A 115,057-nucleotide genomic window follows, 5' to 3' on the forward strand; every position below is an offset into this window, starting at 1 on the left:
ACCGAGCAGCCAGCGGTCGAGCAGGGAGCGGGGAAACAGCCACTTGCCGGTCGCCTTGGTGGCGGGGATACGCGCCTCGTTGGCGAGCTGGTAGACCTTCTTCTCGTTGAGATCGAGGTATTCTGCCACCTGCTTGACGTTCATAAACTCATTCATGGCTTAGTCCCGCATCCCGCGACCGGCCGAACCGGGCGCCAGCACCGGCGGCTTCTCGTCCAGCACCATATGGTCGTGACCGCTGAATACCTCGAAATGGCGCCCCTTGGCGCGGGCAATCATGGTGATGCCGAGCTGGCGGGCGAGATCCAGCCCCATCTGGGTGACGCCGGAGCGCGACAGCAGCACCGGAATCCCCATCTGCGCCACCTTGATCACCATCTCCGAGGTGAGCCGCCCTGTGGTGTAGAAGATCTTGTCGTGGCCACTCTCGCCGCGCATCCAGAGCTCGCCCGCCAGGGTATCCACCGCATTGTGGCGCCCCACATCCTCGACAAAAGAGAGGATCTCCGCGCCGCGACAGATGGCGCAGCCATGGACGGCACCGGCCATCTTGTAGGTTTCGTTATGGGCCGACAGGGCTTTCAGCAGGGCGTAGAGGGTGCTCTGTTTAAGCTCGGGCGCCGCCAATACCACCCCTTCGAGCTTCTTCATCACGCTGCCATACATGGTGCCCTGACCGCAGCCGGAGGTGACCGTCTTCTTCTCCAGTGACTTGTCGAGATCGTCGGCCTGCTGGCTGCTCACCACGGCGGCGGCCTCGCTCTCCCAGTCGACGATCACCGACTCGATGGCCGAAATATCCTCGATAAAGCCCTGATTTTTCAGATAACCCAGTACCAGTGCCTCGGGGCGCGCCCCCAGTGTCATCAGGGTCACTATCTCCTTCCAGTTGAGGTAGACCGTCAGTGGCCGCTCACAGGCGATTTGGCGGGTGTTCATTGTGCCCTGCTCATCCATCACCTCGACGGCCATGGTGAGTTGGGCGGCAGCATTGCTTTTGATAAAGGTCGGTGTCATGGGCCCCTCGCGACCGGTTGCCGGGATCTAAGGGGAGGGATACAGCAAGTTTTGTTCCAAGTATTATGTTGTTGATATGAAGATGAGAAATCCCATTTTTATAAAAATATATAAAGGGATGATTCCATATTTTAAAATTATATTTATTGAAACTGAAGGAATAATGCCATGGTATAAAACAACATATTATAACCATGGCTTTATGAGGTGAGCTATTATTTTACTGGTGTTTTTTTAGGTTTTATTTTTGCGCCGACTTCGTTATTGTTATTTTTTGACGAAGATAGATTGAAATTGTGTGTAGAAGATGTTGCTAGGTTTATATTGCTAACAATTTTATTGGTTAATAAAGCAGCATCCTCTATAACCTTTTTCTGCTTCTCACTTAGAGTGCCAAGCATAGCTGCAGAGGGAATATTTGCATTAAGGTGTATAGGAATATTCCTGTTCAGAGTTGACAGAAATGCATCATTATCCATCAAAGACGCCATTCTATTTTTCTTTTCAACAGCATGCTCGAGCTCAGAAATTAATGCTGATTTATCTGCGTTGTCATCACTTAAGTCTTTTAATTGACTGAATAAGCTTTTTATTTTATCTTCATTTACACTATTTTCAGCTTTTGTTTCATCATATTCTCTCTGTAGTTTTTCAAGCATTTCTGTCCTATCTTGCAGCTCTTTTGCCAATTGCTTAGCAAAAGACCCCATTTCATCAGCACTACCGGAAAGTCGATTGAAAATTTGAAGAAAATTAGAAACATGCTGATTATTAGAGAAGTTTGGGTATCTAACGACATGATCTATTTCACTCCATCCCTCTTCAAAGATAGTCCTCACCTGCACCTCAGTAAGTAATATTTTATTAAGTGGCTGAGATGTGAATATATAATGAATGGAGCGATATCCAGCTGGGTGTGGCTTTTTATCGAAAATATCTAAAACTGAATCTTGAACATCTCCTTCTCTATGATAATAAATAGGTTTCTCGATGTGGCTCCAGTTATCTCTTAAGTAAGAGTCAATATCCAAATAGTCATCTTTAAATAAATGGAGTGCTCTAACTCCGACTAAATCAGTTACTATTTCATGATAGTTGCATACACTTATTGATGTATATTTTTCATTGTAAACATTAGAATCAGGATTTCTCTTTCTAACTATTTTTTCCATCAAGTGCTGAGGGTCTTTAACTCTCCATCTGACAGAATGAACTTTATTGCAACCTTGAATGACCTTAGCAAAAAACTCTGCTGATTCTTTTCTGGCATCAAACAGACGCTGATGGTCTAATCCTATTGCCATTAAGTCATCCCAACAAATATTTGCTTTTTCGAAGTCACTGCTTGATATTTTATTCCTTTGACAAAAGGAATCTTGAGTTAAGTTATTTATATTTTGTATGTTTTCCATTTTCATCCATTTAAAATTGATTAAGTTGTCATTATTAAGTTTACAGTAATTGATTAATTGGGGTCGAGTGAATATTTCTTTAGAATGTGGACAGTCGCTCGATTTTTAACCTCCCCCTATTGAGTTGCCTTGGCCCCACTCTTGCTATGTCTTATCCCATTGATGGCTGTGGCCGCCCTGAATCTCCTGCCGTGATCCGCCCCGAACTGGGTGGTTCAAGGGGGAGGGCGGCCCGGCAGAGACCTTCTGATGGGAGCCGTGACAGTGCAAGAGACAACCAAACCCCTCTCCCCGCAGCGCTGGCTGCAACTGGAGTTAAAGGCCATCGACAGCCAGGTTGGCCGCTGGCAGAGCCGCCGTTTTGAGATAGCAGCGCTCCACCCCGCTGAACCTGAGGCTGCCGGTGCCTTGCCCCTTACCCTGTTTCGCGATGAGCGGGGGGATTATCGCTTTAATTTGAGCTCCGGCTCGCCCCGCCTGTTTGTCACCGGAAGCCGTGTGGACACTGGCTTTGTGGCCGATGGCCTGACCCTGAGCCAGACCGTGGCCGCCGCCTATATGGATGGCGAGCGGCAAGTGCTCTCCTGCCCGCTACCCGAGGCGCTGCAAGCCTGGGTGGAGGCCTTTATCGGCCGCCACGGCGAGCTGCTGGAGGCCCGTCGCAAGGGCAAAAAGGGCAAGGGTCGGGCGCAGGATCAGCTCGGTGTCGATAGCCAGGATCAAGCCAGCTGTGGCGCCGTCAAAGCCACCAGCCCCGATGGCCGCGAGCGTGGCTGCAATGCCGAAAACATTGCCGGAAACAATGCCCATGAGTGACTTCCTCAAGCGCTGGTCGTCTCGCAAGAGTGAGGCGCGCAAGCATCAGGCATTGCAGCCAAGAGAAGAGGTCATTTCTGAGGCTGTTACCGTGCCAATCGAAGGTAGTGGTGAAGGTGAAATATCAGATACCGCGCTGGATAGCCCCGTAGTCAGCACTGACAAGGGGAGCTGCGAATCCCTTGCCGTTGAGGGGGCAGAGAGTGGCGAGCCGCCGCTAACAACAGCCCAGCCGGGCAAGGCAAAACTCCCCGACAGGGAGGCGCTGCGGGCCATGTTTCGCAGCCACAAGCCGGATGGGCTCGACGACTACACCCAGGATTTCAGTCAGCCCGAATTGCTGCCCGCGGCCCTGACCGCCGGGCTGCGCAACTGGCTGGTGGATCAGGTAATCGCCCCGGAGAGCGAATCGGCCAACCCGGCCAACGGATCCGCTGAACCGCTGGCGCTTGTCAGCGAACCTGCCGCCGAGCAGCCCGAGCGGGCTGATAACCATTCTCAAACCCACACCGACGATCGGGACATTTTGGTTTCCTGTGGTGGACAAAATGTCCCAACCAAAGGTGGGGGAATGGAACCCTCAGGATCCTGACTCCCTGTCAGTCACTTTTTTTCCGGGGGAGTTGGCTCGCCTCTTGCTCTCTCGGCTTACCAACAAGCGCCCATCCCATGAGGTGGCGCGCACAGGAGCGTATGTGAGCACTGAACAAACATTGCCAAATCTGGCCCCAAATCTAGCCTCCAATCTTGCCCATGGGGCGGGGGCGGCCGAGCATAACGCGCGCGCTCGCGCCTATGCCCTGCAGCATACGGTCAAGACCGACAACCTGATCCCGGCCACTGTCTCTTACCAGAGTCAGGGGCGTCTGCTGCTGGTCGGCCCGGAAGATCGCATTCGCCGCGCCGCCAGCCTGCTGCCTGCCGGGGTGAAGCCCACCCTGCTGGTGACCGAAGCGGTCCATGATGCCGAGGCGGCCGATCTCGAAGCCATTTTCGATGCCACCGCATCCCTCGCGGCCCTGACCCTGCGCGAACCGAGCCTGACAGGGTATCTGGGGCAGTTCCAGCTCACCGGCCTCAATGGGCAGGGGGTGCGGGTTAATCTGGCGGCGCTTTGCTTCCCACAACAAGGCTTTCCACACCAAGCGGCTGCTGTTAGTGAACAGCCACGCGCACCGCGCTTCGATCTGGTGGCCGATCTGGGCCGCGTCCCGCTCTTTGCGCTGGAGCGCCCGCCGGTGGGTTATCTGCATCTGACTGATGACGATGGGCTGGCCGAACGGCTTGCCGAGCTCTGTGCGCTGACCGGCATCTTCGACAAGCCGCGCTATTTTCGCCTCGACCCCGAGGCCTGCGCCTTTACCGCCCGCGGTGTACCCGGTTGCAGCCGCTGCCTCGATGTCTGCCCGACCGATGCCCTCAAGCCCATCAATGGTCGCATCCAGATCGATCCCCATCTCTGTCAGGGCTTCGGCAGTTGCGCCTCGGCCTGTCCGACCGGGGCGATTGCCTATCACCAGCCCGATGCCAACACCAGCGGCGACTACCTGCTGCGCTTGCTCAAGCATTATCGGGAGGCCGGGGGCGACGCGCCCCAGTTGCTGATCGCCGGTGAAAACGAGCGCGAATGGGTGGAAGCCGAACTCACCCGCCTGCCCGCCAACTGGCTGCCGGTCTGGGTGGAGGAGAGCGCGAGTTTAGGCATCGAGAGCTGGTTCGCCGCACTTGCCTATGGCGCCAGCGCGGTGCGCATTGCGCTGGGTGACGATGCCCCCGCAAGCGTCCGTGCGTTGGTTGAGCGGGAGCTGGCCAGCGCCGCCGTGCTGCTGGCGGGCGCTGGCCTTGCTGCCGATCGTATCGCCCTGTTTAACCCGGATGCTGAACAAGATAAGCCGATCTCCGGCCAGCCAGCCGTTGCTCTGCTGGAGAAGCCGCTGAAAGGGGACAAACGGGAAAATCTGTTTGCCGCCTTCGATGCACTCTGGCAGGCCAATAATGGCGGCCACGAGCCGCTGGCGGTGCCCCACGGTGCCCCTTACGGCAGCGTGGAACTGAAAGAAGCTGACTGCACCCTCTGCATGGGTTGCGTGGCGGTCTGTCCGAGCCGTGCCCTGCATGCGGTGGGTCATGCCCCCGGCCTCAACTTTATCGAGCAGGACTGCATCCAGTGCGGCATGTGCGAAAAGGCGTGCCCCGAGCAGGCCATCGTGCTCACGCCCCGTCTGCAACCCGTGCCCGAGGCACGCCTCGCCGTACAGAGCCTCAAGGCCGAAGAGGCTGCCTGCTGCATTCGCTGCTCCAAGCCGTTCGCGCCAGCCTCGATGATCCGCCGCATCCAGCAAAAACTGGCCGGTCACTCCCACTTCCAGAACGAGGCCGCCCAGCGGCTGCTGATGTGCGAGGAGTGTCGGGTCAAGGATGTGTTTGCGGCGCTGGCGGCGGATCCCGTCTCCCAGCTCAAGGTGTGAGGGCCAGTGATGAGTGAACAACATAACGAAAAGGCTGGCGAACTGACCATGACCGAACTGGAACAGAGCAGCGCCGATCTCTACGCCCTGCTGGCAAGCCTCTGGCGCGCCGCCCCCCGTGGCGAACAGCTCGCCTGGCTGCAAGGGTTGCAGGCTATGCCGGGCCCCTTTGCCAGAGGGCTCGGGCTGGTACAGCTGGCGGCCAGCAGCCACCACGAAAACGAGCTTGCCGAGGAGTATCAGGATCTCTTTATCGGTCTGGGGCGCGGGGAGATCGTGCCGTTTGCCTCCTGGTATCTCACCGGCTCATTGATGGAGCTGCCGCTGGCGGTGCTGCGCGCAGATCTGCAGTCCCTCGGTTTCGAGCGCCAGAGCGGAGTGTGCGAGCCGGAAGATCATCTGGCCGCCCTCTGTGAGGTGATGGCGGTACTGATTGCCGAGCAGCACCCGGAGCGCAACCGCTTCTATGAACGCCACCTTGCCCCCTGGGTACTCGCTTGCTGCCGCGATCAGCAACAGGCGAAAGGGGGCAGCTTCTACCGGGCGGTCGGCGCCCTTGCCGAAGATTTCTTCAAGCTGGAAAACGAATTGCGCCTGCCGTTTGGCGCCTGCGTGGTGAGGGGCTGAACGCCCTTATCTGTGCATAACAAGTTCTGCGCATAACAAAATGAACAGACGAGATATCCCATTGGACGCGAAGCTGGCGCGCAGGCGCCGGCAAGAACAACAACAGAGGTCACAAGAATGAGCGATGAACAGCTGAAAGACCCGTCCCGCCGCAATTTGATCAAGGGAGTTGGCGTGGTCGCCACCATAGGCGTATTGGCCGGTGCCACCGGTCGGGTGGTGGGCAAAGAGGTGCTGACCCACGACACCGAGCCTGACAAGGGCTATCGGGAGACCCCCCATGTTCACGACTTTTATCGCACCCTGCGCGGCACCGACTGAGCCGGATCAGTGAAGGAGAACTCATGAAACTGACAAAACGTGCCGAGCAGCCCCAAGTGGGCGAGCAGGGCAATGAGGCCATTCGCGGTCAGGGGCTGACCCGTCGCGCCTTTATGGTCAACTCCGGTCTGGTGGCCGGTGGCGCCGTGGCCGCCGGTTGGCTGGCGCCAGCCATGATGCAGCGGGCCGAAGCCAAAACTGTGGCGGCCGGGGTACCGGTCGAGGTGAAGCGTACCATCTGTTCCCACTGCTCGGTGGGTTGCGGCGTCTATGCCGAGGTGCAAAACGGCGTCTGGACTGGTCAGGAGCCGGCCTTTGATCACCCCTTCAACTTGGGCGGTCATTGTGCCAAGGGGGCGGCCCTGCGCGAGCATGGCCACGGTGAGCGTCGCCTCAAGTACCCGATGAAGCTGGTGGGCGGCAAGTGGCAGCGCATCAGCTGGGATCAGGCCATCGAAGAGGTGGGCAACGAAGTGCTGCGCCTGCGCAAGGAGTCCGGCCCCGACAGCGTCTACTGGCTCGGCTCCGCCAAGCATTCCAACGAGCAGGCCTACCTGTTTCGCAAGATGGCGTCCTTGTGGGGCACCAACAACGTGGATCATCAGGCGCGCATCTGCCACTCCACCACGGTCGCTGGCGTAGCCAACACCTGGGGCTACGGCGCCATGACCAACAGCCTGAACGACATGCACAACAGCAAGTCGATCATGTTTATCGGCTCCAACCCGGCGGAGGCCCACCCGGTCGCCATGCAGCACATCCTGCTGGCCAAAGAGCGCAACGGCTGCAAGATTTTGGTGGTCGACCCGCGCCGTACCCGCACCGCCGCCAAGGCGGACATGTACCTCTCATTGCGCCCAGGCACCGACGTCGCCTTTATCTGGGGCATGCTCTGGCACATCTTCAAGAACGGTTGGGAAGATAAAGAGTTCATCCGCACCCGCGTCTACGGCATGGACGAGGTGCAAAAAGAGGTGGCGCGCTGGACCCCGGCCGAAGTGGAGCGGGTGACCGGCCTCAACGAACAGCAGGTCTATGGCGCCGCCAAACTGCTGGCCGACAACCGCCCCGGCTGCGTGGTCTGGTGCATGGGCGGCACCCAGCACACCACCGGCAACAACAACACCCGCGCTTACTGCATCCTCGAACTGGCCCTCGGCAACGTGGGCAAGAGCGGGGCGGGCACCAACATCTTCCGCGGTCACGACAACGTGCAGGGCGCCACCGACTTTGGCGTCACCTCCGACTCCCTGCCCGGCTACTACGGGCTGGAAGAGGGTTCCTGGAAGCACTGGGCCCGGGTGTGGGATGTCGATTACGAGTGGATCAAGGCCCGCTTCGACAACAAGGCCTACAACGGCAAGTTGCCGATGAACAACAACGGCATTCCGGTCTCCCGATGGGTGGACGGGGTGCTGGAGAACGCCGATCTGATCGAGCAGGGCTCCAACATCCGCGCCATGTTCTACTGGGGCCATGCGGTCAACTCCCAGACTCGCGGCCCGGAGATGAAGAAGGCGATGCAAAAGCTCGACATGATGGTGATTGTCGACCCGTATCCCACAGTCGCTGCCGTCATGAACGATCGCACCGACGGCGTCTACCTGCTGCCGGCCACCACCCAGTTCGAGACCTATGGTTCCGTCACCGCCACCAACCGCTCCATGCAGTGGCGCGACAAGGTGATTGAGCCCCTGTTCGAATCCAAGGTCGATCACGAGATCATGTATCTGCTAAGCAAGAAGCTTGGCTTTGCCGACCAGCTGTTCAAGCACATCAAGGTGGAGAACAACCAGCCACTGCTGGAAGACATCACCCGCGAATACAACCGCGGCATGTGGAGTGTGGGCTACACCGGCCAGAGCCCGGAGCGGCTCAAGGCGCACCAGCAGAACTGGCACACCTTCCACAAGACCAACCTCAAGGCCGAGGGCGGCCCGGTCAGTGGCGAAGTGTACGGTCTACCCTGGCCCTGCTGGGGCACCCCGGAGATGAAACATCCCGGCAGCCATATCCTCTACGACACCAGCATTCCGGTCTCGGAAGGGGGCGGCGGTTTCCGCGCCCGTTTCGGCATCGAGTATCAGGGCGTCTCGCTGCTCGCCGAAGACTCCTGGCCGAAAGGGAGCGAGGTGGAGGATGGCTATCCCGAGATCACTGCCGACTTGATGAAACAGCTCGGCTGGTGGGATGAGCTGACCGAGGCCGAGAAGAAAGAGGCCGAGGGCAAGAACTGGAAGACCGATCTCTCCGGCGGTATCCAGCGGGTCGCCATCAAACACGGCTTCGTCCCCTACGGTAACGCCAAGGCGCGCTGCGTTGTGTGGACTTTCCCGGATCAGGTGCCCAAGCACCGCGAGCCGCTCTACACCCCGCGTCGCGACTTGCTGGCTGACTACGCCACCTGGCCTGATTCGAAGAGCCTGTGGCGCCTGCCGACCCAGTACGCCTCGGTGCAGGAGAAGGATGTCAGCAAGGAGTTCCCCATCATCCTCACCTCCGGCCGTCTGGTGGAGTACGAGGGGGGCGGCGACGAGACCCGCTCCAACCCCTGGCTGGCTGAATTGCAGCAGGAGATGTTTGTCGAGATGAACCCGGCGGATGCCAACGACGTCGGCGTGCGCGATGGTCAGGATGTGTGGGTCGAGGGGCCGGAAGGGGGCAGGGTCAAGGTGAAGGCGCTGGTGACCCCGCGGGTCAAACCGGGGCTCGCCTTTATGCCGTTCCACTTCGGCGGCCACTTCGAGGGCAAGGATCTGCGATCCAAGTATCCGGAAGGGTCTGACCCCTATGTGCTGGGGGAGTCGGTCAACATAGTCACCACCTATGGTTATGACCCGGTCACCCAGATGCAGGAGACCAAGGTCACCCTGTGCCGTTTTCGCAAAGTAGGAGCCTGATCCCATGGCCAGAATGAAATTCATGTGTGACACAAAGCGCTGCATCGAATGCAACGGCTGTGTGACGGCGTGCAAGAACGAGAACGACGATGCCCTGGAGTGGGGCATCCAGCGCCGCCGGGTGGTGACCCTCAACGACGGCCTACCGGGGGAGACCTCCATCTCGGTCGCCTGCATGCACTGCACCGATGCCCCCTGCATGGCGGTCTGCCCGGCCGACTGCTTCTATCACACCGACGACGGCATAGTGCTGCACAACAAGGATCTCTGCATCGGTTGCGGCTACTGCCTATTTGCCTGCCCGTTCGGGGCGCCCCAGTTCCCGAAGACCGCCGCCTTTGGCGATCGGGGCAAGATGGACAAGTGCACATTCTGCGCCGGTGGCCCGGAAGAGGATCACAGCGAAGCGGAGCGCCAGAAGTACGGTGCCAACCGCATCGCCGAAGGCAAGCTGCCGATGTGTGCCGAGCTCTGCTCCACCAAGGCGCTGCTGGCGGGGGATGCGCAGGTGATCTCCGACATCTTCCGTGAGCGGGTCGCCTATCGCGGTGCCAAGGATGCGGCTTGGGGTAATGGTGATGAGCTGTTTCACGATGCCAGCAAGCTGAACAAGCAGGGAGGGGCGGCATGAAAACCTGGCTAATGGCCCTGTTTGCCGCCCTGCTGCTGGTGAGTACCGCCAGCTTCGCCGACGCCGAGAAAGAGGCGGTCGGCTTTGCCGGCGCCGATTATTGGCGGGCGGTGAAGGATGGGCAGGAGGGGGTGACCACCTCCCGCTCGCCGGAGCACGGGGTGCTTATCTCGGTGCCGGGCCAGCTCTGGTTCGAGGTGAAGACCAAGTGGGTGTCGCCGCTCGGCGCCATCGCTATTTTCGGGTCGCTCGCCATGTGTGGCCTGATGTACCTGGTGGTGGGGCAGACCAAGCTCTCCAAACCGCGCACCGGGCGCAAGCTCAAGCGCTGGAGCAGGCTGGATCGGGCGCTGCACTGGACCACGGCGGCCATGTTCCTGACCCTGTCCGGGTCGGGGCTGGCCATCATCTACGGCAAGTACTTCATCAAGCCGGTGGTGAGCCTCGGGGTGTGGGAGAACTGGATCTGGTTTGCCAAGGTGTTCCACAACTACGTGGGGCCGCTCTTCTTCCTCTGCCTGATGGGGGTGCTCATCAAGTGGTTCCGCCACAACATCGTCAACATGGTGGATGTGCAGTGGTTCATGAAGTTTGGTGGCATGCTCGGCAAGCACAAGGGAAGTCACCCCTCGGCTGGCTTTTCCAACGGTGGCGAGAAGGCGATCTTCTGGTTGCTGATCTGGTTTGGCGGCATTGTGGTGGCGACCGGACTATTTCTGGACTTCCCCATCTTCGGCCAGCTGCGCCGTCAGATGGAGTGGGCCAGCTTCATCCATATCGTAGGCGCCTTGATCCTTATCTGCGGCTTTATCTTCCATATCTACATGGGTCTGTTCCAGCTGGAAGGGGCGCTGGAGGGGATGGTGACCGGCGAGGTGGACGAGACCTGGGCCAAGGAGCACCACGACCTCTGGTATGAAGAGGTGAAGCACACCCTCGATGAGCCCAAGGCGGGCAAATCAAGCTGATGGTCGACAAAGAGTAAAGAGAAGGGGCGCTGCGGCGCCCCTTTTGATGGCGGGTCGATCGTGATGGCAAATTGATTGAGCGATGCCGCAAACGGCGATGGTTTTTTGGGCCACCTTGAGCAACAGTAACAGGGGTTCCATTCACACAAGGGATGACAAATGATGAGAAAAGCATGGCTGGCAGCGGTATGTGCATCTGCGCTCTTCGGTGGTATTGCGGGCGTGGCGCAGGCGGCTGACGGGATCAAGACCCAGCAGGTGCAGTTCAAGAAGGGGGAGTCAGGGGCGACTATCAACGGCACCATTCAGGGTAGCCAGACCCTCGATTACAAGCTGACGGCCAACAAGGGCCAGAGCATGGTGGTGATCCTGACCGGCAAGCCCTACTTCAATATTCTGCCGCCGGGCAGCAAGGGAGAGGCGATGTTTATCGGTTCTACCGAAGGGAACAACTTTGAGGCAACCCTGCCCGCCAAGGGCACTTATACCATTCGGGTCTACCAGATGGGGGCGGCCGAGAGCAGCAAGGCCAAGACGCCGTTCAAGCTGGAGGTGGGCATCAGCGGCTAATGCCAGCAGTTGACAAGCATCACAGAGGTGGCGGCCACAAAGGGCCGCCACCGTTGTTTTATCCCCTCTGTTTTTGCCTCGCCAAGGTTAATAGCCCCCCCGGGCCAGCCGTTCGAAGTAGCGCTTATAACGTCCGCTGGCGATGGCCTGCTGCAACTGCTGATTGAACTGATCCCGCAGTTTGGCTGAATCCGGCATCTTGCGTGGGAACATCACGAAGCTGTCGTTGCGCAGAAAAGGGGTCTGACTGTGGGTGATGAGTGCCGCGCTGGCGGGGTAGAGCTGGCTCTGCAACTCGGCCAAACCGACTCGCAGCTCTTGCGGATAGAGGTCGATCCGCCCGCGCAGCAGCTTGCCGAAATTCTGCTTCACGTCGGTGACTTTCTGTTGGGTTACCTTGCCATCGGCCACCATCTTGTCCAGCTCGGGCCCGTAGCTATAGGCGATATCGCCCCCCAACCGCATGCCGATGATCTGCTCAAGGCGCTCGGCTTGCAGCTGCCGTGATTTGAGGGAGAAGAAGACAAACTGCTCCTGCAGCACCGCTTCGCTGAACAGAAAATCCTGCTCCCGCTCCGGTTTGTGCATCCAGACTGCGGTGGCGTCGTAGAGCTGGCTGTTGGCCGCCAGCGAATAGACCCGACCCCAGGGTGCGAAGTGGAACTTCACCTGATAGCCCGCCTCCTTGAACAGATCGCTGATGAGGTGGGCCACTGGACCGTGCTGTTTTGATTGCTCGGAGACGAAAGGGGGCCATTCACCCACGATGATGTTGAGCACCCGGCCCGGTGCGGCGAGAGCCGACTGGCAGGCCAGAAACAGCCACAGAGCAAGAAGCGGGATCAGGCGCATGGCAAGAAAAAGGGGGCGCAGGCTGGCAGAGGCGAGGGCATCAGGTCACTCCCGGCTGTGATGCGGTGAAAGGGGCTGGGTTGCCCGCAATGCTAACATGAGTCTCATTCCTTGCCGTGGATATTTGTCTCGCCGGGGTCGCCGGGCGCCTATTTTGGCCGCAGGGTATGCCCAAGCTCACAAAACCGATCGAGTAAACGTCATATGATTGATTTCATTATGAGTCTTGCTCTCCTGCCGAACGGCAATTTCACGTAAATCAAAGAGAATGACTATGGCTACCGGACAATATCTGCTGTGGAAAGATGCACAGGGACAGGATTTTCGCCCCGTTGCACTGACCGGCACTGATCTGCTTAACAATCGATACCTCAACAAGGGCACGGCCTTCACCGAACAGGAGCGGGCCGATTTTGATCTCGATGGTTTGCTGCCGCCTCAGGTGCAAACTTTTGAAGCCCAGCTCGAGCGAGTGTATGAGGGGTTCAAAAGCGCTTGCAGCGATATCGAGAAGTACCAGAACCTGCGTGCCCTGCAGGATCGCAACGAGACTCTCTTCTATGCCCTGTTGTCACGCCATGTAGAGGAGATGACTCCCTACATCTATACCCCGACCGTGGGCAAGGCGTGTCAGGAGTTCAGCCACCGCTTCCAGAAGCCGCGCGGCCTCTACATTACCCCGGACAACGTGGATGACATGGGCAGTCAGGCCCGTCACTTCGATGCCAAATCGATCCGCATCATAGTCGTCACCGACAGCCAGGGTATTCTGGGGATCGGCGACCAGGGTGTTGGCGGCATGGGCATCCCCATCGGCAAGCTGGCGCTCTATACCCTGGGTGCCGGTATTCACCCCGCCTGCTGCATGCCCATCGCGCTGGATGTGGGCACCGACAACCAGAAACTGCTCGATGACCCCATGTATCTGGGCCGCCCCCACAAGCGTATTCGCGGCAAGGAGTATGAAGAGTTCATCGACAAGTTCGTGCAGGGGGTCAAGCGCCACTTCCCCAACGCGGTGCTGCAGTGGGAAGACTTCAGCAAATCCAATGCTTTCAACAATCTGGCCCGCTACCAGCAGTCACTGCCGTCATTCAACGATGATATTCAGGGCACCGGTGCCGTGGTGCTGGCCGGTATCATCGGCGCGGTCAAGGTCAAGGGGGAGACCCTGGGCCAGCAGAACTATCTGGTCTATGGCGCTGGCGCCGGTGGGGTTGGTGTCGCGGACCAGATCTGCGCGGGGATGATCCGCGAGGGGATGGATCCGCAGGCGGCCCGCGATCGCATCTACATTCTGGATACCCAGGGGCTGGTGTGCGACAACCGGGATGGGCTCGACGAGTACAAGCGTCGCTACGCCAAGCCGGGTCTGCTGCTGGCGGGTTGGGATACCGAGGTGCCCGGCAAGGCCAATCTGGCCGATGTGCTGCGTCATGTGCCCATTACCGTGTTGCTGGGTACCAGCGGCTCGGGCGGTGCCTTCCAGGAAGAGCACATCCAGCTGATGCTGCAGCATTGCGAGCGCCCCATGGTATTCCCGCTCTCCAACCCGACCGCCAACTGTGAAGCGCTGCCGGAAGATATCTACCGCTGGAGCAAGGGCAAAGCCATCGTTGCAACCGGTAGTCCGTTCAAGGATGTGAGCTACGAGGGGCAGGAGTTCCGGGTCGGGCAGGGCAATAACGTCTTTATCTTCCCCGGTGTAGGTCTGGCGGCCATCGTCAGCCAGATCCGCGAGATCACACCCGATGTATTCACTACCGCCGCCTTTGCGCTGGCCGAGTGCGTGAGTGAGGTGGATCTGGCGAAAGGGGCCGTTTATCCCCGCATTCGCGAGCTGCGCAGCATCTCGGTGCATGTAGCGACCGCCGTGCTCAAGGATATCGTGCGCCGGGATCCCTCCCACCCGCTAATCGGTCAGGATCTGCAGCAGCATATCCTCAACCACATGTGGGAGCCGGTTTACCTGCCCTATCGTCGGGTATAACCGCATATTCACCGCTCGGATAACGGGTCGGTAAAGATGACAAGGGGGTAGCGCTGCTACCCCCTTTCGTTTACCCCGTGGCATTCACTAAGTTCGCAATGGCCGCCAGCGCCCTTGCTGATTGCGACAGGCGGTATCCTGCCACTGCTGGCTCGCCTTGCCGATATAGAGTTGCTCGCGATAGTCGCGACACCACTCCCCGCTGGTATGGCGGAAGGTGCGTAGCGGGGTGACGCTACCCGAGTGACGATTAGCCGGATTGAACCAGGTGAGGCTCTGCCCTTTGGTGCGGGTTTCCAGCGCCTTGGCGAGGGCCTGATTGGCCAGTTGAACATCTCCCTTATCCATCTGATGGTAAAGCGGCGGGGTGTCGACCGTGGCGCAGCCAGTGAGGCCGAGCAGGAGGAGTGGTAACAGATATCGCATCATGGTTGCCCCTGTTGGCGAAAACCGTTGTTGAGCAGCGCCCGCTCTTGCTCATCGGTAAGCACTTGCTGGCGATCATCGACCGTGCCATCACCTCTTAGTTTGTTGCCGTTGGCATCGACAGCATCCACACCGTTGTCATCGACCGTGCCATCGCCCCTGAGTTTGTTGCCATTGGCATCGACGGCATCCACACCGTTGTCATCGACTGTGCCGTCACCTCTGAGCTTGTTGCCGTTGGCATCGACGGCATCCACGCCGTTGTCATCGACTGTGCCGTCACCTCTGAGCTTGTTGCCGTTGGCATCGACGGCATCCACGCCGTTGTCATCGATGGTGCCATCGCCTCTGAGCTTGTTGCCGTTGGCATCGACGGCATCTACGCCGTTGTCATCGATGGTGCCATCACCTCTGAGCTTGTTGCCATTGGCATCGACCGCATCCACGCCGTTGTCATCAACGCCATTGCCAAACCCGCGGCCACCACCATGGCGTTCTCCCCCTGCATGTTTTTCTCCACCAGCATGCCGTTCACCTCCACCATGCAGCTCTCCGCCGGCATGCTCGCCTTGGCTGCCGCTGTTGCTGCCCCCATCGCTGTCGCTGCCACCGCCGCTGTTGCTGCCCCCATCGCTGTTGCTGCCCCCATCGCTGTCGCTGCCACCGCCGCTGTCGCTGCCACCGCCGCTGTTGCTGCCTCCGCCGCTGTTGCTGCCTCCGCCGCTGTTGCTGCCTCCGCCGCTGTTGCTGCCTCCGCCGCTGTTGCTGCCACCACCGCTGTTGCTGCCACCACCGCTGTTGCTGCCGCCGCCGCTGTTGCTGCCACCGCCGCTGTTGCTGCCACCGCCGCTGTTGCTGCCTCCACCGCTGTCGCCACCACCACTGCTGCCTCCACTGCCACCATCGCCATCTTTGTTGTGAACGATCAGCTCATTGGCGATGTAGCTGTGGCTGCCATCGAGCAGCAGATTGAAGAGTGCGGTAGTGGGAGATGCCTCGATCCAGTAGAGTGACTCAACCAGCAGTAATTCCAGCTGGGGTTGCAGGGCCAGATTGCCCGTCACCATGGCAGGTGCCGGGCGACACATTATCTGCATGCCGGTAAATAGCGGCAGCACCGCCAGTTGCGGGTTTTCGGTTCGGGTCATGGCCGGTGAGATGGCTGCCCAGCCCCGCGTGGTCAGCAGAGGGTGCTCTGCGGTAAAGAACGGGGGCAGATCATTGATCCCGTAGAGTCTGCGCTTGCCCAGTATGACCCGTTCGATCGCCAGGATCCGGTTACTGCCGCCGTGCTGATCCAGCACCTGTTCACCGACCCGGAGCGTTTCTATCGGGCGGGTGGAACCATCGGCCATCGTGATGCGAGTGCCGGCGATAAAGCAGGACTTGGCATAGGCCTGATTCATTTGCCACTCATTTTGGGCGAAATCATAACTGAACGGGTTCGCAAACAGGGCGAGTGCGATGGCCGAGCCAATAAGCAATCTGCGCTGGCTGGCCTTGAATGGGGGCTGTGACATGGGGACTCCTTGTCCATCTTGATTCACAGGATCCATTATAGAGCGCGCCCCTGGCGGCGGCATTTTTGACCATGAACACAATAAACATGATGGAAAAACGATTGGCGTTCGTCACAATAATACGTAAAATCGCATACTCGATGCTTGTAGCAACGAATCCCGCCTAAAAAGCCAGTTTCATGCCCTTCCCAAGCAGTAAAAGGCAACAAGTGACGTATTTGTGTTCATTTTGTGCCTTGGAAAAGTCTTGTGATAACTGAAAAGTGATAAATATCCCCATCAGTTATCAAAAAATTAAGGACATCCATGTTTTCCTTAGTCAAGCAAAGTGTCGCCGGGCTGCAAATCCTGTTTGTCGCCTTCGGCGCCATGGTTCTGGTGCCCCTGCTCACCGGATTGAACCCCTCCATGGCCCTGCTTGGCGCCGGTGTGGGCACCCTGTTGTTCCAGCTCTGCACCCGCCGCCAGGTCCCGATTTTCCTCGGTTCCAGCTTTGCCTTCATCGCTCCCATCATCTACGCCACCCAGACCTGGGGATTGCCATCCACCATGTTTGGCCTGTTTGCCGCCGGTTTCATGTATTTCATTCTGGCTGCGCTGATCCGGGCAAAAGGGATGGGCTTTGTGCACAAATTGCTGCCGCCCGTTGTGATTGGCCCGGTGATCATGGTGATCGGTCTTTCTGTGGCGCAGGTTGCCTGCAACATGGCGATGGGCCGCGCCGGTAGTGAGCAGGTGGTACCTGCGGGGACTGCGCTGACGCTGGCCGGTATCTCGCTGGCGGTCACCCTGATTGCAGCTGTGTTCTGCAAGGGGTGGATCAAGCTGATCCCCATCCTGTGCGGCGTGATTGCCGGTTATGTCTCGGCGGTATTCATGGGCCAGGTGAGTTTCGATGGTATGGTGAACGCTCCCTGGCTGGCGCTGCCCCACTTCGAAACCCCGGAGATCAACTGGGCTGCTGCGTTGTTCATGTTGCCGGTAGCCATCGCCCCCTGTATCGAGCATATCGGTGGCGTGTTGGCGATTGGTGGCGTGACTGGCAAGGATTACACCAAGGATCCGGGTTTGCATCGTACGCTGGCCGGTGACGGTATCGGCGTCTGCTTCGCCGGTTTCATCGGTGGCCCACCCGTGACCACCTACGCCGAAGTGACAGGTGCCGTGATGATCACTCGCAACTTCAATCCGGTCACCATGACCTGGGCTGCGGTGTTTGCCATCATTCTGGCCTTCTTTGGCAAGTTCAATGCGCTGCTCACCTCCATCCCGATGCCGGTGATGGGCGGTATCATGCTGCTGCTGTTCGGATCCATCGCCGCCATCGGTCTCAAGACGCTGGTGGAATCCAAGGTGGATCTGGGGCTGTCACGCAATATCGCCATTGTCGCCGTGACTCTGACCGTCGGTGTCGGTGCACTTGAGATGAAGATTGGCGACTTCGCGCTAGCCGGTGTTGGCCTGGCCTCTGTTGCCGCCATCCTGCTCAACCTGATCCTGCCTGCACACTCCGAAGAAGGTGTGATGGACGCGGCCAAGGACTGAGTTCCACCAGACGTTCATTGTTGATTTGGAGAAGGCCACCTCGCGATGGCCTTCTCATTTTCGGGTATCTAGCGCCACTTTTTGGCTCGACGGAGCTCATCTGGAATCTAATTTGGAAGCAGATGAGGGGGTTAGCATTCTCATTTGACGTATCTCTTTTCGTGACCTTAGCTAAAGGACAGGTTTGGCTCTGAGGTCTCCTCGAGCAGTATGGGAAAATGGATGTTGGCGTTTTCTATCATTTCTCTCCCAGACCCCTGTCATAAAACGATGCGCTTTTTCTTTGCCACGGCGCTGTTGTATGGCAGAGGCTTATCCGCCCCACTCCGCACTCCCCTTATGCTGCCCTGGCATGTTTCCACCTCGATTTGTTGTGAGCCTGCCTCGCCGGTTGCGTTTCGTTGCGCACAGGCAAAATCCGGATCTGTTTGCTGCTGCACATGGGTGGGCGGCGAGCCGTGAAAGCCGGCATGACCCCAGCGGGTCAGACGTGCACCGCCATCGGTAACGGCGGATGCTCAGGGATGAATGGCAAGCAAAGCGAGGTTGCAATGAACTATCAACTGCTGTGGAAAAGTGCAATTTTTTCAGTCTCTTCCATGATGGCAATAAGCGCTGTTCAGGCTGCGCCACTGAATGTGATGACCGAGGATTACCCGCCATTCAACATGCAGGGAGAGGGGGGCAAGATTGTCGGGCTGTCGACCGAGGTGGTCGAAGAGCTTTTCAAGCGTGCCGGGGTCGAATACAAGCTGACCCTGATGCCCTGGAAGCGGGCGTACGAAGATACCCTCGGTACTCCCAATACCGCCCTCTACTCCACGACCCGCACTCCGGAGCGGGAAGCGCTGTTCAAGTGGGTAGGGCCGCTGGTCAATAACAACTGGGTGTTTTTCTCCAGCTCGACCGCCAATATCACGGTCAAGTCGCTGGAAGATGCCAAGCAGTATTCGGTGGGTGGCTATAACGGCGATGCGGCCGCCGAATATCTCAAGGCCCAGGGATTTGCCAAGTTGCAGCTGGCGGCCAACGACACCGCCAACGTGAAGAAACTGGAGGCCGGCCGCATCGATCTTTGGGCAACTGGCCAGTATCTGGCCCCCTATCTGGCCAGCAAGGAGAAGGTGGCCTCACCCAAGCCGGTCTTCGTGTTCAAGGAAACCCAGATGAGCTTGGCGTTTAACAAGGATACGCCCGATGAGCTCATCACAAAGCTCAACGAGATCCTCGCTGCCATGAAGGCGGATGGCACCATCGACAAGATCAATGCCAAGTACCAGTAACAGTACCAATAGCAAGTGCCGCTCAATGGCACTGCGCCGGCTGCCGTAAAACCGGGAGGAAACCATGGATTGGAAAAGTCTGACGTTCAGGATTGCCGTGTTGACCTCCCTGTCGGTGAGTCTGCTACTGGTGTTGTTTGGCGCTTACAACTACCACGCCGTCAGGGCGGAGAGCCACAGCAAACAGAGTGCGCTGGTCGAACAGGCCATTGGCCGGCTGCAGCTCTCCCTGCCCGGCCCGCTGTGGAATTATGAATCGGCCTTTATCGAGGCATCACTCAAGTCCGAGCTGGCGGCCGATATCCTGAGTGCTTTGCTGGTGGTCAACAAGGACAAGCTGGTGGCCGGGTTTGCCCGTGACACGGCGGGGAGCATTGCCCCCGTGACAGCCATGCCTGCCGATACCGCTGCCTATGGGGGATATGATCTGGTCTATGACGACAGCGGCCAGAAAAACACCGTGGCCCGATTACTGGTGCAAACCAGTGATGCCGCCATTCAGGCCCAATTGCGCCAGCAGTTGATCACCACCGTCTGGCAGATCCTGGTGCTCGATCTCTGCATCATCGCCCTGTTGATGGTGCTGATTCATCGCAATGTGCTCAGGCCGCTTCACCAGATGAATCAGGCGGTGTTCGATCTGGCCAAAGGAGAGGGGGATCTGACCCGGCGTCTGAAGATCAGCCGTCAGGATGAGATGGGCGCGCTGGCCACCAACATCAACCACTTTATTGCCAAGTTGCAGGAGATGGTGGCGGAGATCAACGAGCTCTCTGCCGGTGTGTTGCAAACCGCTGAACTCTGTGACTCCCTCTCGGCAGATACCCGGGTAGGCAGTGACGCCCAGCAATCCGAGCTGGATCAAGTCGCCACCGCCATTACCGAAATGAGTCAGGCTGTGCAGGAAGTGGCTGGCAATGCGGTGAAAACCTCTGGCGCCACCGATGAGGCCAACCTCTATGTGGAGCAGGGTTACAATCTGGCGGGCCATGCCAATGAGGCCATCCATCAACTGGTGGGGGAGGTGGAGCGGGTCGCCACCCTGATGCGCACCCTTTCGACCGAAAGCAGCAGCATTGGCACCATCATCGAGGTGATCAACGGCATTGCCGAGCAGACCAATTTGCTTGCCCTCAACGCGGCCATCGAGGCGGCGCGGGCGGGTGATCAGGGGCGCGGTTTTGCGGTGGTGGCGGATGAGGTGCGCACCTTGTCGGGCCGTACTCGCCAGTCGACGGAGGAGATCAGCGCCAGTATCAAGCGGTTGCAGCAAGCGACCCAGAATGTCGGTGCCGGCATGCAACAGAGTCAGGAGAAGGCATCCCGCGCCGGCATCGAGGCGGCAGATGTGCAGACATCGGTGGAGAAGATTAAAAATCAGGTCAGCCTGATCCGCGAGATGAACATGTATATCGCCCAGGCATCGGAAGAACAACACTCGGTGGCGGAAGCGGTCAGCCACAGCGTCAACCGGATTGCGACGCTCAACAGCGAGAGTGCGGCCAGAGTTGCACAGGTTGCCGAGGCCAGCAGCGATCTGCGGCAGCTGTCGGCCCAACTCGACACCCTGCTCAAGCAGTTTCGGGTCTAGTCAGTTCACCTCGCCCCGTTGGATCATCCTGCGGGGCAGGTAAGGTTCCCTTTATTGTGAGCGCTGCGAGATGTTGTGAGGGGCAAGGGGCCTTGTCCTGCAGCGTTTTTCGTCATGCCCATGTCACTGTTCAGCTGAGATTGGCGTGACCGCGATACGCGAAACTCGCAGCATCATGCTCTGCCCGATACGCAGTCCGACAGCGCTGGACGCATATTTTCATTTTCCCCGCTCATGCCTGCCGGCATCTATTGTGCCGCTGATCTCGACCCTTTAGAATTTCGTTTAATTACAGCGAGTCCTGAGCCGCCATCTGGCTTTATCAGGTGTGGAATCCCATCTTCTTCATGATGAATGCAAATAACAGGTGGTTGGTATGACGGGGGTTGCGCCAGGCAATAACATATCAGCCTATCACTTCGGTGATTATGTCTTTGATGTCAAAAGGCGAGAGCTGATCTTCTGTGCCGACAAGGACAACTTGCAAAGCGCCCGGGTGGTGCGCTTGTCATCGGCAGAGAGCCTCATTTTCAGCTATCTGCTCGATCACCATGACGAGGTGTGCGACAAGGATCTGTTGCTCGATATCGGCTGGTTGGGTCGCCCCATCAGCCCCAACTCCCTGAACGTGGCTATCGCCAATATTCGCCGCCACTTCGCCTCATCCCCCCAGACGCTGGATATCAGAAGTACCCCGAAAAAAGGGTACTCCCTGCATCTGAACTGCAAGATGAAGAGTTATTACGGTAAGGCACTGCCAACAGAGAGTGAGCCCTTGCCCGAGCCGCTGAGCGAGACCACGCCTGCAGCGGCTGCGCAGCCACCGTCGACATCACCAAGCTCCGACCACGAGGTCATCACAGAGCCTGCTGCTCCCCGTTCTTTTGGTGAGCGTGCCAAACTTGCCTTTCTCAGCGGTATCGGGCGGCCAATGCTGGCAAGGGGCCTGATATACGTCAATCTGCTACTGGTTGTGCTGGTGGTGTTTGTCGCCAGCTATCTCCATTTCGAGTGGCTCCATGTGCACTGCACCGACTCGCCGACCGGCGTTGTTTGCCAGATGGAGGCACGGAGCGATGTGCCACCAGTCAAACCGGCATCGCTGGTGCTGGTCTCCGGCCACCAGGTTCGCGTGCTCTCCTATAAAGAGCTCGAAAAAACGCTGTAAGGGATCTCTGATGAAACGAACGCTGAAAAATACCTTGCTGCTGTTGCCACTGCTTGTCGTGCTGCTGTTTGTGGTCGGGATGTTTATCAACAGTCTGGGCTGCCATTACGATCTGAAAATGTCGGCCAATGGAGTCAACTATCACGGGGTGTGCCGCTGGGGCAAAATCACCGTGATCGAAGAGGAGGAGGCGACCAGGGAGAAGTGGCGAGTGACCGGTTTTCAACTTACCTTCTTCAACCAGCTTGTTTACCTCATCGACAGTCGTACCCAACTGCACGAATCGGGTAACGATGACTCCTATCTAAATGAGTACAACCTGATCCAGTCGCAATATGCGCTGGTCAACTATGCCTGGGTGCCACTGACTGAAAACAAGGTGGCGATCTTCCAGCGCGATCCGGTGCATGAGGTCGTGATTGCCCAGCGAGATGGCTGGTTCGATCTCTACCGCTGGTTCTTCCCCCCGGCACCGTTGGTGCCTGCTCAGTCGAAAAGCGCAGGTGCCGGGCGTCCCGCTAGCTTCTAAGCAACTTGCACCAGGGGCCGGTGACCTCGCAGTGGCCTGTCTCATCACTGTTTTGCCAGCCCAGTCTATGGTAGAAGGCTAATGCCGCCGTGTTGCGGGTCGCAACTTTCAGCGAGCCGTGCGGCGAATCAGCGAGGCCTCGCTCCAGCAGGGCGCGCCCTATCCCCTGACCGTGCCAGTCGCTTGACACATAGAGGTGATGGACGAAGTGATCGGGCTGCCAGATGGCTATAAAGCCGCAGATATTGCCCCCCTGCTCGGCGACCCACACCTGTTCACCTTTGGTCTGTTCCTCGAAATCCTCGAGTTGGAAACGGGCGGGATCAACCCAGTGAAAGGTGTGGCGGCGGCTCTTTAAAAACAGCCGGGCCAGTTGTGGAATGTCGTGTTCTTCCATGAGCCGGATCATGATGTCCTCCCGGATCAAGCCAATGTTCATTGAGGCAGCTGCACAGCGGCAGGTTAATCGATGCAAATGACAAGGGTGTGATTAAGCACTGTCCATTGTATTTGCCATGGGGCTATACTGCCGGAGTCCCTTGTATGGATGGCTTGAGGATCGCTGATTTATGGACAATAAACTGATTGAAGGCAACATTTTTGTGCCGGCGCACATAGACGATGTCTGGCACGCCTGGACTACCGAAAGCGGTCTGCGCAGTTTTCTGGCTCCCGAATGTTTGATGGTGGCCGAACCGAATGGTCCTTTCGAGATCTACTTCAGGCCTGATGCCCCGCTGGGTGAACGTGGCAGCGAAGGGTGCCGGGTCATGGCCGTCATGCCCTATGACCTGCTCAGTTTCAGCTGGAATTTCCCGCCCAGCCTACCCCATATCCGCCAGCAAAAGACCCAGGTTTGCCTGCGATTTGTGCCGGAAGGGCAGGGCACTCGCCTCTACTTCCTCCAGAGCGGTTGGGCCAATGATCCGGATTGGGATCAGGGTTATGCCTATTTTCGGGAAGAGTGGCTGGAGACCAGCCTGCCACGGTTGCAGTACCGTTTTACCCACGGTCCCATCGACTGGAACAATCCGCCAGACAAGGCGCAGTTGAAGGCGCTGGCCCAGTAATCCCGGATATCAGACGTAAAAAAAACCGGCCAAAAGGCCGGTTGAAACAGTTCAGGCTTGTCAGGTGACAAACGTATCCAGCGGATGAGCGTCGCTTTCCACTCCTTGTGAAGCACAACACTCTTGGTTACGTGCGGCTACTTTATGCCATTCACACTGAATCGAGGCTGAACCATGGATGATCCCGCCTCGCCACCCTCTTCAAATCAGATAGTGATCCCCATCGACTGGCGCAAGTAAGCGCCCGCACCGAGCAGCCCCGGCCCTTCATGGGTGATCAGAAACACCGGGATCTCCTTGAGGTAGGACTTGAAGCGCCCCTTGTCTTCAAAGGCGACCCGGAAACCGGAACCGGTAAAGAACTCCTGGAAGCGCGGCACTATGCCACCTGCGATATAGACGCCGCCAAAGGTACCCATATTGAGGGCCAGATTGCCGGCAAAGCGGCCCATCAGCACGCAGAACAGGCTCAGGGTGCGACGGCAATCGAGGCACTCCCCGGCCAGTGCGCGCTCGGTAATGTCTTTGGGGGCAAACGGCTCGGGCTCACGGCCATCGGATTTCACCAGCCCGCGATAGAGATTGACCAGACCCGGACCGGAGAGGAAACGCTCTGCCGAGACATGGCCCAATTCGCCTCGCATTACTTGCAGCACCGCATCTTCCTCTTCGGTGTTGGCAGCAAAATCCACATGACCACCTTCACCCGGCAGACTCAGCCACTGCTCACCCGCCTTGACCAGATGGGCGACCCCAAGGCCGGTGCCCGCACCATAGATGGCGATGGGCTTGTCCGCTACCGGCGCGGCGCCGCCCAGCTGGATGCGATCCGATTCAGCCAATACCGGCACCGCCATCGAGACCGCAGTAAAGTCGTTGATCACTTGCAGGCGTGCCAGCCCGAGATTGCTCTGCATCTCGCTGATGGAGAACTCCCAGCTGTGGTTGGTCATGGCAACCCAGTCACCGTTGATGGGGCAGGCGATGGCGATGCAGGCTTCAGCCACCTGGACCTTGTGTTCCTCCAGATAGAGGCGTACCACGGCTTCAAGGCTGGGATGGGCCAGACCTGAGTAGGTCTTTGCCTGAGAGATAGTACCGGTGGCCAGCTCACACAGGGCTAGACGCGCATTGGTGCCGCCGACATCGCCGACCAGCGCATGGGTATGCTGCATAACAACTCCTTCGTTACAGGATGGGGACGACTCTGGTGTCCCGAGATTATTGTTGGATTATGACGGCCCATTCTATCCGAGCTCAGGCTTGCTCACCCGCCGGATCGATACAAACGTGCGCCTGCTCACAGTGTTGTTGCTTTGCAACATTTGTAAGCGCTTTCATGGCAAGGTGACGTTTTGTAACGAAAAGTACGAAATAATTAGAGATGAGTCATACTTTGTATGGCAGGCGTTAGTTGCCATAACCGCTTGTCTTGTATAGTCCTTAGCTTGAATGGAAACTTGCTTAGCCGTAGATTGAGTGCAAAGACACTGAAGCTAAATTACAAAAACGCCTGGTGGTGATGATGAATACCCTTGATAAAATTACGAACAACTTGGAAAGTTTCAGTAAATCAGAACGCAAGGTTGCCGAGGTGATCTTGGCGTCTCCCCAGACCGCCATCCACTCCAGCATCGCCGCTCTGGCCAAGATGGCCGATGTCAGTGAACCGACCGTCAACCGCTTTTGCCGCCGTCTCGATACCAAGGGCTTTCCTGATTTCAAACTCCATCTGGCCCAGAGCCTGGCCAATGGCACCCCTTACGTCAATCGTCATGTGGAAGCGGAAGATGGGCCGGATACCTATACCGCCAAGATCTTCGAATCCACCATGGCCTGTCTGGATGCCGCCAAAAACAGCCTGGATATCTCTGCCATCAACCGCTGCGTCGATATCCTGACCCAGTCCAAGAAGATCAGCTTCTTCGGCCTTGGCGCCTCCTCCGCCGTTGCCCGCGATGCCCAGAACAAATTCTTTCGCTTCAACATTCCGGTAGTGAGCTTTGACGATATCGTCATGATGCGCATGAGCTGCATCAACAGCAGCGAAGGGGATGTGGTGGTGCTGATCTCCCACACCGGCCGCACCAAGGCGCTGGTCGAAATCGCCGCGCTGGCTCGCGAGAACGACGCTACCGTGATCGGTATGACCGCCAAGGATTCCCCGCTGGCCCGCGAGTGCAATCTGGTGCTCTCCATGGATGTGCCGGAAGATACCGATGTCTATATGCCGATGGCATCCCGCATCGCCCAGCTGGCGCTGGTGGATGTGCTGGCGACCGGTTTTACCCTGCGCCGGGGGATGAAATTTCGCGAAAATCTGAAGAAAGTAAAAGAGGGATTGCGCGAATCCCGCTTCGAAACCCCGCACTCTTCCTGAACCGTCGGGGGCTCCGGCCCCCGACTGTCTATGCCACCCGCCTTGGTGTAGTATTGTAATTTAATAACAAAAACCACCCAGATGGTTTGTAAACGGGTGCATCGAGCCATGGGCTTGATGGGGCAGAATCTCAAGTCATATCAACTTCATATTGGAGTCTTTCATGCCTAGACGTACAAAGATTGTAACCACACTCGGTCCGGCTACCGACCGCGAAGGGATCCTCGAAGGGATCATCCGCGCCGGGGCCGACATGGTGCGGATGAACTTCTCTCACGGCACTGCTGAAGACCATATCCTGCGCGCCAATCAGGTGCGTGACATTGCTGCCAAGCTCGGTCGTCACGTCGCCATCATGGGTGATCTGCAAGGCCCGAAAATCCGTGTTTCCACTTTCAAGGATGGCAAAATCTATCTGGCCATCGGTGACAAGTTCATTCTCGACGCGGCACTCGGCAAGGGTGAAGGGTGCCAGGAGCAGGTCGGTATCGACTACAAGAGCCTGCCAGACGATGTGGTACAGGGCGACATCCTGCTGCTGGACGATGGCCGTGTACAGCTGAAGGTCGAGCAGGTTGAAGGCACCCGCATTCACACCACGGTGACCGTGGCCGGGCCGCTCTCCAACAACAAGGGCATCAACAAGAAAGGGGGCGGTCTCTCCGCTCCGGCCCTGACCGAGAAAGACAAGGAAGACATCAAGACCGCTGCCCGCATGAATGTGGACTATCTGGCTGTCTCCTTCCCGCGCTGTGGCGATGACCTGCGTTACGCCCGCGAGCTGGCCCGCGAAGCCGGTTCCAATGCCAAGATCGTGGCTAAAGTTGAGCGTGCCGAAACCGTCGCCACCGATGAGGCGATGGAAGACATCATCCTCGGTTCCGATGCTGTGATGGTTGCCCGTGGCGATCTGGGTGTCGAGATCGGTGACCCCGAGCTGGTTGGCGTACAGAAGAAGCTGATCCGCCACTCCCGTCGTCTCAACCGTGTGGTGATCACCGCGACCCAGATGATGGAGTCGATGATCAATGCGCCGCTGCCGACTCGTGCAGAAGTTATGGACGTGGCCAACGCCGTGCTGGATGGTACCGATGCGGTGATGCTCTCTGCCGAGACTGCTGCCGGTCAGTTCCCCATCGAGACCGTTACCTCCATGGCGAGCGTCTGTGTCGGAGCCGAGAAGCACCCGAGCCTGAACGTCTCCAACCACCGCATGAGCTACACCTTCACTTCCGTTGAAGAAGCTGTAGCCATGTCTACCATGTATGCGGCCAACCACCTGGAAGGGGTCAAGGCGATCGTGGCACTGACCGAGTCCGGCACCACGCCGCTGCTGATGTCCCGTATCAGCTCCGGTCTGCCGATCTTTGCTATGTCCCCCCACAACAAGACCCTGGCCTGGACCAATCTCTATCGTGGCGTCACTCCGGTGATGTTTGACGGTGACGAGACCAAACCGGTCTACGAAGTGTGCCGCGACGCGCTGGCCGTGCTCAAGGAGAAGGGGCTGCTGCAGAGCGGTGACATGGTGCTGCTGACTCACGGTGACAAGATGGAAACCGTGGGTAGTACCAACACCTGCAAGGTGATGATGGTCGAATAAGCCCGTCCGGTTTTACTGTGCTTAACAAGGCTGCTCCTCTTTGATGAGCAGCCTTTTTGTTAACCGCAGTCGGGCTGTGGCGGGATAAACAGGACTCAATGGTTGCTTAACCGGATTCCCCTTCCGATAATGCGGGAGTGATTTTCAGCGGGTAGCCTGTTGTAGGTGATCGCCCCAGGTAACCCAGACACTCGACAATACGGGAGTGAAAAAATGAACAAGCGTAACTGGTTGCTGGCCCTGTCACTGAGTCTGGCCTTCTCACCCTGTTATGCCGACTGGGCCAAGCTCAAGGCCGCAGCGTCCGATCTGGGAGCGGCAGTGAGCGAGACCAGCAAGGAGGTGTGGCAGGATGTCAGCGATTTTTCCAAAAAGAGCTGGGCTTCCATCTCTGCATGGGGAGAGGATGCCTTCAATACCGCCGGGGTCTGGACCGACAAGAGCATCGCGGCCGGCAAGGAGTGGTTGAAGGCGGCCGACAAGGAGCTCAACGAGATGCTCAACCCCAAGACGGCGAAAGAGGCGAGGATCGCGCTCAATACCATGGCCGACACTGCGCTGATCCGGTTGTTCAACGAGCAGCCATCAGCCAAGTTGTTGTTTGACAAGGCTTATGGCTATGCGGTGTTCGATTCGCGCAAGTTCTCCCTGATGCTGCATACCAATCAGGGGGCCGGGGTGGCGGTCAATCGCAAAACCGGCAAGCACACCTATATGAAGATGTTTGGAGCGGGTTTGGCGGCCGGGATTGGCGGCAAGTTCTATCAGCAGGTGATCCTGTTTGAAGACAAGGCCAGATTCGATGCTTTCGTGACCCAGGGGTGGGAGGCTACCTCCGAAGTGGGCGTGGTGGCCGGCAAGGAGAGCGCCGAGCTGACCGCCAAATACAATGGCGGCATGGCCATCTACCAGATTGGCGAGAAGGGCTTGCTGCTCGATGCCAATATCTCCGGCTCCAAGTACTGGATTGACAAGGAGCTGACTGAAACGAGCCGCTAATCCTGTCGTTATCTGTTGCTCACTGCACGCCATACGCTTGTCGTGATCTCGCAAACAGGCCCGCAGTGCGGGCCTGTTTGTTCTCTCTGTGTCAGTGGGCTGAATAGACCTGCCTGCCCTTGAACATGGTCCAGAGCACCTTGGTCTCCTTGATCTCTTCGCTTGCTACCTGTTCCAGATTGCGATCCAGCAAGATCAGGTCAGCACTCTTGCCCGCGCTGATGGAGCCAATCTCTTTCTCCCGTCCAATTACCTTGGCAGCGTTGAGGGTATAGGCCTGCAAGATGGCCTGTCGGCTGATCTGCTCGCTGGCGGGGGGCAGCAAGCCAAGCTCCCCTTGACGAGTGATCGCGGTATACATGGCGAGGAAAGGGTTGGGGCTGGAGACCGGCCAGTCACTGGCACCGGCGATAATGGCGCCGCTTTGCAGCAAGCTGCCTGCCGGATAGAGGCGGGCTAGCAGTGCCGGGGGCACTTTTCCATCAAGCAGCAGGGTGGTCGCCACGTTTTTCCCGGCCCACAACAGTTGCATCGATGCGGCCACATTGAGCGGTTTGAAGCGGGCAATACTGGCCGGGCTCACCACCTCCAGATGGGTGATGCTGTGCAGCAGGCGGTGATCCTGATTGTGGGCCCGGGCATAGGCGATGGCATCGAGGGATTCACGGACGGCCCGATCGCCGATGGCATGAAAGTGAGCGATAAGTTGATGGGCATCCGCGGTGCGGATCAGCTCGTTGAAACGCTGCTTGTCCAGATCGTCCTTGCCGCTGTAACCGGGACGGTTGAGGTAGGGCTCGCTCAACTTGGCGGTCTGGGATGGATACTCGATGACACCATCTTGCAGGATCTTGATCCCCACCAGTTTAACGTCCGGGGCATCTTGAAACTGCTGTTGCAGCGCCAATACGTCATCAATGATGGCGGGTGAGGCATGTATCCCCACCAGTGCCAGTGCGGACACATGTCCGGTCAGCTTGCCTTCCCGGGAGAGCATGCGGTACGCCGGCAGCAGGCCGGTATCGCGGCGATCCGGCTCGGCGTTGAAGATGGGGGCGAGGGGGCGAATGTTGCTGATAGGGTCCATCCAGGCGGTAATGCCCACCTGATTGAGTTGTTTGGCGGCAGTCATGATGGCACTGGCAATCGTCTCGTCGCTGACGGGGGGCAGCGCCTTGAGGATGGCATCCCAGCCGCCTTCCGAGGCAAAGCCATTGAGCTTGCCGGATGGGGTGAGGCCAAAATTGCCTTTCAGCGGAGCATAACGACCGTCAAGGGTGTCGGTATCAATGCCAGCCTTGCGCAGCATGGCCTGATTGGCCCAACCGGTGTGGGCATCCGAACCGGCAAGCACTACCGGGATCTGCCGGTATTGCGGGCCATTGAACACCTGATCGAGCAGGGGAAGCTGATGCCAGTAGTCGAGGGAGACTTTGCTGTATAGCTCTACATCGCCCAGTGTCAGGCGGGGATCATCCTTGCTGCGGGTCAGAAATTGCTGCACCTGCTCAACCTCACTCATGGCGTCAGGAAAGTTAACCGTCATCCCCTGAAAACCGGCAAATGCCGCATGAACATGGCTGTCGATGAGCCCCGGCATCAGGTACTTTCCTTTCAGATCAAGATGCTTGGCATGGCTGCCTAGGCGGGCGCTGACCTCCTGATAGCTGCCGACTGCCACGATCTTTTTACCTTCAATGCCGACCGCTTCCGGGTGAGGGTTCGCCGGATCACCACTGTAGATGGTGCCGCCAAAGATCAGTGTCTGGCTCTGTGACTGGGCATTGGCGGCAGCGGGAAGCGTTACCAGCAGGCTGGCGAGAAACAGCGTTTTGATATTCATGGGCATGACTCCGTCGCTTCGGTGCCCGAAGGCACCGAAGTGGGTAAATGGAAATGAGGTATCGGCTTATCGGTTGATCAGCGGGATACAGATATCAAACACGTAATGCTCCCGGTCGGGGTCCGTGCCTGCGTGGTATTGCTCGTAACACGGACGATCGTCGCAGTTCAGCCCTTGACCCACTACCCAGCGAAACGCCGTCTCCCAGCAGGCAACCAGTTGATCGCCGCGAGCGATAAACTGACAAACCGCATAGGGGCCCGCTGCGATGGTCTGGGTGGTTAACTGGCGCCCAGCGGGGATCTCTGGCCCCAGCTCGATGCAGACGTCAGTACGACAACGGGTCTCATCGGTGATATCGGGGATATACGGTGGAAGTGGAAGGTGGAGATGGCCGCCGCCGCTGCGACCTCATCCAGGCCCGGATTGTCATCCAGATGGTGGCTGATGTAGTCCATCGCCTTGAACACGGGTTTGCGATAATCCAGAGCGGACTCCTTGCCAGCCAGCAAAAGTGGACGTCAGAATCGGATTTAATCAGAGCCACCTGCCGTTGTCGAACCCGTCCGGCCTGGTCTGGCCACTCATCCTCGTCGCGTTTTTAACGCATTGGCACTCTAATTGCTTGTTGCATGCCAGCGTCAATGATTTGTCTGGGGATGGAAAATGGAAATTAGTGCAAGCAGCCTGATGCAAGAGATGCAGGCGCTCAAGATCGAAGCAGGCGCAACGCCGCTGGCACAACCCGGTCGTCAGGTAACCTCCGACTTTGGTCAGCTGCTGCAACAGGCGCTTGGCAACGTCAACGAGCTGCAAGGGGCCGCCAATGACCTGCGTACCCGTTTCGATATGGGTGACAAGTCGGTGGATCTGGCCGAGGTGATGATCGCGGGCCAAAAATCGTCCATCGCCTTTGAAGCCACGGTACAGGTGCGCAACAAGATGGTCGATGCCTACAAGACCATCATGAATATGCCGGTATAAGCGACGCCAATAAACCATGACGACTGAACATCATGAACATGTCAGCAATAAGGACATAAATCGTGGCTACTGACCAAAACGGCGATCTGCTGATAAACGATGAGGGCACCGCCGCCCTCGATGAAAATGAGCAGAAGAGTTCGGCGCTGGGCTTCCTGTCCAATACCGATGTGCTGCGGCAAATCACCCTGATCCTGGGGCTTGCCATCTGTCTGGCCATTGCGGTGTTTATCCTGCTGTGGGGCAAGGAGCCGGACATGCGTCCCCTCGGCACCTACACCACCCAGGAGCTGGTGAAGACTCTCGATTTCCTCGATCAGCAGAAGATCCCCTACGAGGTGGATGGCAAGAGCGTGCTGGTCAACGCCGAAAGTTACCCCACTATTCAGCTGGCCCTGACCCGTGCCGGCCTTGCCAATGCCACCGATAGCAGCATCGGTGGTGAAGATATCCTGCTCAAAGATTCCAGTTTCGGCGTCAGCCAGCGGATGGAGAGCGAACGTCTGAAGCTGAGCCGCGAGCGCCAGCTGGCGAGCGCCATCGAACAGTTCCAGAATGTGGCCAAGGCCCAGGTGCTGCTGGCTATCCCGAAAGACAACGTGTTTGCCCGCAACGAACGCAAACCCAGTGCCACCGTGGTGCTCAACCTGAAAGGGGCGGCGCTGGGGCAGGGGGAGGTGGACTCCATCGTCGATATGGTGGCCTCCGCCGTACATGGCCTTGAGCCGACCCGCGTCACCGTCACCGACCAGAATGGCCGCCTGCTCAACTCCGGCTCGCAAGACCCGATCTCGGCCCAGACTCGCAAAGAGTTTGCCATGCAGCAGAAGCAGGAGCTGGAGTACAAACAAAAAATTGACGCCATCCTGATCCCGGTGCTGGGGGCCGACAACTATACGGCGGAAGTGGATCTCTCTCTCGACTTCTCCCAGCAGGAGCAGACCCGCAAGACTTACAACCCTGACCTGCCTGCAGTGCGCTCCGAAATGACCATGGAAGAGAACAGCGCCAGCGGCAGCAACGGTGGTGTGCCTGGTGCACTCTCCAACCAGCCCCCTGCCGCCTCCAATATTCCCGAGGAGGCGACCGGTGGTGATGGTGCCAGCGCTGCCGCTTCGGGCCGTTCCCGCAAAGAGGCAACTCGCAACTTCGAACTGGATACCACCGTCAGCCATACCCGTCGCCAGATGGGAGGCATTCGCCGCATGACCGTCTCGGTTGCCGTGGATTACAAAGCGGTACCCGGTGCCGACGGGGCTGTGACCCGTGAGGCGCGCACCCAGGCAGAACTCGATACATTGCGTCGTTTGCTGAGCGGTGGCCTTGGCTTTGATGTGACCCGTGGTGATACCCTTGAGGTGGTCGCGATTCCGTTCAATCGCCCAGAGCTGGATACCGTGGCCGAAGTGCCGCTCTACGATCAGCCCTGGTTCTGGCGTGCGGTGCGGATTGCCGCCTCGGTACTGGTGATCATCGTCTTGATCGTCACCGTGGTTCGCCCCATGCTCAAGCGACTGCTCTATCCGGATGCCAAACCGGAAGGGGAAGTGGATTTCGACAACCACACCGTACTGGGTGGCGACGACGAGTTGAGTCTGCTGTCAGCACAAGTCGAGAACGATCAGGTATTTGGTGTACGCGATGGCCAGCTGAAACTGCCGGATCTGCACCGTGATGAAGACTTGCTCAAGGCGGTACGTGCGCTGGTGGCGAACGAGCCGGATCTGGCCGCTCAGGTCATTAAAGAATGGGTAACGAACAAAGATGCCTGAAGAAAAGAAGAGTCAAGTCACCGGCAATGACATCACCGACAGTCAGCGCCAGATCCTCGACCAGATGTCGGGGATGGAGATGGCCGCGGTGCTGATGCTGAGCCTCAATGAAGAGGATGCCGCCCAGATCTTCCGTCATCTCGAGCCCAAGCAGGTGCAGCGGCTCGGTATGTCGATGGCCTCCATGTCCGACTTCAGTCACGATCGGGTGGCGGCGGTGCACCGTCAATTCATCGACGATATCCAGAAGTACACCAACATCGGTATCGGCAGCGAAGACTTCGTGCGCAAGGCGTTGGTGGCGGCCCTTGGCGAGGACAAGGCGAGCAATCTGGTGGACCAGATCATTCTCGGTTCCGGCGCCCGCGGTCTCGACTCGCTCAAGTGGATGGATGCCCGTCAGGTGGCCAGTATCATCCAGAACGAACACCCGCAGATCCAGACTATCGTGCTCTCCTATCTGGAGCCGGAGCAGTCCGCCGAGATCCTGAGCCAGTTCCCGGAGCAGGTGCGCCTCGATCTGGTGATGCGTATCGCCAACCTCGAAGAGGTACAACCGGCGGCACTGCAAGAGTTGAACGACATCATGGAGAAACAGTTCGCCGGTGCCGCTGGTGCCCAGGCAGCCAAGATGGGCGGCCTGAAGGCTGCCGCCAACATCATGAACTATCTGGATACCAATATCGAAGGCCAGTTGATGGACTCCATCCGCGAGTCGGACGAAGAGATGAGCCAGCAGATCCAGGATTTGATGTTCGTGTTCGAAAACCTGATCGATGTGGACGATCGCGGTATCCAGACCATGCTGCGGGAAGTGCCGGGGGATCTGCTGCAACGCGCCCTCAAGGGCTCCGACGATCAGATGCGCGAGAAGATCTTCAAGAACATGTCCAAACGGGCGGCCGAAATGCTGGCGGACGATCTGGAGGCCATGGGGCCGATCCGGGTCTCCGAAGTGGAAGCGGCCCAGAAAGAGATCCTCTCCATCGCCCGTCGTCTGGCGGATGCTGGCGAGATCATGCTGGGCGCCGGTGGCGGCGAGGAGTTCCTCTAAGCCATGGCCCATAAACAGAACCGCGATGCCAAGCCCGCATCAGGCAGTGGTGAGGAGCCGCGCAAAGCATGAACAACAAACTGCGTGGTTATGTACGCCCCGAGGGTGATGATGCCCGGGTTGAGACCTGGGGTTGGCCCGAGATGGAGGTCGAGGTAGAGGCGGGAGCGCCTACCAATGCTCTTGGCCTGGCCCCTGACTGGTATCAGCAGGAAGAGGAGGTGGTGGAGCCGGAGCCCGAACAGGAGCCGACCCCCAGCATCACCGCCGAAGAGCTTGAAGCTATCCGTCAGGCCGCCTGGGAAGAGGGGATGGCAGAGGGGCGCGAGTCCGGTTATGCCAAGGGAATGGAAGAGGGCAAGCTGGAAGGATTGCAACAGGGCCACTCTGCCGGTCTCGAACAGGGGCGCGAGGAGGGACTGGCCATGGGCCGCGAGCTGGTGGAGCAGGAGATCGCCCACTGGCAGGGGCTCGCCGCCCGCCTTGCCAATCCGCTTAACGAGCTGGATCAGGCGGTGGAGCAGCAGCTGGTCTCGCTGGTGATGCAACTGGCCCGCGCGCTCATTCGTCACGAAGCGGAGACCTCCCCCCGCATTTTGCTGGAGGCGCTTAAAGAGGGGCTGGCCTTGCTGCCTGCCGCCGAACAGGGGGTGACTCTGATGTTGCATCCCGACGATATAGCGCGAATCGAACAGGCATTTGGCGCCGAAGAGTGCGCCAAGCGCCACTGGCGATTGCAGAGCGATCCCACCCTCTCCCCCGGCGATCTGCAACTGGCGACCGAGCTCTCCAGCATCGATCTGACCCTCTCCGGGCGCATCGATCAGCTGCTGCGCAACTTCTTGCGGGACAATGCGTCCCAGAAACCGGCTTCGCCGGACTCACGCCCATAACCGATGCCGGACGTTGCTGTCCGGCTGCACTTTTTAGCTCTCAGGAGGCCAGATGAGCGGCTCGCTACTGAACCGGTTGCAAGGGTACAAGGTACGCGACAGCGCCCCCAAACCGCCGGTCGCCGGCAAATTGACCCGGGTGGTGGGGCTGACCCTCGAAGCCATCGGCTGCCGTGCCGCCATCGGTGCCCTCTGCCGCATCGATACCCTTGATGGGACGCTGGAGGCTGAAGTGGTCGGTTTTTCTGGCGATCGCCTCTATCTGATGCCGAGCGAGCAGCTCAAGGGGGTGATCCCCGGTGCCCGGGTGGTGCCCATCACCGAAGAGCACGGCATTCCGGTTGGGATGAACCTGCTTGGTCGGGTCATCGACGGCATCGGCCAGCCACTCGATGGGCTCGGCCCCATTCTCTCCTCCCAGACCGTGCAGTTTGCCCAGCACCGCATCAACCCGCTCTCTCGCCGCCCGATCCATCAGCCGATGGACGTGGGGGTGCGCGCCATCAACGCCGTGCTGACGGTCGGTCAGGGCCAGCGGATGGGGCTGTTTGCCGGTTCCGGTGTCGGTAAATCGGTGCTGCTGGGCATGATGACCCGCGGCTCGGTGGCGGATGTGGTGGTGGTCGGCCTCATCGGTGAACGGGGCCGGGAAGTGAAAGAGTTTATCGAAGACATTCTGGGAGAGGAGGGGCGTGCCCGCTCCGTGGTGGTAGCGGCTCCCGCCGATGCCTCGCCGCTGATGCGGCTCAAGGGGTGTGAAACGGCGCTGGCCATTGCAGAATATTTCCGCGATCAGGGGCTTAATGTGCTGCTCTTGATGGACTCCCTCACCCGTTATGCCCAGGCCCAGCGTGAGATCGCGCTGGCGGTGGGCGAGCCGCCAGCGACCAAGGGTTATCCACCGTCGGTATTTGCCAAATTACCGGCGCTGGTGGAGCGGGCGGGCAACGGCAGTGACGGCCAGGGCTCCATCACCGCCTTCTTCACCGTACTGACCGAGGGGGATGACCTGCAAGATCCCATTGCCGATGCGGCGCGGGCGATCCTCGATGGCCACATAGTGCTGTCGCGTGAGCTGGCCGATGCGGGCCACTATCCGGCTATCGACATCGAGAAGTCCATCAGCCGGGTCATGCCCATGGTCACTTCGCCGGAACATATGGATCTGGCGCGCACCCTCAAGCAGTTCTACTCCCTCTATCAGCAGAACCGGGATCTCATCACCATCGGCGCCTACAGTCAGGGGGCCGATCCGCGTATTGACCGCGCCATCATTCAAAAACCCTATCTGGATCAGTTCTTGCAGCAGGGGATGCGCGAGGTTATTCACTACGATGATGGCCTGCAAGCCTTGCAAATGGTGGCGATGCCATTGATGCGCTGATGATGGTCGGTAACAGAGAGGTCGACGATGAGTAAAGGGTTGGTATTGTTGGCCGATCGGCTGGTAGAGGCGGAGCAGCAGTGTGCGTTGGCGCTGGTGAAGGCGCAGCAGGATCTCAAGCTGTTCATGGATCAGCAAAATGCTCTCAACCAGTACCGCCAGATCTATCACCAGCAGTGGACCGATCGCGGCCTGCAGGGGATTTCGCCCCAGCAAAATACCCAGTATCACGCCTTTATCAACAAGCTTGAACAGGCAGCGACCCAGCAGTACGAAGGGGTGTTGCAGGTGCGTCAGGCGCTGGAACAGCGCCGTGAAGAGTGGCTGGCGGCCCGGCAGCGGCGCAAGGCGGTTGAGCTGTTGCTGGAGAAGCAGGCGAGCCGCGAGCAGCAGAAAGCCCAGCGTCAGGAGCAGAAGATGCTGGATGAGTACGCCATGTTGCGACGCTTTCATCAATCTGGCCTGTAACTTGCTTTGATATGGACATTGTCGGCGGCCATCTCTTTGGGGGCCACCAGAATTCAGGGATCCCATCATGATGCAGACACTGTTGACACAAACGCCTTCGGCTGCGGCCAACGGGTTGGACAAAGCGCCTCTGAGCGGTTCCGTCGAGAGCAAAAGTATCGATGGGGGAACCGGCAGCGACAGCAAGGGAGATTTCGCCACCCTGATTGCCAAGGCCCGGAACAGCGAGCAGGGCACCGCCGAGGCCACTCAGGGCGGTAACCATGTTCGATCAGCCAAATCTTTGGCGACCGAGAGCGCCTCTCCCAAAGAGGAGACCGGCAAGGAGCAGGATCCTGACGCCGACAACAAGGTGGAGGAGGTCCCTGCCACCGACTTTCTGCTGCGCCTGCAAGACTCCCTCAAGCTCGACACCTCGCTAGTGACCCCCCAGCTGGCGGTGGCGGCCCAACAGAACGCCACTGCGGTAGACGGCAATCCGTTGCCGCAAGAGGGTGAGCTGGAGGGGATTGCGCTTGATGAAAGCGAGCAGACCCCAGCCGCAGCCAGGATTGCCCAACAGCTTGCTGGTCAGACCGGGGCGCAGTCGCCGCTGGCGACGACCGCCAACTCGACTCTTGATACCACCGTATCGTCCTCAGCGGCGCGAGTGGTGGCGCAGGGCGATGCCTCTGCTGCCGTTCTCTCCTCTGAAGGTGAAGATGCCGCCACTACTGGGGATGGGCAGGCCCGGGAGAAAGCCTCTGCCAAGGGCGAAACCCTCGGGGCTGATGGCAAGCACACCAAGCCCCTCACAGGGGCAGAGCGAATGGCCCAGCTGGCCAAGATGTTGCCGGTCGATGAGTCGGCAAGCACCGCCAAATCCGCGGAGTCGCTCGCTGCAAAAGAGGTTGGCGACAGCAAATCCGATCTCGCCGCCAGCAATGCTTTGACTAACAAGGGGCAGGCGACGCAAGCCGCGATTCAGGGGGCCGCGCTCAAGGCCTTCAATGAGGGGCTCAAGCAGCCTGAGGCTGGCACAGCTACAGCCACGGCTGAGGGCAGTGGTGCAACTGGCAAGGGGGCAGAAAAGGGTGCCGCCGAGGGTAGCCAGCAGCCAGCCACCGCCGCTAATCAAGGTTCGGCGCCCGTGACGACGGCGCAGAGTGCCGCAGAAAGTGCCGCAGCCCAGAGCAGCGTAACGACAAATGCGACGGCTCAGAGCGATAGCGCTGCCGCCCCCGTGATGGTGGCGCCGCAGCAGGTGTTGGCACAGGCTGAATCTCAGGGGCCGCAAGCACCGCTGTCGACCATTTCAGCCGGCATCAAGCAGATGGAAGTGACCGGCACCGACGAGGTACGCAAAGCGGTTTCGCTTGAGGTAAAACCGAAGGCCGGTGAGGCGGAGAAGAGCCTGGTTGCGACGACATCTAGCAGTGAGAGCAGCCCGAGCCAGACCGTTCAGCATGGCCAGAACAGCCAGACTCAGCCACAGGTAGCCGATAGCCGGGCGCCCGCCGCTGAGACGACGCTGCGCCGTGAGCCGCAGAATTTACCCCATTTGAAACTGGCCAGTCAGGAAGCACCTGCCGAATTGCACCAGAAGGTCAATGTGATGCTGGCCGAAAAACTGCAACAGGCGGAAATTCAGCTCGACCCCCTCGGCCTTGGCAAGATGAAGATCCAGATCCAGATGGGGGCCGACAGCCAGGCCAACGTCCATTTTGTGGTACAACATGGCCAGACCCGCGAGATGCTGGAGCAGGCGATGCCCCGGCTGCGTGACATGCTGGCAGGGCAGGGGATCCAGCTTGGCCAGACGCAGGTGCAGCAGCAGTCGCAGCAACAGCAGCAACAGGGCCAGCCCACCTTTAACGGGCAGGGTCAGCAGGGTCAGAGTAGTGGTCAGCCGCGGTCCGGTAACGGGCTGGTTGAAGGGGAACTCACCACTTCCAACCCCAGTTTGCTGGTGGAATCGACAAACGGTTCCGGAATTGATTTCTATGCTTGATGCAATCCCGAGTAAGTTTATGATATCGAACAAGTTTGAGACTAGGGTGGACAAGGGATGGCTGACGATAACGAGTTGACGCTAAAAGACCCGGCTGCGGGCAAGAAAAAGAAGCTGATCATTATCATTGCCCTGGCGGTTATTTTGCTGGGCGGTGGTGGTGTTGGCGCCTTCCTGATGCTCTCCGGCTCCGATAAACCGCCCGCTGAAGCGGCGGAAGGTGCCGAGGCCGCCCCCAAAGAGGAAGCGCCTAAACCTTCCCTCTATGTCGGTATGCCGCGCCCCTTTGTCTTCAACGTCGCAGGTGCCCAACGAGATCGACTGGTGCAGATCAAGATCCAGCTGATGGTGCGCGGTACCGCCGACGAGACGCTGGCCAAACAGAATATCCCCCTGATTGAAGGCACCTTGCTGCGGGTATTCAGCGCAGCCAGTGCCGAACAGCTGATGACCTTTGAAGGCAAGGAGAAGCTGCGCAAGGATTCACTGGAAGAGTGCCGTCGGGTGCTCAAGGACCTGGTCTCTTCCCCCGTTATCGAACAAGTGCTGTTTACCGGCTTTGTAATGCAGTAGGTGAAGCGTGAGCGATCTGTTAAGTCAGGACGAAATTGATGCCCTCTTGCACGGTGTCGATGATGTCGAAGAGGAAGAGATAGGCGGCGCTGGAGACCCCGGCGTAGCCCAATTTGACTTCTCCTCTCAGGACCGCATCGTCCGTGGTCGCATGCCGACGCTGGAGCTGGTGAATGAACGTTTCGCCCGCCATATGCGGATCAGCCTGTTCAACATGATGCGTCGTACCGCCGAGGTCTCCATCAACGGGGTGCAGATGCTCAAGTTTGGCGAGTATGTTCATACCCTGTTTGTGCCGACCAGTCTCAACATGGTGCGGTTCCGCCCGCTCAAGGGGACGGCACTCATCACCATGGAGGCCCGACTGGTCTTCATCCTGGTGGAGAACTTCTTCGGTGGCGATGGCCGTTATCACGCCAAGATTGAAGGGCGCGAATTTACCCCGACCGAACGGCGCATTATCCAGATGCTGCTCAAACTGGTGTTTGAGGATTACAAGGATGCCTGGGCGCCGGTGATGGATGTGGGGTTCGAGTATCTCGACTCCGAAGTGAACCCGGCAATGGCCAACATCGTCAGCCCGACCGAGGTGATCGTGGTCAGCTCGTTCCACATCGAGCTCGATGGTGGCGGCGGCGACTTCCACGTGGCGATGCCTTATTCCATGCTGGAACCGATCCGCGAGCTGCTGGATGCCGGTGTGCAGAGTGACAAGGGGGATACCGACGTACGTTGGAGCAAGGCGCTGCGTGACGAGATCATGGACGTCAAGGTGGAGCTGCGGGCCAAGCTGCTGGAGACCGAACTCACCCTGCGTGAACTGATGGAGCTGCGACCCGGCGATATCATTCCGGTCGATATGCCGGAAAATCTGCTGGTTTTTGTGGAGGACTTGCCCACTTTCCACGCCAAGATGGGCCGCACCAAGGATAATGTGGCGCTCAAGATCACCGACAAGCTCAAACGTCCGGAAGGGGTCAAGACGGAGATGCATCTGGTGACCCGGGGCGGGGTACGAATTGATGGCGAGGCCGAGCTGGAAGAGCTCGAGCGCAGTATCGAAGATCAACAGCGATAATTGACGGTTTATTACGGTAAACGGTCACGAAGTAGCATAAGGAAACAAGATGAGCGGAACTGAGGAAGAGGATCTGATGGCTGATGCCTGGGCTGCGGCTCTGGAGGAGCAGGTGACGGCGGAAGCCAAGCCAGCCCCGCTGGAAGAGTTGAAAGATGATGCCCCCATCAGTGCCGAGGAGCGTCGCAAGCTCGACACTATTCTCGATATTCCGGTCACTATCGCCATGGAGGTGGGCCGTAGCCAGATCAGCATCCGCAACCTGTTGCAGCTGAACCAGGGCTCGGTGGTGGAGCTGGATCGGGTTGCAGGCGAGCCGCTGGATGTATTGGTCAACGGTACCCTGATCGCTCACGGCGAGGTGGTGGTGGTGAACGACAAGTTCGGTATCCGCCTGACTGACGTCATCAGCCAGATTGAACGGATCAAGAAGCTCAAATGATGCGCCTCCTGTTGTTATTGCTGCCTGTTCCGGCCTTTGCCGAGACAGCGACATCTGCCAACGTGCCTAGTCTAAGCTCCTGGTTGCTCTCCAGTCTGATGGTGATTGGTCTCATTCTGGTGCTGGGCTTTCTGCTCAAGAAGAGCAAGCTGGCGACCGCCATGGGGGGCGGCCAGATGCGGGTCATCGCCTCGTTGCCGGTGGGTTACAAAGAGAAGCTGCTGGTGGTCAAGGTGGGCGAACAGCAACTGCTGGTCGGCGTAACACCGCAGCAGGTCAACTTTCTCTACCGGCTGGAGGAGCCGCTGGACGAAAACCAGCCTCAGGCGTTTTCCCAGCAGCTTGGCAAATTGATGGGCAAGCATGAAAAAAGCTAACGGCTTGTGGCTGAAAACGGGGCTGCTGGTCAGCCTGCTGATACCACTGTTTTGCTCCTGGCCTGCGTTGGCACAGGATGCCATGTCGGCGGTGACCGTCAAGACCATGGGGGATGGCTCTCAGGAGTACAGCCTGACCCTGCAAGTACTGGCGCTGATGACCGCGCTCTCCTTCTTGCCGGCCATGGTGATCATGATGACCTCGTTTACCCGCATCATTGTGGTGTTGGGTATCTTGCGCCAGGCGATAGGTCTGCAACAGAGTCCTTCCAACCAGGTGTTGATCGGCATCGCCCTGTTCATGTCGTTCTTCATCATGTCGCCGGTGCTGGATCGCATCAATGATGAGGCGTTGCAGCCCTATCTGGCCGAGACCATTCAGGCAAAGGATGCGCTGGAGCGGGCCGAGTTGCCCATCCATCAGTTCATGCTGGCCCAGACCCGCATCAAGGATCTCAACACCTTTATGGAGATCGCCAACGTGCAGGTGGAGAAACCTGCCGATGTGCCGCTACGAGTGCTGATCCCGGCGTTTGTCACCAGCGAGCTGAAAACCGCCTTCCAGATTGGTTTTATGCTGTTCTTACCGTTCCTGGTCATCGATCTGGTGGTGGCCAGTATTCTGATGGCGATGGGGATGATGATGCTCTCGCCGATGATCGTCTCGCTGCCCTTCAAGTTGATGCTGTTCGTGATGGTGGATGGCTGGAATCTCATTCTGGGGTCGCTGGCCAACAGTTTCGGACTGGGTGCCGGTTAGCCGGTCGAGCGCAAGGAGCCCGAACATGAGTCCTGAAACCTTTGTCGACGTCTTTCGCGAGGCGCTCTGGCTGGTCAATATCATGGTCAGCGCCGTGATCCTGCCCAGCCTCGCTATCGGGCTGGTGGTAGCCATTTTTCAGGCGGCCACCTCCATCAACGAACAGACCCTGAGCTTTCTGCCCCGTCTCATCGTGACACTGTTTGCGCTGGGTGCTGGTGCTCACTGGGGAATGCAGAGTCTGATGGACTTCTTTGTACTGATGGTCAATCAAATCCCCGAGGTGGTGGGATGACCTACACAACCGCTCTGATCATGGAGTGGTTGTCTTCCATCCTCTGGCCGCTGGCGCGGGTGAGCAGCCTGCTGATGGTGATGGCGGTGTTCGGCAGCCGCCTTGCTCCTGCGCGGGTACGGATGGGGCTGGCTTTGGCCATCACCTTTCTGATTGCCCCGCTGCTTCCGAAAATGCCCCCCATTGAACTCTTCTCGGTCGGCAGCTTTCTGGTATTGGGCCAGCAGCTGCTCATCGGTATTGCCCTCGGCCTGATGACCCAGTTTCTGATGGAGAGCTTCGTGATGGCCGGTCAGGTCATCGCCATGCAAACCAGCCTCGGCTTTGCCACCCTGGTGGATCCGATGAATGGCCAGTCGGCCCCCGTGGTGGGTCAGTTTTATCTGATGCTGGCGACCCTTGTGTTTCTGGCGCTGGATGGTCATCTGGTGATGCTGCGGCTGGTCATTCTTAGTTTCGAGACACTGCCTGTCTCCGAGCACGGTCTCTCGGTTTCATCCATGAAAACCCTGAGTGCGTTTCTGGGTGTGATGTATCAGGCTGCTTTGGTGATGTCGCTCTCAGCCATCGTCGCCTTGCTCCTAATCAACTTCGCCTTTGGTGTCATGACCCGGGCGGCGCCGCAACTCAACATTTTCAGTATCGGTTTTGCGGTCAGCATGATGTCGGGTCTGCTCATCCTCTGGCTCACTATCGGCGGGTTCCTCGGCCACTTCGACATCATGTGGGAGCGGGTGCAGGAGGTCAGTTGCGAGCTGATCAACACCCAGTGCTTCGGGGGCGCTCATGGCTGATACCGACCAGGAACGTACCGAACAACCCACGGGCAAACGACTGCAACAGGCCCGTGAAAAAGGGCAGATTGCACGTTCAAAAGAGTTGGGGACCGCCAGCGTTCTGCTCTCGGCGGTCTTTGGCCTGCTGATGCTCAAAGCCTCGCTGGCGACGGCCATGATCAAGGTTGTCACCATGGGCTTTACTCTGGACAGGGAGCAGGCGTTCGATCCCAATGCCATGATCGCCATGGTGCCGGCGCTGCTGGGGGAACTGGTTCTTCCGCTGGGACTCTTGTTTGCACTGGTGGCGATTGCCGCTTTTATCGGCAACACCCTGATGGGGGGGATGAACTTCTCCACCGAAGCCATGATGCCCAAGATGAGCAAGTTGAGTCCGCTCAGCGGCATAAAGCGAATGTTCGGGGTGCAGTCGCTGATTGAGCTGGTCAAATCCATCGCCAAGGTGGTGTTCATCACCCTGTTTGCCTGGTGGATGCTATCCAGCCAGTTCAATCACCTGCTCAACCTCTCCATGGAGGGATTTCCCGGCGGTATTATCGATGCGTTGGAGCTGTTTCTCTGGATGTTGATCATCCTCTGCTGCGCCCTGCTTCCCATCGTTGCCATCGACGTGCCGTTCCAGAAGTGGAACCATATGCGTCAGCTCAAGATGACCAAACAGGAGGTCAAGGACGAGTTCAAGGACAGCGAAGGCAAGCCCGAGGTAAAGGGCAAGATCCGTCAGTTGCAGATGCAGATGGCGATGCGCCGGATGATGGGGGATGTACCCAAAGCCGATGTGGTGATCACCAACCCGACCCATTACTCGGTAGCGCTCAAGTATGATGCGGGCAAACCCGGTGCCGCGCCCAAGGTCGTGGCCAAGGGCACTGATGAAATTGCAATGAAGATCAGGGAGATCGCCAGAGAGTACGAGATCCCCATCATGCCGTCACCGGCTTTGACCCGAGCCATTTACCACTCAACCGAGCTGGGCCACGAGATCCCGGAAGGACTGTTTGCGGCGGTTGCCCAGGTGCTCGCCTATGTCTTCCAGCTCAAGAAATTCCGCCGTGGTCAGGGGCGCCGTCCCCAGCCGCTGGCTAAAGATCTACCCATTCCGACCGAATATCGAAAATGACAAAGTTCTGACGTAGTCAAAATAAATCCATTGCATTTCAATGTCTTGTATTGTTGGCTTGATGTTTGCTTTAATCTGGCACCAGCAGGTTGAAATTGAGAAGCGCGATGGAATTCAAGGCAGTATTGGGCCAGTTCAAAGAGTACCGGGGAGTTTTGGGCAAAGGCCTTGGTACCCCTCTGCTGGTATTGGCCGCGCTCGGCATGGTGGTGTTGCCCATCCCGCCGTTGATGCTGGATGTGCTCTTCTCCTTCAACATTGCCCTCTCCATCGTGGTGCTGCTGGTATCCGTCTATACCCGCCGCCCCCTCGAATTTGCAGCCTTCCCGACCGTACTGCTGCTCGCTACCCTGCTGCGGTTGGCGTTGAACGTCGCCTCGACCCGGGTGGTGTTGCTGGAAGGTCACAATGGTAGTGCGGCGGCCGGCCATGTGATCGAGGCGTTCGGTAACGTGGTGATCGGCGGCAACTATGCGGTCGGCATCATCGTTTTCACCATCCTGATGATCATCAACTTTGTGGTCATTACCAAGGGGGCCGGACGGATCGCGGAAGTGAGTGCCCGTTTTACCCTTGATGCGATGCCGGGCAAACAGATGGCCATCGATGCCGATTTGAACGCCGGTCTCATCAATCAGGAAGAGGCGAAGAAGCGTCGTCAGGATGTAACCCAGGAAGCTGACTTCTACGGCTCCATGGATGGTGCCTCCAAGTTTGTCAAAGGGGATGCCATTGCGGGCATCATGATCCTCTTTATCAACATCATCGGCGGCTTCATCATCGGGATGATGCAGCACCAGCTGACCTTCAGCGAATCTGCCGAGATCTATACCCTGTTGGCCATCGGTGACGGTCTGGTGGCGCAGATCCCCTCCCTGCTGCTCTCCATCGCCGCCGCCATCATAGTGACCCGTCAGAATACCGATCAGGACATGGGAACTGCGGTGCTGGGTCAGCTGTTTGACAATCCCAAAGCTCTGATCATCTCTGCCGGTATTCTGCTGATGATGGGACTGGTGCCGGGGATGCCGCATTTCGCCTTCCTGAGTCTGGGGGCTCTCGCCGCTGCCGGCGCCTGGTGGTTGCTGCGCCGCGAGAAGCTGGCAGCCGCCAAAGCGGCCAAGGGCGAGCTGCTGCCTGCCACAGCCGAACAACCTCATGAGCAGAAAGAGCTGAGCTGGGACGATGTGATGCCGGTGGACATCATCGGGCTGGAAGTTGGTTATCAGCTGATCCCGCTGGTGGATCGCAATCAGGGTGGCGAACTGCTCAACCGGATCAAAGGGGTGCGCAAGAAACTCTCGCAAGAGCTGGGCTTTCTGGTCCCTGCCGTCCACATTCGCGACAACCTGGATCTGGCGCCAAACCAATACCGCATCACCTTGATGGGGGTCAGTACCGGCGAGGCCAATGTCTACCATGATAAGGAGATGGCCATCAATCCGGGGCAGGTGTTCGGCCAGATCCAGGGGATAGCCACCCGGGATCCCGCCTTCGGACTGGAAGCGGTCTGGGTTGCCAAGGAGATGGTCTCTCAGGCACAGACGCTGGGGTATACGGTGGTGGATACCGCGACCGTGGTGGCTACCCATCTGAGCCAGATCCTGACCAACCATGCGGCTCTGCTGCTGGGCCATGACGAAGTACAACAACTGCTCGACATGATTGGCAAACATCAGAGCAAGCTGGTCGAAGGTCTGGTGCCGGAAGTGATCAGCATGGGTAACCTTGTGAAGGTATTGCAGAATTTGCTCAATGAAGGCGTGCCAATCCGCGATATGCGCACTATCCTGCAGACCCTGGTTGAATACGCGCCGCGCAGTCCTGATCCGGAAGTGCTCACGGCCGCTTGCCGGATTGCCCTGCGTCGCCTGATTGTGCAGGAGATTGCAGGCCCCGATCCCGAGCTGCCGGTGATTACCTTGGCGCCGGAATTGGAACGTATATTGCATCAATCCCTGCAGGCTGGTGGCGGTGATGGTGCCGGTATTGAACCGGGTCTGGCAGAGCGGATGCAGCGCTCGCTGGTGGAAGCCACTCAACGACAAGAATTGGAAGGCCAACCGGCCGTGCTTCTGACATCGGGGATCTTGCGCAATACCCTGGCGAAATTTGTCAAGAATGCCATTCCTGGATTGCGCGTTCTGTCTTATCAGGAAGTGCCCGACGACAAGCAGATCCGCATCGTCAGTGCGGTAGGGCAGAACTAGTTAGCGGAGACGACGGGTGAAGATTAAGCGGTTTTTTGCCAAGGATATGCGAACGGCTCTGGCCGAGGTCAAGGAGACTCTCGGGCCTGACGCCGTCATCATGTCCAACAAGAAGGTCACCGGAGGGGTAGAGATAGTCGCCGCAGTCGATTATCAATCCCAGGTCCCGGGGCCCAAAGATGCGCCGGTTCGCCGTCAGCTGAACGATGAGAGCGTCAATATTTCGTCTGCTGCTCGGCAGATGATCCGCCCCGAGCCGACGCCGGCGAAGGAGCAGAACGAACATTATGCCGATACCCTGGCCGCCTTGCTGGCGCGCCAGCAGAAGCTCAAGCCGGGCAATGGGGCGCCAATGGGCAATACCCAATCGGCCGGGCTGGCCGCTGCCAATGCAGCGCCCAGAACATTGGCCGAGCAGGGGCAGTGGGGCGCCGCTCCGGAACCTGCCAAACCCAAGGCCCGGGTTGCGTCTGGCCAGCGCCCCCCTCAACCTGCCCAGCGGGATCAGGAGATGGAGGGGATGCGCAAGGAGATGGCCAGCATCCGCAAATTGCTGGAGCACCAGATCTCCGGGCTGATGTGGCAAGAGGTGGAACGCCGCGAACCGATGCGGGCCCTGCTGATCAAGGAGCTCAAAAAGCTCGGCTTTGATGATGCGTTTGCCGATCAACTGGCGGGACTGATCCCCGAAGATATGTCCATCCATCAGGCTATGGCCCAGTTGGCCGAGGTGCTTACGGCCCAGCTCAAGATCAGTGAGGACGAGATCATGCGTCAGGGCGGCGCGGTGGCGCTGCTTGGTCCGACCGGGGTGGGCAAAACCACTACCATCGCCAAGCTGGCTGCCCGTTTCGCCATGAAGTATGGCGCCGAGCAGGTGGCGCTGATCACCACCGACAACTACCGGATTGGTGCCCATGAACAGCTGCAGACCTATGGCCGCATCATGGGTTGCCCGGTACGGCAGGTGCGTGATGCCGAAGAGCTGGCCAATGCCCTTTATCAGTTCCGCCACCGTCGGCTGGTACTTATCGATACGGCCGGGGTGGGTCAGCGGGACATCCGGTTGACCGAGCAGCTCGATACCCTGGTCAAGAATGCCAAGGTACGGATCCGAAGTTATCTGGTGATGTCGGCAACTTCCCAGCGTCGGGTGATGCAGGAGGCGGTTGACCATTTCCGGCGTATTCCATTAAGCGGCTGCATACTTACCAAATTGGATGAAAGTCTGAATCTGGGCGAAGTGATTAACGTGTGTATCCAGAATTCATTGCCCATCAGCTATATCACTGACGGACAAAGGGTTCCGGAAGATATTCAGGTTGCCAATGCGGCGCAGCTCGTAGGAGCTGCCATGGGCTCGCTGGAGCGAGAAACAGAGGAGCCCTATTTCTGGGGCGCAGGCTTTGGCGAGGCCGAAGATTCGGAGTTTTATGAGTAACATGTATATGGATCAGGCGAGTGGTCTGCGCAAAATGCGTCAAAACAATCGAGTAAAAGTAATCGCCGTTTCCGGTGGTAAAGGTGGCGTGGGCAAGACCAACGTGACCCTGAACGTGGCCGGAGCTATGGCCGCCCAAGGCAAGCGGGTGATGGTGCTGGATGCCGACCTGGGTCTGGCCAACGTCGACGTCATGCTTGGGCTGCGGGTTCATCGCAACCTCTCTCATGTCCTGGCGGGTGAATGCACCATCGACGATATCATCGTCGAAGGTCCCTACGGCATGATGATCGTGCCTGCGACCTCGGGCACCCAGTCCATGGTCGAGCTTTCTCCGGTGCAGCATGCCGAGCTTATCCGTGCCTTCAGCGAGATGAAGACCCAGGTCGACATCCTGTTGGTGGATACGGCTGCGGGGATCTCCGACATGGTGCTGAGCTTCACCCGTGCCGCTCAGGACATCATGGTGGTGGTCTGTGATGAGCCGACCTCCATCACCGATGCCTACGCCCTCATCAAGATCCTCTCCAAAGATCACGGTGTGTTCCGCTTCAAGGTAGTGGCCAATATGGTGCGCAGTCTGCGCGAAGGGCAGGAGCTCTTTGCCAAACTGACCCGGGTCACGGATCGTTTCCTCGACACCTCGCTGGAACTGGTCGCCTGTGTACCCTATGACACCAATCTGCGTGCCGCCGTGCGCAAGCAGAAGCTGATTGTCGAGGCGTTTCCCAAGTCGCCGGCCGCACTGGCGTTCCGGGCCCTTGCCAACAAGGCGGCGAGCTGGCCGGTGCCCAACCAGCCGGGCGGCCATCTGGAGTTTTTCCTGGAAAATTTGTTGCAGAAACCGGCCACAACACAGGAAGGTTCCCGTGAATAAAGCCCAAGCGTACTTGCGTCATCAGGATTCCTACGTGCTGGTGGAGCGTCATGCTCCCCTGGTCAAGCGAATTGCCCAGCATTTGTTGGCTCGCCTGCCCAGCAGTGTCTTGCTGGATGACCTGATCCAGGCAGGTATGATTGGGCTGCTTGAAGCCTCCCGCAACTTTGACGGTAGCAAGGGGGCCAGCTTCGAGACGTATGCCGGGATCCGCATCCGCGGCGCCATGCTGGATGAGATCCGGCGTGGTGACTGGGTGCCCCGTTCAGTGCATCGCAACAGTCGGGCTATTGCAGAAGCGATCGAGAATGTCGAGCAGACTCACGGGCGTGACGCGCGAGATACCGAGGTTGCTGCCGAGATGGGGGTATCCATCGCTGATTACCATGCGATGCTGCAAGATGTCTCCTGCGGAAAAATTATCGGCATCGAAGATTTGGGGGTCAGCGAGGATGTGATCGGCAACCCCGATGACGCCCCTTCAGGCTCTGGATTCGATGAATTGGCTGCCGAGCGATTTCAGATTCAATTATCCGAGCAAATTGGTCGTCTACCAGAGAGAGAAGCTTTGGTTCTCTCTCTTTACTACGATGAAGAGCTGAATTTGCGTGAAATTGGCGAGGTTTTGAATGTCAGCGAGTCGCGTGTGAGCCAGATCCACAGTCAGGCAATGCACAGATTGCGTGCTCGTTTGAGAGATTGGCATCTATAAGTGTTTGTACTGGCTACACTGAGATGAAACTCTAAGGCATAATCCGCACGACACAACCCGTTTTTAGCATCATGTAAGTGAGCCACTCTGGTGGCTATTTAGGAGGGAATTTTGGACAAGAACATGAAAATCCTCATTGTTGACGATTTTTCAACGATGCGCCGGATTATCAAGAACTTGCTGCGCGACTTGGGATTCAACAATACCCATGAGGCGGATGACGGCAATACAGCGCTGCCGATGCTGAAAAATGGTGATTTTCAGTTTGTAGTTACCGACTGGAACATGCCTGGCATGCAAGGTATTGACCTGCTTAAAGCCATCCGTGTTGATGAGAAGCTCAAGCATCTGCCGGTACTGATGGTAACCGCTGAAGCCAAACGTGAGCAGATCATTGAAGCCGCCCAAGCTGGCGTCAACGGTTACATCGTCAAGCCCTTCACCGCAGCAACGCTCAAAGAAAAACTCGACAAAATTTTCGAACGAATTGGCTAAGGAGCTGCAGGGATGATGGCCAAAACGAGAGCAATGATTTCGCTCGACCAGGCAAGGATGCTTGTTGCTCATCTGGAGCAAGGCGAATTTGAGCTGGCCGATGAACTGCTTGCCGAAGTATGTGCCCCCAACGCAGCCGATCTGTTTGAAAAAGTAGGTCAGCTGACCCGACAACTGCATGATTCACTTCAAGAATTTCGCCTCGACCCCCGTATTCCCGATTTGGCTACCCATGACATTCCCGATGCTCGGGAGCGTTTGAGCTACGTTATCGATATGACCGACAAAGCGGCCAATCGCACAATGGATGCGGTGGAAGCCAGTTTGCCGATAGCGGATCGCCTGAATGACAATATCCAGCTGGTGATGCCGAACTGGAATGCCCTGATGTCTCGTGACATGAGCGTGGGGCAGTTCAAATCCTTATGTCACCAACTTGATGATTTTATTAAGGCTTCAGAGTCTGATGCCGATAAATTACGGCAACTGCTGACAGAAATCCTGATGGCGCAAGATTTTCAGGATTTGACAGGTCAGATGATCCGCAAGGTCATCAAGCTTGTTCAGGAAGTTGAAACAAAATTAATAGAAATGCTGACCATGTTTGGTGAGGCTTCTGCTGAGCATTCAACTCGTAGTATTCCTGTCAACGGGATTGAAGCAGAGGGCCCTATCATGAACCCCGAGGCTCGTGCCGATGTGGTCAATGGTCAGGATGATGTGGACGATCTGCTGTCTAGCTTGGGATTCTAATGGAGTGACGCATGGCCTTCGAAGTTGATGAAGACATACTGCAAGACTTTCTGGTCGAAGCATCCGAAATATTGGAACAGTTGTCTGAACAACTGGTCGACTTGGAAAAGCGGCCCGATGACAAGAACCTGTTGAATGCCATCTTTCGCGGTTTCCATACCGTGAAAGGGGGGGCAGGTTTCCTGTCGCTCGGTGAACTGGTTGATGTATGCCACGGTGCGGAAAACGTGTTCGATATCTTGCGTAATGGCAAGCGAACCGTTACTGCGGAGCTGATGGATGTGATCCTGCAAGCGCTGGATGCCATCAATGTCATGTTTGCCCAGGTTCAAAATCGCGAAGCACCCAGCCCTGCGTCAGATGACTTGCTTCATGACCTCCACGAGTTGTGCAAGCCGGAAGGGGAAGAGCAACTGCGCACTGCTACCAGTGCGGCTGCGGCTGTAGAATCTGAACCGGCAGCACCGGTAGTTGTTGAAGAAGTTGTTCCAGACGTTGTTGAACCCGCAGCCACCAGCAGCGAGCCTGCTCCTGTCAATGGCGGCGGCTCGATAGATGAAATTTCTGCAGACGAATTTGAACGCCTGCTGGACGAGCTCCACGGCGTGGGTGGGGCACCGACCAAGACGGTTGCAGCAGCGCCTATCGCTGGTGGCTCTGGCGATATCACCGATGATGAGTTTGAGGCCTTGCTGGATCAACTCCATGGTCAGGGACAGCACATGGGGGCGCCAGAGGTGAATCCTCTGAAATCGGTGCAAAAAGAGGTGGACGAGCTTATCGATGATGATGAGTTTGAACGCCTGCTTGATGAATTGCATGGTCGTGGTCAAGGGCCTCAGAGTACTATGGCACCTGCCGCACCTGCCGCACCTGCCGCACCTGCCGCACCTGCCGCACCTGCCGCACCTGCCGCACCTGCCGCACCTGCTGCGGTGACTCCGCCCAAACCGGCCACTCCTGTTGCCAAACCAGCACCGGCAGCCCCCGCAAAACCCGCTGAAGCAGCCAAGGCACCAGCGCCTGCCGCCAAGGCTGCGCCTGCGCCAGCAGAAAACAGTGCCGTGCAAAGCGATACGACGGTGCGGGTGGATACCAAGACCCTCGATGTCATCATGAACATGGTAGGTGAGTTGGTACTGGTTCGTAACCGGCTGGTGAGCCTGGGTATTGCCAGCAATGATGAAGAGATGTCAAAGGCGGTTGCCAATCTGGATGTGGTAACGGCTGACCTGCAAGGTGCGGTGATGAAAACCCGCATGCAGCCAATCAAGAAGGTATTTGGTCGTTTCCCGCGCGTGGTGCGTGACCTGGCCAGAACCCTCAAGAAAGAGATTGAGCTGGTGATGGTGGGGGAAGAGACCGATCTTGATAAAAACCTGGTAGAGGCGCTCGCCGATCCTCTGGTTCACCTTGTTCGCAACTCATGCGATCACGGGGTCGAAATGCCGGATGTGCGAGAGAAAGCGGGCAAGCCGCGGCAAGGGACAATTACCCTTAGCGCCTCCCAGCAAGGTGACCATATTCTGCTTTGCATCGAGGATGATGGGGCAGGGATGGATCCTGAGAAACTCAAGTCCATCGCAATCAGTCGCGGTGTTCTGGATGCAGATACTGCCGCTCGCATGAGCGACAACGATGCCTATAACCTGATCTTTGCTCCGGGCTTTTCAACCAAGGCCGAGATCTCTGATATCTCTGGCCGTGGTGTCGGAATGGATGTGGTTAAAACCAGCATTGTCAGCCTCAATGGATCGGTGCACATCGATTCCACCTGGGGGAAAGGTACCCGTCTCGAAATCAAGGTTCCGTTGACGCTGGCCATTCTGCCAACTCTGATGGTGGAAGTGGGTGAGCAGACCTTCGCACTTCCCCTTGGTTGTGTGAACGAGATTTTCCATCTGGATCTGAAAAAGGCCAACATGGTTGATGGCCAGCTCACCATCATTGTGCGCGAGAAGGCGATACCGCTCTTCTATCTGCACAAGTGGTTGATTCGTGGCGCCAACAAGCGTTCACGTCAGGATACCGGACATGTGGTGATCGTGCAGATTGGCACTCAGCAAATCGGGTTTGTGGTAGACAGCTTGATTGGTCAGGAAGAGGTGGTGATCAAGCCACTTGATAACCTGCTGCAAGGCACCCCTGGCATGGCCGGTGCGACGATTACCAGTGATGGCGGAATCGCTCTTATTTTGGATGTGCCGAGTCTGCTCAAAGCATATGCGCGTAGACATTAATAGCTCAGGCCCAAGGAGTTAGAAAAACAACAATGGCAGTCAAGGTATTAGTTGTCGACGATTCGAGCTTCTTTCGCCGTCGGGTGAGCGAGATCATCAATCAGGATCCCATGCTGACGGTGATTGATACGGCCCAGAATGGACGTGAGGCGGTGGACAAGGCGCTGTCACTGCGCCCTGATGTGATCACCATGGACATCGAGATGCCCGTGATGGATGGCATCAGTGCGGTGCGGGAGATCATGGCCAAGTGCCCAACCCCCATTCTGATGTTCTCCTCCCTGACCCATGAAGGGGCCAAGGCTACGCTTGATGCGCTGGACGCCGGTGCACTCGACTTCTTGCCCAAGAAGTTTGAGGACATTGCCAGAGACAAAGATGAAGCGGTCAGACTGTTGCAACAACGGGTGAAGGAGATCTCCCGCAAGCGCTTCCTGATGACATCCGCTGCTCGTCCCAAAGCACCTGAACCGGTTGCTCGTGCTCCTCTGGGCAGCATAGCGCCCAGAACTCCTGATCGTCAGCCTGACCTGCAACGCACTGTGCCAAGTGCTTCATTCAAGCGCAGTGGCAAGAGTTATCAGTTGGTGGCGATCGGGACTTCTACCGGCGGACCTGTTGCTTTGCAAAATGTGCTGACCAAGTTGCCGGGGGATTTTCCCCATCCCATCCTGCTTATCCAGCATATGCCAGCCACTTTTACTGCCGCGTTTGCTGCCCGTCTCAACGGGTTATGCCAGATTGGCGTCAAGGAAGCGGAAGATGGCGATGTGCTTAAACCAGGGCATGCCTACCTTGCTCCCGGTGGCAAACAGATGCTGTTGGAAGGTCGTGGTGCAGGGGCTCGCATTCGCATCGTGGATGGCAACGACAAGGTAAATTACAAGCCTTGTGTGGACATCACCTTTGCCTCTGCGGCCAAGACCTATGCCGATAAGGTACTGGCGATTGTGCTGACCGGTATGGGCGCAGATGGTCGTGATGGCGCCAGACTGCTGAAAGAGCAGGGATCAACCGTCTGGGCTCAGGATGAGGCTTCCTGCGTGGTATATGGTATGCCGCAAGCGGTAGCCAAAGCGGGGATTGCCAGCGAATCACTCCCTCTGGACAAGGTGGCCCAGCGTATTCTGGTTGAGTTGGGACGCTAATCATGGGCTTGCTCGGTCTGCTCCTGGCATTGGGGGCTATTGCCATTGCCCAACTGTGGCATGGCGGCTCCCTGTTGACGCTGGTGGACGGCCCTGCTTTTTTGATCGTGCTGGGTGGTACCGTCGGTGCCGTCACGTTGCAGACTCCAGCCAAGTACATCTTGCTGGCGTTGCGCCAGCTGTTATGGATTTTTACCCCTCCCCGCCAGGATCTCGCGACGCAGGCCGAACGGTTGCAGTCATGGGCCGTCTTTGCGCGCCAGCAAGGGCTGCTGGCCCTTGAAAATCAGGCTGAGCAGGAGGAAGACAACTTTACCCGCCAAGGGCTTGGCATGATTGTCGATGGGGTATCCACGGAGGATATTCGCATGTTGCTCGAAGCCGATATCGATATCGAGCAGGAGCGCAATGAACATGCCGCCAGGGTATTTGAAGCCATGGGGGGGTACAGTCCGACCATCGGAATCATCGGTGCCGTGCTGGGCCTGATCCAGGCCATGTTTCATCTCGAAGACCCGTCAGCGCTGGGGGCGGGTATCGCAGTGGCATTTGTGGCAACCATCTATGGAGTGGGGTTTGCCAACCTCATCTACCTGCCTATCGCCAACAGGCTACGCGCATTTCACTATCACTATGCACTCTTTCAGGAGATGACCCTGGAAGGGCTGCTGGCTATCGCCCATGGTGAAAACGGCTTGCAGGTTGAACGCCGGCTCAGGGCCTATTTGAAAGGAGAGTAGCCATGCGCAAGCGCTATCGGTTGCACTTGCAGGGTCGCGAGCATCTTGACCGCTGGCTGGTCTCCTATGCCGATTATATGACGCTGATCTTTGCTTTGTTCGTGGTGCTTTACTCTGTTGCGCTGGTGAACAAGGACAAGTATCGCGCGGTGATTGATGGTATGAGCCAGGCGTTCAGTGTCATGCAGTCTGGCGGCAATGGCTTGCTTGAAGGGCAGGGTAATTCCCTGCTGGATAACGCGGTATCTGCCTCTCCATCGTTGTTGGAAAGCCCAGCATCCCCCTCTCCTTCACTTGCTCCTATTTCTGGTGTGCCAGTGCTGCAAGATGGCGCGACACTTGCAAAACTCGATATGCAGTTGCAACAGAGCATGGGCTCGCTGGTGGATGCCGGTATCGTCAAACTGACGCAAGATGAGAACTGGCTGACGGTTGAACTCAGTTCCGGCTTGTTGTTTGGCAGCGGCAGTGCCTTTTTGGGACCAAACGCTGCACCGGTCATTAATACTCTTTCAAGTATTCTCAAACCGGTCGATAACTATGTAAGGGTTCGGGGTTATACCGATAACCAACAGATAAATAATGAAATTTATCGTTCTAACTGGGCGCTTTCTGCTGCTCGGGCCGAAGCGGTACTCAATGGTTTGATTGCAGATGGGATCGCCCCCCAGCGTCTGGCGTTCGAGGCATATGGCGAGTTTTCCCCCTTTGCTGACAACGGCAGCGAGCAGGGCAGACTGCAGAATCGCAAGGTTGTGGTCGCTATCTCCAAATTTGCCTGGGTGCCGCCGGCACCTGTGGTTGCAACACCGACGGTAGTTGCTGAACCGGTTCCTGCTGTACAGCAGGCGGTGGATGCAGGAGAGATAAAGGTGATCACCTTGCCCGGTGGTGGCATACGCATAACAACAAGGCAGGATTGATACAGTGATTGTTTGGACGGTTGCCAACCAGAAAGGTGGTGTGGGTAAAACCACCACAGTGGTCTCGCTTGCGGGGATCCTGGCCCAGCGTGGCCAGCGGGTGCTGTTGATTGATACCGACCCCCATGCTTCGCTGACTGCATATCTTGATTTTGATTCAGATCGCCTGGATGGAACCCTCTATGAGTTGTTTCAAGCTGTCAAACCGACAGCCGAGCTTGTCAATAAACTGACGCTCAAGACCAAGTTCGAAAATATCAACTTACTGCCAGCATCTATTACTTTGGCGACCCTTGATCGGGTGATGGGCAATCGTGAGGGGATGGGACTGGTACTGAAGCGGGCACTGCTGCGCATTCAGGATCAATATGATTACGTGCTGATCGATTGCCCGCCAGTGCTGGGGGTGATGATGGTCAACGCGCTGGCTGCCTGCGATCGCATTCTGGTGCCTGTCCAGACCGAGTTTCTGGCCCTCAAGGGGTTGGAGCGGATGATGAAAACATTCGAGATCATGCAGCGTTCCAAGCGTGACAAGTTCCGTTATACAGTGATCCCGACCATGTTCGACAAGCGCACCCGTGCCTCTCTGATGACCTTGAAGTCGATCAAGGATCAATATGGAGATTCAGTGTGGAATGCGGTGATCCCTATTGATACCAAGTTTCGGGATGCCAGCTTGCTGCATATCCCCCCGTCTATCTATTCTCCCGGGAGTCGTGGAACCTATGCATATGAAACGCTGCTCAACCATCTTGATGCCCTTGAGCGGCAACGGGTTCATGAGGTGACGGCATGAGAGATACCATTCAAGTTCGGGCGATGGATGACTATTTCCATTCCCTGCTGCTCGATGAGCCACTGGTGCTGGATGAGGTGGAAGATGCTCAATCCGCCCCTGTTTTACAGTTGCAACGTCAGCCCCAAAGCGTCCCTGAGGTAGTCGCCGCACCTTACCTCGAAAGCGATCCACGGCTTGCCCAACTTGGTGAGCTATTGGCTCAGGTGGGACAAGTCCAGTTCGAAAATGATGCCTTCACCCAGGAGATAACACTCACCACTCCGCTGGAGATTGTGGCAGAGGAATCACTGCTGCCGGTGGAGCCTGAATGGCCTGAGGAGGTTCTGCTTCCCGAGGTTGCAGAGCCCCATACTACAATCCTGACCGAAACGGTGCTGGAGGTTGCTCCGGTAGAGGCCAGTGAACCTGTTACCTGGGAAAATATCGATACTGGTAAAGAGTTTCAGGCCCTTTTCTTTGAAGTCGCAGGCGTGACGTTTGCGGTGCCGTTGACCGAGCTGGGTGGTATTCATCAGCTGGGCGAGATCACCTCCCTGTTTGGCCAACCGGGTTGGTACAAGGGGATCATGACCTCCCGCGAGCAGAAGATGAATGTGGTCGATACTGCCCAGTGGGTCATGCCGGGTCAGCATCTCGAGATGGATGATTACAAGTATCTGATTATGCTTGGTGAATCGCCGTGGGGATTAGCCTGCCACCATCTCAAAGGGACTGAATTGTTACACCGTGACCAGGTGAAATGGCGCCATCAGGAGGGCAAGCGCCCCTGGTTGGCTGGCATGGTCAAAGAAAAAATGTGTGCCCTGTTACACGTCCGCGAACTGCTCCTGTTGCTGGAGCGTGGGGTTAACATAGAAGGTCGCTGATAACTTCTGCAATCGAGCTGTTTTATTGCTAGTTTTAGCAGTAGACGTTTTCATAAAAGGAATAAAAACATGACAGAAAAGCGCAATATTGCACAGAATCTGGCCGAAGATGAAGTGCTGCAATGGGTAACCTTCCAACTGGAAAACGAAACCTACGGCATCAATGTGATGCAGGTTCAGGAGGTGTTGCGCTACACCGAAATTGCACCGGTGCCGGGTGCGCCTGAGTACGTACTGGGGATCATCAACCTGCGTGGCAATGTGGTGACTGTCATCGATACCCGTTCCCGTTTCGGTCTGCCTTCCGGTGATGTGAGTGAAAACTCCAGGATCGTGATCATCGAGGCCGAGAAGCAGGTGATCGGCATCATGGTCGACAGTGTGGCGGAAGTGGTTTATCTGCGCTCTTCCGAAATCGATGCGGCACCTGCGGTCGGTACTGAAGAGAGCGCCAAGTTTATTCAGGGGGTGAGCAACCGCGATGGGCAACTGCTGATCCTGGTTGACTTGAACAAGCTGCTCTCCGATGAAGAGTGGGAAGATATCGGTTCCCTCTGATAAGTAAGGTGATGTTTTGATAATCGAGATGGTTGCCTTGGGGTTGTCCCTGATTGCCTTGGCGTTTGCCTCTTATATCTGGTTCAAGAGCAAGCGCAGCAAGCAGGAGTCCGAGGCCAGTGTGGCAACCCTGCAAGGTCAGTTGGAAAGCTTGCGCAAGCAGATGATGGAACTCCATACCGGCGCCATTGGCATGGGGCAGCGTCTGCAGTCGGTGGAAGGGGCTATGCAGCAGGTCAACGAGCGCCAGCAAGAGCTGACCATGCAGGATCCCGAACGCAGGCTCTACAGCCGAGCGGCAAAGATGGTCGAACTGGGCGCCGATCTTGATGAAGTCATGAGTGAGTGCGAGTTGCCAAAGGCAGAGGCTGAGCTCTTGATATCGTTGCGAAAAGGTCGCTCTTGATGATTCAGGAAGGCAATTGCCTTCCTGAATTTTATGGCGTGCAGCCGCTTGTCCCCCAGCTGCGTTGAGCAGGCGGTTTCTACCGTATTTTCTTTGTGATCCCGGTCGCCAGTCAGTTCAATTGTTGCATCTTTGAAAAGACGTATTCCAATACTGTGTTAAGATGCAGACCGCTTCATTTTCTCTGAAAAAATCCCCATGCTGCTTCAAGTTAACAATCTGAGCTGCGTGCGCGAAGATCGCACTCTGTTTGAACACCTCTCTTTCTCTGTTGCGCCCGGCGATCTGGTGCAAATTGAAGGACCCAACGGGGTCGGAAAGACCAGTTTGTTGCGGCTGTTGACCGGGCTGTCGCAGCCGTTTGCCGGTGAGGTGTGCTGGAATGGGGAGAATATTCGTCACTGTCGCGATGAGTATCATGCCAATCTGCTCTATCTCGGTCATCAGCCGGGCGTCAAAGCGGCGCTGACCCCTTTTGAAAACCTGAAGTTCTACCAGCAGTTGCATCACCCGCGGCAAACAGAGACTGACTTGTGGCAGATATTGGCCCGGGTAGGGCTTGCCGGGTTTGAAGAGAACCCGACCGGGCAACTCTCTGCCGGCCAGCAACGCCGGGTGGCTCTGGCCAGACTCTGGCTGTCACAGAAACCGGCACTCTGGATCCTCGATGAGCCCTTTACCGCCATCGACAAGCAAGGGGTCAAGGTGCTCGAACAGCTCTTTCTGGCCCACGCCGAGCGGGGCGGCATGGTGATCCTAACCACTCATCAGGATCTTACCCTGATGCAGGGACGGCTGAAAACTATCTCGTTGACCCCCTTCGCATCGACATTGCAGGAGTAACGCCATGTTGCGCGCTGTTATGCACCTTATTCACCGTGAACTGCTGATGGCTCTGCGCCAGCGTTCCGATATTCTCAACCCGCTCTGGTTTTTCCTCATCGTCATCACCCTGTTTCCGTTAGGGATTGGCCCGGAGCCCAAACTGCTGGCCCGTATTGCCCCGGGGATTATCTGGGTGGCGGCGCTATTGGCGGCCATGCTGTCGCTGGAGCGACTGTTTCGCGACGACTTTGCCGATGGCGCGCTGGAGCAGATGATGCTGATGCCGCACCCGCTGGGCTTGCTGGCGCTGGCGAAAGTGGTCGCTCACTGGCTGCTGACCGGATTGCCGCTGCTGCTGATCTCTCCCTTGCTGGCGATTTTGCTGTCGCTGGATATGAACACCTATCTGGCTGTCGTCGCGACGCTGGCACTTGGCACTCCTGTATTGAGTCTGCTCGGCGCGGTCGGGGTCGCGTTGACGGTGGGATTGCGCAAAGGGGGGGTATTGCTCAGTCTGCTGATCCTGCCGCTCTATATCCCGGTACTGATTTTTGCCACCTCAGCCATCGATGCCGCGGGGATGAGCTTGCCCTATGGCGGGCAGCTTGCCATTCTGGCCGCCATGCTGGTGGGAGCTTTGACACTGACGCCGCTGGCTGTGTCGGCGGCGTTGCGGGTCAGCCTCAACTGATGGCCGTGAGCTGAACCGGATTTGGCTCCGAACGGAGTCTTTTTGCAAAAAATAATGTTGCGATGGATCAAGGAGAGTGCCGCTTATTGCTTTCGGGGTATTTGATGCTGCCCTGCGGTCGGTATGGTAGGCCTCGCCAAACGATTAATAACAAAAAGGTTTTGTGAGCTATGTGGAAATGGTTGCACCCTTATGCCAAACCGGAGCGTGCCTATCAGCTGGCAGGCACACTGTTGCCCTGGTTTGCGGTGATTAGTCTGCTCTCGTTTGTGATCGGCACTGTCTGGGGCCTCGCGTTTGCGCCAGCGGATTACCAGCAGGGAGATTCGTTCCGGATCATCTATATCCACGTGCCTTCCGCCATTCTCTCCATGGGGGCCTACTCCACCATGGCGGTGGCCGCCTTTATCGGCCTGGTGTGGCAACTGCGGATGGCGGACATGACGGTTGCAGCCATTGCGCCGGTCGGCGCCGTATTTACCTTTATTGCCCTCTTTACTGGTGCCGCCTGGGGCAAGCCGATGTGGGGAACCTGGTGGGTGTGGGATGCGCGGCTCACCTCTGAGCTGATCCTGCTGTTTCTCTACCTCGGCGTGATAGCCCTCTACAACGCCTTCAGCGACAAGGTGGTCGCTGGCCGTGCGGCCGGCATTCTGGCACTGGTTGGGGTGATCAACCTGCCGATCATCCACTACTCGGTGGAGTGGTGGAACACCCTGCATCAGGGGGCCACCATCACCAAATTTGACAAACCCTCCATTTCACCCGAGATGCTCTGGCCGCTGCTGATCATGATCCTGGCATTTGCCGCGTTTCTCGGTGCCCTGACCCTGATGCGTTTTCGCAATGAACTCCTGATGCGGGAGTGGCATCGACCCTGGGTCAAAGAGATTGCAGAGCAGGAGAAGTAAGCATGCACTTTGCCTCTTTCAGTGATTTTTTGGCGATGGGCGGTTACGCCTTCTATGTCTGGCTCTCATTTGGCCTGACGCTGGTGTGTCTGGTCGGCATCATCATTTCTACCCGCATGAAAACCCGCAGCCTGCTCGCCGAGTTACGCAGCAAACAGGCGCGTGAGGCCCGTCGCAAGGCGGCCCAGCAGATGGAGAACACCCTATGAACCCGAGACGTAAAAAACGCCTCACCATCATTCTTGCCATTACCCTGGGTCTGGCGACCGTCAGCGGGCTGGTGCTCTACGCACTCAGTCAGAATATCGACCTCTTCTACACCCCGAGCGAGCTGGTGGAGGGGAAGGGGCCGGACAAGATCAAGCCGGAAGAGGGGCAGCGCCTGCGCATCGGTGGATTGGTCGTGCCGGGATCGGTACAGCGGGATCCCCAGAGCCTCAAGGTTGCCTTCAAGCTGGTGGATAACGGCGGTCATCTGGTGAAGGTCGAGTTTGACGGCATCCTGCCGGACTTGTTCCGTGAAGGGCAGGGGATTGTTGCCCAGGGCACCCTCAAGGATGCCACGACCGTAGAGGCGTTCGAGGTGCTGGCCAAGCACGATGAGAACTACATGCCGCCGGAAGTGGCCGATGCCACCAACGGTATGCACTTCAAGCCGGAGTATACCGAGGCGCAGTTGAAGGGAGCCAAGCAGTGATCCCTCTGGTGTTTGCCTTTTCCGCTTTGCCTGCCGTGCGTGGTGCGGCTGTTGTCACCGTTCAATTGAAAGGAATGCCTTCATGATCCCGGAATTAGGTCAGTTTGCGCTGATCCTGGCCTTTGCCACCGCCCTGCTGCTGGGGAGCTACCCACTACTGGGCGCCAGTTGGGGGCGTCTTGGCATGATGTCGGCGGCCCGTCCGCTCGCCTATGCCCAGTTCTTGCTGCTGCTGCTGTCGTTTCTCTGCCTGACCTGGGCTTTTATCGATAACGACTTCACCGTGCAGTATGTGGCCACTAACTCCAACAGCCTGCTGCCGCTCGCCTATCGCATTTCCGCCGTATGGGGCGCCCACGAAGGCTCCCTGCTGCTGTGGGTACTGACCCTGGGTGGCTGGACCGCGGCGGTAGCCATGTTCAGCCGCCGTCTGCCGCTCGATGCTGTCGCGCGGGTACTCGGTGTGCTGGGGCTGATCTCGGTCGGCTTCACTGCCTTCGTGTTGTTCACCTCCGATCCCTTCACCCGCACCTTGCCCTATTTCCCGGTAGATGGTCGTGACCTCAATCCGCTGCTGCAGGATCCGGGTCTTATCTTCCATCCGCCGATGCTCTACATGGGTTATGTGGGCTTCTCGGTGGCGTTTGCCTTTGCCATTGCTTCGCTGATGACCGGCCGTCTCGATGCGACCTGGGCCCGCTGGTCGCGCCCCTGGACCATGGCAGCCTGGGTATTCCTGACCCTGGGCATTGTGCTCGGCTCCTGGTGGGCCTACTACGAGCTCGGTTGGGGCGGTTGGTGGTTCTGGGATCCGGTAGAAAACGCCTCGTTTATGCCTTGGCTCGCGGGTACTGCTCTGCTTCACTCGCTGGCGGTGAGCGAGAAGCGCGCCACCTTCAAGGCGTGGACCGTGCTGCTGGCCCTATCTGCCTTCTCGCTGAGTCTGCTGGGTACCTTCCTGGTGCGCTCCGGCGTGCTGGTGTCGGTCCATGCGTTTGCCTCCGACCCGACCCGCGGTCTGTTTATTCTCGGCTTCCTGCTGGCGGTGATCGGCTCATCCTTGCTGCTGTTTGCCTTCAAAGGCTCGCAGGTGAAGAGCCACGGCAAACACGAGCTGTGGAGCCGCGAGACCCTGCTGCTTTGCAACAACATCATGCTGGTGGCGGGTCTGCTGACCGTTCTGCTCGGTACCTTGCTGCCGCTGGTGCACAAGGAGCTGGGGCTGGGGAGCATTTCCATCGGTACTCCCTTCTTCAACCACATCTACAGCTGGCTGATCATCCCGTTTGCCCTGCTGCTGGGGGTTGGCCCGCTGTTTCGCTGGCGTCGTCAGGAGCTGGGGGAACTCAAAAACAAGGTGGTTGTGGCACTGGTGCTGAGTCTGGCCGCAGCCTTGCTGTTGCCGCTGCTCTTTGCCGAAACCTTCAAGCCGTGGGCGGCGGTAGGGATTGGTCTGGGCGCCTGGATCATCGTCACCAGCGTGCAGGAGACCTGGGCGCGAGCGACCCACAAGCACAGCTTTGCAGTCGGTGTGCGCAAGCTTGGCAACAGCCACTGGGCCATGATCCTCGGCCATGTGGGGCTGGCAGTCAGCATCATAGGTATCGCCTGCACCCAGAATTACAGCATCGAGAAGGATCTGCGAATGCAGGCGGGTGATCGGGTGCACTTTGCCGATTACGAGTTCGTCTTTGCCGGGATCAAGGAGAAGAACGGTCCCAACTACGATGGCTTCAAGGGCGTTCTGGAAGTGCACCGCAATGGCAAGCAGGTCGCCCTGCTCAAGCCCGAGAAGCGGATGTACAAGGTGAGCCGGATGCCGATGACCGAAGCGGCCATTGATGCCGGTATCACCCGCGATCTCTATGCGGCGCTGGGGGAACAGCTCGACAACGGTGCCTGGGCGGTGCGGATCTACTACAAGCCGTTCGTGCGCTGGATCTGGTTCGGTGGCGTCTTTATGGCCATTGGTGGCGTGCTGGCGATGCTCGACAAGCGTTACCGCTTCGGCCGTCGTGAGGAGGAGGTCAAGGCATGAACAAAAAGACCTGGTTGTTTTTAATCCCCTTTATCGTCTTTTTGCTGGGGGCTGTGTTCCTGTTCAAGGGACTCTACTCCGATCCGACCAAACTCGAATCGGTGATGGTGGGCAAAGAGGTGCCGGTGTTCACCCTGCAGGACATTTACGATCTGAACAAGCAGCACGATCGCAGTATCCTGACCGGTCGCCCCATGCTGCTCAACGTCTGGGCCACCTGGTGCCCGACCTGCTATGGCGAGCACACCTACCTCAAACAGCTGGCGGGGCAGGGTATTCCCATCATCGGCATGAACTACAAGGATGAGCGCGACAAGGCGATCAAATGGCTGGCGGAGCTAGGCAACCCCTATCAGGTCAACCTCTATGATCCGGACGGCATGCTGGGGCTGGATCTCGGGGTATATGGCGCGCCGGAGACCTTCTTTATCGACAGCAAGGGGATCATCCGGTATCGCCACGTGGGGGATATCAACCCCGAGAACTGGGCGTCGACCCTCAAACCCATCTTTGATGCCATGAAGTGAGGGGAGTACTGATGAGAGTATTTATTGCTTCCCTGCTGCTGCTGTTGCTGGGATGGGTGGTGCAAGCACCCGCCATGGCCGCTATCGATGTCTACACCTTCGACAACGACAATCAGGAGCAGGTCTTTCGCGAACTGACCAAGGAGCTGCGTTGCCCCAAGTGTCAGAACCAGGATATCGCCGACTCCAATGCGGGGCTGGCCAAGGACTTGCGCGACAAGACCTACCAGATGGTGCGCGAGGGCAAGGATAAAGAGGAGATAGTGGATTACATGGTGGCCCGCTACGGCAACTTTATCCTCTATAACCCGCCCTTGATGGCCTCCACCCTGATCCTCTGGCTCGGCCCGCTGCTGGTGATCCTGATCGGTGGCGCCGTGGTCGTGATGCGCAGCCGCCGGCCCCCTGCGGTGAAAAAACAACTGGATAACGCCTTGAGCGAGGAGGAGCAGCGCCGACTGGCCGAGCTGCTCAAAGAGGAAGAGAAACAATGACCGCTTTTTGGATAGTGATTGCGGGCTTGCTGGTGCTGGTGAGTCTGGCGCTCGTCGTGCCGCTGTGGCGTGGTGAAGGCAAACAGAGCATCAGTCGCTCGGCGCTCAACAAACAGCTCTATCGCCAGCGGCTGCTGGAGATTGGCGAAGAGCGCGAGCAGGGTGTCCTGGCTGAGGAGTCCGACTCGCTGGTCGAGCTGCAACGAAGCCTCTTGGATGATATTCCCGATGTGGAGCAGACTGCCCGCAGTGGCAAGAGTCTGATCTGGATCCCGGGTGTGCTGGTGCTGTTGGTGGTGAGTCTGGGGCTCTACTACAAGTTGGGCTCCTGGCAAGAGGTGAGTCGCTGGCAAGATGCCAGCAGCCGTCTTGGCGAGCTGAGCAACCGCATTCTGGTGGAACGCGATGCCCAGGTGACCGAGCAGGATCTGCTGGATTTCACGCTGGCACTGCGTACCCGCCTCAAGGATGAACCGAACGACTACCGCGGCTGGCTGCTGCTGGGACGTTTGGCGCTGGATGGCAATGATCCTGAAATGGCCAGCGAGGCGCTGGAGCGGGCCTACACGCTTGCCCCCCAGAAATCGCTGGTGGCGGTGCCCTATGCGCAGGCGCTGATGATGACGGGGGATGAGGCGCAAGCGGATGCCCTGTTGCAGGCTGCTATCGCGCAGGATCCGGACAATATCGAGGCGCGTTCCGTCTATGCCTTTATGGCGCTGCAAAAAGAGGACTTCCAGACCGCGCTGGCTCGCTGGCAGGCGATGTTGCCACTGATGGAGAAAGGTACCCCCCGTTACGTGATGGTCGAGCGCTCCATGGAGTATGCCCGCGCGCAGCTCAAGCAGCGCGGCATCGAGGTGACGAATTCAGGCGCAGCCAAAGCGGGCGCAGTTGAGGGACAACCGCTGGCGGTGAAGGAGGGGGAATTCCCCATCCACGTCACGTTGGCGGCGGGCATTCAGATGCCGGAAGATGCCCATCTCTTCGTCTTTGCCGTGGTGCCCAATGGGCCGCCCATGCCCATCGCCGTGAAGCGTATCGCAGGGCCAACCCTGCCAGTTACCCTGTCACTCGGGGATGGCGATGCCATGATGGAAGGTAGCAAACTGGCGGCCTATCCGGAGCTGCAGTTCAAGGCACGTCTCTCGCGCGGTGGCAATGTGATGAACAAGGAAGGAGCCTTCGAAGGGGTATCCGTGCCGGTCAAGACGGCCGAGATCCCTGCTGCTCCGATTGACATCCGCATCGATCACGCCCTCTAATATGCCTTTGGATAACCCGGCTCCTGGATAGGAGCCGGGTTATCTATACTTCTGATAAATCAAAATAAAACGTCAGGACAATCATATGTATCTTCGTTCAGGGGCCATACTGGCAGCCCTCTTGCTGGCTGGCTGTGCCGGTGGCCCACCCAAGCCTGGCCCAGAGAGTCTGGATCTCAATCCCGGCATGAATAATCCGGGCGCAACCAGTACGGCGGCCGATCCGCGCGATCCCTTCCAGGGGGCCAACCGGGCCATGTGGGCGGTCAACTATGATGTGCTGGAACCCTATGTGGCTCGTCCTGTGGTACATGCCTATGCCCGCTACATTCCGGTCGGGGTGAAGGATGGCATTGCCAACTTTGTTGCCAACTTTGATGAGCCAAGCAGCATGGTGAACCATCTGATCACCGGCGATTTGAAGGGGGCGGGCACCAACCTGGGGCGCTTTACCCTCAACACCACGGTCGGTCTGCTGGGCATCTTCGATGTGGCCAAACATGCAGGCCTCGAGCGTAACAAGCTGGAGATGGACACAGTGCTGGGCAGGGCCGATATCGGTAATGGTGCCTATATCATGGTGCCTGTCTACGGCCCGACTACCACCCGGGAGCTGGTTGGTGATGCGATTGACAGCTTCTACTTCCCCTATGCCCTGTTGACCTTCCCGATGAAGGTCGCACACTGGGCGCTGGATGGCTTGGGCACACGCGCCAAGCTGATCGATCAGGAGCGGATCATCGACAACTCCCTCGATCCTTATGCGCTGACCAAGGACTTCTACCTGCAATATAACCAGGGCAAGGTGACGGGCAAGCAGACCGAGCTGAAAGCGTCTCAGCAAGAGCAGGCTGACGACGCAAATCTGGATGAATACATGGACGAGCTGGACCAGTAAGCGGGTCATCTCGATATGTAAAAGGCGCCTGCGGGCGCCTTATTCATTTTCGCAGCCATATCGAGATAAAAAAACGCCCCGCAGTGCGGGGCGTTTTGGCAAGCGAGGCTGATTAGGCAGCCAGATTCTTGGCCACGAATTCCCAGTTAACCAGAGCCCAGAAGGTTTCCATGTACTTCGGACGCAGGTTGCGGAAGTCGATGTAGTAGGCGTGCTCCCACAGGTCAACGGTCAGCAGCGGGGTGGTACCGTCTTCAGTCAGCGGGCAGCCAGCGTTGGAGGTGTTGACGATAGCCAGAGAGCCGTCAGCTTTCTTCACCAGCCAAGTCCAGCTGGAACCGAAGTTGCCGATGGCAGATTTGGTAAAGGCATCTTTGAACTCGGCGAAGGAGCCGAATGCCTTGTTGATGGCCTCAGCCAGGGCGCCAGTCGGCTCGCCACCGCCATTCGGGGAGAGGCAGTGCCAGTAGAAGGTGTGGTTCCAGATCTGGGCGGCGTTGTTAAAGATGCCGCCGTTGGAGGTCTTGATGATCTCTTCCAGAGACTTGCCTTCAAACTCGGTACCCGGCACCAGATTGTTCAGGTTGACCACGTAGGTGTTGTGGTGCTTGCCGTGGTGATATTCCAGAGTTTCCTGGGAGATGTGCGGTTCCAGAGCGTTGATTGCATAGGGCAGAGCGGGAAGTTCGAATGCCATTTTCTACTCTCCATTGGCTGGACCGTGCGAAGGCGACGGTTGCAAGACATTGCGTACTCTTTTCTATATGTGAAAAGAGTTGTTTTTAAAATGATGGGGCTGGGTAGCCCAAAGCCAAGGGATTGTAGCAGTATCAAAGATGGCCTAACAACTCTTGATTGGCGCCATGATCGCGATCAATCCTGTGTGGGTTCTTTGCACAATTCGAGCCGGGTCACCCCTTTGTCAGTTTGTGCTCGGGCAAGATTGCAGTAGAATGGCCGCCGAAATCGCTCTAGTGAGGCACCTATGGAAACTATTGAAAAGATTAAGCAGCAGCTGGCTGACAACCCCATCATCATCTACATGAAGGGCTCCCCCAAGCTACCCAGCTGTGGCTTCTCTGCCCAGGCCTCCCAGGCTCTGATGTCCTGCGGCGAGCCGTTTGCATACGTTGATATCCTGCAAAATCCGGATATCCGCGCCGAATTGCCAAAATTCGCCAACTGGCCGACCTTCCCCCAACTGTGGGTTGAAGGTGAGCTGATCGGTGGCTGTGACATCATGATCGAGATGTTCCAGGCTGGCGAGTTGCAGGCTCTGATCAAAGAGACTGCTGCCAAGTACAAGCAGGATGACGCTGCTGCTGAATAAGCGGGTGTTCACATCGCTGAAAAGGGAGCCATTATGGCTCCCTTTTTTATTTGCTGGCGATGCAAGCAGTAGACACTGTCACCCCCATCGGGAGTGTGTCAGCAAGCCAAAGCAAAGCGGCTGCCAATGGCAGCCGCTTTTTCTATCTGGTCATCGGGCAGATCAGGCGATCCGTTCGATACGAGCCATGTAGAAGCCGTCGAAGCCGGTCTCGGACGGGCTCACGGTGTGATCGTCACGCAGACGGAAGTTTTCGTTGGCGGCGAGGAACTTGTCCACCTGCTGGCGGTTCTCCTCGGGCAGGATGGAGCAGGTTGCATAGACCAGCAGGCCGCCGACTTTCACCATCTGGCTGTAACGCTGCAGGATCTCTTCTTGCAGCGCGACCAGCACCGGCAGACGCTCGGCGGTATCACGCCACTTGGCATCCGGATTACGCTTGAGTACGCCCAGACCGGAGCAGGGCACGTCCAGCAGTACACGGTCGGCGCTCTCTTTGAGGCGCTTGACGGTCTTGCTGCTGGTGATGACCCGGGTCTCCACGTTGTGGGCACCGGCGCGACGAGCGCGTTGCTTGAGGTTCTCCAGCTTCCACTCTTCCACATCCATTGCCAGCAGACGGCCTTTGCCCTGCATCATGGCGGCGATATGCAGGGTCTTGCCACCGGCACCGGCGCAGGCGTCGATAACGCGCATGCCTGGGGCAACTTCCAGCGCAGCAGCAACCAGCTGGGAGCCTGCGTCCTGCTGTTCGAAGCAACCATCGGCAAAGGCCTTGGTGCGGAACAGGGCAGCGTCGGAGGTGACCTGCAGGGCAGTCTCCACACCTTCAACCGGAATGGTGGTGACCTGCTCTTTGGCCAGCATGGCTTGCAGTTCATCACGGGTGCACTTGAGGGTGTTGACCCGCAGGTAGCGCTTGGGCATCCAGGCCAGGGCGGCACGCTCGGCAGGCCAGACTTCACCCAGCTGCTCGCTACCCAGTTTCTCCAGCCAGCTCGGGCAACCATCCATCAATACCGGGTTCTTCTTCGCCTCGGTCAGACGGCGGCGGAATGCTTCTTCATTGAAGCGATCCAGGGTCGGGTGGTTGGGCTGGGCAATTTTGTGGAATGCGTGCCAGCTGTGCAGCAGTGGCCAGACATTCTTTTCGGCCTGACGCACCTGAATACCGGTGAGGAAACAATAGAGGCTGAGACGGCGCAGCAGGTCGCCGGTGACCAGGGCAATCCTTGCCTGTTCTTGCGGTTTGAGTTCGATGCCGGAGAAGTGACGGGCATAGGCGCGGTCGAGGGTAAGACCCTGACCGAGCACATCGTCAACAATGGCAACGACCAGATCCCCGAAACGGGGCAACAGTGGGGATTTGAGCATGAGATTAACCTTGGCCAGATAAAGATGAACCGCACCTTTGTGAAGAGGAGCAGTTCTAAAATTGACAAATCCGCGCAATGATAGGGGTTAGACGGGGTTGGCGCAACACTCCCCATGGGTGAGTGGCTGAAACAGTGGCGCCGGGCTTTTTGATTCGGCGGGATAATGATGCCGGTAATGGTTCAAAAAAGTGCATGACTACAAGGATGACAAAGATGCATGTGACCAGTAAGTGTTCGTTGGCCTTGTTGGTGGCCAGTTTGTTGGGGTCAACCAGCCTGATGGCCAGCGAGTGGAGTACGGTAGCCGCCAGAGCGACTGCGGAGCAAGGTTATGAGGTGCGGGCCAATCAGTTTCGGGTGGCCAAGGTGCCGCTCGACTATTTTGCCGGGCTGCAAGCCGGGGCGAGTGAGCTGACCCTGCCGCTGCCCGATGGGGGGGAGGTCACCTTTGCTCTGGAAGCCTACGACTTGCTGCCTGCAGATCTTGCCGCCAAGTATCCGCAGATCCGCACCTTCAAGGGTCACAACCCGGCGCATCCGATAGAGACAGGGCGCTTCGATCTGGGGCCGCAAGGTTTCCACGCCATGTTCAGCCATCAGGGCAGGATGGTGTTTGTCGATCCGCTCAGCAATGCCGAAGGCTACGCCGTCTATTACCAACAGGATGCCCATAGTCGATTGGAAGAGGCGGCAGATGAAGTGATAGGGCCCAAGCTCAGCAAACTGGTGCGCAAGGTGCAAGTGGATGGCAATGTTCGCAAGCGCTACGTCATTGCCATTTCGGCGACAGGAGAATTTACCCAATACCACGGTGGTTCCAGAGCGCTTACCATGGCGGCGATTGCGACCTTGCTCAACCGCGTCAATCAGGTCTATCAACGGGATGTGGGCGCCGAATTCGTGCTGGCCAGTGGCAATGACAACCTGATCTTTACCGATCCGGCCAGCGACTTGTTTGCCAATGATAATTCGGATGCGCAGACCAATATCGGGGTACAGGCTTATTACTTTACCAATATGCAGCTCGGTAATTTTGATATCGGCCATGTCCTGAATACCAATGGCGGCGGTCTGGCCGGATTGGCAGTGCTCTGCACCAATCAGAAGTCTGGTGGGATGTCGGGTTCACCCACACCGGTGGGAGATGCCTTCTTCGTTGACTATGTGGCTCATGAAATTGGCCACCAGTTTGGTGCAGATCATACCTTCAACGGTACTACCGGGAGTTGCGGTGCTGGTACCCGGGTTGCGAGTCAAGCCTATGAGCCTGGTAGTGGCAGCTCCATCATGGCCTATGCCGGTATTTGTGGTGATGAGAATATCCAGACTCACAGCGACCCCTATTTTCATAGCAAGTCCATCGAGCAGATGCGTGCGCACATGGCGACCGTATCGACTTGTGGAACCACACTCGCGTTGAGCAATAATGCCCCGCAGGCAGCTGCAGGGGGGGACTATGTGATCCCTGCCAATACGGCCTTTATGTTAAAAGGGGCTGGTGGAGATCTGGATAATGATTCTCTGCTCTACAACTGGGAGCAGATCGATCTGGGTACTGAATCGAGCAGTGCCGCCACCATGATTGACGATGGCTCCCGGCCGCTGTTTCGTTTTGTCTCTCCCACGGCATCGCCGGAGCGGATCCTGCCGAGTTTGCCATCCCTGCTCTCCGGCACGCTTGCCAAAGGAGAGGCCTGGCCGACTACCAATCGGGATCTCAATTTCAGACTGACGGTGCGTGATGGTCAGGGTGGCGTTGCCAGTGATGACATGAAAGTGCAAGTGATCAATACCGGTGCGGCATTTCGCATCACCAACCCGTTTTACGGGGTGACTCTCACTCCGGGGGCCAGTCAGGCCGTAGCATGGGATGTGGCGGGCACAACTGTGGCGCCGATCAGTTGCAGCAAGGTGGACATCTCGGTGACCCAGGATGAGGGCGTAAGCTGGACAATGCTCACCGCCGGACAACCCAATAACGGCGCAGCAACGGTAACGTTGCCTGCCGATCTCACCAGCAGCGTCAGGCTGAAAGTGGCATGCAGCGACAATATCTTCTTTGCCATCAGTCCCCTCAAATTGCCTCTGGTGCAAGGTGGCTCGACTTCAGGTGGCGGCGGTGGTGGTGGGGCGATCGGATTGTGGGGGCTGGCTCTGGCGCTGCTCGGCTGGCAACGGAGGCGCACATGAAGGGAGTCCCTCTGTTGCTGCTTGTCATGCTCGGCGGTTGTCAGGCCGATGCCAGCACGCTGGAACAGGAGCTGAGTGCAAACCTCGCCAGACAGGATTACCGCCTGATAGTGATAGCTGGGCGGGGAGAGTTCGCCCCCGGTATTGCAGCCGAGCAGCAGGCAGAGGCCAAGGCGCGCTGTGGCAAGCGTTATCTGGATGGATTGGGCGATGTGGTAAGGCCCGGTCAGCAAGAGATATATGCCAAGTTGAGCGCTTACGCCAGCGAGTATAACCAGCGTATGGTGATTCATTGCCCAATAGCATCGGGCGCTGGCAAGCAGTAATACACCAACGAACCAATCCAAATGGAGGGGATATTCATCCCCCTATCTATCCGTGAAGGCGCCAATGGCGCCTTTACTTTTTTCCGTTGTTGAATGGGGCCAGTCTGTATTGCCTGAGATGGGGAGCGCGGGTGTAGCACGATTTTTCAGCGTGACAGAAGTTTTGTGCGAATTTTCTTTTCTGTCTGTCACGCAGATCGTCAATTGACGCTGCACCATACTTGTTGTCACCAAGGTAGGGCAAGGAGGCTCTATGAAGCATGGCATTGCGGTGATTATCACCAGTTTGTCTGTTCAGGTTGCAGCAGAACCACAGTGGACCTTCATGGATGAAAACTTGGAAAGGGGAGGGGTCTATGATGTGCGAGCTGAAAAGGTCAGAGTGGTGGTTCCTGACAAGCCTTTTGAACCCGGGCATCTTGCCAGTGTATTGACCTTGCCATTGCCGGATGGCACTACGGTGCAGTTTGATGTTCATCCCAATGCCTTGCTCCCGGAGCCTTTGGCCCAGCGCTACCCTTCTATCAATACTTACAGTGGGAAGGCTATCGATCGGGCGGCGGATACAGGCCGATTTGATGTCACCATACATGGTTTTCACGGTATGTTTACCCATCAGGGGCGTACCTTTTATGTCGATCCGCTTCAGGACGGTTTCTCTTATGCCGTTTATGAACAGCAAGATGCTTGGCGGCGACAGGATGTGGATCAGGTGATTGATCCCCATGGTATCGAGCGTGAGCGTGCTGTGCTGGTCGATGGCAATTTGCGCAAGCGCTACACCATCGCCATCTCGGCAACCGGGGAATATACCCAGTATCACGGTGGTACCAAGGTTGCAGCACTCTCGGCCATTGCAACACTGCTTAATCGGGTCAATGAAGTCTATCGCCGTGATGTGGGGGCCGAGTTTCAGCTTGCAGCTGATACGGATAATGTGATTTTCACCGATCCTGCGACGGATCCTTTCACCAACTCGACCCAGGATATCGCCATCAACCAGACCCAACAGGGGGTGTTGCTCAATCCTTCTTTTGATCTGGGCCATCTGCTGGCGACATCAGGCGGCGGAGTGGCGACCCTGAGATCTTTATGCAACCCTTTCAGCCGTTCACGGGGCATGACCGGAGGCTCACAGCCTATCGGTGATGCATTCTTTATTGATTATGTGGCTCACGAATTGGGGCACCAGCTGGGGGCAGAGCACTCCTTCAATGGCATGGCCGACAGTTGTGCCACGGGTCGCAAGGCTAGCTCAGCCTGGGAACCGGGCAGTGGCTCGACCATCATGGCCTATGCCGGGATCTGTGGTGAGGAGAATCTGCAGGTTAACAGCACACCTTTCTTTCACAGCAAGTCGATCGAGCAGATGCGGGCTCTGATGGCCTCTCTGCCCTCCTGCGGCACCGACCTGGCGCTTGCCAATAACGCGCCGGTTGTGGATGCGGGGGGCGACAGGGTGATCCCCGCCAATACGCCTTTCACTCTTGTCGGTAGTGCGCTGGATCTGGATGGTCATCCCCTCAGTTACACCTGGGAGCAGGTTGATCTTGGCAATGCATCCTACAGCGTGGCAACCATGGTGGATGATGGAACCCGCCCGCTTTTTCGCTTTGTTTCACCAACATCGGATCCCCGTAGAACATTGCCCGCCATGAGCTCTCTGATATCGGGTGTCTTGGCCAAAGGAGAGGCGTGGCCTGCGACCAATCGCAATCTCCAGTTTCGCCTTACCGTACGTGATGGTCAGGGGGCGGTGAGCAGTGATGAAATGGTGGTTCAGGTGATCAATACCGGCGCGGCATTTGCCATCACAGCTCCGCAGATCGGCGCCATGGTGGCGGGTAGCACTCAGCTAGTGACATGGAATGTTGCCGGGACCGATCAGCCTCCTATCAATTGTCCCAGCGTGGATTTGGCACTGACACAGAATGGCGGCTCTACCTGGACTACGCTGGCAAGCGGGCTTGCCAATAACGGTTCGGCCAGTGTGGTGTTGCCTGCACCGTTGACCAGCACGGCCAGGATGAAGCTGGCATGCAGCAATAATATTTTTTTCTCTATTAATGGGATAAGAGGTAATGCGTCTGCCACTACGGAAAGTGCAACTGTCATTACCGACAACAATGCGGGTGGTGGTGGTGGTGCAGTGAATCTTATCGTGATCCTCCTGATGGGAGGGGCAGCCGGATGGCGCAGGTATTACGGTTAGCCGCCAGTTTGCTGTTTCTATATATCTGCGCTGCGCCTGTTGTGGCCGCATCGCTGACCGAGGCAATAGATGAAAGTCTTGCTGCTCAGGATTATCGGCTCATCGTGCGTGGCGGGCGCAGCGGTATGGCTCCGGGGGTTGTGGAGTCATTGCAAGCAGAAGCTAGAACCCGGTGCGGAGTCCGTTATCTGAAAGGGTTCGGTGATGTGATTGAGATGGGTAAGGAGTCGGAGTTTGAGCAGCGGATTGAGTATGCCACCCGATATAACCGACAGATGCTGGAAAGGTGCATGCCGGAGGCGATTTCAAGGCCGTAGTGGCTGTTCAACAACGGCGTGTAAATCGGCATGATTGGAGTTTTAACTCTATTAAAAAGAACTGCTGAAAATGCTAACAAAATGAGCTGTTTATAAACTATAACTCACTAACTTTATGATTTTAAATGAAATAAAATTCATTTAATTTTTATTGAAAAAGTTGAATTGTGATTTGCGTCACGTTATTCTCGCCGGCTGTTCAGTCAGGTGATTAATAATGATGAAGTTCACAATAAATGCAATCTCAGTTGTCATCGCAATGTCAGCCAATATCGCGCTGGCATCCCCATGGCATATGGTCGAAGCACACAATAGGCAGGCGGCTGATACAGTCACAACTAGTGCCTATACCAGCTTTGAGGTCGATGAAGAGTTTATTCAAAATCTGCGTGCTGGCGATACGCTGATTACCTTGCCATTACCCAATGGTGGAATGGTGCAATTTGAAGTGCAGCCCTCGTCGGTATTGCCACCTGCATTGGCCGCCAAGTATCCTGATATCATGACCTTTAAAGGCCATGAGGTAGGTAATGAAAATAACACTGGTAGTTTTGATATTTCCCCACGTGGTTTTAATGGCATGTTTATGCACCAAGGGGAGCAGGTGTTTATTGATGTTCAACGTAGTGGTCTTTATTCTGTTTATTACAAGAAAAACGTAAAACCGCGAAAAAATGGGCATCATGAAGAGCTGATGCAGAATAATACAAGTGAGCATGAAAGTGAAAAAAAGCGCTCATTGTTAGATAGTGCAACTAAGCAAGCAGCACAAAATTATAACTTTCCTGGAATAAAAATATATCGGATTGCGATATCTACCACTGGAGAGTATACCTCCTCATTTCATGGTAAAGTAGGCGCTTTGTCATCTATTGTAACATTGCTGGCTCGAGTCAATGAGATATATGAGCGTGATCTCGGTATAAAATTTATCTTGGCTGATGGCAATGACAATGTCATTTTTGAAGATGCATCTACAGACCTGTTTTTTAATGGGGACAATGCAGATGCAACTCTCACCACGCCAATCATGGATAGAAACGATGCTTATCGAAATGAGCTCGTCCAGCTGATGGCTCACAGAGAGACAGATCTCACTAAAAAACTAGGCGATTTTGATATTGGTCACGTGCTTACGACTACCAATTATTCTGGTCTGGCAATGGGAACGCTATGCGCAGCTCCAAATCGGGGTTATAGCGGGGAAAACTCCCCTGGTCGAAATTTGCGTTCTAATGCAATGAGTGGAGCCGGTAATGGCAGCTCGGGGGCGGGAATCGCAGAGATTGATGCGGTGTTTGTCGATACCTTTGCGCATGAAGTGGGTCATCAGCTCGGTGCAGAGCATATCTTTAATGTCGACATCCTCGGACGTGTAGCTAATTCCGCTTGGGAGGTTGGTAGCGGTGCGACCATCATGGGTTATCCGGGCAGAGTTGGCATGGGGTCACAAAATCTGCAATCTAAAACGACTGGTTATTTTCATAGTAAGTCCATTGAGCAGATGCTTGCTATGCTAGCCAGTCGTCCAGATAATTGTGGTGCTGTTGAGCCTATGACCAAGCAAGATATTGATGTGAACATCTCACCAGCATCGCAATCAAAAGTTATTCCTGTTAGAACTGCATTTTCACTCACAGGGATTGGTTCTGGTGAAGATGGAATGACCTTTACCTGGGAACAGGTTGATCTTGGTCGAGCGACAGAGAGTGCATCTGATATATACTATGGGAAATTGAACGATGGCCCCTTATATCGTTTTGTGGCGCCTACAACGTCTCCTGAACGTCACTTTCCTTCTTTAGCGACTCAGCTAAGGGGATATGAACGATTTATGTTGCAACAGCCTGAGCTAATAAAAGATGAAGAGAAGGGCGAACCATGGGTCAATGTACCGCGCACCCTTAACTTCCGTCTGGTCGCCCGTGATGGCAAAGGTGGTGGTGCCTATGATGAGACCTCGGTCGAGGTGGTCGATACAGGTTCACAAACCTTCAAGATATTGCCAGCCTCTGACCAGCGTATTCTGGTTGGCAGCCCGACCACAGTGAACTGGCAAGTAGCTGGAACTGACGGTGGCCGCATCAACTGTCAGCGGGTCGATATCCGTTATAGCAACGATGAAGGCAAGAGCTGGCAGCCGCTGGTCAATGGCGTGAACAACAATGGCGCCCATGAGGTGACCATTCCGGCCAATGCTGGCAGCGCTGTTCGCCTCAAGCTGGCCTGTAGCGACAATATCTTCTATGCCATTACGCCAAAACTGGCGACCAAGAGCAGTGATACACCGGCTCCCCAGCCTGAAAGCAATGGCGGCGGTGGTGGCGGCGGTTCGACCGGTCTGTTCGCGCTGTTGGGCCTTGGTATCGCTGCGCTGCTGCGTCGTCGTGAGATCATGAGCTACTAAACCAGATAACCCAAGGGTGAGATTACCCATCTTTGGTAAATTGATAAACCAAGCGAAGAGGCGTTAGCCTCTTCGCTTTTTTTGTATGGTTTACAAGGTCGCTTTATCGAGCGCACAATGCCTGCGTCACTCTCTTGATGGTCGTGGAACCATTATTTATTTGAAGGAAAATCAAGATGATGGATGTTGCTGATCTGCGCCGTGAATACTCCCGTGGCGGGCTGCACCGGGCCGATCTGCCAGCCGAGCCGCTGGCGCTGTTCGAGAAGTGGCTGGCGCAGGCTTGTGAGGCCAAACTGACCGATCCCACCGCCATGGTGGTAGCGACGGTGGATGCCGATGGTCAGCCCTGGCAGCGCACTGTGCTGCTCAAGCACTACGATGCCCAGGGTATGGTCTTTTACACCAACATGGGCAGCCGCAAGGCGCAGCAGCTGGAAGGCAATCCCCGTATCAGCCTGCTCTTCCCCTGGCACACGCTGGACAGGCAGGTTCACGTGACCGGCCGGGTGGAGAAGATGAGCACCTTCGAGGTGATGAAGTATTTCCACAGCCGTCCCAAGGATAGCCAGATCGCTGCCTGGGTCTCCAAACAGTCGACCCGCATCTCGGCCCGCGGCGTGCTGGAGGCCAAGTTCCTCGAGCTCAAGCAGAAGTTTGCCAATGGCGAAGTGCCGCTGCCGAGCTTCTGGGGCGGATTCCGGGTGGTGATCGAGACGGTGGAGTTCTGGCAGGGGGGCGAGCACCGGCTGCACGACCGCTTCTACTACACCCGCGACGGGGATGGCTGGCATATCGAGCGTCTGGCACCCTGAGCGCGCTGTTCAATTCTGTTTTCACAAGGAGTGTGTATGCGTCTGTATGGTGATCTGCGTTCCGGCAACTGTTACAAGGTGTGGCTGCTGGCTCGCTGGCTGGAGCTGCCCCTTGAGTGGGTAGAGGTCGATATTCAGGCGGGGGATACCCGTACTCCCGCATTTTTGGCCATGAACCCCAACGGCAAGATCCCGGTGCTGGAGATTGGCCAGGGCGATACACTGGCGGAATCCAACGCCATCCTCTTCTATCTGGCGCACGGCAGCGCCTTGTGGCCAACCGATCCGCGCCAGCAGGCCGAGGTGCTCAAATGGATGTTCTTTGAGCAATACAGCCATGAGCCCTATATCGCGGTGGCCCGCTTTATTGTTCACTATCTCGGCCGCCCCGAGTCCCAGGAGGCGCGTCTCGACGGGCTGAAAGCCGGCGGCGAGAAGGCGCTGGCGGTAATGGAGCAGCAGCTGAAACAGAGCCCCTATCTCTGTGGTGATGCGCCGACCATCGCCGATATCGCCCTCTATGCCTACACCCATGTAGCAGAGGAGGGGATCTTCTCCCTGCAGGGGTGGCCCGCTATCCGTCGCTGGATCGCCCGTATCGCAGCCCATCCCCGTCACCTGACGCTGCCAGCGGCCTGTCAGGCCAGCTGATGGAACTGCTGATCGAGGCCAGTCTGTGGCAACCGCAGTGGGCTGCGCTGTTGCCGCACTGGCAGCAGCAGGGTCATCGCTGGCAGCTGCTACTGGGCAAAGAGGCGGCCGCCGTCCTCGATCAAACCGATGCTCCCTGGGCGAGCAGTCCTCCTGACGGGGTGCTCTGCCCGGGGGCCCTGCTGGCTGCTTGGCTCGATGGGGATCTGCTGGCGGATTTTCATGTTGATCCCAGCCGCCAGATCCTGATCAGTGCCTCCACCTCGCTACTGACCCTCGCCAGAGAGCAGGGGCTGCTTACCCTTGGCCCTGTGGGGGCCGATCTGCCGCTTACCCCCGAGGCCGATTTGGGCGCCGTGCTCAATCGCCTGCTGGCGCGCCGCGTGACGGTGCCGACCCTGGCTGAGGGGCATTCGCTATCAGGTGTTGTGTTGCGACCACTGCAGGCCACCGATGAGCACGAGATAGTGCGCTATTGCAGCGATGAGGCGCTGGCCCGCTACACCCTCAATATTCCTCACCCCTATCCGCCGGAGGGGGCCCGCGACTGGCTGGTGCTCAGCTGGCGCAAAGCGGCGCTTGGCCTTGGCTGGAGCTGGGCCATCACCTTACCAGAGGCGCAAGGTGCGGCGTTGCTTGGGGTGATCTCCCTGCACTGGAATGGCGAGCTCGCTTGGTGGGTTGGCGTACCCTGGCAGAATCGCGGTCTGGCGACCCGGGCAGCAAGCTTGGTCAAAGCGTTCGCCCTTGACCAACTGCAACTGCCAGCGCTGACGGCTCGCCATATGCCAGACAATCTTGCCTCCGGCCGGGTGATGGCAAAAGTGGGCATGCACTATCGCGGGCGGCGCCATATCAGTGGTCGCCAGCCGTGCGAGGTGAGCTACTGGCGGCTGGATCGCGCTCCCTCCTTACCCAATCCCTTGCCCGAGGAAATTTCCCATTGGCTTGCTGATGAGCGGATCGCCGTGGTGATCCTGTGGGATCCTGTAACGTTGGATCGGCAGAGTGCCAACGGCAAGCTGGCCATCTTGCTCTTTGTGGATGAGAGGGGCGCGGGGGAGGAGTCCTGCTCTATTCGCTGCCCGCCGCATCTTGAGAGGTCTCTGGAGCTGCACTGTTACCCCGTCGAACTGCTGGAGCAGGCCGAACCGGAGCAGTTGTCCCATCTTGGCGGCGTCTTGCTGAAAGACAGGGATGAACAGGGGCTGGCGTGGTTGCTGCAACTGGCCGCGCTGCAGCGTCAAGGGCCCGAGCTGCTTAGCCGCGAGGAGCGCGCATCACGGCTCCACTGGTTCAACCAATTGATGGCGCAGGCGCTGGGTGGCAACGGTGACTCGTCGCAGATACGCTATCAGCAGTTACGGCTGCTGGTGGAGCTGCCGGAGCTGGTCGATGAGCTGGATGGTTGTTGGCATCAAACGCCCGAACTGACTTTTGAGCGGTTGGCGCGGGAGGCTCCCACCCTCTGGCTGGCCTACCGCGAGGCGATGAACAGGGCCACCCCGGCTACGCTAACCGCCTTGCAGCAGCAGTTTGCCGCTCGTTTTCCTGAGTGCACCCTCCCATTTTTGGACAAAGGTACTCAGAATGACCAGCCGTTGTGTGGAATAATGCCTGCTCTGCTGTACGAGGAGTAATACCAGATGTTGAGAACCGAGCGCCCCGGTGACATGCTGCCGGTTTATGAGCTGCTGAGTGCCGCCTTCGGTCGTTCCGATGAGGCCGAACTGGTCAACCGCCTGCGCGAATGTGGTGCTGCCGTGGTGACCATGGTCGAAGAGGAAGAGTACGAGTTCATGGGGCACCTGATGCTAAGCCCGATCACCATTAACGGCATGGAAGGTCCCTGGCTTGGTCTGGCGCCGGTCGCGGTTCATCCCGACTGGCAAGGTCAGGGGATTGGCTCGGATCTTATCCGTGAAGGGCTTGATACGGCGCTCGAAATGGACTGGAAAGGGGTGGTTGTACTTGGGGATCCGGCCTATTACAGCCGTTTCGGTTTCCGCCCAGCCAGCGAGTTTGGCCTCCACTGCATCTATGAGGTGCCTGCCGACTGCTTTATGGCTATGGAGCTACAGGAGCGCGGTTTTGCGGGTGTGCAGGGTGAGGTGCTCTATCACCCCCTGTTTGATGAACTCCCCGACGAGCTGCCGGACGCGCAGGCAGAAGTGTCCCATTTATAGCGAGACGTCGCAGCGACAAGCCATAACGAAAAAGCCCTCATCGAGGGCTTTTTCATCTTGTATTGGTCCCTGCCGGGCTTATTCGAGCAAATTGGCTCAGGCAATGATATCGAGCTGGGTACCCTTGCGATTATCTTCACCCACCATGTCCCCCATCTGCTGGGCGAGCGGGCTCTGCTGGAATTGCATGTAGTCGCTGAGATTCTGCTGGCGCTGGTAGCGATTGGTCGCCTGATAGAGTTCAGCCGTGCTCGGGCCCGATTTGCTGTCGCTCTCCTGACCGCTGGCCTCCAGGTAGCGCTCCACCACGGCTTTATCTTGCTGGTTAGCCGTATAAGAGACCGCCAGGGTTCTGCGAGCCGTTGCTTTCTCTTCGCTCTGTGCCTGCAATTCATCCTTCTTGGTCAGTGCTTCGTTACGGGCCTGACTGACCTGCTCGGGTGTGACAGCCGGAGAGGAGGGGTATTTGCCGTAATCGGGCAGCGGCATGGGCCTGGAGGTGATTTGCATGGTGGCGCTTCTCTTGTGAACAGGGACGGACGCATGATACCCATCCATGTTAGCTCAATAAATCACCACCTGTCGGTTCATCAAGAGTGGGTTCAGCTTCACGCATCGATTGTTAATTGAACCGCATCTGAGTGACAAAAAAGGCGCCATAAGGCGCCTTTTTATCCTTCGCTAACTGCTGGATCAGTTGAAGAACCAGTAACCGCGGTTGACCAGACGGGTCAGCAGTTGCAGGAAGCCAGCCTGATCGGCCAACTCCACCATGTCGGCCTGAGTGATGATGTCCTTGTCACACAACAGCGAAATGGCTGCCGCGTCTTCGCTCTGCAGCGTCCAGGCTTCGCCGTCGATGAAGCATTGCTGGCTCTCGCCGCTGAACCAGACGGTGCGCAGACCCGGCACCTTGATGGCGGGCTCGCCCTGGGTCAGCAGGTCGGCTACCTCCTCGGCGCTGTAGTCCGGCTCGACCGGATTGACGTCCAGATCGTGCTTGGCCTCGGAGATCATGGTGCCGAACCACTCCTTGAACAGGGTCTCGTCATCGAGGGCCTGCTGCATCAGCTCGCGCAGACGGTGCAGCTCGTGGGGCTGGATCTCGCCGTGACGGGCGCGGGGCTTGAGATCGGCATCGCCGTAACGCTCGGTACGCACCTCGTTGTCGATCAGATGATCGGCAAAGGAGGAGATAAGCGCCTTGGCATCCGGTGCGCGGAAACCCACCGAGAAGTTCATGGAGGGCTCGATGGCGTAGCCTTCGTGGGGGAATCCGGGCGGAATGTAGAGGATGTCGCCCGGCTCCATGATGACGTCGATGATCGCCTCGAATGGCTCGCAGTGCAGCAGGGCGGCGTGGGCAGCGAACTCGTTGAGCGGCTTGGCATCGCCAACCCGCCAGTGACGCTTGCCCAGACCCTGGGTGATGAAGACGTCGTAGTTGTCGATGTGGGGGCCGACACCCGCATGGGGGGTGGAGAAGCTCACCATCACATCGTCAAAGCGCCAGCCCGGAATGAACTGGAACGGCACCGCCAGCTCGTTCACCTCTGGGGCCCAGTGGTTGCAAGCCTGTACCAGAATGGTCCAGTTCTCTTCGCCCAGATGGTCATAGGATTCGAAGGGGCCGTGGGCCGCATCCCACTTGCCGTCGAAACGGGTGACGAGGCGCGACTCTACCACCTCTTCCATGGCCAGACCCGCCAGCTCATCCGGGCTGATGGGATCCTGAAAGTCCTTGAAGCCACCCTTGATAAGGAGCGGGCGCTTCTGCCAGTAGTGCTCGAGGAAGTGAGCGATATCCAGATTGAGTTCGTACATGCTGTTTCTCGTGTCTCGCAAAGAGGTTTTGCCCAAGGCAGGCTTGGGAAAAGCCACTCGGGATCCTGCCGTGGCAGGGAAAATAACAGGGGCCCTGTGGCATATCGTGCACAGGGCCCCTTCGTCACTGCCGGTTGGCTTACTTCAGCAGATCGACCAGACGCTGGGCGTCGCCGATGTAGTTGGCCGGGGTCAGCTTCTTCAGCTCAACCTTGACAGCTTCCGGCAGCTCCAGAGTGTCGATAAAGGTACGCATCCCTTCGGCATCGACGCGGCGACCACGGGTCAGCTCCTTGAGCTTCTCGTAGGGTTTCTCGATACCGTAGCGGCGCATCACGGTCTGGATCGGCTCGGCCAGCACTTCCCAGTTGGCATCCAGATCGGCAGCCATGGCTGCGTCGTTGGCTTCCAGCTTGGAGATGCCCTTCAGGGTCGCCTGATAGGCAATCAGGGAGTAACCCACTGCCACACCCAGGTTGCGCAGCACGGTAGAGTCGGTCAGATCACGCTGCCAGCGGGAGATAGGCAGCTTGCTCGCCAGATGCTGGAACACGGCGTTGGCCAGACCCAGATTGCCTTCGGAGTTCTCGAAGTCGATGGGGTTGACCTTGTGCGGCATGGTGGAGGAGCCGATTTCCCCCGCGATGGTGCGCTGCTTGAAGTGACCCAGGGAGATGTAACCCCACACATCGCGGTCGAAGTCGATCAGGATGGTGTTGAAGCGGGCCATGGCATCGAACAGCTCGGCGATGTAGTCATGCGGCTCGATCTGGGTGGTGTAGGGGTTCCAGGTCAGACCGAGAGAAGTCACAAACTCCTCGGAGAACTGGTGCCAGTCCACATCCGGGTAGGCGCTGAGGTGGGCGTTGTAGTTGCCGACCGCACCGTTGATCTTGCCGAGGATCTCCACCGCCATGATCTGCTTGAACTGGCGCTCCAGACGGTAGGCGACGTTGGCCATCTCCTTGCCCATGGTGCTCGGGGTCGCCGGCTGGCCGTGGGTACGGGAGAGCAGCGGCATGTCACGATACTCGTGAGCCAGACGCTTGAGCTCGCTGATCAGTTTCTCGCAATAAGGCTTGATGACCTCTTCGCGAGCGGTTTTCAGCATCAGACCGTGGGAGTTGTTGTTGATGTCTTCCGAGGTGCAGGCGAAGTGGATGAACTCGCTGACAGCCGCCAGCTCCGGGTTCACTTCGACTTTCTCTTTGAGGAAGTACTCCACCGCTTTCACATCATGGTTGGTGGTGCGCTCGATCTGTTTGATACGGGCGGCGTCACTCTCGTTGAAGTTGCTGACGATGCCGTCGAGCAGGGCGTTGGCGGCCGCGCTCAGGGCAGGGACTTCCGGGATCCCGGCGTGGCTGGCCAGTTTCTGCAACCAGCGAACCTCGACTTCAACGCGAAAACGCAGCAGGCCGAATTCGGAGAAGATAGGGCGCAGGGCATCGGCCTTGTCGCCATAACGACCGTCAATCGGGGAAACAGCAGTCAGCGCGGACAGCTCCATGGGGTGAACTCCTGATGATTTGTGTGGGGGATCCGTATCCACTCGCGCGTGGGGCTGAGTCGTCGTCAGGGCGGATGTGCGGCTGTTCACCCTGATGTTGACCTCGCTTGCCCGCGCGCGAGCCGATGATTAGTAACGTTTGGCCAGCTCCACCATCTTCTTGCGAGCGAAGATGATCTGGGTGCGGCTGCCACCGAGCTGACGCCACAGCACGCAGGCACGAATGCCTGCCAGCAGCAGGGCGCGCACCTTGTGCTGCACCAGCGGCTGCTGCAGGAACAGCGGGGTACCCGCCACCTGGATGCGCGGCCCGATGGGGCTGATTAGATCGCTGTAGATGCTCGCCATGTTGGCCAAAATCTGCTCGTCGAGCAGATCGAAGTGCTGTTGCTGGCGGCCAATCTGGCTGATCCGCTCACCCAGCATGTTGAGAATGTCCTTGCGCTTGGCCAGCTTGCGCTCCAGCGCAATCAGGCTCACCACGTAACGGGTCAGCTCGGCATTCTTCTGGCTGCCGTCGGCACCCAGCTGTTCGACCAGCGCACGATAGCCGTCGCGAATGGCCAGATGGGTGTTGTTGAACACCTCGAGCGGCTGGCTCGGGTTGGTCACCAGAATGCTGGAGAGGCTCTCTCGCAGGGCGGCCTCGTCACAGCTGCCGTCGCGGGCCACCTTTTGCACCAGATACGCGGCCTGGCAGATGCCGGCAAAGGCCATGGTTCTGTCTTGGAATTTATCGCTCACGTCTGCTGCCTTCTGTTAAGGATTCAAACCGGATGGCTGAAACGTTGTTCGATGATGCCACCGCCCAGACACACTTCCCCGTCGTAGAAGACGGCGGACTGGCCCGGGGTGACCGCTGCCTGTTTCTCGTCGAAGATGACCCGGATGGTCTCGTCGTCGATGGGCTGGATCAGGCAGGGGATATCCTGCTGACGGTAGCGGGTCTTGACGGTGCAGCGACGCGGCTCGCGAATGGGAGTGCGATCCACCCAGTGCAATTGGCTGGCAATCAGGCCATCGGAGTAGAGGCGAGGATGCTCGCCCTGCGCCACCACCAGCACGTTGCGCTCGACCTCTTTGTCGACCACATACCAGGCCTCTTCGGTGGCATCTTTGCGACCACCGATACCGAGCCCCTTGCGCTGACCCAGTGTGTGATACATCAGACCCTGATGCTCGCCGATCACCTTGCCATCCACGGTCTCGATTTTACCGGGCTGGGCGGGCAGGAACTTGGCCAGGAAGTCCTTGAACTTGCGCTCGCCGATAAAGCAGATACCGGTGGAGTCTTTCTTCTTGGCGGTGATGAGATCCAGCTGCTCGGCGATGCGGCGCACCTCCGGCTTCTCCAGATCGCCAACCGGGAACAGGCTCTGACCCACTTGCTTCTCGCTCAGGGTATAGAGGAAGTAGCTCTGATCCTTGTTGGTATCGAGACCGCGCAGCAGGCGCGGGCGGCCTGTGCTGTCGTCACGGCGCACATAGTGGCCGGTGGCGATGTAGGTGGCACCCAGCTCTTCGGCGGCAAATTCGAGGAACGCCTTGAACTTGATCTCCTTGTTGCAAAGGATATCGGGGTTTGGCGTGCGGCCAGCCTTGTACTCTTCGAGGAAGTGCTCGAACACGTTGTCCCAGTACTCAGCCGCGAAGTTGATAGTGTGGAGTTTCATCCCCAGCTTGTCGCAGACGGCCTTGGCATCAGCCAAATCCTGGGCGGCAGAGCAGTACTCGTCCGTGTCGTCTTCTTCCCAGTTCTTCATGAACAAGCCTTCGACCTGATAGCCCTGCTGCTGGAGCAGGTAGGCCGAGACGGAAGAATCCACGCCGCCGGACATGCCGACGATCACCTTGATTTGGCTGTTGTCTGTCATTAGTCGAAGTTACCAGTTCGTTTAAACGGGGCGTATTCTACCAGAGTTTTGCGCCCCCGGTCACATATCCATGCCGCAGTTCCCATCAGGAGCCTGATAGCAGGAAATCGTTTTTCTGCTGTTGGCCTTTGTCACCGAAAAAGAGTGTCAAATGGCCTCATATAAAGGCCTTGAGGGCCGACAGTGGCAGCCGTGTCCCCGCCAGATAATCCTGAATGCACTGCCACACCAGCGGGCTGCGCAGAGCCGGTTTGCATTCCGCTATTTCTTCCAGCGTAAGCCAGTGGCAAGCCAGCACATCGCCGTCAGGATCCTCTGGATGGTGCTGACCCGGCGCTTTTTCAAGGTCGAAGATGATGGCGGTGCGCACATAGGTGGCATCGCTGTCGGCCGGTTTGAACAGATAGGTACCAAGCCAGGCGGTCGGCGTGGCGGTCAGACCCGTCTCCTCTTTGAGCTCGCGGCAAGCCGCTTCAAGCAGGTTTTCCCCCGGCTCCACATGGCCGGCGGGTTGGTTGAAACGGCGCTGGCCCTTGATCTCCTCTTCCACTACCAGAAAGCGCCCCTGCCACTGCACCAGGGCGGCGACTGTCAGGCGCGCCTCCATGCGGGCGTGACTGGTGGTCGATTGCTCTGCCTGATTGCTCATCATGACTCCTTGTCGTTGCTATTGGGATTGCCCGCTCGGGCGGGTCTGCGTGCCGTTCCTCGCCCGCTGCTGCGGGGTTTGCCGCCGGTCGGGTTCGTGGCTGCGCGCTCGTCCCGTCTCGGCTGGCTGGCCCGCCGTGGCGCATCCCTTGCCGGTTTGGCCGGTTTGGCGGTATGAGCGCCTGAACGGGATGAGGAGGGACGCGGGCGGCGGGTGGAGAGCGGTGCCAACTCGGGAACGGGCAGGCTGCGGCTCTCACCGGGGGCCAGACCATCTAACGTCCAGTCACCGATGGCGTAGCGAATAAGGCGCAAGGTGGGGTGGCCGATATGGGCGGTCATCCGCCGCACCTGGCGGTTGCGCCCCTCGATGATCTTGATCTCCAGCCAGCTGGTGGGGATCTCCTTGCGCTCGCGAATGGGCGGATTGCGCGGCCACACCGCAGGTTCATCCATGATGCGCACCCCGGCGGGCAGGGTCATGCCGTCATTGAGCTCCACACCGGCGCGCAGGGCAGCCAGTTTCTCCTCGCTCGGGATCCCTTCCACCTGCACCCAGTAGGTCTTGGGGGTCTTCTCCCCCGGCTGGGTGAGGCGTGCCTGCAGCTTGCCATCGTTGGTGAGCAGCAGCAGCCCCTCGCTGTCGCGATCGAGCCGCCCTGCGGCATAGATGCCGGGCTCTTTGATGTAATCCTTGAGAGTCTCGCGGCCCGCCTCGTCGGTGAACTGGCAGAGCACCATGTAGGGCTTGTTCAGCAGGAGCAATTTGCGATCCGCCGGGGCCAGCTCCGGTTTGCGGGGGGATGCATGGCGGGGTGCGGCTGGTTTGGCTGCCGTGCGCGAGGCGTTATCGCGCGGCGCGCGGTTGACAGAGAGACGGGAGCGGGGAGATTTCATCGGATACACACTTCAGACAGACGATGGCAGCGAGTGTACCACAGGGTGCTGAGGGCTGGATGAATGGCTGGCGTTTCAACAAGCAGTGCCCGGAGCCAATTCGCCTAGCTCAGCAGGCTCTCGATGACGATAGCCTGACGGGCGGGGGGCGAGCCCGCCAACAGCAGGGCGTGGCTGACCACATCGTCGATCATTGCCTGCGCCAGTCGGGTGAGGGGGCGTAGGGTCTCCCGTCCGCTACCGACCGGCACCGCCAGCAGAATAATGGTCTGCACCGGCCCGATTTGAGAGCCCCACTCGATGGGCTTCTTGCAATTGAGCAGGGTCAGCGCTGGCTGGCTGATCCCTTCGCTCAATACATGGGGCATGGCAAGGCCGGGGCGGATGATGGTGGCCGAGACCTGCTCGCGCCGCTCTACCGCAGCGGTCAGTGTGGCGCGGTTGGTGATCAGCTCGGTGGGCAGCAGATCGATCAGATGCTCGAGGGCTTCGGCCTTGGTCAGCGGTTCGGTGCTGTGGGCCAGCTGGCGCAGGGCAAAATGGTAGTCGGGCAGAGTGTTGGCCAGTCGCAACTCCGCCAGCGCGGCGGTATGCGGGCGCACCAGCGGCTGACCCAGCTCGCCACACCAGCAGGTGAAGGCCATGTGGGCCAGCTCGGCATCGCACCCTTCAATTTGCAACTGGCAGAGATCGCCGGGCTGGGTGGCGAGGGTCAACAGGGAGAGCTGGTTGCTGGCGGCAACGGTCTGGCGCCGGGTGAGGTTGGCGCAGCGGATGGTGGATTTGAACATCCCCGCCAGCCGGTTCAACTGCTTGGCCTGGGTGATGCTCAACCCCTGCTGGCAGTAGAAGGTAATTTCGCGGGTCAGCATCAGGCCGGGATCGGCAGGGCCTTGAGTACGGCGTTGGCATCCAGCAGCACGGTTTCCAGTCTCACCTGATGGATGGTGCAGCCGAGGAAGCGCTCTTTCTGCTCAATCTCGATATCGGAGGCAATCAGCACCAGGTCGGCGCTGGCAATATCGCGGGCGGTCAGCATGTTTTCCATGCCCATGGCGCCCTGTGTCTCGACCTTGATCTTGAGTCCCAGCCCAGTGGCGGCTTTTTGCAGGGCATCGGCAGCCATATAGGTATGGGCGATACCGGTCGGGCACGCGGTGACGGCAACGATCTTCATCTGCTCTCTGTGATGCTGACAAGGGGGAGCAACAAGATAGCGCCAGTGGGGGGCTTTTACCAAAAGTCCATATGAAAAGTGGGATCTTGATGGGGATATGCCCGTCCCTTGAACGGCAATGCAGGCTGATATGGGTTAGTCGGGAGTGGGGCTTCCTCAAACAACAAGGGCCACCCCTGTGGGTGGCCCTGAACAATCTGCGTCTGTTGTTATGACTATCAGGCGGTCTGGGCGGCCAGTTCGGCGGCTTTCAGTTCGCGCTTGATGCGGCGGATCTTGCGCTCTTCGGCGACCGCGACACAACCCATCAGCACCAGACAGGCGGCGGCTGCGATATCCAGCGCCGCGAAGGTGCCGGTCCAGCCGGTCAGACCGAAGATGGGGGTGCCATCGGCAATCATGCCCAGACCCAGTTTGGCGAAGCTGTCACCAATCAAGTAAGCGAAGGTGCCCTTGACGCCATCGGCCACGCTGATGCCCTGCTTGGGGACGAAGCCCACGGCGGCGACGCCGATCAGCAGTTGCGGACCAAACACCAGGAAGCCCAGGGTGAACAGGGAGCCCAGGAACATAAACTGGGTAGTCGCATGCTGGTAGAGACCCAGGGTCGCGATGATGAGCGCCAGTGCCACACAGGCAACCAGACCACGACGGCCATTGGCCAGATCGGAGAGGTAACCCCACATCAGGGTGCCGACCAGAGCGCCCACTTCGAAGAAGGTAAAGCCCTGAATGGCCACGTCTTTGGAGAAGCCCAGCTCCTGGTGGGCATAGACAGTGGACCACTGGTCGATACCGATACGCACCACGTAGAGGAAGATGTTGGCAAAGCAGAGCAGCCAGATCACCTTGTTGAGCAACACGTACTTCACGAAGATCTGCCACTTGGTCAGCTTCTGCTCTTCGGTAGCGATATCTTCTTCGCTCGCCACTTCGTCAAACAGCTCTTCCACCTTGCCAAGACCATAGGCTTCCGGTGAATCGCTACCAAAGCGCAGGCCGATAAAGCCGACGATCAGCGCGATGATGGAGGGGAAGATAAACATGCCGAGCACGTTGCCATCAAACAAGTAGTTGGCACCGAACAGCGCCACACCGGCCGCACCGGCACCGCCCACGTTGTGAGAGAGGTTCCACATACCCAGATAGGTGCCGCGCTTGTTGCGGGGAGTCCACTTGGTGATGGTGGAGTAGCTGCAGGAGCCACCACAGCTCTGGAAGAAACCGCTCAGGGCATAGAAGAAGATCATGAAGTAGAGGCTGAAACCGGTGCCGCCCATGCTGGCACTGAAGCCCAGCATGCAGAGCGCGGAGAGGATCAGCATCAGCGGCAGGAACTGCTTGGTGTTCTTGCCGTCGGCATAGTAGGAGACGATGGTCTTGCCCACCCCGTAGGTGATGGAGAAGCCAAGACCGATCATGCCGAGCTCGGTCATGGAGAGACCGTACTCCTGGATCATGTCATTTTGCGCAATGTTGAAGTTCTTGCGGATCAGATACATGGTCAAATAGCCAATAAATACAACCAGATAAGATTGCATAAACGGCTTGAACCAGAGCTTGCGCCGGGCTTCGACCGGCAGGTCGAGGGTGGGGACCCGGACCTGTTGGAGCAATTTCAACATCTTCGTTCATCCTCTGCGAGATAGACGGTATTTCCGCCGCGCCCCTCATTTGTAGATAGGTTGTTCGAGGTCACGCCACGGAAGGGAGAACGGAACGTCGGGGCTGTCAGCCGTTGCTGCGCTCGACGCTCCATCCATATAAACCCGGGCCCGGCACGGGATGACGGGGCACATTGCCCATCGCGGTGCGGGTCACGACATCAGGTGAGGTGACTCTAATAAGAGGGGCAAAAAATGGCTTGAGAGCCATCCCTAGTGGGGCTAAGAAATTTTCCTAGTTTTTGCGCTTTCGCGGACAAAGCGTGAGAAACATCACACCGCTGACGCCAGATTGCTGCCATTTCAGCCAGTTTGGCGCTCTGTGCGAGTGCTGGTCTGGGCTGGGCTAGGCTGGGGAGATGGGATGGATTGGCCAGAAGGGAGCCAGGGAAAGGTAAGGGGAGAAGTTAAGGGAAAAGTGAAGGGAGAGGGCTGATTGACCACCAATTCTCAGGTGGCGATATTGGTGAAAGGCTTGCCAGCCATCCCCAAAAACAAGAGGCCACCCCGTGGGGTGGCCTCTTTTATGGTTTAGGAGCCTTGATGGTGAGGGGGGACTCAGGCCGCCTTGGCCAGGGTTACCTCGTCACTCTTTTTTACCCGCAGCTTTTTCAGGGCAACCGCGACCACGCCGGTGACGATGGCACCGCAGATCATGCAGAGCAGGGCCAGCAGCGGCTTGTTGACGGCACCCAGCAGAGCCACGATGGGGCCACCGTGGGCAACGCTGTTGGTGATGCCGAACAGGAAGGCCATCACTGCGGCGGTCATGCTGCCCAGCACGTTGGCAGGAATGACGGCCAGCGGGTCACGGGCGGCGAACGGAATCGCACCTTCGGAGATACCCACCAGACCCATGGCACCGGCGGCTTTACCCGCTTCGATCTCGGACTCGTCAAAGATGCCGAGCTTGCGACCGAGCACAGTAGCCAGCGACATGCCAAGGGGCGCAGCCGGGATGGCGCAGGCCATGGCACCCATGAACTGGGTCTGACCGGAGGCGATCATGCCGACGGAGAAGAGGAAGGCCACTTTGTTGACCGGGCCACCCATATCAAAGCCGGCCATACCACCCAGCACGATACCCAGCAGCACCAGACTGCCACCACTCATGGAGAGCAGCATGGCGTTGAGGCCAGTCATCATGTCGGCAATCGGGGCGCCGATGATGAAGATGAATACCGCAGCGATAAACAGCGAACCGACGATGGGGGCGATCAGGATCGGTACCAGCGGTTGCACCATCTTGTGGTACTGACGGGTGGCAATCCAGCGCACCAGATAGCCGACCAACAGGCCTGCAATGATGGCACCGATAAAGCCGGTACCGGCATCAGCGCCGTAGAAGCTGCCGTTGTTGGCGATCCAGCCGCCGATAAAGCCTGGGGCCAGAGCCGGACGATCACCGATGGCGTAGGCGATATAGCCCGCCAGAATGGGGATCATCAGGGTGAAGGCGGCCACGCCGACGTTGAGGATCTGGTTCCACATGCTCCCTTCGGGGATCTGCATGCCGCTCGGGGTCGGGTTGCCGCCGATGGCCAGTGACAGGGCGATAAGCAGACCACCGGTCACTACAAACGGGATCATGTGCGATACGCCGTTCATCAGGTAGCGGTAGAGATCCGAGCTGCCGCCGCTGGCGCGCTTCTCGTCACCCTTCTTCTCATCTTTGTCTGCCACATAGGCGGGGGCTTTCAGCGCCTGCTCAATCAGACCCTTGCCATCCTTGATGGGGGCCTTTACGCCGGTCTTGATGAGGGGTTTGCCAGCGAAGCGGGCCATGTCCACCTGCTTGTCGCAGGCCACCACGATGGCGGCGGCGCGGGCGATCTCGTCTGCGGTCGGGCTGTTCTTGACGCCGATGGAGCCGTTGGTCTCCACCTTCACCTCATAACCCAGCTCCTTGGCGGCGCGCTCCAGCGACTCGGCCGCCAGATAGGTGTGGGCGATACCGGCCGGGCAGCCGGTGACACCGATGATCAGCCCCTTGTTGGCCGCAGGTGCGGCAGCCGCTTCCTCTTTCTTGGCCAGCAGCAGTGCCAGCGCATCGGCCGGGGTTTTGGCTGCCAGCAGGGCATCGATAAAGCCCTCTTCAATCAGCTTGGCGGAGAGCTCGGCCAGCACCTCGATATGGTGGTTGGCACCACCGGCCGGGGAGGCAATCATGAAGAACAGTTTGGACGGCTTGCCATCTTCGGCGCCGTAGTCGATGCCGTTGCGGCTGATGCCGATGGCGACGGCCGGGGTGCTGACCGCCGCACTCTTGGCGTGGGGCAGGGCAACACCCTCTTCAAAGCCGGTGTTGTCCAGCTCTTCACGGGCCCACAGATCCTTGACGAACTGCTGCTCGTCGCTGACCTTGCCTTGCGCGACCAGCAGGCGGGCCATCTCGGTGAAGACCTCTTCCTTGCGTGTCGCTTTCAAATCGAGATTGATCAGATGTTCATTGATCAAGGTGGTTATCATGGCGCTCTCCCCGCTCCGTTGCCGGAGCCTGTTGGCATGCCGCCCTTGCAGGCCGGCATGCAGACAAAATTGACCCGACTATTATCGCGCCGGGGCAGAGGTCACCCTATCGGACAAATGTGCGAATAACTGGATTTTTGTGCGCCATCACTTTGAGTGTGACCCTGATCGCAAAGCTGAGCAGCTGCTGAAACGGGGGCGGATTGAATCGCTCATATTTTTATTGATGATAAAAATCAAATGGTTGTGTTTATGTGTTGTTCAGCGCCTTGGCCGTGAGGTGAGTTTTTACTCAGCGGATGGGAGCACTCTTTCTATAAATTTGTGAGGTGAAAAACGGCGGCGGGATGTGAGCCAACGCACAGAAATGACCCCGCCGGCGGGAAGCGAGGGGCGGGCGCAGGGGAGGCGCGAGCAGAACAAGCTGGAGAAATGGGTTGCGCCATCGATGCCGGACAGCCCACCACAACGGGCAAGAAAAACCACAGTCATAGACGTACCGTAGGGTGCAATGAACAGAGTGAATTGCACCGCCTGTTTGGGCAGGCTGGGTGGTGGCAAGAGCAGGGATGGCTGAAAAGATAGAGGTGATAACGCGAACGTCCGAATACGCTCCGCTATTCGAACCTACGGGCTAGGCTGATTTTCAGATTTGAATTTTTTCTTTCTCAGATGGTAGATAGATTCAATAAAAAACAGAATTAATGATGTGCCAATTCCGATGGCACAAGACTCAATTAGGGTTGTTGTGTCTACCGAATAATGAAGCAGTAGCATAGTCGTGATGAAAAGGGATAGTGATACAAGGAGGCTAATTATCTTTATGAGCCATTCTTGATGGTAACACCTAGAGTCTAGTTGCTTATATGAGTCGTTAAACCGTGACGCAACGGAGTGATATTTTCCTGCTAGTTGTAACCATTGTTGATCAATTTCTTGTTTGACTGCTTGCAAGGTATTTCTTTGATTTCTAATCAACATCGTCATAAATATAGACATAACCACAACGCCGAGCCATATAGATGTATTTTTAGTGCTCCAAGAATTTTCGTTGACCATTTGACCACCGGCAAGAATTAATGCTGCAGGAATCGCTAAAAGTTGATTTTGAATGTCAGAGAAAACTTTGTTCAGTTTCATCATCGCATCTAATTTTTCTTTTTCAATTTGTTCCTTCACTTTTTCAAATGAAAATTCAGCAACATATAATTGATAACTTGTGTGAACTCTCTCAAGAAAGTTATCAAACTGATGTAGCAACTCTAACATTTGCACGTTTTCTTGGCCAGAAAACAACTCAAACAGCACAGTTTTAATAATTGTTTTTTTCTGTTCTTTATGGATCTGAGAGTCAATGTATGTAGCGGTGAAGTTAGAAAGTTTAATATCAAATAATAGATCTGGCTCGCCATATTCAATAGATATTTCTAATTTTTCTTTACCAAGAAAAATAATGGTTTTTTCACTTCCTATTCCACCATGATAATCTGCAATCGAAAGAAGAGCGTTTGCCAGTTGAGTTGCAATCAGATAATTTTCGATTTTATTGTCAGATTTATTGTTGCTCCCATCTTGGTAGTAATAATCATTTTCCAAGATGTAGAATTTATCTGGCGGAGACAATCTCCTGCTCGGGGAAATTAATATCTCGCCCAAGTTTATAAAGAAATTTGCAGGAAGTTGATATTCAATGCTTTGTCTCTTGGTGCTTTCATCAACTAATAAGCCACTAGATGAAAGTGCCGCAGATATATCATTAAAATCCAATCCTGAGATAGGAAAAATCAGCTTAACTTGACGGTCGTGTATGTTCTCTGGCTGCGCGAATTTTTGCAGCAGAATGGCAAGTTCCAGTTGATCTGTTGGTAATGGCATGATTTCAAATATTATTCTGTTTGTGCTGACGAATCTCTGCTGCCAGTGTAGCAGGAACATTACGAATAATCAGGTTGTTTGAATCATCAAGGTCAATGTTTCCTGATTGGATATCTATAACATCAAAACTGATGTTTGTATTCCCGACTCTTCCTTTGATTCTTTTAAGACGAGTGTATATTGTTTTATTCGGCTCAAAGGTTTCCCCAACTTCATAATCACCATTACGTACAAAATTAGCAAATTCATCAGGTTGTTGGTCATTTATTCTTGAGGAAAGTGAAGATAAATTAACAGGCTCTCCTGCATTGAACTTTTCTTCACAATATTCATATGTCCGGCGCCTTGCTTCATTTTTTTGCTCCGGACTTAAGCTACTATTTTCACAGTAATCAGTTAATGCTTCAAGGACAGTTATGGTATTAGCTTTCGAATCGGTGTAGTCAGTACAACCGAGAGCATCGAGGAAGTAATGAGAGACATCTTGATTGCTGGCCCTTTTTTTAACAAAAGAGAGATAGGGTTGTTCATCTTGTCTCCATTTATTTATGTTAATTCTAACCGCTTCATGTAAATGGCTAATATCAAAACTTAATGTGTCACTTAAATCAAGAGTATTTTGATTTATCCCTGTGCCAGCCTTTAATTTCAGCATGGCAATTAATACCCAATCTTGACCTTGATTTGTAAAGCGAAGGAATAATGGATATCCTCCGGTAGCTAAAGGAAGTCGTGCCATTTTTGATCTAATCAGTCGAGTGACATCTTGTGTGAATTGGATAAAGTCTTCACTTTGAGATGTATAGCCATTAAGCAAACTTGGAAATATATGTACTGCTCGATCAGGGTTGAACGTACCATAGCCGCTTACTGTTCGCCCATAAATTTGTATAATATCCTTAACTATCGTTGTTAACCGCTCATCTATCGGGAGTCGCGTATTCCGGGTGGCCGCGGGTAAAGCAATTTCATTTCTTTTTTTTGTCAATATGGTGAATGATAGCTTCAAGTATTTGCATAAACGCTTCCCATTTATATAAATAAATTCTTAATATATAGTCAGGCTAAGAGGAGAGGGGTATTATTTCTGGTATTCATTGAATTTGTCAGTTTTTATATTTTTACTTAATGCTTGAATATTTATGAAAATAGAAGGGATAACGACTAAAAAGTTTAATGAATAATCTGTTGATATATGTCTATTTCTGCGACTTATCATACGAGGATATTAGGTTGTGTAGTCTCGTAAAAAGGAGGATAAACACCACGCTACCGCCCGTGGATTACAGCCTCCAGCCTGCTGCGGTTTTCCGGCGATGTGGTGAATGGCGAAACGGCTGCACAGGGTTATCTCTGCAAGAGTGGTTGCCAAGTGAGGCATATTAATCGAGAGAGGGGCAGGGTAAAACCGCAGTCGGGCAAAAAACTGCCAGAGATCAATAAATTACTTATTAAGTGGCTGCTATCTGTCCGCTTGGTACGGCGACCGCAAGCTGAGCTTTGCCTCTTGTCAGGGGCAGCAGCCACTCAATACTCCAGAAACTTCTCCCCGCAGCGTTCGCAGATCAGATGTTTTACATGGGTGGCCTGATAGGCGAGGGTCTGGCCGAATACCGCATTGGTCAGGCTGCTGGAGCGAAAGGCTTGCCAGAAGGCTTTGCGCGGATCCTTGGGCATGATGTCCTGGCTGTGATCGCGGGCGACCAGCACCACGAGATGGCGGGTACGCTCGCCGCATTTGTCACAGCGGTGGATTTCAGTAGGCGGATTCTGGTCGTGCGGGTTGCTCATAAAGGGGCTCGTGAAGAGAGTGGACGCCCATCATATTCCTCTTCACTTGGCTCTCAATCTCTCCTTACTAGCGCAGTGAGCAGGCTCACATTTTGCGCCCCCTCTTTGTTATTTGCCCGCGCGCCGCAGCCGTGTGCCTCTGGTCGATGCCCGCTTCTGCGGTTTGCTGGTGAGCGGTGATGATATGGCGGCAGCAGGCTTGCCCAGCCAGCTCAGGCCGACTCCCGCTTTTGCAGATTGGGGGTGATGATATGGCGGTTAGGGGCGAGCTCGGGTTGCTGCATCCGGGTCAGCAGTCGTCTCGCCGCCTGTCGGCCGATTTCGCGGGCCGGTGAGCTGACAAAGGTGAGGGCGGGGGAGGTGAGTTCGGCCTCCGCCACGTCATCAAAGCCGAGCAGGGCCACCTGCTGGCCGATGTAGTTGTCCTTGCCCACGGTGCGGCCGCTCGCCTCGACGCCATAGATGGCGCCGAGCGCCACCTCGGGGTAGTGGCAGAGCACGGCGGTCACCTTGGGGTGCTGGTGCAGCAGCTGGGCGATGGTGTCGGCGGCGCTGCGCTGGGTGCGCTCGCACTCCAGTACCCACTCCGGTTTGAAGGGCAGGCCATATTGCAGCAGGCTGGCGCAGTAGCCGCCGATCCGCTCGGCGCGGGTGAGGGAGTCGGCCCGCCCGCCGACGTAGGCGATATGGCGGTGGCCCTGCTCGATAAGATAGGTGGTGGCCTGCTTGGCGGCGTGGGTGTTGTCGGGACCGATAAAGTCCACGTCATCGCGATAGTAGGAGCGGGCGGCGCACACCACCGGCAGCTCGGAATCGAGCAGGGTCTCCAGGGTTTTGGCCGCCGCGCCGCGCACCGGATTGAAGATGATGCCCGCCACCCCCTGCCGTGACAGGGAGTGGATGCTCTGCTGCAGCCGTTCCGGGCTGTGGCCGCACTGGGTCAGAAACAGCAGATAGCCCTGCTGCTCAAGCACCTCGCTCACCCCGGCGGTCACCTCGGTATAGAAGGGGTCGGTGATGTCGCGCAGGATCAGCCCCACCAGATTGGACTGCTGGCTGCGCAGGTTGGCGGCGGCACTGTTGGGCACATAGTCGAGCTCTTTTATCGCCTGCTGCACCCGCTCGGCGGTGGCCGGCGAGATGCGCCCCTTGCCGTTGAGCACCATGGAGACGGTGGTGACCGACACTCCCGCCCGCTGGGCGACATCGGTGATCTTGGTGGCTTTGGCAGAGAGGGATTTGGGCGACATAGGGCGAACGGATGACGGACAGTTGAGAGCGAGGCTCAAGCATACCTGCTCATATGCCCAAGTGAAACGTTACATCACCATCTGGCCGATCCGGCTCACAAATTTGGATCCTGCTGCCAGCCAGCCCCCTTATTCTGTGATCCTGTCGGCACTTGTAAATTGATAAAACGTTTTATCATCCAGCAAAACCTGATGCTGACCCGCGCCTCTGCGTCGAAATTGCTACGAGCAGCCACGGGGAAAGCCGCAGATATTGCTGTCTATTCACAAGGAGCCGTTTCATGGCCAAGCCTCAAGCCAAATCCACCATATGGGAGTTCCTGCAGAGCCTCGGCAAGACCTTTATGTTGCCGGTCGCCCTGCTGGCCTTCTCGGGCATCCTGCTCGGTGTCGGCAGCTCGCTCACCAGCGATGCGGTCAAGCAGAGCATGCCCTTCCTCGACAATACCGTGCTGCAACTGCTGTTCCTCTGGATGACCAAGGTGGGGCTGGTGGCCTTTATCTACCTGCCGGTGATGTTTGCGGTGGCCATTCCGCTCGGGCTGGCGCGAGAAGAGAAGGGGGTCGCGGCCTTTGCCGGTTTCGTCGGCTATGCGGCGCTCAACCTCTCCATCAACTTCTACCTCACCGTGGCCAACGTCATCGGTGACGGGGCGGCGGAGAAGGCCTACGGGGTGAAATCCATCCTCGGTATCAGCTCCATCGACACCGGGATTCTGGGGGCCATCATTGTCGGGGTGATCGTCGCGAAGCTCCACGCCCGTTTCTACACCTACAAGATGCCCGATGCGCTCGCCTTCTTCGGCGGTGCCCGCTTCGTGCCCATCATCACCGCGCTGGTGCTGGGTGTGGTCGGCTTGGTCGTGCCGTTCGTCTGGCCCTGGTTTGCTGCCGGCATCAATGGCATCGGGGCGCTCATCTCCCACGCCGGTCCCTTCGGCCCCTTCCTGTTCGGTACCGGTGAGCGTCTGCTGCTGCCGCTCGGCCTGCACCACATTCTGGTGGCGCTTATTCGCTTTACCGAAGCGGGCGGCACCCAGCTGGTATGTGGTCACGAGGTGAGCGGCGCCCTCAATATCTTCTACGCCGAGCTCTCTTGCGCCGACACTTCCGGCTTCTCGGTCTCTGCCACCTCCTTCCTCTCTCAGGGCAAGATGCCTGCCTTCCTCGGCGGCCTGCCGGGTGCGGCGCTCGCTATGTATCACTGCGCTCGCCCGGAAAATCGCGGCAAGATCAAGGCGCTGCTTGTTTCCGGCGTGGTGGCCTGCGTCATCGGTGGCATCACAGAGCCGCTGGAGTTCCTGTTCCTGTTTGTGGCACCGGTGCTCTACGTCATTCACGCCATCCTGACGGGTCTGGGCTTTATGACCATGGGGCTGCTTGGCGTCACCATCGGCAACACCGACGGCAACCTCATCGATTTTCTGGTGTTCGGCGTGCTGCAAGGCACCGCCACCAAGTGGTATCTGGTGCCGGTCGCGGCGGCCATCTGGTTTGCCATCTACTACAGCGTGTTCCGCTTCGCCATCGTGCGCTTTAACCTGAAAACCCCCGGTCGTGAAATCGAGACCAGCGAGACTGCCCAGCCCGCGAGCAAGAAGGCCGGCAACAGCGGTTACAACGGTGAAATCATCCTCAACGCCCTGGGCGGCGCTGATAACATCCTCGCGCTCGATAACTGCATCACCCGCCTGCGGATGTCGGTGCAGGACATGAGCCGGGTCGATGACAAGGTATTGAAAGCAAACGGCGCCATCGGGGTGATCAAGCTCGACGAGCACAACCTGCAGGTGGTGATCGGCCCGCAGGTGCATCTGGTGAAAAACCAGCTGCAAAGCCTGATGGGGGCCTGAACCGGCCAATAAGATCCGAACGGGGGGCGCAAGCCCCCCTTGTTTGCCTCTCCCAATATGTCTCCTGTTTATGGAGGGAGAAACTTCATGCACGATATTTATGACTTCGACCTCGTGGTCGACCGCCACGGCACCTACTGCACCCAGTGGGACTATGTAGCCGACCGTTTTGGCCATGCCGATCTGCTCCCCTTTACCATCTCCGACATGGATTTCGAGACCGCCCCCTGCATTCGCCAGACGTTGGCAACCCGCCTTGAGCACGGGGTATTTGGCTACAGCCGCTGGAATCACGACGACTTCAAGGGGGCGGTGAGCAACTGGTTTGCTCACCGCTACGGGGCGAGACTCGACCCCGAGACGCTGGTCTACGGCCCCTCGGTCATCTATGTGATTGCCCAGCTGGTGAGCCTCTGGTCGGCGCCGGGGGAGGGGGTGCTGGTGCATACCCCCGCTTACGACGCCTTCGGCAATATGCTGGCCGCCAACGACAGGGTGCTGCTGCCTTGCCCGCTCAAAAAAGCAGAGGGGAGCTACCAGATCGACTGGCAATGTTTCGAGCAACAGGCAGCCCGCCCCGATTGCCGGATTTTGCTGCTGTGCAGCCCCCACAACCCCACCGGCCGGGTCTGGACGCGGGATGAGCTCGGCCGGATGGCCGACATTTGCCAGCGTCACGGGGTCAAGGTCATCTCGGACGACATCCATATGGATGTGAGCTTTGCCCGCTATCTGCCGTGGAGCGAGGTGGCACCGGACGAGAGCTGGGCACTGGTGAGCTCGGGCTCCAAATCCTTCAATATTCCGGCCCTTGGCGGCGCCTACGCTTTTATTGCCAACGCAGCGGCGCGGACCGCCTATCTGCAGCGGCTCAAGGCGGCCCATGGCCTCTCATCGCCCCCCATTTTCGGGGTGCTGGCCCATATCAGCGCCTATCGGGACGGGGCTGCCTGGTTCGATGCCCTGAAAGCCTACCTGCACGGCAACCTCACCCATGTGGCGGCGCGGCTCAACGCCGCCTTCCCCGCTATCGACTATCGGGTGCCCGAGGGAACCTATCTCGCCTGGATTGACTTGAACGGCCTTGGCATCGACACGACCGAGCGGATGGATGCGCTACAAGCCTTGCTGGTGGAGAAATATCGGGTCGCCATCATGCGCGGCGACACCTACGGCCCGGAAGGCACAGGCTATATCCGCCTCAACGTCGGCTGCCCGCGCTCCAAGGTCGATCAAGGACTCGACGCCCTGATCGGCGCACTGGGGGAGCTGGTGTAAGGGTTGGGATATCTGGCTGAATGAGCTGTTGATTCATCCAGCCGGTGACCTTGATGGAGGCGTTCTGCTCGGTTACCGCTGGCTCAGAAGGTGGCGATCAAGGAGCCATTGCAAGCGATCTGAGCCTGAATGTCTTGGCACAACATCTGAATGTGGGGCTCATCGTTCTTCTCGCGAGGGATATAAATACCGATAGTCCCCTTGTTGTACTCTTCGCCCATATTCAGCTGGCTAATACCGAATCGGGAAAAATAACCGGCCATACTCACCGGATAAGGCATGACAGCATTGCTGTTATTGACAATGTCAATACTGGTGAGCAGGGAGTTGCTGCTATAAATGATTTTGTCATTCAATTTCATGGCGGCGCGTTCCTGCTTTTTTCTCGCCAAATCATCGACCAGATGCAGATATTTATCCTCATCCGGGGTCACCAGCAGGCTCGGATAATCGACCAGATCCTGCTTGCTGCATATTTTCCCTGTGAGGGGATGGCCCGCTCTGACAAATACCCCATCGTGAGAAATAAATAGCGGGATAAATATCAGGCTGTAATTTTTGGCCAGCCCGTGAATTTCATGTCCGAGAAACAGATCGATATGATTGCCCAACAGCAGATCGAGCAGACGCAGATGGTTGCCGACTTCAATATTGATGGCGCAGGATGGGTTGGCCTGTTGATAGCGGGCGGTGACAGGCTGTAATACCGGTTGCCACCACGCATGTCCGGTGCCCACGTTTAGCGGTCGTGCGGCTCGCTCGCGCAGGGTAGCAAGCTGCCTGAGTGTATCATCGTAGATCCGCTGCATTACGCGAGCCTGCTCCAGCAGCAGCTCTCCGGCAGCGGTAAGCGTCACGCCGCCCGCGTGCCTGACCAGCAAGGTCGTCGCCAGACTCTCCTCAAGTTTTCTCATGTTGTGTGTCAGCGTCGGTTGGCTGAGCCCCATTTGCCTGGCTGCCAGACTGACATTTTTGTGGGTGGCCACTTCAATAAATTGTCTTAGATGCTTGTCCACGAACATGGCGTCCGATTATGGGCGGGTGGTGCGCCAAGCTAGTGTAATCACCCGGGGCTGTCAATTATTCCCCTTTACTGACTGACTATTTTTATGTGGCTCCCTTCACGTTGTATTCAAATCGTTTTTACAGCTTGATAGCCGGTTTGGTGCGGTGGATCACGTAATTTCATCTGGTTATAGATGTTATCTATGCCTATTGGGTTGCAGTCTATTTTTCTGGTGAATGTTGACCACGTAAACTGGCAAAAACAGTTTTACTCAATGCTGTTTCAATAACAAAACAAAAAAGTAACGAAGGGAATATATGAAAATTTGTCCATTGGCATTATCCGTGGCGTTATGCTGCGGCGGGGTTCTTTTGTCCGGTTGTAACGACAGCTCATCCAGCGGCAACGATAACGGGGCCAAACCCGAGGTGAAGGCGCCCTGGAATTTTGATCTCTATATGGTCGGTGAGTTTAGCGGCTGGGGTCGTGAGGAGAAGTTCAAACTGACCTTCAAGGATGGTGTCTATCGTCTGGACAACCTGAAAATGAACTCGGGTATGTCCCCGTTCAAAGTGGCCGGGCCCGAGTGGACCAAATATCCCGATTTCTCTGCGGATTCCCGCAAGGAGACCAGCATCTTCCCCGGTCAGGTCTATCCCATGTACTACCAGAACAACGGGCAGAACAACCGTCTGGTGGTGACGGAAAAGGGGCTGCTCGACATTCAGGTCAAGGTGACCAATGCCGATCTGGCTGCACCGGCCATCGAGTTTTCCATGGTGCGTGATGACCCCAATTACAGCGAGAGTCTTTATCTGAAAGGGATTGATGGCAATCTGGAGCCCGTCCTGCAGATGGTCTATCAGGGGGACAAGCAGTATGTGATGGTGGCCAAGCTGGTGGCGGGTGAGCACAAGATAAAGATTGCTTCCGCGCAGGAGGGGATCGGCTTTGGGCTCAATGGCGTCATTGCATTGAACAACCCGGTCAAGATGCAGCGCTGCGATGCTCAGTGCCAGCTGGCAACCGTGCGGGTAGAGCAGGAGGGGTATTACAAGTTCCTGCTGGATGCCAGCCAGGATGAGAATGCCCCTCTGTTGCAGGTCAGCGTTGCAGGGGATAGTGATTTGAGCATGATCAATCCCCATGAAGGGCATGAGCTGATCGAGAAGCGTGAGTATGAGACCTATAAGCCAGGAGTGACGGAAACGGCCACCTTCTCGGTCAAGCGGGCCAGTGACGAGTATCGTAGCTATGCGCAGTCGACCACTCAGGAGTTGCGTGATCCGGGTGATAGCTTTACTGCCTATCAGGAGCAAGCGGATCTGCCCCGCCTGCGCTCCGGCAGCATGGTCTTTGATGCCCTGTTTGCGCTGGCTACCCACGAGATGCGCCAGAACAGCGTGGCTCAGGTCAAGGATGGCAGTTACAACGGGGGTCAGGCGATCCCGTGCGACTGTTTTGAAACCGGCGCCAAGTGGCATTACGTCTGGACGCGGGATCTCTCCTACGCTACCGATCTGGGGCTGGGGGCGCTTGATCCCATGCGTGCGCGCAACTCCCTGCGCTTCAAGCTCTCTGATTTCAGAGCCGAGCTGACAAGCGATCTGGACAGCTTGATCCCGCAAGGACGCCAGATCATTCAGGATACCGGTACCGGGGGCAGCTGGCCCATCAGTACCGATCGCATGAGCTGGGCCCTGGGGGCCGAGCGGGTGCTGGCTGCCCTGTCGGATGCCGAGCGCAGCGCGTTCTTGCCCGAGGTCTTTGAAGGGCTGAGCAACACTATAGAGAGTGATCGTCTGGCCGCCTTCGATAGCGCAGATGGTCTCTATGTCGGCGAGCAATCCTTCCTCGATTGGCGCGACCAGACCTATGCCAAGTGGATCACCGCCGATATCGCCCACATCGGCATGAGCAAATCCCTCTCCACCAACGTGACCCACTATCAGGGGTTGCTGCTGGCCGCGCGGGTGGCGGGCGAACTGGGTCACGATGAGCTGGCGAGCCGCTATAACCAGTGGGCGGGCGAGCTGAAACTGGCTATCAATCGCGCTTTCTGGCTGGCTGACGAGAAGATGTATGCCAGCCTGATCAACACCAGTACCGATCAGAGCCCGGCCTACAAGTTCGATCTATTGGGGGAATCCCTCGCCATTCTGGCCGGTGTCGCCGATGAGGCGCAGGCCAAAGAGATCATCAGTCGCTATCCCATGGGCCCTTATGGCGCGCCGGTCTACTTCCCGCAGCAACCCGATATGCCGGTGTACCATAACCGCGCCATCTGGCCCTTCGTCTCCGCCTACGGGTTGAAGGCGGCGGCCATGGTGCAGAACGTTGCCGTGGTCGATCACCATATCGACTCCCTGATGCGCGGTGCCGCGCTGAACCTCTCCAACATGGAGAACCTCGAGTGGCTCTCCGGTCAGCCCTCCCTGATGGATCTGACCCATCCCGATTTGACCGGGCCGGTGATCAACTCCCAGCGCCAGCTCTGGTCTGTCGGGGGCTACCTTGGCATGGTGACCGACACCACCTTCGGCTACAAGGTGGAAGAGGGAGGGATCCGGATCAAGCCGTTTGTCACCGCTCATTTGCACAAGCTGATGGGGGCCAAGCCCGAGGCAGCACTCAAGGGATTGAACTATCGTGGCAAGCAGATTGACATAGTGCTGCACCTGCCGGAGCTGGGCGGGGAGCGCAGTTACTATCCGGTGCAGAGCGTGACGCTCAATGGAGTTCCGGTGGGTGAGCAGATAAGTGAAAATATGCTGGCCCCTAGCAACCGGATTGAGGTGACGCTCGGTGCCGCCGTGGCTGATGATCAGGGGATCCGCCTGATCAAGGATGTGGCGCCGCTGGATGTCGAGAACCGGCAGGTGTTTGCACCGACCGAGCCGACCCTGCTCGGGGTTAGCGAGCAGAGTGGCAAGCTGGTTGTTGCCCTGCAGGATAGTGTCAACAAGGGGGCGCTCAGCTACAACATTTATCGGGATGGCAAGCAGGTGGCCTCCGGGCTGGATCGTGCGACCAATTGGGTCGACGACATGGTGTTACAGCCGGGCCAGGCCTATTGCTACAGTGCCGAGGCGGTCTATCCGGAGTCCGGCAACCGCTCCCATCATGCCAAGCCGGTCTGCTATCAGCCTGCGCTGCAACATATCGCCATCGATGGGGCCAACGTCTCCCATACTGGCAGTGTGAGCGCCGCCGATGGGGCCATTCCCGTCCCTTACCTCAAGGATTGGGGCCGTCCCGATGACAACCTGCTGGTGCAGGGGGTCAAGCTGGATGGCAAGCGCACCGTTCGCCTGCAATACAGCAATGCCCAGCATGCCATCAATCTGGGGGTGACCAACGGGGTGAAACGGATCTCGGTGCTTAGTGGTGGCAAGGTGGTTGCCAGCGGTATGGTGCAGATGCCCCATGTGATGAAAGAGGGCGACCTCAAACCGTTGCGTGACTCGACGCCGTTCGTGGTGGATCTGCCCGCCGGAGAGTATGACATTCGGGTGAGCGATTTTTACAACATGAGTTACCTGAAGGCGAACGACACCTACAACGATGCAGGCGGTCAAAAGGGGGCGGTCAATCTGATCGATCTCGCCAGCATCACCGTCTCGGCTCGCTAGGTAGCCAAACAAAACGGCCAAGCAAAACCGCCCCGGAGATCCGGGGCGGTTTTTTTATTTAGCGATACTGAGATGAGTCGTGGACGACACAAGGGCTCAGCGATAGCGGCCACGTACCGAGCTGCTGGCACGGCCGGCCATCTTGATCAGGCTCTGGCGGGTGTGCAGGTGGCAGAGCGCGACGCCAAGGGCATCTGCTGCATCCGCCTGCGGGGTGGCGGAGAGTTTCAGCAGATGGGTCACCATATGCTGCACCTGCTCCTTGGCGGCGCCGCCAGTGCCCACCACTGCCTGCTTGATCTGGGTGGCAGAGTATTCGCTCACCGGCAGATAGGCGTTGACCGCGGCGACGATGGCGCTGCCCCGGGCCTGCCCCAGTTTCAGGGCCGAGTCGGCGTTGCGGGCCATAAAGACCCGCTCGATGGCAAACTCGGTGGGTTTGAACTGGGTGATGATCTCGCATACCCCGTCATAGACCTGCTTGAGGCGCTCCGGCAGCTCGCCGCAATCGGTGCGGATGCAGCCAGAGCCAAGGTATTCGGCCTTGCCGCCCACGACCCGGATAACCCCGTATCCGGTGATCCGCGAACCCGGATCGATGCCCAAAATAATGCTCATGGGTGTTGATTGCTCTAAACGCGAGTGATGGCCGCCAAGATAGCAAACTGTGGCCCATTTGGCTGTATGTCCCGGGTCAAGCGGGCAAAGATTGGCCAGCCTGCGTCGGGCGTGGTTACCCCTTGAACAGCGCTATGGTGTCGCCATCCTGCAGGCTGCCCGCGCCCCGCACCACCACCCGATCCCCCTGCTTGAGGGCGCCGCTCACCGCCACCTGCTGGCTGTCGCCAAACAGCACGGTGACCGGCACCCGATTCACCTTGAGCGCCTTGCCGCTTCGCGCCACCTGATAGACCACGCTGCCATCGGTGCCGAGCACCAGAGCGTCCCGGGGCAGCAGCATGCTCTGCTGATCCCCCAGTGGCAGGGCAACCCGTACCGGCGAGCCGATGATGAAGTTGCCCGCTTCCGGTTTGAGGCGCAGCTCGATGAGGCGTGACTTGGGATCGGCGCTGGCGGCTCGCTGGTAATAGACGCCGTGACCGCTCAGCTGCTCCCCCTCCACCCGCAGCCGGGTTTGCGGCGCCAGCTGCTGGGCCCAGAGAATGGGGGCCTGCAGGCGGATATCCGGCTGATCCGGGTTGACCAGCTCCAGCGCCTGCTCGCCCGCGTCCACATGCTCGCCGGGCTGGATGAAGTGGTTGTTCACCACCCCGTCGAACGGGGCATAGATGTGGCTGCGGCGCAGCTGCTCCTCAATCTGGTTCACCTGTATGGCGGCCAGTCGCTCAGCCAGTGCGGCCTGCTCCACATCGTAGCTGGCCTTGTCGTACTGGCTCTGGGAGGCGCTCTTTTGCTGGTGCAGCCGGGTGATCCGCTGGGATTCGGCGCGAGCGAAGCGCAGGTTGCTCTGCCATTTCGCCTGCTCGGCGCGAGCCTGCTCCAGCGAGAGGCGCAGCGCCGCACTGTCGAGGCGCAGCAGCTCGTCCCCTTTTTTGACCCGGCTGCCAAATTCGGCGATCCACTCCACCCGGCCGCTCACTTCGGCGCTGAGCGCCGCCTGCTGGCGACTCGCCACCGTGCCGCTGACCCAGATATTGGCGGCCGCATCCCCTTGGGTCACATCCGCCAGGGTCACCATCTTGCCCTGATCGGCCAATACCGGTAGCGCACTGCCTGCAATCAGCGCAGCGCCAGCCAACATTCGGGTAATCATATGTGTCATCGATGAGCTCCTTGCTCAGGCCCGCTGGCGCAGGGGTTGTGGGATCGCCACCTGCTCCCCGAGACGCAGGAAGGCAGGCAACAGGATCAGGGTAAACAGGGTGCTGCAGCTCATGCCGCCGACAATGACGGTGGCGAGCCCGCGGTAAATTTCGCTCCCCTCGCTCGGGCTCAGCATCAGCGGCAGCATGCCGAAGATGCTGGTGAGGCTGGTCATGGCGATGGGACGCATCCGGCTTTGCAGGGCATCGGCCACCGCCAGCTGACGGCTCATACCGTCCCGCTCGGCGGTGCGGGTCTGATGCACCAGCAGGATGGCGTTGTTGACCACCAGTCCCAGCAGGATGACAAAGCCGATGATGGTGAGCAGATCCATCGGCAGCGGCACCAGCAGCCCGCTCAGTTGCAGTGCCAGCACGCCGCCAACCGAGGCAAGGGGCAGGGTGAGCAGCACCAGCAGGGCATCCTTGAGGGAGGCAAACACTCCCCACAGCAGCACCAGCAGGATCACCACGGCAAACAGGAAGATGGTCCCCAGATTGTCGAGCGCCTGTTGCAGGCTGTCGGCATTGCCGGCAATGCGCAGCTCGCCACCGGCGGGCAGCAGGGGACGGATGGCGGCAAAACTGCGGTTTTTCAGGGTGTCGATCACCTGCTCCATGGTCATACCCGCCGGGGGCGCTATCTGCAGGCTGATGCTGCGCCGCCCATCGGCCCGGAAGATGCTGGCCGGGCCCATGTCATGCTCCACCCGCAGCAGCTCGCCAAGGGGAACGATGCGCCCGGAGGGGGTGGCCAGCGGCACTGCCTTCAGTTCGTCCGGATTGGCGGAGCTCTGCCCCATCAGCATGATGTCGAGCCGATCCTCGCCATCGAAATACTCGCCGACCCGCAAGCCGTCGCCAAAGGTCTGGATGATGGTGGGCAGGGGTGTGCGATCCCAACCCACTTCGGCGAGACGTCGATCTTGCGGCACCAGTTTGAGCTCGGGAGCGGTGAAGTCGAGACTCGGTTCGGGCCGGACCTGTGCTCCCGGCAGGTCCTTGCTGAGGATCCCCATGCTGGCACGGGCCGCCTGATAGAGCTCGGGCAGGTTGCCCCCCTGCAGCAGCAGGGAGACGCCGTTCTCGCTGTCAAAGCCGCCAAACAGCGACCCCTGACCGCCGAACACCCGGGTGTCGGGAATGCCTACCAGCAGCTGTTTCATCAACAGGCTCTCCAGCTCCTTGATGCGGGTCTCGTCCTTGGGGCGCACGCCAATCTGGGCGCCCCCCGGGTAGCGCAAGATGTAGTAGTTCTTGAGGGCAGGCTCTTTCTCCCCCTTCATGTAGGGGGCGAGGCGGGCGATCAGGGTATCGATCACCTCTTCGCGCTGGGCCTTGAGATTGACCCCGGGGGTGAAGTTCATCCAGACATCCACCGCGTCCCGTTTCACGTCCGGCAGATAATCCATCTTGGGCAGAAGCTCCCAGGTGGCCAGTGCCGGCAGACTCATCATCAGGGTAATGACCGCCCAGCGCTGGCGTGAGGTCGAGGTCCAGCGGATCACGTGACGGGTAGTGCGCTGCCACAGCGACTCATAGGGATCGGTCAGTGTTTCACGCCCCATCCAGCGTGCCGCCACCGCGGGCAGCACGATGACGGCGACCAGCATGGAGACTGTCACGGCGCAGGCGATGGTGAGCGCCAGATCGGCAAACAGCTGACCCTCCACATCGTTGAGCAGCAGCACCGGCAGGAAGATGGCAACCGTGGTGAGGGTGGAGGCGACCAGCGCCGTCCACACCTGACGGGTACCTTCGAGCGCTGCCTCCGCCTTGCTCAAATCCCCCCGCTGGTGGCGCCGGTAGATGCTCTCCAGCACCACGATGGCGGCGTCGAGCACCATGCCGACGGCAAAGGCGATGCCCGCCAGCGAGATGATATTGAGGGTGCGATCCATCACCTTGAGCAGGCAGAAGGTGAGCATGATGCTGATGGGGATGGCGAGGGCAATCATCAGGGTCGCCTTGAGCTGGCGCAGGAAGAGCCAGAGGATGGCGCAGGAGAGCAGCACCCCGAGCCCCAAGTTGGCGGTGACCATGCTGATGGCGCGATTGATGTAGAGGGAGGCATCGAACGACTGCTCCATGTGCAGCCCGACCGGCTCCAGCACCTCGCGGTTGAGCTCGTTCACCCGGGCTTTGATCGCCTCAAGGGAGGCCAGGGCATTGGCGCCGCTCTCCTTGAAGATCTGGGCGGCGATGGCGGTATTGCCGTTTTGGATCCGCAGCACCGGGTTCTCCTCCCGGGCCACCCTTACTTCAGCGACATCCCGCAGATAGATGGGCAGGCCATCGCGCCAGTCCACCACCTTGTCCCCCAGCGTCTCGACATCATAGCGACCGGCGAAGCGCAGCTTGTACTCCCAGCGCCCGATGTCGAGGGTACCGGCCGACACGTCCCAGCCGGTGGTGGCCCGGCTGGCCAGCACCGGGATCTCCACCCCCAGCTCGGCGGCGCGGTAGGGGTCGAAGCGGATCTGGATCTGGCGCTCGTTGATCCCCTCGACTGCGACAGTCGAGACCCCTTCGATGCGCTCCAGCTCGGGTTTGACCCTCGCCTCGATCAACGCCTGATGATCATCGATCACCCCCTTGGCGCCGGGCAGCTGCTGGATGAAGAAGAAGGTGAGGGTATCGTTGCTGCTGTAGTTGTTGACGTAGGGGCCGCCAATCTTGTCCGGCAGTCCCGAGACCCGGTTCAGTCGCGAAATCACGTCGAGTTGGGCCCGCTGCATGTCGGTGCCGAGGGCAAACTCCATATCGATTTCGGTAAAGCCGGGATAACTCTCGCTGGTGAGGCTCTTGAGCCCTTGCACCCCCTGCATCTCCTGTTCGATGGGGTCGGTGATCTCCGACTCCATCTCCTGGGGCGAGGCTGAACGCCAGCTCACCGAGATGTTGAGGTGTGGACGGTCGATGTCGGGGAACAGCTGGATCGGCAGTCCCCGGATGCTGAGCAGGCCCAGCAGGAAAATCAGCACGATCGAGACCGCCACCCAGATGGGGCGTTCGATCGCCGTTTTGGCGAGGTTCATTCACTCTTCCTGAGTTGTTGTTATCGGCCATTCCGCTGGCCTTGCTTCCAAAGCCCCTGCAACAGGGACTCAAGCATTTAACTGGAATTCTCCCAGCTTGTAAATGCATGGTTAACAAACAAAAAAACCGGCCACGAGGGCCGGTTTGGTACTGGTTTGCCAAGGGGTCAGGCGGCGTGCTCGACCTTGTTTGGCTGCTTGTTTGCTTGCTGGGAGAAGCCTTCCAGCTCGCCTGGGGCGAAGTTGTCTACCTGAATCGCTTCGTAGCGCAGGGCATCGGCGGCCAGCAGCTTGTCCGCTTCGTCCTTGCTCAGGATGGAACCGGCCAGTGCGGCGGCAACCAGATCCGGCAGCGCCAGTTTGCGGGGCAGTTTGCCCTCTTTCTGGGCCTGCACCAGCTTCTTCTCGTAGGGCTGCACAGCAACCATGGCCTGGAAGGCGCGCTCCATCAGGCCGACCGGATCCGCATCGTCCTTGCCCACGTAGCAGAGGGCGGTCAGACGGTCGCGGAACTCGCCCGGCTTCATCATGGCCAGACAGATGGCGTGGCAGCGATCGTCTGCCGGCATCTTGTAACCGACGCCGAACGGGAACACCACGCGCTTGAGCACGGCACCCACCACCTTGTTCGGGAAGTTCTGGAAGAAGCCCTCGAACGCCTTGCCAATCAGGTAGAGGTTGCGCTCCACCGCGTACTGCACGAACGGCAGATCGGAGACCATGCGGCCCTGATCCTCGTAGTGCTTGAGGGTGGCGGAGGCCAGATAGAGGTGGCTCAGCACGTCACCCAGACGGGCGGAGATCATCTCCTTGCGCTTGAGATCGCCACCCAGCATCAGCATGGAGACGTCGGCGCACAGGGCCAGCCCTTTACTCATGCGGGAGAGCTGTTTGTAGTAGCGAGCGGTTTCACCGGCTACCGGCGCGCTGTTGAACTGACCCAGGGTCAGCCCCTGGAACAGGGAACCGAAGAAGTTGCCGGCGCCGAAGGCGATGTGCTTCATCAGCAGGGCGTCAAACTTCTCGAGACCGCGCTCCACGTCGGTATCAGCCGCTGCTTCCAGCTCGGCAAACACATACGGGTGGCAGCGGGTAGCCCCTTGCCCGAAGATCATCAGGTTGCGGGTCAGGATGTTGGCCCCTTCCACCGTGATGGCGACCGGAATACCCATGTAGGCGTAGCCGGTGTAGTTTTTCGGGCCCAGCTGGATGGCTCGACCGGCGTGGATATCCATGGAGTCATCCATGATCTGGCGCGCCATTTCGGTCATGTGGTACTTGGAAATCGCAGTGACGATGGCCGGCGCCTGACCCAAGTCCAGGGAACCTGCAGTCATGCGACGTGCCCCTTCCAGCTGATAGGTGAGGCCACCGATGCGGGCCAGCGCTTCCTGCACCCCTTCAAACTTGCCGATGGACATGCCGAACTGCTTGCGCACGTAGGAGTAGGCGCCCACGGTGCGGCTCGCCATGTGACCGCAAGCAGTGCCCAGCGCAGGCAGCGAGATGCCGCGACCGGCGGAGAGGCATTCGACCAGCATGCGCCAGCCGCGACCGGCGTAATCCGGGCCGCCGATGATCCAGTCGAGCGGAATGAACACATCCTTGCCGAAGGTCGGGCCGTTCATGAACGCCAGACCCATGGGGTAGTGGCGATCGCCGACGCGCACGCCGGGGTGGCTGGTGGGGATGAGGGCGCAGGTGATGCCGAGCTCTTCCTTGTCACCCAGCAGTTTTTCCGGGTCATAGAGTTTGAATGCCAGCCCCAGCACGGTGGCACGGGGGGCCAGGGTGATGTAGCGCTTGTTCCAGTTGAGGCGAATACCCAGCACCTCTTCACCCTTGTGCATCCCTTTGCAGACGATCCCCTTGTCAGGAATGGCGCCCGCATCGGAGCCCGCTTCCGGCCCGGTCAGGGCGAAGCAGGGGACTTCTTTGCCATTAGCCAGCCCCGGCAGCCAGAAATCTTTCTGGGCCTGGGTGCCATAGTGCATCAGCAGCTCACCCGGGCCGAGAGAGTTCGGCACCATGACGGTGACCGCCACGCTCAGGCTCTTGGTCGCGATACGGGTGACGATGGTGGAGTTGGCAATCGCCGAGAATTCGCGGCCGCCGTAGGATTTCGGGATGATCAGGGAGAAGAAGCCTTCCTTCTTCAGATAGTCCCACACCGGCTCTGGCAGGTCTTTGGTTTCGTTGACGATCTTGAAGTCGTCAACCATGGCGAGCAGGGTTTCGACCTGATTGTCGATAAAGGCCTGCTCCTCTGCGGTCAGCTCAGCCTTGCCGTAGCCGTGCAGTTTTTTCCAGTCGGGGTTGCCGCGAAACAACTCGCCATCCCACCAGACGGAGCCGGCTTCCATGGCCTCCCGCTCGGTGGCTGACAAGGGCGGCAATATCTTTTTGAAGATGCCGAACACCGGACGGGTTACCACCTTTTTACGGATGGAGGGTACGCCGAGCACAACGGCTATCGCCAGCACCAGCAGGACAAGCAATGTGATCATACCGAAGTTCCTTCTATTTCACTGTTTCCGTTGATTTATTGTTGGTTGTTACACGGCCAGGGAGAGCCTGGTCGACTCCACGGGCGCCCCGACTCCGGACGCCAGATAAGGAATAACGTTGCGCACCAGCCCTTCCACATCGAGCTGCTGGCCAAAGTCGGCCAGGGCGATGTCGCGCAGCGCATCGGCAGAGGCCATGGTGAATACGACGGTGCCCAGGGTGAAGTGCAGGCGCCAGAAGAGATCCGCTGGCGACAGGGCCGGATTGGCCTTGGAGATGGCCTGGGTGATCCGCTGCAAAATGGGGCCGTAGTGGGCGGTGATGAAGCGGCGCAGGTGGCCCTGGCTGTCGATATAGCCGCGTCCCAGCAACTGCATGAAGATGGCCGGGCCATTAGCCCGCACCGTCGATAGCTTCATCAGCGGCTCGACAAAACTTTCAAACAGTTGCAGCAGGGTCAGCTGCTCCTGCTCCATCAGTACCCGCAGGCGGGCATCGAGATCGGGCATAAACAGGCTCAGATAGCGGTCGAGCACCGCCTGGATCAGCTCCTTCTTGGAGCCAAAGTGATAGTTCACCGACGCCAGATTAACGTCGGCCTCACTGGTGATCAGACGCAAAGAGGTATCGGCGAATCCCCGCTCGGCAAACAGCACTTCAGCGGCGTCGAGAATACGGTTTTTGGTATCGATTTTACTCACTGGACACCTCACTTAAACGAATGTTTAAAAAGTACGTTTCATAACGTGAAGTGTCAAGAGAATGTGAATGAGTGTTAGCGGAATGTTTTTCGATGAAAAAAGCAAAGTGGGCGGAACTTAGTCAAAAAGCAGGACTCTATATCTATGCCACTGCAATTAAACATTAAGTCTCGCCCAACCTGCTCCATGCTAGTTGGGCCTTTTTTTGCGCGTTTGTTACCAGTTTGCGGCTTGCAGGCAAAAAAAACCGCCGCAGGGCGCGACGGTGGGGAAAGTGAGTTCGCGTCATCCTGACAGCAAACTGTCGATGCGAGTTCAGGCATGTATCGACGGGGGCAGTATGCCAGCCAGAGCCCCTCAGACTATGTCAGCTTCGCGGCATTTTGTGACAAAGTGTGGCAAGCACTGGCGTGGCCCAAGCTGCCGCTCTTTGCTATGCTGCCCTTTCAAAATATGAGGGGAGAGAAGATGAAGTACCCGGTCGATACCCACACTCACACCATTGCCAGCACCCACGCCTACAGCACCATCCACGACTATCTGCCGATAGCCAGGGCCAAGGGGATCAAGCTGTTCGCCACCACGGATCATGGCCCCGAGATGGCCGATGCCCCTCATGTCTGGCATTTTGCCAACTTGCCGATATTGCCAAGAGTGGTGGATGGGGTAGGGATCCTGCGGGGTATCGAGGCCAACATCAAAAACCTGGAGGGGGAGATCGATTTTCCCGAGCGTTACGAGTCGCGCCTCGACATGATCATGGCGGGTTTTCATGAGCAGGTATTCCCTCCCTGCGATCAGGCTACCCACACCCAGGCGATGATCAACGCCATCAAGAGCGGTCGGGTCGACATGATCAGCCACCCGGGCAACCCCGCATTTCCCATCGACATTCAGGCTGTGGTCAAGGCGGCAGCTGACTATCGGGTGGCGCTGGAGATCAACAACTCCTCCTTCATTCACTCGCGCCCGGGTAGCGAAGGCAACTGTCGCGCAATCGTTGAAGCCGCGCGAGATCTGGGGGCCTACCTCACCTTCGGCTCCGATTCCCACGTCGCTTTCAGCCTCGGCGATTTTGACCATTGCCACCGGCTGGTGACCGAAGCGGGCTTCCCGCAAGAGCGGATCCTGGTGCGCTCCCCCCGCGCCCTGCTTGAATTTCTCGAAAGCCGCGGCCGAGCCCATATCCCCGAGTTTGTCGATCTGTAAATCGGGCGCTAACACCATGAGCCAACTCATAAAATCGAGTTGGCTCAATTGACTTGCCGGTCATTTTTTATGAATGTGGAGAGCAACAAGCCGGTATAGCTCAGTTGGTAGAGCAGTGCATTCGTAATGCGAAGGTCATGAGTTCGATTCCCCTTATCGGCACCAGATCGTGAGGGCAGGTTTCATT

General features: G+C 57.8%; 105 protein-coding genes, 1 tRNA gene and 2 pseudogenes (1 of these 108 running past the window's edge). 73 read left to right on the forward strand and 35 right to left on the reverse strand.

What is annotated here, in order from left to right; translation table 11 throughout:
* The 3 genes from AB5Z02_RS05980 to AB5Z02_RS05990 form a co-directional block, all read right to left on the reverse strand.
* Positions 1-144: the beginning of a helix-turn-helix transcriptional regulator gene (locus AB5Z02_RS05980; protein ID WP_180349391.1), read on the reverse strand. It extends 723 nt beyond the left edge of the window; only the first 144 of its 867 coding nucleotides appear in the window; its start codon is at positions 142-144; its stop codon lies beyond the left edge, outside the window.
* A gap of 15 nt (positions 145-159) precedes the next feature.
* Complete coding sequence (locus AB5Z02_RS05985; RefSeq protein ID WP_368175719.1) at positions 160-1,017, reverse strand: formate dehydrogenase accessory sulfurtransferase FdhD; 858 nt, start codon at positions 1,015-1,017, stop codon at positions 160-162.
* A gap of 215 nt (positions 1,018-1,232) precedes the next feature.
* Positions 1,233-2,429 carry a RelA/SpoT domain-containing protein gene (locus AB5Z02_RS05990; protein WP_338772206.1) on the reverse strand — a complete coding sequence of 399 codons (1,197 nt, stop codon included), beginning with the start codon at positions 2,427-2,429 and terminating at the stop codon, positions 1,233-1,235.
* 249 nt (positions 2,430-2,678) lie between these two features.
* Between AB5Z02_RS05990 and AB5Z02_RS05995 the strand changes: the two genes are divergently transcribed.
* The 9 genes from AB5Z02_RS05995 to AB5Z02_RS06035 all read left to right on the forward strand — a co-directional run bounded on the left by AB5Z02_RS05995 (position 2,679) and on the right by AB5Z02_RS06035 (position 11,730).
* Positions 2,679-3,245 (forward strand): DUF3305 domain-containing protein, encoded by a 567-nt coding sequence (locus tag AB5Z02_RS05995; protein WP_368175720.1) that lies wholly within the window; start codon positions 2,679-2,681, stop codon positions 3,243-3,245.
* Positions 3,238-3,837, forward strand: a complete 600-nt coding sequence (locus AB5Z02_RS06000; protein WP_368175721.1) for a DUF3306 domain-containing protein — start codon at positions 3,238-3,240, stop codon at positions 3,835-3,837. The genes AB5Z02_RS05995 and AB5Z02_RS06000 overlap by 8 nt, the downstream gene beginning before the upstream one ends.
* Positions 3,838-3,940: 103 nt before the next feature.
* Positions 3,941-5,713 carry a 4Fe-4S binding protein gene (locus AB5Z02_RS06005; protein ID WP_368215565.1) on the forward strand — a complete coding sequence of 591 codons (1,773 nt, stop codon included), beginning with the start codon at positions 3,941-3,943 and terminating at the stop codon, positions 5,711-5,713.
* 9 nt (positions 5,714-5,722) lie between these two features.
* Positions 5,723-6,340, forward strand: a complete 618-nt coding sequence (locus AB5Z02_RS06010) for a molecular chaperone (protein ID WP_150389473.1) — start codon at positions 5,723-5,725, stop codon at positions 6,338-6,340.
* 117 nt (positions 6,341-6,457) lie between these two features.
* Complete coding sequence (locus tag AB5Z02_RS06015; RefSeq protein ID WP_005303194.1) at positions 6,458-6,661, forward strand: transcriptional initiation protein Tat; 204 nt, start codon at positions 6,458-6,460, stop codon at positions 6,659-6,661.
* Positions 6,662-6,684: 23 nt separating this feature from the next.
* A complete protein-coding gene (locus AB5Z02_RS06020; RefSeq protein WP_150389472.1) occupies positions 6,685-9,561 on the forward strand; it encodes a formate dehydrogenase subunit alpha in 2,877 nt (958 codons plus the stop codon).
* A gap of 4 nt (positions 9,562-9,565) precedes the next feature.
* Complete coding sequence (gene fdh3B / locus AB5Z02_RS06025) at positions 9,566-10,192, forward strand: formate dehydrogenase FDH3 subunit beta (protein ID WP_005334799.1); 627 nt, start codon at positions 9,566-9,568, stop codon at positions 10,190-10,192.
* A complete protein-coding gene (locus AB5Z02_RS06030) occupies positions 10,189-11,160 on the forward strand; it encodes a formate dehydrogenase subunit gamma (protein ID WP_005334792.1) in 972 nt (323 codons plus the stop codon). Before fdh3B ends, AB5Z02_RS06030 begins: the two co-directional genes overlap by 4 nt.
* Positions 11,161-11,319: 159 nt before the next feature.
* Positions 11,320-11,730, forward strand: coding sequence for a hypothetical protein (locus tag AB5Z02_RS06035; protein ID WP_013723543.1), 411 nt, complete (start codon positions 11,320-11,322; stop codon positions 11,728-11,730).
* Positions 11,731-11,817: 87 nt separating this feature from the next.
* Here the strand turns inward: AB5Z02_RS06035 and AB5Z02_RS06040 are convergent, their stop codons facing one another.
* Complete coding sequence (locus AB5Z02_RS06040) at positions 11,818-12,582, reverse strand: substrate-binding periplasmic protein (RefSeq protein WP_368215567.1); 765 nt, start codon at positions 12,580-12,582, stop codon at positions 11,818-11,820.
* Between the two features lie 274 nt (positions 12,583-12,856).
* Between AB5Z02_RS06040 and AB5Z02_RS06045 the strand changes: the two genes are divergently transcribed.
* Positions 12,857-14,572, forward strand: a complete 1,716-nt coding sequence (locus tag AB5Z02_RS06045; protein ID WP_058055721.1) for an NAD-dependent malic enzyme — start codon at positions 12,857-12,859, stop codon at positions 14,570-14,572.
* A gap of 87 nt (positions 14,573-14,659) precedes the next feature.
* On the opposite strand, the gene AB5Z02_RS06050 is transcribed toward AB5Z02_RS06045, so the two are convergent.
* Both AB5Z02_RS06050 and AB5Z02_RS06055 read right to left on the reverse strand, forming a co-directional pair.
* Positions 14,660-15,001 (reverse strand): RT0821/Lpp0805 family surface protein, encoded by a 342-nt coding sequence (locus AB5Z02_RS06050; protein ID WP_201974814.1) that lies wholly within the window; start codon positions 14,999-15,001, stop codon positions 14,660-14,662.
* Positions 14,998-16,518: a hypothetical protein gene (locus tag AB5Z02_RS06055; RefSeq protein ID WP_368215569.1), complete on the reverse strand. Its 1,521-nt coding sequence runs from the start codon at positions 16,516-16,518 to the stop codon at positions 14,998-15,000. The genes AB5Z02_RS06050 and AB5Z02_RS06055 overlap by 4 nt, the downstream gene beginning before the upstream one ends.
* A 306-nt stretch (positions 16,519-16,824) precedes the next feature.
* Between AB5Z02_RS06055 and AB5Z02_RS06060 the strand changes: the two genes are divergently transcribed.
* The 5 genes from AB5Z02_RS06060 (at position 16,825) to AB5Z02_RS06080 (ending at position 22,634) form a co-directional block, all read left to right on the forward strand.
* Complete coding sequence (locus AB5Z02_RS06060; protein ID WP_005334784.1) at positions 16,825-18,063, forward strand: uracil-xanthine permease family protein; 1,239 nt, start codon at positions 16,825-16,827, stop codon at positions 18,061-18,063.
* Positions 18,064-18,614: 551 nt separating this feature from the next.
* Entirely contained in the window at positions 18,615-19,346 is a 732-nt protein-coding gene (locus AB5Z02_RS06065) for an ABC transporter substrate-binding protein (protein ID WP_005334783.1), read from the forward strand.
* 64 nt (positions 19,347-19,410) lie between these two features.
* Positions 19,411-20,937, forward strand: a complete 1,527-nt coding sequence (locus tag AB5Z02_RS06070) for a methyl-accepting chemotaxis protein (protein WP_368215571.1) — start codon at positions 19,411-19,413, stop codon at positions 20,935-20,937.
* Between the two features lie 376 nt (positions 20,938-21,313).
* Positions 21,314-22,105: a winged helix-turn-helix domain-containing protein gene (locus tag AB5Z02_RS06075; protein ID WP_231720583.1), complete on the forward strand. Its 792-nt coding sequence runs from the start codon at positions 21,314-21,316 to the stop codon at positions 22,103-22,105.
* 10 nt (positions 22,106-22,115) lie between these two features.
* Positions 22,116-22,634 (forward strand): hypothetical protein, encoded by a 519-nt coding sequence (locus tag AB5Z02_RS06080; protein WP_231720584.1) that lies wholly within the window; start codon positions 22,116-22,118, stop codon positions 22,632-22,634.
* On the opposite strand, the gene AB5Z02_RS06085 is transcribed toward AB5Z02_RS06080, so the two are convergent.
* The gene (locus AB5Z02_RS06085) at positions 22,624-23,043 is read right to left on the reverse strand and encodes a GNAT family N-acetyltransferase (protein WP_231720585.1); all 420 of its coding nucleotides are present in this window, start codon (positions 23,041-23,043) and stop codon (positions 22,624-22,626) included. The genes AB5Z02_RS06080 and AB5Z02_RS06085 overlap by 11 nt on opposite strands.
* A 160-nt stretch (positions 23,044-23,203) precedes the next feature.
* Here AB5Z02_RS06085 and AB5Z02_RS06090 point away from each other — a divergent pair, with 160 nt between their 5' ends.
* A complete protein-coding gene (locus AB5Z02_RS06090) occupies positions 23,204-23,704 on the forward strand; it encodes an SRPBCC domain-containing protein (RefSeq protein ID WP_005334766.1) in 501 nt (166 codons plus the stop codon).
* A gap of 206 nt (positions 23,705-23,910) precedes the next feature.
* On the opposite strand, the pseudogene glk reads toward AB5Z02_RS06090, so the two are convergent.
* Positions 23,911-24,882: pseudogene (glk, locus tag AB5Z02_RS06095) on the reverse strand (glucokinase); the annotation flags it as partial.
* Between the two features lie 347 nt (positions 24,883-25,229).
* Between glk and AB5Z02_RS06100 the strand changes: the two are divergent.
* The 3 genes from AB5Z02_RS06100 to AB5Z02_RS06110 all read left to right on the forward strand — a co-directional run bounded on the left by AB5Z02_RS06100 (position 25,230) and on the right by AB5Z02_RS06110 (position 28,686).
* On the forward strand, positions 25,230-26,084 hold the full coding sequence (locus tag AB5Z02_RS06100; RefSeq protein WP_005334759.1) for a MurR/RpiR family transcriptional regulator: 855 nt from the start codon (positions 25,230-25,232) through the stop codon (positions 26,082-26,084).
* Between the two features lie 163 nt (positions 26,085-26,247).
* Positions 26,248-27,687 carry a pyruvate kinase gene (gene pyk / locus AB5Z02_RS06105; RefSeq protein WP_005362071.1) on the forward strand — a complete coding sequence of 480 codons (1,440 nt, stop codon included), beginning with the start codon at positions 26,248-26,250 and terminating at the stop codon, positions 27,685-27,687.
* A 213-nt stretch (positions 27,688-27,900) separates the two neighbouring features.
* Positions 27,901-28,686 (forward strand): hypothetical protein, encoded by a 786-nt coding sequence (locus tag AB5Z02_RS06110; protein ID WP_111900497.1) that lies wholly within the window; start codon positions 27,901-27,903, stop codon positions 28,684-28,686.
* Between the two features lie 91 nt (positions 28,687-28,777).
* Here AB5Z02_RS06110 and AB5Z02_RS06115 read toward each other — a convergent pair whose 3' ends face one another.
* The 3 genes from AB5Z02_RS06115 to AB5Z02_RS06125 all read right to left on the reverse strand — a co-directional run bounded on the left by AB5Z02_RS06115 (position 28,778) and on the right by AB5Z02_RS06125 (position 31,041).
* The gene (locus AB5Z02_RS06115) at positions 28,778-30,529 is read right to left on the reverse strand and encodes an amidohydrolase (RefSeq protein ID WP_368215573.1); all 1,752 of its coding nucleotides are present in this window, start codon (positions 30,527-30,529) and stop codon (positions 28,778-28,780) included.
* 66 nt (positions 30,530-30,595) lie between these two features.
* Positions 30,596-30,895 carry a GyrI-like domain-containing protein gene (locus tag AB5Z02_RS06120; RefSeq protein WP_368215819.1) on the reverse strand — a complete coding sequence of 100 codons (300 nt, stop codon included), beginning with the start codon at positions 30,893-30,895 and terminating at the stop codon, positions 30,596-30,598.
* Positions 30,811-31,041, reverse strand: a complete 231-nt coding sequence (locus tag AB5Z02_RS06125; protein ID WP_368215575.1) for a hypothetical protein — start codon at positions 31,039-31,041, stop codon at positions 30,811-30,813. The genes AB5Z02_RS06120 and AB5Z02_RS06125 overlap by 85 nt, the downstream gene beginning before the upstream one ends.
* A 154-nt stretch (positions 31,042-31,195) precedes the next feature.
* On the opposite strand from AB5Z02_RS06125, the gene fliE reads away from it, so the two are divergent.
* From fliE to AB5Z02_RS06320, 39 genes are all read left to right on the forward strand, one after another.
* Positions 31,196-31,513 (forward strand): flagellar hook-basal body complex protein FliE, encoded by a 318-nt coding sequence (fliE, locus tag AB5Z02_RS06130; protein WP_005362062.1) that lies wholly within the window; start codon positions 31,196-31,198, stop codon positions 31,511-31,513.
* Between the two features lie 62 nt (positions 31,514-31,575).
* Positions 31,576-33,285 (forward strand): flagellar basal-body MS-ring/collar protein FliF, encoded by a 1,710-nt coding sequence (gene fliF / locus AB5Z02_RS06135; protein ID WP_042054467.1) that lies wholly within the window; start codon positions 31,576-31,578, stop codon positions 33,283-33,285.
* Positions 33,278-34,339 (forward strand): flagellar motor switch protein FliG, encoded by a 1,062-nt coding sequence (fliG, locus tag AB5Z02_RS06140; RefSeq protein ID WP_005334749.1) that lies wholly within the window; start codon positions 33,278-33,280, stop codon positions 34,337-34,339. The genes fliF and fliG overlap by 8 nt, the downstream gene beginning before the upstream one ends.
* Before the next feature lie 68 nt (positions 34,340-34,407).
* Positions 34,408-35,232, forward strand: coding sequence for a flagellar assembly protein FliH (fliH, locus tag AB5Z02_RS06145; protein WP_047439663.1), 825 nt, complete (start codon positions 34,408-34,410; stop codon positions 35,230-35,232).
* Positions 35,233-35,284: 52 nt separating this feature from the next.
* Positions 35,285-36,616 carry a flagellar protein export ATPase FliI gene (gene fliI / locus AB5Z02_RS06150; protein ID WP_042054465.1) on the forward strand — a complete coding sequence of 444 codons (1,332 nt, stop codon included), beginning with the start codon at positions 35,285-35,287 and terminating at the stop codon, positions 36,614-36,616.
* 27 nt (positions 36,617-36,643) lie between these two features.
* Positions 36,644-37,084, forward strand: a complete 441-nt coding sequence (gene fliJ, locus AB5Z02_RS06155) for a flagellar export protein FliJ (protein ID WP_368215577.1) — start codon at positions 36,644-36,646, stop codon at positions 37,082-37,084.
* 67 nt (positions 37,085-37,151) lie between these two features.
* Positions 37,152-39,074 carry a flagellar hook-length control protein FliK gene (locus AB5Z02_RS06160; protein WP_368215579.1) on the forward strand — a complete coding sequence of 641 codons (1,923 nt, stop codon included), beginning with the start codon at positions 37,152-37,154 and terminating at the stop codon, positions 39,072-39,074.
* Positions 39,075-39,131: 57 nt separating this feature from the next.
* Complete coding sequence (fliL, locus tag AB5Z02_RS06165) at positions 39,132-39,647, forward strand: flagellar basal body-associated protein FliL (protein WP_042054463.1); 516 nt, start codon at positions 39,132-39,134, stop codon at positions 39,645-39,647.
* A gap of 7 nt (positions 39,648-39,654) precedes the next feature.
* Positions 39,655-40,725: a flagellar motor switch protein FliM gene (fliM, locus tag AB5Z02_RS06170; protein WP_005334736.1), complete on the forward strand. Its 1,071-nt coding sequence runs from the start codon at positions 39,655-39,657 to the stop codon at positions 40,723-40,725.
* 49 nt (positions 40,726-40,774) lie between these two features.
* Positions 40,775-41,167, forward strand: coding sequence for a flagellar motor switch protein FliN (gene fliN / locus AB5Z02_RS06175; RefSeq protein ID WP_005298791.1), 393 nt, complete (start codon positions 40,775-40,777; stop codon positions 41,165-41,167).
* Complete coding sequence (fliO, locus tag AB5Z02_RS06180) at positions 41,164-41,544, forward strand: flagellar biosynthetic protein FliO (RefSeq protein WP_231720588.1); 381 nt, start codon at positions 41,164-41,166, stop codon at positions 41,542-41,544. Before fliN ends, fliO begins: the two co-directional genes overlap by 4 nt.
* On the forward strand, positions 41,531-42,304 hold the full coding sequence (gene fliP, locus AB5Z02_RS06185; protein WP_139398689.1) for a flagellar type III secretion system pore protein FliP: 774 nt from the start codon (positions 41,531-41,533) through the stop codon (positions 42,302-42,304). Before fliO ends, fliP begins: the two co-directional genes overlap by 14 nt.
* A 25-nt stretch (positions 42,305-42,329) precedes the next feature.
* Positions 42,330-42,599, forward strand: a complete 270-nt coding sequence (fliQ, locus tag AB5Z02_RS06190) for a flagellar biosynthesis protein FliQ (protein ID WP_058055732.1) — start codon at positions 42,330-42,332, stop codon at positions 42,597-42,599.
* Positions 42,596-43,393 (forward strand): flagellar biosynthetic protein FliR, encoded by a 798-nt coding sequence (gene fliR / locus AB5Z02_RS06195; protein WP_058055733.1) that lies wholly within the window; start codon positions 42,596-42,598, stop codon positions 43,391-43,393. The genes fliQ and fliR overlap by 4 nt, the downstream gene beginning before the upstream one ends.
* Positions 43,386-44,516: a flagellar biosynthesis protein FlhB gene (gene flhB, locus AB5Z02_RS06200; RefSeq protein ID WP_368215581.1), complete on the forward strand. Its 1,131-nt coding sequence runs from the start codon at positions 43,386-43,388 to the stop codon at positions 44,514-44,516. Before fliR ends, flhB begins: the two co-directional genes overlap by 8 nt.
* A 107-nt stretch (positions 44,517-44,623) precedes the next feature.
* Positions 44,624-46,726 carry a flagellar biosynthesis protein FlhA gene (flhA, locus tag AB5Z02_RS06205; RefSeq protein ID WP_005353675.1) on the forward strand — a complete coding sequence of 701 codons (2,103 nt, stop codon included), beginning with the start codon at positions 44,624-44,626 and terminating at the stop codon, positions 46,724-46,726.
* Positions 46,727-46,742: 16 nt separating this feature from the next.
* Positions 46,743-48,167, forward strand: a complete 1,425-nt coding sequence (gene flhF / locus AB5Z02_RS06210; protein WP_110302520.1) for a flagellar biosynthesis protein FlhF — start codon at positions 46,743-46,745, stop codon at positions 48,165-48,167.
* 1 nt (position 48,168) lies between these two features.
* The gene (locus tag AB5Z02_RS06215) at positions 48,169-49,044 is read left to right on the forward strand and encodes a MinD/ParA family protein (RefSeq protein ID WP_013723550.1); all 876 of its coding nucleotides are present in this window, start codon (positions 48,169-48,171) and stop codon (positions 49,042-49,044) included.
* Positions 49,037-49,756, forward strand: coding sequence for an RNA polymerase sigma factor FliA (locus tag AB5Z02_RS06220; RefSeq protein WP_019444723.1), 720 nt, complete (start codon positions 49,037-49,039; stop codon positions 49,754-49,756). Before AB5Z02_RS06215 ends, AB5Z02_RS06220 begins: the two co-directional genes overlap by 8 nt.
* 111 nt (positions 49,757-49,867) lie before the next feature.
* Positions 49,868-50,251 (forward strand): chemotaxis response regulator CheY, encoded by a 384-nt coding sequence (gene cheY / locus AB5Z02_RS06225; protein WP_013723552.1) that lies wholly within the window; start codon positions 49,868-49,870, stop codon positions 50,249-50,251.
* Positions 50,252-50,263: 12 nt separating this feature from the next.
* Positions 50,264-51,004 (forward strand): protein phosphatase CheZ, encoded by a 741-nt coding sequence (locus AB5Z02_RS06230; protein ID WP_005353668.1) that lies wholly within the window; start codon positions 50,264-50,266, stop codon positions 51,002-51,004.
* Between the two features lie 11 nt (positions 51,005-51,015).
* A complete protein-coding gene (locus AB5Z02_RS06235; protein WP_368215583.1) occupies positions 51,016-53,244 on the forward strand; it encodes a chemotaxis protein CheA in 2,229 nt (742 codons plus the stop codon).
* Between the two features lie 32 nt (positions 53,245-53,276).
* Positions 53,277-54,392 (forward strand): chemotaxis response regulator protein-glutamate methylesterase, encoded by a 1,116-nt coding sequence (locus tag AB5Z02_RS06240; RefSeq protein WP_110302517.1) that lies wholly within the window; start codon positions 53,277-53,279, stop codon positions 54,390-54,392.
* A gap of 2 nt (positions 54,393-54,394) precedes the next feature.
* Positions 54,395-55,132: a flagellar motor protein gene (locus AB5Z02_RS06245; protein WP_005343988.1), complete on the forward strand. Its 738-nt coding sequence runs from the start codon at positions 54,395-54,397 to the stop codon at positions 55,130-55,132.
* 2 nt (positions 55,133-55,134) lie between these two features.
* Positions 55,135-56,055 carry a flagellar motor protein MotB gene (locus AB5Z02_RS06250; protein WP_021229886.1) on the forward strand — a complete coding sequence of 307 codons (921 nt, stop codon included), beginning with the start codon at positions 55,135-55,137 and terminating at the stop codon, positions 56,053-56,055.
* A gap of 4 nt (positions 56,056-56,059) precedes the next feature.
* A complete protein-coding gene (locus AB5Z02_RS06255) occupies positions 56,060-56,854 on the forward strand; it encodes a ParA family protein (protein ID WP_005334696.1) in 795 nt (264 codons plus the stop codon).
* Entirely contained in the window at positions 56,851-57,723 is an 873-nt protein-coding gene (locus AB5Z02_RS06260) for a chemotaxis protein CheW (protein ID WP_368215587.1), read from the forward strand. The genes AB5Z02_RS06255 and AB5Z02_RS06260 overlap by 4 nt, the downstream gene beginning before the upstream one ends.
* Before the next feature lie 69 nt (positions 57,724-57,792).
* Entirely contained in the window at positions 57,793-58,281 is a 489-nt protein-coding gene (locus AB5Z02_RS06265; RefSeq protein WP_005298836.1) for a chemotaxis protein CheW, read from the forward strand.
* Between the two features lie 28 nt (positions 58,282-58,309).
* Entirely contained in the window at positions 58,310-58,687 is a 378-nt protein-coding gene (locus tag AB5Z02_RS06270) for a DUF2802 domain-containing protein (protein WP_168769852.1), read from the forward strand.
* Between the two features lie 198 nt (positions 58,688-58,885).
* On the forward strand, positions 58,886-59,530 hold the full coding sequence (gene ccmA / locus AB5Z02_RS06275) for a cytochrome c biogenesis heme-transporting ATPase CcmA (protein WP_110302515.1): 645 nt from the start codon (positions 58,886-58,888) through the stop codon (positions 59,528-59,530).
* Positions 59,531-59,534: 4 nt separating this feature from the next.
* On the forward strand, positions 59,535-60,203 hold the full coding sequence (ccmB, locus tag AB5Z02_RS06280) for a heme exporter protein CcmB (protein WP_005353658.1): 669 nt from the start codon (positions 59,535-59,537) through the stop codon (positions 60,201-60,203).
* Between the two features lie 170 nt (positions 60,204-60,373).
* A complete protein-coding gene (locus AB5Z02_RS06285) occupies positions 60,374-61,114 on the forward strand; it encodes a heme ABC transporter permease (protein WP_005334687.1) in 741 nt (246 codons plus the stop codon).
* Between the two features lie 2 nt (positions 61,115-61,116).
* Positions 61,117-61,323: a heme exporter protein CcmD gene (gene ccmD / locus AB5Z02_RS06290; RefSeq protein ID WP_100653287.1), complete on the forward strand. Its 207-nt coding sequence runs from the start codon at positions 61,117-61,119 to the stop codon at positions 61,321-61,323.
* Positions 61,320-61,811 (forward strand): cytochrome c maturation protein CcmE, encoded by a 492-nt coding sequence (ccmE, locus tag AB5Z02_RS06295; protein ID WP_005334685.1) that lies wholly within the window; start codon positions 61,320-61,322, stop codon positions 61,809-61,811. The genes ccmD and ccmE overlap by 4 nt, the downstream gene beginning before the upstream one ends.
* An 82-nt stretch (positions 61,812-61,893) precedes the next feature.
* On the forward strand, positions 61,894-63,849 hold the full coding sequence (locus tag AB5Z02_RS06300; RefSeq protein ID WP_231720594.1) for a heme lyase CcmF/NrfE family subunit: 1,956 nt from the start codon (positions 61,894-61,896) through the stop codon (positions 63,847-63,849).
* Complete coding sequence (locus AB5Z02_RS06305) at positions 63,846-64,376, forward strand: DsbE family thiol:disulfide interchange protein (RefSeq protein ID WP_005353655.1); 531 nt, start codon at positions 63,846-63,848, stop codon at positions 64,374-64,376. The genes AB5Z02_RS06300 and AB5Z02_RS06305 overlap by 4 nt, the downstream gene beginning before the upstream one ends.
* A gap of 11 nt (positions 64,377-64,387) precedes the next feature.
* Complete coding sequence (locus AB5Z02_RS06310; protein ID WP_368215590.1) at positions 64,388-64,870, forward strand: cytochrome c-type biogenesis protein; 483 nt, start codon at positions 64,388-64,390, stop codon at positions 64,868-64,870.
* On the forward strand, positions 64,867-66,135 hold the full coding sequence (ccmI, locus tag AB5Z02_RS06315; RefSeq protein ID WP_019444735.1) for a c-type cytochrome biogenesis protein CcmI: 1,269 nt from the start codon (positions 64,867-64,869) through the stop codon (positions 66,133-66,135). The genes AB5Z02_RS06310 and ccmI overlap by 4 nt, the downstream gene beginning before the upstream one ends.
* 85 nt (positions 66,136-66,220) lie before the next feature.
* On the forward strand, positions 66,221-67,033 hold the full coding sequence (locus AB5Z02_RS06320) for a VacJ family lipoprotein (protein WP_005334673.1): 813 nt from the start codon (positions 66,221-66,223) through the stop codon (positions 67,031-67,033).
* Positions 67,034-67,145: 112 nt separating this feature from the next.
* Here the strand turns inward: AB5Z02_RS06320 and sodB are convergent, their stop codons facing one another.
* On the reverse strand, positions 67,146-67,730 hold the full coding sequence (sodB, locus tag AB5Z02_RS06325; RefSeq protein WP_368215592.1) for a superoxide dismutase [Fe]: 585 nt from the start codon (positions 67,728-67,730) through the stop codon (positions 67,146-67,148).
* 288 nt (positions 67,731-68,018) lie between these two features.
* Here sodB and AB5Z02_RS06330 point away from each other — a divergent pair, with 288 nt between their 5' ends.
* Complete coding sequence (locus AB5Z02_RS06330) at positions 68,019-68,363, forward strand: Grx4 family monothiol glutaredoxin (RefSeq protein ID WP_069555635.1); 345 nt, start codon at positions 68,019-68,021, stop codon at positions 68,361-68,363.
* Positions 68,364-68,525: 162 nt separating this feature from the next.
* On the opposite strand, the gene AB5Z02_RS06335 is transcribed toward AB5Z02_RS06330, so the two are convergent.
* Positions 68,526-69,737: an RsmB/NOP family class I SAM-dependent RNA methyltransferase gene (locus AB5Z02_RS06335; protein WP_019444742.1), complete on the reverse strand. Its 1,212-nt coding sequence runs from the start codon at positions 69,735-69,737 to the stop codon at positions 68,526-68,528.
* Positions 69,738-69,952: 215 nt separating this feature from the next.
* Here AB5Z02_RS06335 and AB5Z02_RS06340 point away from each other — a divergent pair, with 215 nt between their 5' ends.
* From AB5Z02_RS06340 to AB5Z02_RS06375, 8 genes and pseudogenes are all read left to right on the forward strand, one after another.
* Positions 69,953-71,929 carry a reprolysin-like metallopeptidase gene (locus tag AB5Z02_RS06340; protein ID WP_231720596.1) on the forward strand — a complete coding sequence of 659 codons (1,977 nt, stop codon included), beginning with the start codon at positions 69,953-69,955 and terminating at the stop codon, positions 71,927-71,929.
* Complete coding sequence (locus tag AB5Z02_RS06345; RefSeq protein WP_202002110.1) at positions 71,926-72,255, forward strand: hypothetical protein; 330 nt, start codon at positions 71,926-71,928, stop codon at positions 72,253-72,255. Before AB5Z02_RS06340 ends, AB5Z02_RS06345 begins: the two co-directional genes overlap by 4 nt.
* 253 nt (positions 72,256-72,508) lie before the next feature.
* The gene (locus AB5Z02_RS06350) at positions 72,509-74,467 is read left to right on the forward strand and encodes a reprolysin-like metallopeptidase (protein WP_231720597.1); all 1,959 of its coding nucleotides are present in this window, start codon (positions 72,509-72,511) and stop codon (positions 74,465-74,467) included.
* Positions 74,446-74,784 (forward strand): hypothetical protein, encoded by a 339-nt coding sequence (locus tag AB5Z02_RS06355; RefSeq protein WP_231720598.1) that lies wholly within the window; start codon positions 74,446-74,448, stop codon positions 74,782-74,784. Before AB5Z02_RS06350 ends, AB5Z02_RS06355 begins: the two co-directional genes overlap by 22 nt.
* A 217-nt stretch (positions 74,785-75,001) precedes the next feature.
* A complete protein-coding gene (locus tag AB5Z02_RS06360) occupies positions 75,002-77,191 on the forward strand; it encodes a reprolysin-like metallopeptidase (RefSeq protein ID WP_368215595.1) in 2,190 nt (729 codons plus the stop codon).
* A gap of 176 nt (positions 77,192-77,367) precedes the next feature.
* Positions 77,368-78,006: a pyridoxamine 5'-phosphate oxidase gene (gene pdxH / locus AB5Z02_RS06365; protein WP_005353629.1), complete on the forward strand. Its 639-nt coding sequence runs from the start codon at positions 77,368-77,370 to the stop codon at positions 78,004-78,006.
* Between the two features lie 36 nt (positions 78,007-78,042).
* Complete coding sequence (locus AB5Z02_RS06370) at positions 78,043-78,657, forward strand: glutathione S-transferase family protein (RefSeq protein WP_368215597.1); 615 nt, start codon at positions 78,043-78,045, stop codon at positions 78,655-78,657.
* Positions 78,657-79,481: pseudogene (locus AB5Z02_RS06375) on the forward strand (GNAT family N-acetyltransferase); the annotation flags it as partial. The gene AB5Z02_RS06370 and the pseudogene AB5Z02_RS06375, both read left to right, overlap by 1 nt.
* Before the next feature lie 456 nt (positions 79,482-79,937).
* Here AB5Z02_RS06375 and AB5Z02_RS06380 read toward each other — a convergent pair.
* A complete protein-coding gene (locus AB5Z02_RS06380; protein ID WP_368150394.1) occupies positions 79,938-80,018 on the reverse strand; it encodes a polyketide synthase docking domain-containing protein in 81 nt (26 codons plus the stop codon).
* 285 nt (positions 80,019-80,303) lie between these two features.
* On the opposite strand from AB5Z02_RS06380, the gene AB5Z02_RS06385 reads away from it, so the two are divergent.
* Positions 80,304-80,843, forward strand: coding sequence for a GNAT family N-acetyltransferase (locus AB5Z02_RS06385; protein ID WP_005344037.1), 540 nt, complete (start codon positions 80,304-80,306; stop codon positions 80,841-80,843).
* A 96-nt stretch (positions 80,844-80,939) separates the two neighbouring features.
* Here the strand turns inward: AB5Z02_RS06385 and AB5Z02_RS06390 are convergent, their stop codons facing one another.
* From AB5Z02_RS06390 to AB5Z02_RS06460, 15 genes are all read right to left on the reverse strand, one after another.
* Positions 80,940-81,353, reverse strand: coding sequence for a hypothetical protein (locus AB5Z02_RS06390; RefSeq protein ID WP_194496022.1), 414 nt, complete (start codon positions 81,351-81,353; stop codon positions 80,940-80,942).
* Between the two features lie 183 nt (positions 81,354-81,536).
* Entirely contained in the window at positions 81,537-82,667 is a 1,131-nt protein-coding gene (locus tag AB5Z02_RS06395) for a cupin domain-containing protein (protein WP_005353621.1), read from the reverse strand.
* Between the two features lie 139 nt (positions 82,668-82,806).
* Positions 82,807-84,177: an adenylosuccinate lyase gene (purB, locus tag AB5Z02_RS06400; RefSeq protein ID WP_005334624.1), complete on the reverse strand. Its 1,371-nt coding sequence runs from the start codon at positions 84,175-84,177 to the stop codon at positions 82,807-82,809.
* Between the two features lie 129 nt (positions 84,178-84,306).
* Positions 84,307-84,921: a high frequency lysogenization protein HflD gene (gene hflD / locus AB5Z02_RS06405; RefSeq protein ID WP_005334622.1), complete on the reverse strand. Its 615-nt coding sequence runs from the start codon at positions 84,919-84,921 to the stop codon at positions 84,307-84,309.
* A gap of 23 nt (positions 84,922-84,944) precedes the next feature.
* Positions 84,945-86,051: a tRNA 2-thiouridine(34) synthase MnmA gene (mnmA, locus tag AB5Z02_RS06410; protein WP_005353619.1), complete on the reverse strand. Its 1,107-nt coding sequence runs from the start codon at positions 86,049-86,051 to the stop codon at positions 84,945-84,947.
* A 157-nt stretch (positions 86,052-86,208) separates the two neighbouring features.
* A complete protein-coding gene (locus AB5Z02_RS06415; RefSeq protein WP_058055760.1) occupies positions 86,209-86,700 on the reverse strand; it encodes an NUDIX hydrolase in 492 nt (163 codons plus the stop codon).
* The gene (gene rluE / locus AB5Z02_RS06420) at positions 86,700-87,596 is read right to left on the reverse strand and encodes a 23S rRNA pseudouridine(2457) synthase RluE (RefSeq protein ID WP_368215600.1); all 897 of its coding nucleotides are present in this window, start codon (positions 87,594-87,596) and stop codon (positions 86,700-86,702) included. The genes AB5Z02_RS06415 and rluE overlap by 1 nt, the downstream gene beginning before the upstream one ends.
* Before the next feature lie 104 nt (positions 87,597-87,700).
* Positions 87,701-88,468, reverse strand: a complete 768-nt coding sequence (locus AB5Z02_RS06425; protein WP_368215602.1) for a PTS sugar transporter subunit IIA — start codon at positions 88,466-88,468, stop codon at positions 87,701-87,703.
* On the reverse strand, positions 88,468-88,773 hold the full coding sequence (locus AB5Z02_RS06430) for a PTS fructose transporter subunit IIB (RefSeq protein ID WP_005334611.1): 306 nt from the start codon (positions 88,771-88,773) through the stop codon (positions 88,468-88,470). The genes AB5Z02_RS06425 and AB5Z02_RS06430 overlap by 1 nt, the downstream gene beginning before the upstream one ends.
* 218 nt (positions 88,774-88,991) lie before the next feature.
* Positions 88,992-90,398, reverse strand: a complete 1,407-nt coding sequence (gene uhpT, locus AB5Z02_RS06435) for a hexose-6-phosphate:phosphate antiporter (RefSeq protein ID WP_005334609.1) — start codon at positions 90,396-90,398, stop codon at positions 88,992-88,994.
* Positions 90,399-90,995: 597 nt separating this feature from the next.
* A complete protein-coding gene (locus tag AB5Z02_RS06440; RefSeq protein ID WP_019446857.1) occupies positions 90,996-92,906 on the reverse strand; it encodes a fructose-specific PTS transporter subunit EIIC in 1,911 nt (636 codons plus the stop codon).
* A gap of 627 nt (positions 92,907-93,533) precedes the next feature.
* Complete coding sequence (locus AB5Z02_RS06445) at positions 93,534-94,841, reverse strand: hypothetical protein (protein ID WP_368215604.1); 1,308 nt, start codon at positions 94,839-94,841, stop codon at positions 93,534-93,536.
* Positions 94,786-95,790, reverse strand: coding sequence for a nucleoid-associated protein (locus AB5Z02_RS06450; RefSeq protein ID WP_368215606.1), 1,005 nt, complete (start codon positions 95,788-95,790; stop codon positions 94,786-94,788). The genes AB5Z02_RS06445 and AB5Z02_RS06450 overlap by 56 nt, the downstream gene beginning before the upstream one ends.
* Positions 95,791-96,308: 518 nt before the next feature.
* Entirely contained in the window at positions 96,309-96,572 is a 264-nt protein-coding gene (locus AB5Z02_RS06455) for a hypothetical protein (protein ID WP_236289147.1), read from the reverse strand.
* A 212-nt stretch (positions 96,573-96,784) separates the two neighbouring features.
* Positions 96,785-97,822, reverse strand: coding sequence for a Mal regulon transcriptional regulator MalI (locus AB5Z02_RS06460; RefSeq protein WP_005344074.1), 1,038 nt, complete (start codon positions 97,820-97,822; stop codon positions 96,785-96,787).
* Between the two features lie 281 nt (positions 97,823-98,103).
* On the opposite strand from AB5Z02_RS06460, the gene malX reads away from it, so the two are divergent.
* Together malX and AB5Z02_RS06470 are read left to right on the forward strand one after the other, a co-directional pair.
* Positions 98,104-99,675: a maltose/glucose-specific PTS transporter subunit IIBC gene (gene malX / locus AB5Z02_RS06465; RefSeq protein WP_368215608.1), complete on the forward strand. Its 1,572-nt coding sequence runs from the start codon at positions 98,104-98,106 to the stop codon at positions 99,673-99,675.
* 87 nt (positions 99,676-99,762) lie between these two features.
* Positions 99,763-100,953, forward strand: coding sequence for a MalY/PatB family protein (locus AB5Z02_RS06470; protein ID WP_368215610.1), 1,191 nt, complete (start codon positions 99,763-99,765; stop codon positions 100,951-100,953).
* Between the two features lie 83 nt (positions 100,954-101,036).
* Here the strand turns inward: AB5Z02_RS06470 and AB5Z02_RS06475 are convergent, their stop codons facing one another.
* On the reverse strand, positions 101,037-101,969 hold the full coding sequence (locus tag AB5Z02_RS06475; protein ID WP_368215612.1) for a LysR family transcriptional regulator: 933 nt from the start codon (positions 101,967-101,969) through the stop codon (positions 101,037-101,039).
* A gap of 520 nt (positions 101,970-102,489) precedes the next feature.
* On the opposite strand from AB5Z02_RS06475, the gene AB5Z02_RS06480 reads away from it, so the two are divergent.
* A complete protein-coding gene (locus AB5Z02_RS06480) occupies positions 102,490-105,591 on the forward strand; it encodes a hypothetical protein (protein ID WP_368215820.1) in 3,102 nt (1,033 codons plus the stop codon).
* 96 nt (positions 105,592-105,687) lie between these two features.
* Here AB5Z02_RS06480 and ruvC read toward each other — a convergent pair whose 3' ends face one another.
* The 5 genes from ruvC to AB5Z02_RS06505 all read right to left on the reverse strand — a co-directional run bounded on the left by ruvC (position 105,688) and on the right by AB5Z02_RS06505 (position 113,661).
* Positions 105,688-106,209, reverse strand: a complete 522-nt coding sequence (ruvC, locus tag AB5Z02_RS06485) for a crossover junction endodeoxyribonuclease RuvC (RefSeq protein ID WP_005334512.1) — start codon at positions 106,207-106,209, stop codon at positions 105,688-105,690.
* 115 nt (positions 106,210-106,324) lie between these two features.
* Entirely contained in the window at positions 106,325-107,374 is a 1,050-nt protein-coding gene (locus AB5Z02_RS06490; protein WP_368215613.1) for an efflux RND transporter periplasmic adaptor subunit, read from the reverse strand.
* 15 nt (positions 107,375-107,389) lie between these two features.
* Positions 107,390-110,452 carry an efflux RND transporter permease subunit gene (locus tag AB5Z02_RS06495; protein ID WP_368215615.1) on the reverse strand — a complete coding sequence of 1,021 codons (3,063 nt, stop codon included), beginning with the start codon at positions 110,450-110,452 and terminating at the stop codon, positions 107,390-107,392.
* 167 nt (positions 110,453-110,619) lie between these two features.
* Positions 110,620-112,959 carry an acyl-CoA dehydrogenase gene (locus tag AB5Z02_RS06500; protein WP_368215617.1) on the reverse strand — a complete coding sequence of 780 codons (2,340 nt, stop codon included), beginning with the start codon at positions 112,957-112,959 and terminating at the stop codon, positions 110,620-110,622.
* 48 nt (positions 112,960-113,007) lie between these two features.
* A complete protein-coding gene (locus tag AB5Z02_RS06505; RefSeq protein ID WP_064336576.1) occupies positions 113,008-113,661 on the reverse strand; it encodes a TetR/AcrR family transcriptional regulator in 654 nt (217 codons plus the stop codon).
* A gap of 468 nt (positions 113,662-114,129) precedes the next feature.
* Here AB5Z02_RS06505 and AB5Z02_RS06510 point away from each other — a divergent pair, with 468 nt between their 5' ends.
* Positions 114,130-114,870, forward strand: coding sequence for a phosphatase (locus AB5Z02_RS06510; protein ID WP_042082803.1), 741 nt, complete (start codon positions 114,130-114,132; stop codon positions 114,868-114,870).
* A gap of 89 nt (positions 114,871-114,959) precedes the next feature.
* Positions 114,960-115,035 (forward strand) — tRNA-Thr (locus AB5Z02_RS06515).
* Positions 115,036-115,057: the final 22 nt, after the last annotated feature.

The organism is Aeromonas sp. R2-3 (genome assembly GCF_040908375.1).
GTDB lineage: Bacteria > Pseudomonadota > Gammaproteobacteria > Enterobacterales > Aeromonadaceae > Aeromonas > Aeromonas veronii.

What these genes read in the sequence shown, in the direction of transcription:
- AB5Z02_RS05985 (WP_368175719.1), bottom strand. Translation starts at nt 1,017, where the DNA reads ATGACACCGACCTTTATCAAAAGCAATGCTGCCGCCCAACTCACCATG.
- AB5Z02_RS05990 (WP_338772206.1), bottom strand. Translation starts at nt 2,429, where the DNA reads ATGGAAAACATACAAAATATAAATAACTTAACTCAAGATTCCTTTTGT.
- AB5Z02_RS05995 (WP_368175720.1), top strand. Translation starts at nt 2,679, where the DNA reads ATGGGAGCCGTGACAGTGCAAGAGACAACCAAACCCCTCTCCCCGCAG.
- AB5Z02_RS06000 (WP_368175721.1), top strand. Translation starts at nt 3,238, where the DNA reads ATGAGTGACTTCCTCAAGCGCTGGTCGTCTCGCAAGAGTGAGGCGCGC.
- AB5Z02_RS06010 (WP_150389473.1), top strand. Translation starts at nt 5,723, where the DNA reads ATGAGTGAACAACATAACGAAAAGGCTGGCGAACTGACCATGACCGAA.
- AB5Z02_RS06015 (WP_005303194.1), top strand. Translation starts at nt 6,458, where the DNA reads ATGAGCGATGAACAGCTGAAAGACCCGTCCCGCCGCAATTTGATCAAG.
- AB5Z02_RS06020 (WP_150389472.1), top strand. Translation starts at nt 6,685, where the DNA reads ATGAAACTGACAAAACGTGCCGAGCAGCCCCAAGTGGGCGAGCAGGGC.
- fdh3B (WP_005334799.1), top strand. Translation starts at nt 9,566, where the DNA reads ATGGCCAGAATGAAATTCATGTGTGACACAAAGCGCTGCATCGAATGC.
- AB5Z02_RS06030 (WP_005334792.1), top strand. Translation starts at nt 10,189, where the DNA reads ATGAAAACCTGGCTAATGGCCCTGTTTGCCGCCCTGCTGCTGGTGAGT.
- AB5Z02_RS06035 (WP_013723543.1), top strand. Translation starts at nt 11,320, where the DNA reads ATGATGAGAAAAGCATGGCTGGCAGCGGTATGTGCATCTGCGCTCTTC.
- AB5Z02_RS06040 (WP_368215567.1), bottom strand. Translation starts at nt 12,582, where the DNA reads ATGCGCCTGATCCCGCTTCTTGCTCTGTGGCTGTTTCTGGCCTGCCAG.
- AB5Z02_RS06045 (WP_058055721.1), top strand. Translation starts at nt 12,857, where the DNA reads ATGGCTACCGGACAATATCTGCTGTGGAAAGATGCACAGGGACAGGAT.
- AB5Z02_RS06050 (WP_201974814.1), bottom strand. Translation starts at nt 15,001, where the DNA reads ATGATGCGATATCTGTTACCACTCCTCCTGCTCGGCCTCACTGGCTGC.
- AB5Z02_RS06055 (WP_368215569.1), bottom strand. Translation starts at nt 16,518, where the DNA reads ATGTCACAGCCCCCATTCAAGGCCAGCCAGCGCAGATTGCTTATTGGC.
- AB5Z02_RS06060 (WP_005334784.1), top strand. Translation starts at nt 16,825, where the DNA reads ATGTTTTCCTTAGTCAAGCAAAGTGTCGCCGGGCTGCAAATCCTGTTT.
- AB5Z02_RS06065 (WP_005334783.1), top strand. Translation starts at nt 18,615, where the DNA reads ATGAACTATCAACTGCTGTGGAAAAGTGCAATTTTTTCAGTCTCTTCC.
- AB5Z02_RS06070 (WP_368215571.1), top strand. Translation starts at nt 19,411, where the DNA reads ATGGATTGGAAAAGTCTGACGTTCAGGATTGCCGTGTTGACCTCCCTG.
- AB5Z02_RS06075 (WP_231720583.1), top strand. Translation starts at nt 21,314, where the DNA reads ATGACGGGGGTTGCGCCAGGCAATAACATATCAGCCTATCACTTCGGT.
- AB5Z02_RS06080 (WP_231720584.1), top strand. Translation starts at nt 22,116, where the DNA reads ATGAAACGAACGCTGAAAAATACCTTGCTGCTGTTGCCACTGCTTGTC.
- AB5Z02_RS06085 (WP_231720585.1), bottom strand. Translation starts at nt 23,043, where the DNA reads ATGATCCGGCTCATGGAAGAACACGACATTCCACAACTGGCCCGGCTG.
- AB5Z02_RS06090 (WP_005334766.1), top strand. Translation starts at nt 23,204, where the DNA reads ATGGACAATAAACTGATTGAAGGCAACATTTTTGTGCCGGCGCACATA.
- AB5Z02_RS06100 (WP_005334759.1), top strand. Translation starts at nt 25,230, where the DNA reads ATGAATACCCTTGATAAAATTACGAACAACTTGGAAAGTTTCAGTAAA.
- pyk (WP_005362071.1), top strand. Translation starts at nt 26,248, where the DNA reads ATGCCTAGACGTACAAAGATTGTAACCACACTCGGTCCGGCTACCGAC.
- AB5Z02_RS06110 (WP_111900497.1), top strand. Translation starts at nt 27,901, where the DNA reads ATGAACAAGCGTAACTGGTTGCTGGCCCTGTCACTGAGTCTGGCCTTC.
- AB5Z02_RS06115 (WP_368215573.1), bottom strand. Translation starts at nt 30,529, where the DNA reads ATGAATATCAAAACGCTGTTTCTCGCCAGCCTGCTGGTAACGCTTCCC.
- fliE (WP_005362062.1), top strand. Translation starts at nt 31,196, where the DNA reads ATGGAAATTAGTGCAAGCAGCCTGATGCAAGAGATGCAGGCGCTCAAG.
- fliG (WP_005334749.1), top strand. Translation starts at nt 33,278, where the DNA reads ATGCCTGAAGAAAAGAAGAGTCAAGTCACCGGCAATGACATCACCGAC.
- fliH (WP_047439663.1), top strand. Translation starts at nt 34,408, where the DNA reads ATGAACAACAAACTGCGTGGTTATGTACGCCCCGAGGGTGATGATGCC.
- fliI (WP_042054465.1), top strand. Translation starts at nt 35,285, where the DNA reads ATGAGCGGCTCGCTACTGAACCGGTTGCAAGGGTACAAGGTACGCGAC.
- fliJ (WP_368215577.1), top strand. Translation starts at nt 36,644, where the DNA reads ATGAGTAAAGGGTTGGTATTGTTGGCCGATCGGCTGGTAGAGGCGGAG.
- AB5Z02_RS06160 (WP_368215579.1), top strand. Translation starts at nt 37,152, where the DNA reads ATGATGCAGACACTGTTGACACAAACGCCTTCGGCTGCGGCCAACGGG.
- fliL (WP_042054463.1), top strand. Translation starts at nt 39,132, where the DNA reads ATGGCTGACGATAACGAGTTGACGCTAAAAGACCCGGCTGCGGGCAAG.
- fliN (WP_005298791.1), top strand. Translation starts at nt 40,775, where the DNA reads ATGAGCGGAACTGAGGAAGAGGATCTGATGGCTGATGCCTGGGCTGCG.
- fliO (WP_231720588.1), top strand. Translation starts at nt 41,164, where the DNA reads ATGATGCGCCTCCTGTTGTTATTGCTGCCTGTTCCGGCCTTTGCCGAG.
- fliP (WP_139398689.1), top strand. Translation starts at nt 41,531, where the DNA reads ATGAAAAAAGCTAACGGCTTGTGGCTGAAAACGGGGCTGCTGGTCAGC.
- fliQ (WP_058055732.1), top strand. Translation starts at nt 42,330, where the DNA reads ATGAGTCCTGAAACCTTTGTCGACGTCTTTCGCGAGGCGCTCTGGCTG.
- fliR (WP_058055733.1), top strand. Translation starts at nt 42,596, where the DNA reads ATGACCTACACAACCGCTCTGATCATGGAGTGGTTGTCTTCCATCCTC.
- flhB (WP_368215581.1), top strand. Translation starts at nt 43,386, where the DNA reads ATGGCTGATACCGACCAGGAACGTACCGAACAACCCACGGGCAAACGA.
- flhA (WP_005353675.1), top strand. Translation starts at nt 44,624, where the DNA reads ATGGAATTCAAGGCAGTATTGGGCCAGTTCAAAGAGTACCGGGGAGTT.
- AB5Z02_RS06215 (WP_013723550.1), top strand. Translation starts at nt 48,169, where the DNA reads ATGTATATGGATCAGGCGAGTGGTCTGCGCAAAATGCGTCAAAACAAT.
- AB5Z02_RS06230 (WP_005353668.1), top strand. Translation starts at nt 50,264, where the DNA reads ATGATGGCCAAAACGAGAGCAATGATTTCGCTCGACCAGGCAAGGATG.
- AB5Z02_RS06235 (WP_368215583.1), top strand. Translation starts at nt 51,016, where the DNA reads ATGGCCTTCGAAGTTGATGAAGACATACTGCAAGACTTTCTGGTCGAA.
- AB5Z02_RS06240 (WP_110302517.1), top strand. Translation starts at nt 53,277, where the DNA reads ATGGCAGTCAAGGTATTAGTTGTCGACGATTCGAGCTTCTTTCGCCGT.
- AB5Z02_RS06245 (WP_005343988.1), top strand. Translation starts at nt 54,395, where the DNA reads ATGGGCTTGCTCGGTCTGCTCCTGGCATTGGGGGCTATTGCCATTGCC.
- AB5Z02_RS06250 (WP_021229886.1), top strand. Translation starts at nt 55,135, where the DNA reads ATGCGCAAGCGCTATCGGTTGCACTTGCAGGGTCGCGAGCATCTTGAC.
- AB5Z02_RS06260 (WP_368215587.1), top strand. Translation starts at nt 56,851, where the DNA reads ATGAGAGATACCATTCAAGTTCGGGCGATGGATGACTATTTCCATTCC.
- AB5Z02_RS06265 (WP_005298836.1), top strand. Translation starts at nt 57,793, where the DNA reads ATGACAGAAAAGCGCAATATTGCACAGAATCTGGCCGAAGATGAAGTG.
- AB5Z02_RS06270 (WP_168769852.1), top strand. Translation starts at nt 58,310, where the DNA reads ATGGTTGCCTTGGGGTTGTCCCTGATTGCCTTGGCGTTTGCCTCTTAT.
- ccmA (WP_110302515.1), top strand. Translation starts at nt 58,886, where the DNA reads ATGCTGCTTCAAGTTAACAATCTGAGCTGCGTGCGCGAAGATCGCACT.
- ccmB (WP_005353658.1), top strand. Translation starts at nt 59,535, where the DNA reads ATGTTGCGCGCTGTTATGCACCTTATTCACCGTGAACTGCTGATGGCT.
- AB5Z02_RS06285 (WP_005334687.1), top strand. Translation starts at nt 60,374, where the DNA reads ATGTGGAAATGGTTGCACCCTTATGCCAAACCGGAGCGTGCCTATCAG.
- ccmD (WP_100653287.1), top strand. Translation starts at nt 61,117, where the DNA reads ATGCACTTTGCCTCTTTCAGTGATTTTTTGGCGATGGGCGGTTACGCC.
- ccmE (WP_005334685.1), top strand. Translation starts at nt 61,320, where the DNA reads ATGAACCCGAGACGTAAAAAACGCCTCACCATCATTCTTGCCATTACC.
- AB5Z02_RS06300 (WP_231720594.1), top strand. Translation starts at nt 61,894, where the DNA reads ATGATCCCGGAATTAGGTCAGTTTGCGCTGATCCTGGCCTTTGCCACC.
- AB5Z02_RS06305 (WP_005353655.1), top strand. Translation starts at nt 63,846, where the DNA reads ATGAACAAAAAGACCTGGTTGTTTTTAATCCCCTTTATCGTCTTTTTG.
- AB5Z02_RS06310 (WP_368215590.1), top strand. Translation starts at nt 64,388, where the DNA reads ATGAGAGTATTTATTGCTTCCCTGCTGCTGCTGTTGCTGGGATGGGTG.
- ccmI (WP_019444735.1), top strand. Translation starts at nt 64,867, where the DNA reads ATGACCGCTTTTTGGATAGTGATTGCGGGCTTGCTGGTGCTGGTGAGT.
- AB5Z02_RS06320 (WP_005334673.1), top strand. Translation starts at nt 66,221, where the DNA reads ATGTATCTTCGTTCAGGGGCCATACTGGCAGCCCTCTTGCTGGCTGGC.
- sodB (WP_368215592.1), bottom strand. Translation starts at nt 67,730, where the DNA reads ATGGCATTCGAACTTCCCGCTCTGCCCTATGCAATCAACGCTCTGGAA.
- AB5Z02_RS06330 (WP_069555635.1), top strand. Translation starts at nt 68,019, where the DNA reads ATGGAAACTATTGAAAAGATTAAGCAGCAGCTGGCTGACAACCCCATC.
- AB5Z02_RS06335 (WP_019444742.1), bottom strand. Translation starts at nt 69,737, where the DNA reads ATGCTCAAATCCCCACTGTTGCCCCGTTTCGGGGATCTGGTCGTTGCC.
- AB5Z02_RS06340 (WP_231720596.1), top strand. Translation starts at nt 69,953, where the DNA reads ATGCATGTGACCAGTAAGTGTTCGTTGGCCTTGTTGGTGGCCAGTTTG.
- AB5Z02_RS06345 (WP_202002110.1), top strand. Translation starts at nt 71,926, where the DNA reads ATGAAGGGAGTCCCTCTGTTGCTGCTTGTCATGCTCGGCGGTTGTCAG.
- AB5Z02_RS06350 (WP_231720597.1), top strand. Translation starts at nt 72,509, where the DNA reads ATGAAGCATGGCATTGCGGTGATTATCACCAGTTTGTCTGTTCAGGTT.
- AB5Z02_RS06355 (WP_231720598.1), top strand. Translation starts at nt 74,446, where the DNA reads ATGGCGCAGGTATTACGGTTAGCCGCCAGTTTGCTGTTTCTATATATC.
- AB5Z02_RS06360 (WP_368215595.1), top strand. Translation starts at nt 75,002, where the DNA reads ATGATGAAGTTCACAATAAATGCAATCTCAGTTGTCATCGCAATGTCA.
- pdxH (WP_005353629.1), top strand. Translation starts at nt 77,368, where the DNA reads ATGATGGATGTTGCTGATCTGCGCCGTGAATACTCCCGTGGCGGGCTG.
- AB5Z02_RS06370 (WP_368215597.1), top strand. Translation starts at nt 78,043, where the DNA reads ATGCGTCTGTATGGTGATCTGCGTTCCGGCAACTGTTACAAGGTGTGG.
- AB5Z02_RS06385 (WP_005344037.1), top strand. Translation starts at nt 80,304, where the DNA reads ATGTTGAGAACCGAGCGCCCCGGTGACATGCTGCCGGTTTATGAGCTG.
- AB5Z02_RS06390 (WP_194496022.1), bottom strand. Translation starts at nt 81,353, where the DNA reads ATGCAAATCACCTCCAGGCCCATGCCGCTGCCCGATTACGGCAAATAC.
- AB5Z02_RS06395 (WP_005353621.1), bottom strand. Translation starts at nt 82,667, where the DNA reads ATGTACGAACTCAATCTGGATATCGCTCACTTCCTCGAGCACTACTGG.
- purB (WP_005334624.1), bottom strand. Translation starts at nt 84,177, where the DNA reads ATGGAGCTGTCCGCGCTGACTGCTGTTTCCCCGATTGACGGTCGTTAT.
- mnmA (WP_005353619.1), bottom strand. Translation starts at nt 86,051, where the DNA reads ATGACAGACAACAGCCAAATCAAGGTGATCGTCGGCATGTCCGGCGGC.
- AB5Z02_RS06415 (WP_058055760.1), bottom strand. Translation starts at nt 86,700, where the DNA reads ATGAGCAATCAGGCAGAGCAATCGACCACCAGTCACGCCCGCATGGAG.
- rluE (WP_368215600.1), bottom strand. Translation starts at nt 87,596, where the DNA reads ATGAAATCTCCCCGCTCCCGTCTCTCTGTCAACCGCGCGCCGCGCGAT.
- AB5Z02_RS06425 (WP_368215602.1), bottom strand. Translation starts at nt 88,468, where the DNA reads ATGCTGACCCGCGAAATTACCTTCTACTGCCAGCAGGGGTTGAGCATC.
- AB5Z02_RS06430 (WP_005334611.1), bottom strand. Translation starts at nt 88,773, where the DNA reads ATGAAGATCGTTGCCGTCACCGCGTGCCCGACCGGTATCGCCCATACC.
- uhpT (WP_005334609.1), bottom strand. Translation starts at nt 90,398, where the DNA reads ATGTTGAAATTGCTCCAACAGGTCCGGGTCCCCACCCTCGACCTGCCG.
- AB5Z02_RS06440 (WP_019446857.1), bottom strand. Translation starts at nt 92,906, where the DNA reads ATGATAACCACCTTGATCAATGAACATCTGATCAATCTCGATTTGAAA.
- AB5Z02_RS06445 (WP_368215604.1), bottom strand. Translation starts at nt 94,841, where the DNA reads ATGTTCCTGCTACACTGGCAGCAGAGATTCGTCAGCACAAACAGAATA.
- AB5Z02_RS06455 (WP_236289147.1), bottom strand. Translation starts at nt 96,572, where the DNA reads ATGAGCAACCCGCACGACCAGAATCCGCCTACTGAAATCCACCGCTGT.
- AB5Z02_RS06460 (WP_005344074.1), bottom strand. Translation starts at nt 97,822, where the DNA reads ATGTCGCCCAAATCCCTCTCTGCCAAAGCCACCAAGATCACCGATGTC.
- malX (WP_368215608.1), top strand. Translation starts at nt 98,104, where the DNA reads ATGGCCAAGCCTCAAGCCAAATCCACCATATGGGAGTTCCTGCAGAGC.
- AB5Z02_RS06470 (WP_368215610.1), top strand. Translation starts at nt 99,763, where the DNA reads ATGCACGATATTTATGACTTCGACCTCGTGGTCGACCGCCACGGCACC.
- ruvC (WP_005334512.1), bottom strand. Translation starts at nt 106,209, where the DNA reads ATGAGCATTATTTTGGGCATCGATCCGGGTTCGCGGATCACCGGATAC.
- AB5Z02_RS06490 (WP_368215613.1), bottom strand. Translation starts at nt 107,374, where the DNA reads ATGACACATATGATTACCCGAATGTTGGCTGGCGCTGCGCTGATTGCA.
- AB5Z02_RS06495 (WP_368215615.1), bottom strand. Translation starts at nt 110,452, where the DNA reads ATGAACCTCGCCAAAACGGCGATCGAACGCCCCATCTGGGTGGCGGTC.
- AB5Z02_RS06500 (WP_368215617.1), bottom strand. Translation starts at nt 112,959, where the DNA reads ATGATCACATTGCTTGTCCTGCTGGTGCTGGCGATAGCCGTTGTGCTC.
- AB5Z02_RS06510 (WP_042082803.1), top strand. Translation starts at nt 114,130, where the DNA reads ATGAAGTACCCGGTCGATACCCACACTCACACCATTGCCAGCACCCAC.